Here is a 115,343-nt window from a genome sequence, read left to right as displayed (position 1 = left end):
TCGACGGGACCGTCCGGGCCGTGGACGGCGGCCTGGTCATCGTGGTTCCCGCCGAGGAGGTCGTCCCTCAGGCGAACTGGTGGCAGAAGGTCATCGCCTTCGGGGTGAGCTTCGCGGCGGGGGTCCTGTCGACCGTGGTGTGCCTCGCCTTCTTCACCGTGGGCGCCCCTCTGGCCTCACCGGTGTGTACGGCGGTCGGTGGCTTCGTCACCGGCATGGTCGGCGAGCTGATGAACGCCTGGTTCGACGACAGGGCGGTCGACAGCGAGGTCTGGGCGGAAGCGTTCGCCATGGGCATCTGCGGGGCCCTCGCCGGCGCCCTGCTGGGGAAGTTCATGCCGTGGGCCGAACTCAACTCCAACCCCTTGATGGTGAGTCTCGGGAAGTCGGTCAGGGAGCTGGCCTCCACCGTCGCGACGGAGTTCGGCGAGGCGATCGGCTACGCCGCCGGGACCCTCGTGAGGGTCGGCGGACAGTTGTACGAGAAGTTGCTCGCGGTAATGGCCAGGAGGGGGATCAAGGGCGCGCCGACCGCCCTCAGGGTGATGCCGCTGGGGGACTCGATCACCGCGGGGGCGGGCAGTTCGACGGGATCCAGTTACCGGGCCGATCTGTGGAACGGCCTGTCCGCCGATCAGCACGTCGTGGACTTCGTCGGCAGTCGGCAGTCAGGCCGGCTTCCCGACGTCGACCATGAAGGGGTGTCCGGTGACCTGATCTCGCAGATAGCCGCCCGTTCGCGTACTGCGGTCGGACTTCACCGGCCCAACGTGGTGACGATCCACGCGGGTACCAACGACATGGACCGCAACGTGGACCCGGCTGGCGCACCCGCCAGGTTGGGCGCGATGATCGACCAGATCCTCGCGGACTCCCCGGAGGTGACCGTCCTCGTCGCCACCCTGGTCCCCTCCCGCGACGCAGTGGTGCAGAAGCGGATCGACGCGTTCAACCGGGAAGTCGAAGACCTGGCCGAGCAGCGCTCCAAAGCCGGCAAGAAGGTACGGGCCGTCAGTATGGGCCCGGTCACCGCCACGGACCTCGTCGACAGGCTGCACCCGAACGACGGCGGCTACCGGAAGATGGCGGACGTCTTCCACCACGCCATCGACCAGTCGATCCTCTCCGGGATGGTCAAGGGTGCCGGCCCCGGCCCCGCGTGCAATGACGCGCCCGGCGGCTGGGTCGCACGCGGACGGATCGCCGCGGGCGTCCCGCTGGCGGCGACCGAGCACATCGCGTTCGCCGACGTCGACGGCGACAGGCGTGACGACTACCTGGCCGTCGACCGCGCCTCCGGCGCGGTGCGCGCGTGGCTGAACCGCGGCGGTGACTCCGGCGACTCGGCCGGCTGGGTCGCCCGGGGTCAGATCGCCGCGGGCGTTCCCCTGGGGGCGGCCGACTCCGTCTCCTTCGCCGACATCGACGGCGACCACCGCGACGACTACCTGGTGACCAACGCGTCGACCGGCGCGGTGCGCGCGTGGCTGAACCGCGGCGGTGACTCCGGCGACTCGGCCGGCTGGGTCGCCCGGGGTCAGATCGCCGCGGGCGTTCCGCTCTCGGCCGCCGACTCGATCGTGTTCGGCCAGGCCGACTGCGGCCGTCTGTCCGACTACCTGGTGGTCGATCGCTCGACCGGCGCGGTGCGTGCGTGGCTGAACCGCGGCGGTGACTCCGGCGACTCGGCCGGCTGGGTCGCCCGCGGCCGGATCGCCGCGGGTACCGGGGGCGGTGAGGTCGTCTTCGCCGACATGGACGGCGACGGACGGGACGACTACCTGACCCTCGACGCCGCGGGGGTGGTGCGTGCCTGGCTCAACCGAGGCGGCGACCCCGCCTGAGCACCGGCCGCCGGAGACGGCGGAGGTCCGGGGGCGGCTCCCCTCCGGGGTCGCCCCCGGCTTCCGGTACCGGCGCGGACGCCATCAGGCGACGCCCCGGCCCGGCCCCACCACGGCGCTCCCCCACCGGACCCGCCGGGCGGACCGCGCGGCCGTGTCGGGGCGTCAGGCGCCCGGCGGGTGGTCCTGCAGCGCCCGGGCGATCAGGTCGTGGACCAGGTGTTCGCCCGGACCGCGGTTCTCCTTGAGGCGGGGCAGGTCCTCGGGGCCGAACCAGGCGTAGGAGGTGTGCTTGGACCACTCCAGGGCGGGGTGGCGCAGGTCTCCGTCGACCTCGACGAGGTAGTCGGCCTCGTGCCGCGTCACCCCGTCGTCGCCGGTCCAGGTGGTGGCGCCGAGCAGGCGCCGCACCCGGCGGGCCCGCCAGCCGGTCTCCTCCGCCACTTCCCGGACCAGGGCTTCCATCAGGGACTCGCCCGGCTCCACGTGCCCGCCGACGACGTCCCAGCAGTCGGGGAACAGCCTCCGGTCCGGGCCGCGCCTCTGAGCGAAGGCACGGCCGTGCCCGTCGAGGATCACCGCCCCCACCGCCCACACCTCGCCGTCGCGGGGCACGGGGATCCCGACGCCGCCGTCGACGGCGACGGGGTGCTGTTCCTTCGGCATGGCCCCACTGTAGGTCCCCGCGGGGCACCGGCCCCCGGCCGGACCGGCCGGTGCGGGCGGGTCGCCGCCGCGCGGCGCGGGCCCTCGTGTCCCTGGTCCCCGTCGGCATCGCGGCGCTCTCCCCGATCGCCGCGATCCGCGGCTGGATCGCCGCCGTGCCGCTGTCGGCGCCGGCCCGGCGGTTCGCGGTCGGCGCGCGTGAGGGCCGCCCGCCCGCGCCCCCCGTCCGGCTAGGAGCCGGCGAGGCGGGCGGACTGCACCTCGGCGGCGGCGAGGACGGCGTCCAGGAGGCCCGGGAAGAGCGCGTCCAGGTCGTCGCGGCGCAGGCCGTTCAGCTTGGCCGTGCCGCGGTAGGTCTGGCGGATGACACCGGCCTCGCGCAGCACGCGGAAGTGGTGGGTGGTGGTCGACTTCGTGACGGGCAGCTCGATGTACGAGCAGGCGACCTCCGCGTCCGCCACCGCCAGTTCGCGCACCACGCGCAGCCGCATCGGGTCGGAGAGCGCGTGGAGCACGCCTTCGAGGCGGATCTCGTCACACGAGGGGTGCGCGAGCTCGCGCGGGCTGGTCGCGGCGGACGCGCGGGGCACGGGGGTCACGGGGGCTCCAGGCTCGTCGGGTGCCCTCATTGTACGAGGACTCTCGTAGTTTGACAGGTGACGTACTACGAGGTCTATCGTACGAGTCGTACACCGGCCCCGCCCCGAATGGAGTCCGTCGTGAGCGCACTGTTCGAACCCCGCACCCTGCGGTCGCTGACCGTCCCCAACCGCGTCTGGATGGCGCCGATGTGCCAGTACAGCGCCGAGCCGACCGGACCGGACGCGGGCGTGGCGAACGACTGGCACTTCGCCCACTACGCGGCCCGCGCCACCGGCGGCACCGGCCTGATCCTGCTGGAGGCGACCGCGGTGTCCCCCGAGGGCCGGATCAGCCCGTACGACCTCGGCATATGGAACGACACCCAGGTCGAGGCGCTGCGCCGGATCACCGGATTCCTCAAGGGCCAGGGGACGGTCCCGGGCATCCAGATCGCCCACGCGGGCCGCAAGGCGTCCACCGACCGCCCCTGGAAGGGCGGCGCCCCGGTCGGCGCGGACGAGCACGGGTGGCAGCCGGTCGCCCCGAGCCCGGTGCCCTTCGACGAGGGCCACCCGGTGCCCGAGGAGCTGTCCCCGGAGGGGATCCGGTCGATCGTCGGGCAGTTCGCGGCGGCGGCGCGGCGCGCCCTCGACGCGGGCTTCGAGGTCGTCGAGATCCACGGCGCGCACGGCTACCTGATCGGCGAGTTCCTCTCCCCGCACAGCAACCACCGCACCGACGCGTACGGCGGCTCCTTCGAGAACCGTGTGCGCTTCGCCCTGGAGGTCGTCGACGCGGTGCGGGAGGTGTGGCCCGAGGAGCTGCCGGTGTTCTTCCGCATCTCGGCCACCGACTGGCTGGAGGAGCGGGCGGGCTGGACGGCCGACGACACGGTGCGGTTCGCCGCCCTGCTCAAGGAGCACGGCGTGGACCTGCTCGACGTGTCGACCGGCGGGAACGCGCCGCGCGTGCGCATCCCGGTCGGCCCCGGCTACCAGGTGCCGTTCGCGGCGCGCGTGAGGGCGGAGACGGGGCTGCCGGTCGCCGCGGTCGGGCTGATCACCGAGGCCGGGCAGGCGGAGAAGATCGTCGCCAACGGCGAGGCGGACGCGGTGCTGCTCGGCCGGGAGCTGCTGCGCGACCCGTCGTGGGCGCGGCACGCGGCGCGCGAGCTCGGTGGCGACGTGCACGTGCCGGACCAGTACCACCGCTCGGTCTGACGCCCCGCCGGGGGGCGACGGGGGGCCGGTGTGCGGGGGTCCCTCCCGCCGCGGCCCGCCGGCCGGGCACACTGGGCGGGTGGACGACTTCCCCCCGGTGCACCGCGAACCCGCCCCCGAACTCTACGGACGCCTGCGCGTGCGGACCGGCGACCTCGGTCCGGCCCGCTGGCTCGCCGCCGGCGGCCCGGGGGTGGGCGAGTTCGGGACGGTGGCGGGCGTCGCCGCGGCCGGGTTCGACGCGTACGCCCGCGTGCTGCATCCCGCCTCCCTGGGCGACCGGCCGGTGCGGTGGGCGGCGGTGGCGGCGGCGTACGGGCGCCGGGTGGCACCGGGCGCGTACTGGCACCAGCTGATCGGGGCGGACCGCGACCACCGGAACGACTCCGATCCCGGCCTGCCCGGCGTCTGGGACGAGCACCCGGCGGAAGGGCCGACTCCGCCCGACGTGGCCCGGGCCCTGATCCCCGTCCTCGCCCGGCACACCCGGACGCCCGACCGCTGCTGGTACGGCCTGTGGAACGGCTACGGACGGTGGGACTTCGAGGCGGTGCCGGCCTTCCGGACGCCCGGCCGGGAGGAGGTGCTGCTCGCCGGGACCCTGGCCGAGGCCGTCTCCCCGGTGTCCCTGGACGAGTTCGCCGAGCTCCCCGACCTGTGGTGGCCGGAGGACCGCGCCTGGTGCCTGGGGGGTGACGTGGACCTGGTGAGCACCTACGTCGGCGGGTCGGAGGCGCTGGTCGCCGAACTGCTGGCCGCCCCGGAGCTGGAGGCGCACCGGGTGGCGCCCGGCGACGCCGTCGGGTGAACGGCCCCTTCAGCCACGGCCGGCCGGGGGCCGCGGGTCCTCGGCGCCCCCGGTCCCCCGTACCGCCTCCGGGGGCCGCGGCACGGCCGGTTCGGGCAGGGTGCGCAGCAGCAGCCAGCTCAGGACCGGCATCAGGACCAGCGGGGCCAGCGCCGTGCGCAGGGAGGTCGCGTCGGCGAGGCTCCCGACGAGGGGGGCGGCCAGGCCGCCGACGCTCACGGTGAGGCCGAGGGTGACACCGGCGGCGGTGCCGACCCGCGAGGGCAGGTAGTCCTGGGCGAGGGTCACCTGGAGGGAGAACGGCACGTACAGCCCGGCGGACGCCAGCGCCACGAACAGGTAGAGCACGGGGCCGCCGGCGATCACGATCCCGGCGACCGCGACGGCCGTCGCCAGGTACGACCAGCGGCAGACCGTCACCCGGTCCCAGCGGTCGGCCAGGCGGCCGCCCAGCACGGACCCCACCGCGCCGCCGAGGTAGAGGACGAAGAGCGCCGCCGTGCCCGCCGCGGTCCCGCCCCCCGTGCGCTGCTGGACGTGGAGCGAGACGAAGGCGCTCAGGCCGACGAAGACGACGGACCGGCAGACCACCGCCAGCGACAGCCGCACGAAGGCGGCCGGCTCGTCGCGTCCGGTCCCACCCGCCGTACGGCCCCGGGCGCCGGCGGTCCTGCGCACGGCGCGCAGGACGGGCAGGCACAGCGCGCTGCCGACGAGGGCCGGCACCACGAGCAGCGGGGAGAGGCGCAGGCCGCCGGCGGCGACGACGGCGGAGACCAGGAGGGGGGCCAGCGCGAAGCCCACGTTGCCGCCGAGCGAGAACCAGGCCATCGCGCGGTGGCCGCCGCCGGCCAGGCGGGCGACACGGGCGGACTCCGGGTGGTACGCGGCCACGCCCAGTCCCGACAGCGCCACGCACGCCAGCGTCACGGCGTACGAATCGCTCACCCCGCACAGGGCCATGCCCACTCCGCTCAGGAGCGTGGCCACCGGCAGCAGCCAGGGCATCGCCCACCGGTCGGTGAGCGCGCCGAACACCGGCTGCGCCACCGAGGACAGCGCGGACGCGGCGAGGACGAGGCCGGACGCCGCGGCGTAGCCGTAGGCGCGTTCGGCGACGAAGAACGGGACGAGGGAGGCCACGGCACCCTGGTAGACGTCCACACAGGCATGCCCGACCGACAGCAGGGTGATCGACGTGTTTCTCGGCACGTCCTCATCGTCGGCCGCCCACGCCGTGTCGTACTTCCAATAAACTGCCAGGCGATGACGCGGATCCGCCACGAGCCCGTCGCTCCCACCCGCGTGCAGGGCATGGCGACCGGATCGGAGATCGACGCCCACCGGCACGACGACCACCAGATCGTCTACGCCGGGCGCGGGGTGCTGACCGTGACGACCGGCACGGGCACCTGGGTCGCTCCCGCCACGCGGGCCATCTGGGTGCCGGCCGGCACGGTGCACGCCCACCAGGCGCACGGCGAGGTGGAGTTGCACCTGGTCGGCCTGCCCGTGGGCGACAACCCGCTCGGGCTGGACGAGCCGACCGTCCTGTCCGTCGGCCCGCTGCTGCGGGAGCTCCTCCTCGCGTACACCCGTCCACCGCTCGATGACAGCCCCGAACGCTCCCGGCTGCGGGCCGTCCTGCTGGACCAGTTGCGCGCCTCGCCCCAGCAGCCCCTCCACCTCCCCACCCCCGTGTCGCCCCGGCTCCGGGCCCTGTGCGACCTGCTGCGCGCCGACCCCGCCGACGACCGGACGCTGGCCGTGCTGGGCAGGGCGGTCGGCGCCAGCGACCGCACCCTGTCCCGGTCGTTCCGGGACGAACTCGGGATGACCTTCCCGCAGTGGCGCACGCAGCTGCGCCTGCACCACGCGCTGGTCCTGCTGGCGGAGGGCACCCCGGTGACCGCCGTGGCGCACCGGTGCGGCTGGTCGTCCGCCAGCGCGTTCATCGACGTCTTCCGCCGCACCTTCGGGCACACCCCCGGGAGCCACCGGAGGCGCGGGACCGGCTGACGCGCCGGCCGCCTCCGGCCGCCCCGCGAGGCCCCCGACGGCGGCTCGGAAAGCGGCGGGCAGCGGGAACCGCACGCCGCTCAGGCGCTCAGGCGCTCTGACGGCTCCCACAGCCGGCGGCCGGTGGCGCCGGCGGCCGCCGCGGGCGACAGCCGGCGCCGGCATGTGCGCGGAACTGGCGGCCCGCCCGGTCGGGGAACCCCCTTCCGCGGCCCTGCGGCACGCCGTCCGGGCGGCGGGGGGCCGGGAAACCCCTCCGCCCACCGACCGCGGCGGGACCCCCTTTCCGGCCGCGTCCCCGAGGACGGGCACGCAGACCCCACCGGATGCGGCCTTTTCCTGCATAGTGGTCCAGACCATTCTTTTTTCTTTTCCATGCCGCAAAATGCATATCTACGCGCATCGGCGCCGAGCATGACGAAGGCTCATCGAACGACCTCCGCTGTCGAGCCCGCCGACCCGGCGACCTTCGACGGTGGCGCGAGGCGAGCGGAACCGCATCGAGGAAAACCCCGCCCCGCCCTCACCCGTTCACTACAAAAGACCTTGTGAGCTAGCAATTTGACTGTGTGTCACCCCTGCTCACCCGACTCCTGCCGCACTTCCCGGCGCTCACCCCTTGCGTGATCGGCGGCTCGTCTGCCAGATTCGCCACAGCCGCACATGGCATGCACGCGACAGGCTCACCCGGTCGTCACGTGCTTCCGCAAGCTGCATAAGTATGCAGCGAAGTCCTCATGAAGGACGCCTCCACCCCCACACAAGGGAGACCCACGTGCGAACCAGCAGACTGATCCCCGCGCTCGCAGCCGCCGCCATGGCGGTGCTGGGGCTCGCCCCCACGGCGACGGCCCAGGCGGCGCCCGCCGCCAGTGCGCCCGCCGCGGTGTCCGAGGCCACCGCCGTCCAGCCGATCATCGGCGGCGGCTACGCCAGCAACGCCCCCTGGGCCGCCCGGCTGTTCTCCAACGGCCGGCAGACCTGCAGCGCCACGATCATCGCCCCCACCTGGATCCTGACCGCCAAGCACTGCGTGAGCGGCGGCGGCCTGTCCTTCCGCATCGGCAGCCTCGACCAGACCAGCGGCGGGACGGTGGCCAACGGGGTGAGCATCCACAACCACGCCTCCTCGGACCTCTCCCTGGTCAGGCTGGACCGTTCGGTCGCGGGTACCTACGCCCGCCTCGGCCAGCCGGGCTCGGTGTCGGTCAACCAGACCGTCCAGGTCTACGGCTGGGGCGCGACCTACCAGTGCGGCTCCGAGGCCAACTGCCAGTCGCAGTACCTGAAGGTCGCCGACGTCATCGTGAGCGGCGCCTGCCGCGACGCCTACAACGGCTCGGCCATCTGCGCCCGCCGCGGCAACGGCATCACGGCGGGCGGCGACTCCGGCGGCCCGATGATGGCCAACGGCGTCCAGGTCGGCGTCGCCTCGACCAGCGACCGCCAGACCACCACCGCGTACACGAACGTGACCGCGTACCGCTCCTGGATCCAGAGCATCGCGGGCGTGTGACCGACCCCCGTCCCCTCCGCCCCTGACGGCGCGGAGGGGACGGCGCGGGGCGGTGCGGCCGGCCACCGGAGCGTGGACCGGCCGCACCGCCCTTCCGGCGTCCGCCCCCACCGGGGCGCGCACGCCCCGGCACGTCGCCGCCGGCGCCACGGCCCCGGGGCCAGGCGGACGTGCCCTGAGGTGAGCGGTGAGCCCATGCGAACGGGGCGCCGCCCGGGTCGTGCGACCCGGGCGGCGCCCCGCGGGCGTCGGCACCGGCACGGCCGCGCCGGTGCCGGCGTCAGTCCGCCTCGACCTCCAGGAAGTAGTCGTACACGTCCGCGGCGAACGTCAGGCCCGCCCACGCGCTGAGCGCGGCCCGGTGCCGTTCCTCCAGCGGGTAGGCGTCGACCAGCCGCTCGACGGGGACGCCGATCAGCTCCGCGAGCCGCTCGGCGCCGACCGAGGAGACGTCCGTCTCCTCCTCGACGGCCTCGGAGACCTTGTCGTACGAGACGACGACGTACTTCACGGGGTCACCTTCCGGCTCGGGTCGGCGGGCTTGGTCTGCGCGCCCGTCTCCGGGTCGTACTCGCCCTGGTGCTTACCCCGCTTGTTGTACTTCTCCACGGTGCCGTGCTGCGAGTCCCACTCGTAGATGTCACCGCTCTTGGGGTCCTTCCAGCGCTTGCGCATGCCGCCGCCGCCCTGGACGGGCGTCTTGGGCTTGGCGCGGCTGGCGCCGGGGAACGCGGGCAGCTTGTTCGGCGCCGGGACCGGGCCGGAGGCCTGCGGGCCGGTGCGCATCGCGTAGAGCCGGCTCTGCGCGTCGGCGATGGCCTGGTTCAGGCCCTGGCCCATGCGGGTGGCGCCGTCGACGCTGGTGTACCCACCGGCGACGATCAGCGTGGTGCTCGCGGCGATGGCCGGGGCGCCGGCCAGGCAGCCCACGCCGGTGAGGCAGATCGCGCCGCCCGCTATGTCACCGGAGCCGCCGGCGGCCATCATGAAGACGCCGAGCGCCGTCTCGCCGGCGCCGATGACGACGTCCGGGTTGGTGAGGATCGCCTCGCCGTAGACGCCGATCGTCTCACCGGCCTCCCGCAGCCAGTCGGGAACCCAGCTGTCGTCCTCCTTCTGCTGCTCCTCCTGCTGCTCCTGGTAGGCGCGCCAGGCGGCCTCGGTGGCGCGCCACTCGGCCTCCTCCTCCAGCTTGAGCTGGACGGCGGCCTGGAACGCCTCGGTCATGGCCTTGTCAGCCGCCGCCGAGTCCTTCCCGGCCTCGACGGCCGAGACCCGGGCGCGGTCCGCGGCGGCCCACGCCGAGTTGGCGGAGCCGCGGGCCAGGGCGGCCGAGGTCTGCGCCTCGGTGGCCGACCGGATGGCGCGGCTGGCGGCGGCCTCCGCGTCGGCCTGCGCCGCGCGGGCGGTCCGGGCGGACGCGGCGGCCTTGGCGGCGGACGCGGCGGCCTCGTCGGCCGACGCCTTGGCCTGGTCGGCGTACCCCTGGGCCTCCTTCGCGGACGCGTCCGCCTGCGCGGCGTACGCGGCGGCCTCGGCGGCCGCCTTGCGCGCGACGGCGGCGACCCGGCCCGCCTCGGCGGCGTTCCGCTGCGCGGTGGCGGCGATCCTGGCGGCCTCGGCGATCAGCCCCTGGACGCGGGAGACGTGCGTGGCGGCCAGCTCGTCCATGCGCTGGGCCTTGAACCGGCCCACCTCGACGAACGCGTGCAGCCCGGAGGTGGGGCCCTCCAGGGCGATGCGCGCGACCGCCTTGACCTCGGGGCCGCCGGTGTTCAGCAGCTGCGCGGCGAGGACCCGCTCGTCCTCGCTGCGGGCGGTGTACTGGGTGGTGGAGATGAACTCGCGGTACTCGTCGATCGATTCGGAGTTCAGGACCTGCTGGCCGGCCTCCTGTACGGCCCGCCCGCCGGTGTTCATGGTCCTCAGGACGTGGACGCGCAGCTCCTCGGCCATGGTCTGGAACTGGCCGGTGGTCAGGAACGCGCGGTACTGCGCGGGGTCGCCCTCCAGGGCCTGGGCGGCGGCGGTCCGCAGCTTCTCCGACGGGGACTCCAGGGCGAGCCGGGCGACCTGGGTGCGCTCGTCCTGCCGGGCGGCCTCCTGCCAGCCGGAGCGCAGGTAGGCGACGACGTCCTGGTCGGTCCCGGCGAGGGCGACCTCGGCGGCCGTACGGCCCCACGGGCCGCGCAGCAGCAGCGCCTTGACGGCGGTCTCGCGGCCCTCGGCGGCCAGCGCGGGCGTGGCCGGGCCGGTCTGGGCGGCCTCGGCGGCGAGCCGCCGGAAGTCCGCGTCGAGGTCGGTGACCCGCTGGTTCAGCTGGGTCTGGGCGGCCTTGCGGCGCGTCTCCTCGGCCGCCAGGTCCCGGGCGCGCTCGATGGCGGCGTTGGTACGGGTGGCGAGGCCCTCGGCCTCGACCTCCCGGGCGAGTTCGTACGTCTGCCGCGCCTTGGCGACGGCGGCGGTGGCCGTGTCGGCCGCCTGCTTGGCGGCCGTGGCGTGGGCGGTCGCCTGGGTGGCCGCGGTGGCCGCGTCACCCGCGTGCTCGGCCGCCTCGTCGGCGGCCGCGGCGGCGGCCCTGGCGTGGGCGGCGGCCGACCGGGCGGCGTCCCGGGCCTCCGTGGCGGCCGCCGCCGACCTGCGGGCGAGCGACTCGGCCGCGTTGGCGGCACGGGTGGCCTCCGCGGCGTGGCGGCGGGCGTTGGCGGCCTCGGCCGCGGCGGTGGACGAGTGGGCGCCCGCCTGGTCGGCGTAACCGCTGGCGGCGGTCGCGGCGTCGGCGGCCGCGTCGGCGTTGGCGCCCGCGCTCACCGCCGCCCTCGCGGCGTTGCCGGCGGCGACGGCGGCGATTCCGGCCTGGTCGGCGGCCTGGGCCGCCATGTCGGCGCCCTTCGCCGCGTCGCGGGCCTCCTGGGCGGCCCGGCGGGCGGCGTCCGCGTTGTTCGCGTCGGTCGCCGCCGCGGCGGCGGCGCCGCGCGCCCGGGCGGCGGCGTTGGCGGCGCCGGTGGCGGCCGCGGCGGCCTGGGCGGCGGCGCGGGCCGCGACGCTGGCCGAGTTGTTGGCGGCGCGGGCGGCGCTGATGGCCTGCTGCGCGGCGGTGGCGGCCTGGCGCGCGGCCGACGCGGCGCGGGACGCCGCGGCGGCGGCGTGGACCGCGTCGTTCCGCGCGGCCTCCGTCTCCTTGGCGGCCTTCTCCGCGGCCTCCTTGGCGAGCTGGGCGGCGACGACGGCGCGCGCGGAGGCGTCCTTGGCGGCCTCCGTCTCCGCGGCGGCGATCCGCCCGGCCTCGCGGGCCTGTTCGGCGAGCTGGGCGACGGTGGCGTACTCCTGGTCGCGCGCACGCGCCACGTGCTGGCCGACCTCCAGGAACTCGCGGACGTCGTCGGGCGTGCCGCTCAGCGCGACGCCGGCGGCCTCCCGGACGTTGGTCCCGCCCGCGTTCATGATCTGGAGGACCTGGAAGCGCTCGTCCTCCTCGCGAGCCGTGTACTGGCCCGTGCTGAGGAACGCGCTGACGTCCTGCGGCGTCCCGCTGAGGGCGGTGTTGCCGGCCGTCTTGACGGCCCGTCCGCCCGCGGCCATGAGGCGCGCCGTCTGGACGCGCATGTCCTCCTCCAGCGGCGCCTTCCAACCGGTGTCCAGGAAGGTGCGCAGGTCGGCCGGGGTGCCGGCGAGGGCCGTGCGCGCGGCTTCCTGGAGGGCGCGTCCGCCGATGGTGATGTGCCGTGCCACGGCGACCCGGTCGTCGTCCACGGCGGCCGCCGGGGCGACGGTCTGCAGGAACGTCCGTACGTCCTCGTCGCTTCCCGCGAGGGCCACCTCGGCGGCGGCCCGCACACCGGGGCCGCCGGTGCGCCAGCGCTCGACGACCTTGCCCCGTTCCGTGTCGGGTATCGCGCCGAGGGTGTCCAGCGGGTTGTCCGTCGGAGTCTCGGCGGTGGTGCCCGCTTCGGCGGTCCCGGCGGCCAGGGCCGCCGGGGCCTGGCCGAGGAGGCCCGCGGTGAGGACCACCGACAGCAGCCCCACGCCCAGCGTGCGCCGGCGTCCGCGGGACGCCCTGCCCGTGATGCTCCGATTGAAGAGTCCTGGTCTCACATGTCGCTCTTTCGTCGACCGGCAACTCCCGTTGCCGAGGCCGAATTTCGGCCACGTGAGCGTACACAGTCGATCATGGTGGGTCGGCAGGGGGCTTCCGCTCCTCCCGGGCGGGGCGGGGCGGGCCGGCGCCGCGGCCCGCGCGGCGCGATCCGGTGGCAGGCGGGCAGGGCGGCGTGTACCGTACGGCGGGTGATGAGCCCCGAGTCCGACAGAGCTGAGCCGCCGGTCGTCCGGCGGCGGATCGTCGACTGAGCGGCAGCCCGACCGGCTGCCCGGCCGATCACGCTTCCCGGCGGCCGGACGCGCGTTCCGCGTGTCCGCTCCGGTCCGGGCTCCCCCTTCGCGGGTGACGCAGGCCGTGGCCGGCGCGCGGATTCCCCGACCGTTCGCCTCATCACCGGAGTCCGCCTCGTGCCCCTCTTCGTCCACGTCCTCGGCCTTGCCGTCTTCGCGCAGGGAACCTCGGAGTTCATGCTGTCCGGTCTGGTGCCGGGCATCGCTCGTGACCTGCGCGTGTCGGTGGGCGCCGCCGCGAGCCTGACCTCGGCGTACGCCATCGGGATGATGGCCGGCGCGCCGGTGATGGCGGCGCTGAGCGCGCGGTGGCCCCGGCGCCGCGCGCTGGCCGGTTTCCTGACCGCCTTCGTCGTCGTGCACGCCGTAGGCGCGGTCACGGCGGACTTCGCCGTGCTGTTCGCCACCCGTGTCGTCGCGGCCATCGCCAACGCCGGTTTCCTGGCCGTCGCGATGTCCGCGGCGGCCTCCCTCGTCCCCCCGGCGAAGCGCGCCCGGGCCACCGCCGTCCTGCTGTCCGGGGTCACCCTGTCGTGCGTCGCCGGGGTGCCGGCGGGCGCGTGGCTCGGGCACTGGTCCGGGTGGCGCGCGGCCTTCTGGGCGGTGGCCGTCCTGTGCCTGCCCGCGCTGGCGTTCGTCTTCCGGTCGGCCCCCGCCGACGCCGCCCACCGGCGGGACGTCTCGGTGCGGCGGGAGGTGCGGGCGCTGCGGACGCGGCCGGTGCGGGTGGCACTGGTCCTCGCGGCCGCGGTCAACGGGGCGACCTTCGCGACGTTCGCGTACCTGGCCGTCCTCACCACGGACGTCGCCCGCCTGCCCGAGGGGGCGGTCCCCGCGCTGCTCGCCGGGTTCGGCGCGGGCGCGTTCGCCGGCGTGACGGTGGCCGGCCGTACCGGGGACGGACGGCTTCGGCGGGGCGTGGTCGTGTCGCTGTGCGTCCTGCCCCTCGGGTGGGCGGCGCTGGCGTCGGCCGGTGCCCGGTCCGCGGCGCTGTTCGCCGTGCTGGTGGTCGTCCAGGGCGGGCTGTCCTTCGGGGTCGGCGCGACCCTCGTCAACCGGGTCATGCACGTCGCGTCGGACGCCCCTTCGATGGGCGGGTCGTTCGCCACGGTCGCGTTGAACGCCGGCGCGTTCCTCGGCCCGCTGCTCGCCGGCGCCGTGACCGGGACGACGGGCGACCACCGCGACGCCGCGTGGGTCAGCGCCGCCCTCGCCGCGACGGCGCTCGCCGTCGCGGCGGTCGCCCGGTCCGGCGCCGCCCGCCCGGTCGGGACCGACGCCGCGTGACCTCGTGCGGGGGCCGGCCGGGGCGCGCCCCGGCCGGCCCCCGCACCGGTCAGTCCTCGCCGTGGCCGAAGGGCGCCGTGCCGCCGCCCCCGCCGATGAGGTGGCGCTCCAGCCAGTCGGCCGCGGTGCGGCGGAAGAGGCGCCGGTTGTCGGCCCGTTGGAAGTCGTGCCCCTCGTCACGGAGCGTCAGCAGTTCGGCGACGACGCCCCGGTCCCGGGCCGCCCGGACGAACTGCTCCGACTCGCCGGGCGGCACGTTCGTGTCGTGCTCGCCGTGGACGGCCAGCACCGGCACGCGCAGGGCGTCCACCCGGTGCAGCGGCGACAGCGACCTCAGCAGGTCGCCGTCCCGCTCCGGGTGGCCGTACTTGTGCGCGGCCGACTCGGCGATCCAGGGCTCCGTACCGGCGAAGAACGACCGGAAGTCGGACATGCCGCACACGGCGACGCCCGTGCGGAACAGCTCCGGGTGCCACACCAGGGAGGCCATGACGAGGTAACCGCCGTACGAGCGGCCCATCACCGCCAGCCGCGACGGGTCCGCCGGACCGGCGAGCACGGCGTGCGCGGCGCAGTCGGCGACGTCCTCGATCGCGGCGAACCGGCCCGTGCCGAGGTCGGCGTCGACGAAGGACCGCCCGTGGCCCGAGGAGCCGCGCACGTCCGGGGCGAAGACGTCGAACCCGCGGCCCAGCAGCTCGTGGTACAGCGGGTCGAGCACCGGGCGTTCCTGCTCTTCGGGGCCGCCGTGCAGGTGGATGACGCACGGGGCCGGCCGGTGGGGTGCCCGGCCCGGCGCGCGGTAGTACCAGCCGCTCAGCGGAAGCCCGTCGCGCGCGGTGAACCGGTGGTGGACCGGCCGGGTGGGGCGGCGGCCGGGCGGCACCGCGTCCTCGTCGCGGGAGGACCACGGCGTCATGAAAGGGGTCCCGGCGCCCGGCAGCCACCACACCCCGGGGCGCCGCTGCGAACCGCTCAGGGCGATCGCGGCCCCGCCCGCGCCGGCGGGCGCGACCCGGGTGGCGACCTCGTGGGGCAGCGGTACGTCCCGCGCCGCCTCCGTCACGGGCGCCGCGGCGTCCGGGGCGGCGGCGCCCGTCAGGGGCCGGAACTCCAGGTCGCTCACCCCTCCGTCGTTCCACGCGAGGAAGGCGCCGCGGCCCTCGTGGGCCACCGCGAGGAGTTCCAGGTCGGCGCCGGCGCGCTCGGCGGCCACCGACAGGCCGGTGATGCTCCCGTCGGGCGCCAGGTCCGCGCCCAGCAGCGCGGCGAACTCCCGGTCGGCGTCGCTGCGCAGCCAGAGCCGGCGCGCGTCCGGCGAGAAGGCGCCGATCCACGGGTCGCCGTCGGCGACCGGTACGGCGGCCGCCGCCGCGAGGTCCGCCAGGCGGACCACGACGGCCTCCCGCCGGTTGCGGGGTCCGCGCCGCAGGACCGCCAGCCGGCCGTCGCGGCTGACGTCGCAGACGCGGAGCGTGGCGGCCGTCTGCTCGACGGCGACCAGCGCGGGCGCGGCCACCCCGTCGGGGTCGATCAGGTACGCCGCGAGTCCGTTGCCGGCCCGCACCGTGGGCGCCTCGGGGAACGGCGCGCGCGGTGCGGCGTGCGGGCTTCCCGCGCCCGGCACCCCGTCGAAGACGGCGGTGCCGAGGGCGCGGAAGGCGGGATCGACGTCACCGCGGTGCGTGCCGCCCAGCAGGACGGCGTGGCCGTCGCGTTCGCTCCAGCCCGTCGGCGGGCCCACGGCGTGCGGCTCCCCCGGCTCGGCCGGCTCCCCGGTCGGGGCCGTGGCCGGGGCGGCCACCGCCGGGCCCGCCGTGGCCGGCGCGGCGACGGTGACCGCGACGGCGGACCCGTCGTGCAGCCAGCACCCCAGGTAGGCGGAGGTGCCGGGCTCCGCGCCCGCGAGGACGCGGCGCCCGGTGCCGTCGGGGCGCACGCACAGCACGCGCGAGTGCTCGCCGCCGCCCGGCCGGGTGGTGTAGGCGATCCACCGGCCGTCCGGTGACCAGGACACCTCGGACACGGGGTCGGGGCCGGCGTCGAGGAGGTGCGCCTCGCCGCCGTCCGGCGGTCCCGTCCACAGCTGCGGCACGCCGCCGCGGTCGCAGATGAAGGCGATCCGCCCCCCGTAGGGGTCGGCCGACGGGTACCAGCAGCCGTGGGCGGTGAGCCGGACCGGTTCGTCCCGGGCTCCTTCGGCCGGCGCCAGGGGGACGGTCGCGGGGGCCGCGACGGGGGCCTCCCGGCCGTCCCCCCGGGGGGCCGTCAGTTGATGCCGTGCTTCTGCAGCCACAGCTCCAGCAACGCTACCTGCCACAGTCCGTTCGCCCCTCGCCTCGTACGGTGTTCTTCGGGTGCGGCGAGGAGTTGCGCCACGTACTCCTCCCGGAAGACGCCGCGGGCCTTGGCCTCGGGGGCGGCCAGCGCGTCGCGCACCCGGTCGAGGACCGGGCCGGCCATGTGCTTGATCGCGGGGACGGGGAAGTACCCCTTGGGCCGGTCCACGACCTCGGCGGGCAGCAGCTTGCGGCCGGCCTCCTTGAGCACGCCCTTGCCGCCGTGGGCGAGCTTCAGCTCGGGCGGGCAGGCCGCGGCCAGTTCGACCAGTTCGTGGTCGAGGAACGGCACCCGGGCCTCCAGGCCCCAGTCCATGGTCATGTTGTCGACGCGCTTGACGGGGTCGTCGACGAGCATGACGTGGGTGTCCAGCCGCAGGGCCGCGTCGAGGGCGGTCTCCGCGCCGGGGGCGGCCATGTGCTCGCGCACGAACCGCTGCGCCACGTCCTCGCCGGGCAGCAGGTGGGGCTGGACGATGCGGGCCAGATCGGCGTGCGTGCGGTCGAAGTACGCCTCCGCGTACGCCTCCGGCGCCTTCTGCCGCTCGGGCACCGCGAGGCGGGGGTACCAGTGGTAGCCGGCGAAGACCTCGTCGGCGCCCTGGCCGCTCTGCACCACCTTGACGTGTTCGGCGACCTGCTGCGACAGCAGGTGGAAGGCGATCACGTCGTGGCTCACCATCGGCTCGGCCATCGCCGCGACGGCCGAGTCCAGCGCGTCCGACACCTCGGTGGACGGCACCATCAGCTCGTGGTGGTCGGTGGCGAACTGCCGGGCCATCAGCCGGGAGTAGCGGAACTCGTCGCCCTCCTCGCCGCCGGCGGACTCGAAGCCCACGCTGAACGTCGCGAGGTCGCGCTGCCCCTCGTCGGCGAGGAGCGCCACGATCAGGCTGGAGTCCAGGCCACCGGAGAGGAGCACGCCCACCGGGACGTCGGCGACCATGCGGCGCCGCACGGCGACGCGCAGCGCCTCCAGCACCGCGTCGCGCCACTCGTCCGTGGTCATCCCCTGGTGCTCCGGGCGGCGGGTGTACGACGGCTGCCAGTAGCGGTGGTCGCGGTGGGTGCCGTCCGGCTCGATCACACGGACCGTGGCCGGGGGGAGCTTGGTCACGCCGGTGAGGATCGTGCGGGGCGCGGCGACGGTCGCGTGCCAGCTCAGGTACTGGTGGAGGGCGACCGGGTCGATCGAGGTGTCCACCTCGCCGGCGGCGAGGAGGGCGGGCAGCGACGAAGCGAACCGGAGGCGTCCGGGACCGGCCGCCAGGTACAGGGGCTTGATCCCGAGCCGGTCACGGCCGAGGACGAGCTGCCCGGTGCGGTGGTCGTGGAGCGCGAACGCGAACATCCCGTAGAAACGGTCGACGCACGCGGTGCCCCACTGGACGTACGCCTTGATCAGCACCTCCGTGTCCGACGTGGACACGAAGCGGTGACCCAGGCGTCGCAGTTCCCCCCGCAGCTCCTGGTAGTTGTACAGGCACCCGTTGAAGACGCCGGTCACCTGGCCGTCGGAGCCGTCGGTCATGGGCTGGGCGCCCCGGTCGGACAGGTCGATGATCTTCAGTCGGCGGTGTCCCAGGGCGACGGGGCCCCGTGTCCACACGCCCTCGCCGTCGGGACCGCGCGGCGCCAGCCGGTCGTTCATGCGCCGTACCGCGTCCAGGTCGGGGCGTCCGCCGTCGAACCGTATCTCGCCGCTCAGGCCGCACATCGCGGGTCACCTCCCGTTCGGAGCGCCTCGTCCTCCTCGTCGCCGCGCGGCCGTGAGGCCCGGGCGCCCATGTGGCAGGTGAGTGTCGTGTCACCGCACATGTCTCTCCTCCTTCTCGTGTGTGTCGCGTACCGAATGGGCGCGTCAGGGCGCACGGCGGTGCCGTGCGCGGCCGCGGGTCAGCCTCCGATGGGCTCCACGGGACCGCGGCGCAGGCCCGGCCGGTCGGTCCTCACGGCCGTCTGCACGCGGTCGGCCCGGCCGCCCGGGCCGCGGGTCAGGGCGATCAGCTCGTCGACGCAGGCCAGCATGTCCTCGCCGGCGGCGGTGCGGCGCAGGCGGTGCGCGGCGCTGCCGTCGGCGAGCGCCTTCTCCGCCAGGTCCCGCACGGTCGCCCAGTCCCCGCACTCCTCCAGCTCCGGGCGCAGGCGCGCCAGCATGGTCCGTACGACGCGGGCCGCGGGGGCCGGGCGGTGGGACACCGGGTCGATCAGGTCGCCCTCCAGGCCCGAGCGCGCCGCCCGCCAGGTGGCCGCGCGCAGCCACTCGTGCCGGCCGTCGCACCGCGGTGACCCGCCGGCGGCGAGGCGCGCGGTCGCCCGCATCACCAGGGCCCGGAAGACCGCCGCGATGAGGACGACCGTCTCGGCGCTCGGGGAGGAGTCGCAGACGCGGAGCTCCAGCGTGGGCTGGTGGTCGGAGGGCCGGAGGTCGTAGTAGATCATCCCCGGGTCGGTGACCACGCCGGAGGCGATCAGGTCGCTGACCGCGGCGTCGTACGCGGCGGCGTCGGGGAAGCAGGCCGCGGGGCCGGCGGTGGGCCAGCGCTGCCACAGCATGGTGCGCCAGCTCGCGTAGCCGGTGTCGGCGCCCGCCCAGAAGGGGGAGCTGGCGGAGAGCGCCAGCAGCACGGGCGCCCAGGGCGAGATCATGCACATCATCCGGACCGCGGTGTCGCGGTCGGGGACGTCGACGTGCACGTGGGTGCCGCATATGAGCTGCTCGTCGGCGATGCGGCGGTACTCCGACACCATCTGCCGGTAGCGGCGGTCCGGTGTCACGCGGCCCGCGCCGCTGCCCGCGAACGGCACGGTGCCCGCCGCCACCACCGCCAGGCCGTTGCCCGCGGCGCTGCCGCCGAGTCGTGCCCTCGACTGGATCAGGTCGGCCCAGAGCGCGTCCATCGTGGTGTGGACGTCGCTGTTCGACTCGACGATCGACTGGAGGAGCTCCGTGGTGAAGCGCCGCTTCGGCAGTCCCTGGAGCACGTCTCCGGCCCGGGGCACCAGCATTCCGGTCTCCACTTCGAGGACATGGAACTCCTCCTCCACTCCGACAGCCAGTGTCACCGTCACTCCTCAGGCCAGTGCGCGGCTCGACCGCGCTCGCACTACACCGAATGCCCTGAAGATCGGGCAGCACGCCTGGACCATTTCATTCCACATCCCGGAATAGAGATTCCGCTGCGACCGTGTTCGGCTCCCCTGGGGGCCTGCCGCTCCCGTGGCCCGTGACGGGGCCGGGGCCGGTGGGGCGGCGGGGCGGGAAGCCCCCGGGCTCCGGCCGCGTGCCGGCGGGCACGTCCGGCGGACGGCCCCGGGCCGGGGGCGGACACGGCTCAGAAGCCGTGGTCGATCCTCTTCTCCCGCATCAGTTCCTCCAGCTCCGCGTCCGACAGCGGGTGCAGAGTGGCGAGGAGGCGCCGCAGCCCGGGTTCGCCGAGGGTCTGGCTGGTGACCTCGACCTCCGCCTCCCGGTGGCGGCGGACGAGGGTGACGGCGCGGCCGCCCCCGGGAAGGCCGCGGACCGTGCGCATCCCGCCGCGCGCGTCCACCGCGCAGGTCACGCCCTTCTCCGCGAACCGGGGGCAGCGCAGCGCCGGCGTGACCGGCCGGCGCACCGTGAGGGCCGCGTACGCGAACGTGTCCTGCCGGACGGCGCGGTACTCGACGCCGAAGGAGGCGGGTCCGACCCGGGCACGGGACACGGCCATGCCGGGCGGCGCGGTGCCCAGGTACAGCAGCTCCGGATTCTCCCGGTACCGCGCGACCTCCGCCTCGTGCCGGCGCTGCTCCGCCTGCGCCGGGCCGGTGAGGCCCCCGTGGGCCACCGCGGCCGCCAGCACCGCCAGCGCCCCCAGCCGCACCCACCGGCTCGGCACGAAGAACGCCGCGGCCACGGCGTACGGCACCCCCGTCAGCGCGATCCGGGCACCGGCGCTCCCCAGGTCCACGCCCCGGCCGTGGGCGGCCAGGCCCGCCAGGACGCCGAGCGTGCCGAGGAGGAGGACCAGGACCGCCCAGCCGAGCCGCCGCGGCACGGAGCCGCACAGCGGCACCACGGTCCGCGCCGGCGTGCCCGCCGCGGCCAGCAGGCCCACCGCCGCCGGCACGCCCAGGGCGAGGACCGGCACCGTCGCCCCGGCCCCACCGCCCCAGGCCGCCATCAGCAGCCCGAAGCCGAACGTGGGCACCGCGGCCGTCATCGTCGCCCAGACCAGGAAAAGGTGCAGGGCCGTCAGCGCCCCTCTGTCACGCGTCATACCGCGGATCCTGCCGACCGGCCTGGTGGCGCGCATGAGTTCCCGTACTCAGCGCGGGGGCCCGCCGCCCGGGCCGGGTGGCGGGGCCCGCGGGCGCGGAGGCGCGGAACGGTGCCGTCGGACCCGTTCCGCCGGCCCCTAGGGGGTCCCCGAGCGGCCGTCCCCCCGGACGGTCGGGGGGACAACTCCCTGTCGTGCCACAGCAGTCGGGGACAGGATCGACGCATGAGACCCAAGCGACCCAAGCCCCTGATGCTCCGCCTCACCGCCGCGGCCACCGCCGCGGGAGTCACCGCGCTCCTCCTCGCCCCCGCCGCGGCCGCCCGGGCACACGACCGCCCCGCCGCGCCGGGGACGATCGTGGCCGTCGAGGAGACCGGGCGCGTGAGCGCGGCGGACATCGCGAAGAACCTGCGGGACGCGGGGATCGACGCCTCGCGGGTGCGCCACGGCGCGACCTGGTACCGCGTGCTCTACCGCACCACCGACAGCGGCGGTTCGGCCACCACGGCCAGCCAGCTCGTCGTCCTGCCGCACAGCCGGGAGTCCTCCCTGCCGGTCGTCTCGTGGCTGCACGGCACCACCGTCCACCGGGGCGAGGTCGCCTCGGTGAACCCCTCCTCCACCGACCGGCGGGCGGCCCTCCTCTTCGCCTCCACGGGAAGGGCGGTGTCGGCACCGGACTACGTCGGGCTCGGGAAGGGCGAGGGGTTCCACCCCTACGGCGATCCGGCCGCCACCGTCTCCGCCACCGTGGACGCCCTGCGCGCCGCACGGGCCCTCGCCCACGGCACGGGCCGCACCCTGCGGCCGAAGGTGCAGATCAGCGGGTTCTCCCAGGGCGGCCCCGCGACGATGATGGTGGGGCGGGCCCTGCAGCGGAAGGGCGGTGACCCGTACTTCCGGCCCGGGGCGCTGGCCCCCGTGGCGGGGCCCTTCCACCTGAGCGCCTTCGAGGCCGCGGCCGCCGACGACGCGATCGCCCACTCCCCCCTCTACCTCGCGTACTTCGCCACCGCGTGGGACAGGATGTACGGCCTGTACGACTCGCCCAGGGAGGTGTTCCGCGCCCCGTACGACCAGCGGATCGAGGAGCTGTTCGACGGTCACCACACCGCGCGCGAGCTGAGGGAGGAGCTGCCCGCCACCTCGAAGGACCTCTTCACTCCCCGGTTCCTGGAGCGGATCAGGAACCCCGAGGGCGCGCTGGGGCGCAGGCTGCGCGCGCTGGACCGCACCTGCGACTGGCGGCCGGAGGTACCCGTGCACCTCTTCCACGCCACCGGGGACAGGGACGTGGTCTTCGCGCACGCGCAGCACTGCGCCGGGCAGTTGGAGGAGAACCGCGCCGATCTCCGGTTGACGGACGTGGGGAACCACGACCACAACACGACGGTGAGGCAGGCTCTTCCGCGGATCGTCGACTTCTTCGACCGGCAGGCGCCCTGAACCCCGCCCACCTGCACGGGAACCGTCGGTGGCGCTTGTTATGCTCCGCGCATCGAGGGGGTCGGCCGGCACGGTCCGGCAGGGGCGGCCCCCCGCGGCAACGGGCCGCGCCGCACCCGCACGGGGCGCCGCGCGGCCGCACCTGGGGAGGGTTCCTTGTACCGGTCACGCATGTCCCGGCTCCGGCTCGCGGCGGCGGTCGCCGTCGCCGTCACGGCGGGCGCCGTCGTCCCGGCCTCGGCCGTCACCCCGGCCGCCGCGCCGGCCGGGGTGACGACGGCCACCGGCACCGCCGAAGCGCCCGCCGGCGCACGGGAGGTCGCGGCGATCGCCCCGGACTCCGAGGTCGTCAGCGCCGGCACGACCGGCTTCCTGTCCACGGACGCCGACGGCGGCCTGTCCTGGACGCGCTACTCCGACGGCTCGTCGACCCGGATCGGCCGGGACCAGGCGCAGTTCGCCCCGACCCCCGGACACGGCGCCGTCTCCGACGTCGTGGCGACGGGCGACTCCGGCGTCCCCGTCGGGTACCGCACGGTGACGCTCCGCGACATGGCGTACGCGTCGACGCCGGAACAGGTCCACCTGGGCGCGGACCGCCGCTACGCCGGCCTGGTCGGGTCCACGATCGTGACGACGTCCGGCGACCCGGCCACCGCCCAGCGGGTCCACCTCACCACCCGGGACGCGGAGGGGCGGCGGACGGACACGACGGTGACCGGGCTGCCCTCCGGAGCCCACCGGGTGACGGTGTCCGCCGCCGAGCCCGGCAGCGTCCTGCTGCAGTACTCCACCGGCGTCAACGGCGACCGGCTGTGGCACCTGGCCCTGGTGGACCTCGCCACGGGCGCGGTGACGGAGGACCACACGGTCGGCGCGGGCGTCGCGGAGGCGACCGCCGTGTCCGGCAGCCACGTCGTCTGGATCGACAAGCTCAACGGCTTCGGCGAGGCGGAACTGGCCGTCGCCCCGCGCGGATCCGGGAAGGTCACGCGGACGAAGCTCCCCGAGCTGCACCGCCCCCTCCTCGGGCTCGTCGGCGACTGGGCCGCGTACGGGGACGAGACCGAACTCGTCCACGGCGAGGCGGGCAACCCGTCCGTGGCGCTGCGCGCCGTACCGCTCTCGGGCGGCCCCGCCCGTGCGCTGCTCGACCACGTCACCAGCGTCACCCCGGCCCCGGACGGCGCCCTCCTCGCGATGGGCGGCACGGTGGAGAAGGACGAGGGCGTCTACCGGATCTCCCCCGGCGCCGACGGCGCGCCCGTCTCCGAACTGGTCGCGAGCACCGGTGAGCCGACCGAGGTGACCGTCCTCGGCCACAACGTGCCGGCCGTGATCGACCTCGACCGCGACGGGGGCCGGGTTCCCCTGGAGTGGCGGCTCTCCCGGCTCAACGTGGAGATGACCGTCACGCTGACCCACACCCGCACGGGCCGGAGCAGCACCGCGTACCTGTACCCGGACAACGGCGACTCGCCGGGCCCGCAGCGGGCCGGCTACACCTGGGACGGCGACCTCGGGATGGACGTGTCGGCGTACAACGGGGAGTACACCTGGCAGGTCGGCGCCCGCCCGCGCAACGGCGTCGGCCCGGTGGCGACCGCCTCGGGAACGTTCCGGGTGACGCGTGCGCCCGCCCCGCACGACTACACCGACAACGGCTCCCCCGACCTGCTCGCCCGGGACGCCGACGGGAGGCTGTGGCGGGAGGACACCCACTGGAACCACCTGAACCAGGCGGTCTTCGGTCCGCGCCGGAACCTCGTCGGCTCCGGTTGGGGCGCCTACGACCGGATCGAGGCCGCCGGTGACCTCGGCGGCTCCCCGACCGCCGACCTCGTCGCCCGCGACCGGACGGGCGTGCTCTGGCTCTACCAGGGCCGCGGCGACGGCACGTTCGCCGCGCGCGTGAAGGTCGGCGGCGGCTGGCAGGCGTACCCGCGCCTCACCGGCGGCGGCGACCTCACCGGGGACGGCCGGGCCGACCTCGTGGCGGTCGACGGCGCCGGCGTCCTGTGGCTGTACCGGGGCACGGGCAACGCGACCGCGCCGTTCGCCGCGCGCGTGAGGATCGGCACGGGCTGGCAGGCCTACGACCGGCTCACCGCGACCGGCGACATCGCCGGCACGGCGGCGGGCGACCTGGTGGCACGCGACCGGACGGGCGTGCTCTGGCTCTACCAGGGCCGCGGCGACGGCACGTTCGCCGCGCGCGTGAGGATCGGCGGCGGCTGGAACGCGTACACCCACCTCGTGGGCGCGGGCGACCTCAACCGGGACGGCCGGGCCGACGTGTACGCGTTCGGCCCCGAAGCCCGGTCGTACGCCTACTTCGCGACGGGCGGCGCCACCGCCCCGTTCCGCGCCGGGGTGCCGCTCGCCACGCTCCACGAGGCCTGGCAGACCTACGACCACGTGGGCTGACGCCGCGGCGGCCGGCGGGGGCGCGTCCCCGGCGGCCCGTCCGGGGGCCCGCCCCGCGCGCACGGCCCGGCGGTGACCGGCCCCCTCGGCGGCGGCCACCGGGCCGGGGCGCGGCCGGCGGCCCGTGGAGGGTGATCCGGCCCTCGGGGGCCGCCCCGGGAGCCGAAGCCGGGCGCCGCCGCGGCGCCGTCTCCCGCGGCCGCCCGCCGGCCCGTCCCACCTGGTCCGATCGCGTCGACCGGGTGGTGCGCCGCGCCGGCCCCGGCGCCGTACGCGACCCGCTTCGCCGCCCTCCCCCCTCCCCCGCCGCCGTCCCGCCGCAGCGCCCGGACCTGGGCCTGCGCCGGTCCCGGACGGTCCCGGGCCGCGCGGGGCGGGGTGCGGGCGGGGTGCGGGGCGGCGCGGGAGGCGGGGCGGATACCGGCCTTCCGGCGGTGTGCCGTCTGTCCCGCCACCGCGCGGGCCGTCACACTCGTGGCGTGCGGGTGGTGATGATGACAGCGGGGTCGCGGGGCGACGTGGCCCCCTACACGGGTCTGGGTGCCGGTCTCGTACGGGGCGGGCACGAGGTGACGCTCGCCGCGCACGCGGTGTTCGAGCCGCTCGTGGCCGGTTCGGGGGTGCGGTTCCACGCGCTGCCGGTCGACCCGCGCGCCGAACTGCACTCCGAGCGCGGCCGGCGGCTGCACGACAGCAGGACCGGGATCGGCAAGATGCTGCGGCTGGCGTCCATGGCCAGGGCGGCGGCCGACGACATGACCGGGTCCCTGGTGGAGGCGGCCCGGCAGGGCGACGTCCTGCTCGTCGGCGGCGCGCTGGGGCCGCTCGGGTACGCCCTGGCCGAGGGCCTGTCGCTGCCCAGCGTGGGCCTCCACCTCCAGCCGCTGCACGCGTCCCGGGAGTTCCCGGCGCCGGTGCTCGGGGTGCGGTCGATGGGCCCGGTGGGCAACCGGCTGAGCGGGCTGCTCCTCACCGCCGTCGCCGACCGGATGCTCACCGGTTCCGTACGGGATCTGGAGCGGCGGCACGGGCTGCGGGTGCCCGACGACGCGGTGGCCCGCCGGACCCGCGAGCACCGGAGGTGGCCCGTCCTGCACGGGTTCAGCGAACTGGTGGTGCCCCGCCCGCGGGACTGGCGTGCCGGGCTGGACGTCGCCGGGTACTGGTGGCCGCACGAGACCGGGCGGCTCCCCGGGGAGCTGGAGGCGTTCCTCGACGCCGGGCCCGCCCCGGTGTTCGTGGGGCTGGGCAGCGCCACCGTGCCGGACCCCGAGCGCGTCAGCCGGCGGATCGTGGACGCGCTGCGCGCGGCCGGGCTGCGCGGCGTCGTCCAGCAGGGCTGGGCGGGTCTCGCCGCCGAGGGCGACGACATGCTGACCATCGGCGAGGTGCCGCACGCGCTGCTCTTCCCCCGGGTGGCCGCCGTCGTCCACCACGCGGGGGCGGGCACCACCGCGGCCGTACTGCGGGCGGGGGTGCCCACCGTGCCGGTGCCCGTGCAGTTCGACGCGTTCTTCTGGGCCTCCCGGCTCACCGCGCTGGGCGTCGCGCCCGGGGCCGTGCCGCTGCGCCGCCTCACCTCCGACGCGCTCGCCCGCGCCCTCCGCCGGGCGGTGGTCGACGACTCCCACCGCGCCCGCGCCCGGGCGCTGGCCGCCCGCCTCGCCGAGGAGGACGGCGTCGCGCCCGTCCTCACGGCCCTCGACCGGCTCGCGCGCTGAACACGGGTCCGGGGACGTCCTCGGACCGCACGGGGCCGCTCAGGCGGTGAGCGCCGCCGGACCCTCCTGGGCCGGGTCGTCCGCGCACGCCGACGCCAGCTCGTCCAGGGAGATGTCGAGGGCGGCCGCGAGGGCGGCCACGGTGAAGAACGCCGGGGTCGGCGCCCTCCCGGTCTCGATCTTGCGCAGCGTCTCGACCGAGACGCCCGCCACCGCCGCGACGTCCACCATGCTGCGCTCGCCGCGTGCCTGCCGGAGCAGCGCGCCGAACCGCTCGCCGCGCTGCCGTTCCCGCGGGGTCAAAGGAGTCCTCACCATGCCTGCGATACTAATACCGGTATAAGAATTGGACGCGTGGGCGGGTGGGGAGTCGCAGGACGGGGGGAGATCAAGACCGGCACGGCGCTGGAAGCGATGCGGGAGGCGGGACGGGTGGTGGCGCGGGCCCTCGCCGCCGCCCGGGAGGCGGCGGCGGTCGGGGTGCCCCCGAGCGAACCGGACGAGGTGGCCCGCGCGGTCCCGGCCGGCGCCGGGGTCCGCCCCGGGCGCCGGCCGGCCCGGCCGTACGCCCGACCGTGCGACGCGGCCGGCCGGCCTCCGGGGCGGGCACCGCCGAACGTCCGCCATGCGGACCGCTGTTGACACGTCCGCCGCGTCCCGTGATGCTCTGGCCCCATGCAGGCTTCCGGTGACCCGACCGTCACCCTCGTGGAGCGCCGCCACGTCGACCTCGTCCGGGTGGCGAGCGCGATCTGTCGCCGCGCCTGAGCGTGTGTGACGCGGTGCCGGCCTGACCGTCCGGCACGGCCACCCGCCGTCGACGCCGCGGCCCCCGTCACCGGAGGGCCGACGTGCCGCAGTCCGCCGGCTCCGCTCCCCCTCCCTCCCCACGGTCTCTTCCTCCCGGGCCGGCCCCTGCCGGCCCGGCGCGGCGCCGCGCGGCCCGCGCCGGGCCGGCGCCCGGTGCCGCCCGGGCACGCCCTCGCGACCTCCCTGGAGACCCCGTGACGTCCCCGTACGACCGTCCCGTCCGCTCCGCCCCGCCCTTGTCCCGCCGCTCCTTCGGTGCCGCGGCCGTCCCCGCCGCGGCGGCGACCGCCGTCGGACTGCCGGCCGGGCAGGCCCGCGCCCGGACGCCGGCGACGCGGCGGGAGCGGCCCTTCCGGGCCGCCCCGGACCGGCGTTCGCCGCGCCCCGACATCCTGTTCGTCCTCGGCGACGACCTCGGCTGGGCCGACCTGTCGTCGTACGGCTCGCCGCACATCAGGACACCGCACCTGGACCGGCTGGCGCGCGGAGGGGTGCGGTTCACCCAGGCGTACTCCGGTTCGGCGACCTGCTCGCCCACCCGGTTCAGCCTCTACACCGGCCGCTACCCGGGGCGCACCGAGGGCGGCCTCGCCGAACCGATCGCGGACAGGTCGGTCGGCCTGGAGCCCACCCACCCCACGCTCGCCTCCCTGCTGCGGCAGGCCGGCTACCGCACCGCGCTGATCGGCAAGTGGCACTGCGGCCACCTGCCCGACTACAGCCCCGTCCGGTCGGGCTGGGAGGAGTTCTTCGGCAACTTCGGGGGCGCCCTGGAGTACTACTCCAAACTCGGACTGGGCGGCGAGTACGACCTGTACGAGGGCGACGCCCCGTACAAGGACCTGCGGTACTACACCCGGATCCTCACCGAGAGGGCCGTGGAGTACGTGCAACGGGAGCACGACCGGCCCTGGCTGCTCAACCTCAACTTCACGACGCCGCACTGGCCGTGGATCGCCGACGGCGACACCGAGGCGAGCGCGGAGATCGTCCGCCGCGTCCGGGCGGGCGAGCCGGGCGCGCTGTGGCACCGGGACGGCGGTTCGGTCGGGAAGTACGCGCAGATGGTGGAGGACCTCGACCGCTCCGTCGGCCGTGTCCTCGCCGCGCTCAGGCGCTCCGGGCGGGAGCGGGACACCCTCGTCGTCTTCGCCAGCGACAACGGCGGGGAGCGCTTCTCCTACAACTGGCCGCTGAGCGGCAACAAGGGCTCCCTCCTGGAGGGCGGGATCCGGGTGCCGACGATCCTGCGCTGGCCGGCCCGCGTCGACGGCGGCCAGGTCAGCCACGAGCCGGTCTTCTCACCGGACTGGACGGCCACGCTCCTGGAGGTCGCGGGCGCCCGGCCGGACCCGGCCCACCCCCTCGACGGCACCAGCCTCGCCGGCTACCTGCTGCGCGGTGAACGGCTGCCCGAGCGCCCCTTGTTCTGGCGGGTGCGCGGGGAGCGGGCGCTGCGGCTGGGCGACTGGAAGTACCACCGGGGCCAGGACGGCCGGGAGCGCCTCTTCCACCTCGCCTCGGACCAGCGGGAGCAGGCCGACAGGGCGGCGGCGCGGCCGGCGCTCCTGGCCGACCTGCGGGCCCGGTGGGAGCGGATCGACGCCGGGTTGCTGCCGTACCCGGCCGGCGGCCGCTGAGCGGACGGCCCGTCGGGGCCCGCCGCCGCGGGCTGCCCCCGCGGCGGCGGGCCGGGGCCGGTCACCGGACCGGGCGGCTCAGCGCCCGGCCCGTCCGGCCTCCTCGGCTCCGGTCCCGGCCCCGGTCCCGGCGCGTGGCTGCGGCAGGCCCCGCCGGGGGGCGTGGGTGTGGCAGTACGTGTCGCGGACGGCGCGGTAGCCGGGCGTGCGCACGGCGCCCAGCAGCCGCGCCCACTGCGCGGCGTTCGCCTCGATCCGCCGCGCGACGCGGTCGCGGGCCTCCTCGTCGGGGGCCTCGGCGAGCTGCCGGGCGTGTTCCCACGCCTGCTCGCGCCACATGCGGAACAACCGGGCGGCGGTGTGGCCCGCGACGGGGTTCCAGCGGTCGTCGGCCAGCGCGACGAGCGGGTCGTAGCGGCGGGCGACGTCCTGGACCGCGGGCCCGTAGGCGCGGTCCAGGACCTCCTGGAAGCGGTCGTAGTCGGGCTTGCGCGCACCGCCGTCGGGGCGGGTGAGCCCCAGCGCGGCGATCACGTGGGGCAGGTCCCGCTGGATGTGCGCGTTCGCCCCGAGGAGCACGTCCTGACCGGCGTTGACGTCGGCCGTGCGCGCCGCGTCGAACGCGGCGCGCCACGCCGGCGGGACGGGTCGGCCCGCCCGGTCGGCCTCGTAGGCGTCGAGGTAGAGGGCGAGGAAGCCGGTGTTGAGGTGGCCCGCGAGCCAGGACGGTTCCTCGAAGTGCCCGCCGTCGGCGACCGCCGTCTCCAACGAGCGCTGGAGGTGCACGTAGATCGCCGGGAAGGGCGCGCGGTGGTCGCAGCGCAGTTCGTCGCGGACGGCTTCCAGGGTGCGGCGCGCCTCCTGTACGCACTCCAGGACCGGGCCCTGGCAGCCCGGGTGCCCGGGCCGGGCGGGCGGCCCTGCGGAGGCGGGGGCCGCGCCGCCGGTCAGGGCGATGACGCCCGCCGTCGCGACGGCGACGATCGTACGGATTCCGCGTGCCCGACGGGCCATGGACCGCCCCTCCCTGCTCTCCCCGGTGGTCTCGCTGCTGGAACGAGACGGAGGGAGGGCCGGTTACGGCCGCGGGGCGGCACGGGCCGAGGGGCGGGAGCGGGTGGTGGTCTGTCAGCCGCGGCGCGGCAGCAGGGCCTGTGCGATGACGACCTCGGAGGGGGCCAGTGCCCGCCCGCCGTCCTCGACGTCCCACAGGGCGTTCTGCAGCAGGCGGCCCAGGGTCCAGCCGGCCGCGCGCCCGCGGTCCAGGCCGAGGGCGTCGGTCAGCAGGTCGAAGCGCCGGCGTACCGCGCGCTGCGGGTCACCGGCCGCGGCCATCCTGTCCCAGCGGCTGTCGAGGGCGGGCCAGAGGTCGAACCCCGGGTCGCCGGCCAGCGGTTCGGGGTCGATGGCGAGCCACGGTTCGCGGTCGGCCGCCAGGACGTTGCCGTAGTGCAGGTCCCAGTGCAGCAGCCGGTCGCCGGGCTCGCCGGCCAGCTCCGCCACCGACGACGCCCAGACCCGCAGCAGGCGCCGGTCGGCCGCGGTGGCGAGGGCCTTCTCGGCGGCGGGAACCCGGTCCAGCATGTCGGCGGCGACGTCGCCGAGGCCGCGGAGCCCGGGCGGCGCGGGAACGGAGACCAGACGCGCCAGGAGCCCGCCGAGGATCTCCAGGGCGGTGTCGTCGTCCTCGACGGACTCCAGGGTGCGGGAGTGGTCCAGCCGCTCCAGGAGGTGGGCGCCGGTGGCGGGATCGTGGCCGAGCAGGCGGACCGCGCCGTCGCCGTTCCAGACGCGCAGGCCGGTCAGCGCCGCGGCGGTCTCCTCCTTGGGCATCTGGAACCTCAGCACGGCCCGCGTCCCGTCGCCCCGCAGGACCACGGGCAGCACGAGGGACGCCTCACCGGCCAGGGCCCCGCCGTCCGGCCGTGCGTCCCAGTGGCGGAGGGCTTCCGCGACCAGGCCGGGCAGCGCGGCGATCCAGGCCCGCTCCGCCTCGCCGCCCCCGGTATACGACGCGACCAGCGCGTCCGGGACGCGGACGGCTCCGGGTGTGCTCATACGGTGACTCCCCCCGCCGGCGTGGTCCCGGCTCCCGCGACCTGACCGGCGGCGTCCGGCGGCCCCACTCCCCCTTCCTACCACCGCGGGCCGGGGCGGCCCGGGCCGGGGGACACCCACCGGCCCCGGCGTCGCGGCCCGCGCGGTCAGTCGCCCGGGGTCCCGCCCGGCGGCCGGTCCGCCGCCTCCTCCTCCGCGGGGGTCACCGGGTGGACCCCGGGACGGCCGGCGGGGTACGCGAGCGGCGTGGGGGAAAGGTTGGTGCTCTCCTCCCCCGCCTCCAGCAGGGTGTCCGCGGCACCCACGATCAGGGGGTCCGGTTCGCCCAGGACCTCCTCGTCCTTCCGGTCGTAGTCGAAGCGCCACAGCAGGCTGCGCATCGCCTCCAGGCGGCCGCGCCGCTTGTCGTTGTTCTTGACGACCGTCCACGGCGCGTGGGGCGTGTCGGTGGCGCGGAACATCTCGACCTTGGCGGTGGTGTAGTCGTCCCACCGGTCCAGCGACTCCAGGTCCACGGGCGAGAGCTTCCACTGCCGCACCGGGTCCACCTGCCGGATCGCGAACCGCGTCCGCTGCTCGGCCCGGGAGACGGAGAACCAGAACTTCACGAGGAGGATGCCGTCGTCGACGAGCATCCGCTCGAAGACCGGGCACTGCTTCAGGAACAGGTGGTACTGCTCATCGGTGCAGAAGCCCATGACGCGTTCGACACCGGCCCGGTTGTACCAGGACCGGTCGAAGAAGACGATCTCACCGGCCGCCGGCAGGTGCGCCACGTACCGCTGGAAGTACCACTGGGTGGCCTCCTTCTCGGTGGGTTTGTCCAGCGCGACCACACGGGCGCCCCGGGGGTTGAGCCGCTCCATGAACCGCTGGATGGTCCCGCCCTTGCCGGCCGCGTCACGCCCCTCGCAGAGGATCACCACGCGCTGCCCGGTGTCCTTCACCCACCGCTGGAGCTTCAGCATCTCTATCTGCAGCACGCGCTTGCGCCGCTCGTAGGTGCCGCGCCGGATCTTCGCCCCGTACGGGTAGTTCTCCCGCCAGGTCTCGATGGCCGCGCCGGACCTGTCCAGCAGGATGGGCTGTTCCGGCCTGCTGCTGTCGACGGTCAGCCCGTCGAGCAGCTCTTTCGACCGCTCCTGGTCTTCCTCGCTGTCGTTCACACTTCCCACCTTCCCCGGATCCCCTCCGTCTCTCCACAGAAGATGCCGGTGACCGGAACCGGAGGCCCCGGCCGTTTCCCGTGGCCCGTACCGGCCTCTCGGCGGCCCGGCCGGGAACGGGTTCCCCCCGTCCTCGGAAGGTCACGCCCGTGCGCGCGGCCGGGCGGGGGCGACCCGTCGGTCCGGTGCTCCGTGGTCGACCGGGCGGGGCGCGGCGGGTGGCCGGGCGGGGGGGGGCGGCGGTGGCGGCAGGCCGCTTCCCGGGTCCCGCGGGAAGCAGGTGGGTGCGGTGGTGGCCGCGGGGAGTCCTCGCGCGGAGGCGGACGGGCGGGGGCGTGGTGAGCGCCTCGTCCCGGGTGTCCTCACGGGCGTCGTCCGGCGGGGTCTCCCGCCGTCGCCCTCCGGCGTACGGGTCGGGGGAGGCGCGGCCGTGCGTCGTGGCTGCCGGACGCTCCACGGGCGTGCCGGTGTCCTCGGCGGCTCGTCGTCTCCAGGGGGCCGTGCCCCGGGACGCTGACGGCGGCCGCGGGCGTCGTCCGCCGCTCGTGCCGGTGGGTGGGCCGCGTGCCCGGGAGGGCCTGCGGGCCCTCCCCGGAAGGCCGCGGCCGTGCATGGGGGTGGCGCCACTCCCTGCGGGGTGGCACCGGCTGCCTAGTGGGCTGCCTGCGGACGGTAGTGCTGGCCGCCGAGCGGGGCCTGCGGGTTCATGGCGATGAGCCGTCCGAGGTCCCGCTGTATGCGTTCGGCCTCACCGCGCACCACCTGCGGGACGTCACCTCTCTCCGCGACCAGTCGGCTGTATATCGGGGTCTCCTGGAACACAGGCTGACTCTGCTTTCTGTAGCGCCTCTACTGCTGTCACGGGCGGGTCCGCCCATGACATGTCTCACGGCAGCTTAGAGGGAAGCAGTGACAGCGGGTCACGGAAGGAGAGGTAACGCACACCGCCCGGCTCCCGGACCGTCGGCGGGGCCCCGCGGGAACCGTCCGTGCCCGGTCGGAACGGGGGCGTCCCCGCGCGGTGGCCGACGCGGTGCGCGGCGGCCGGTGGAGGCGCCACCGCGCCGCCGCGTCCCGGCCCGGGACGCCGGGGCCCCGCCGAGCCGCTACGACGCCTCCCCGCGGCGGCCCAGGGCCTTCGCGCGGGTGTGGGCCCACCCCGCGCCCACGGCGCCGGCGACCGTGAGGGCGACGTACACGGCCGACACCACGCCGAAGCCGCCCGGCAGCCACCCGAGCAGCCCCAGGTCGTCGTGGTCGACGAGGAGCCGGATGAGCCCCTGGCCGAAGACCACCAGCACGATCATGGCGAGGACCTGCAGGACGTCGTACTTCATGTGCTGCCCTTCCGAGAGAAGTTACGTTACGAACGTATCAATCGAAGAGGCGTTTTTCGTGCCCCCGGCGGCCTGAATCGGCTTTTACGTCACACTATTTCTCGCAGTACAGTGAGGGCGTGCGTGACGAAAGAAGAGGTTCCTGCCCGGTGTGCGGTACGCCCGTGCCCCACCCGGGGCGGGGCCGCCCGCCCGTCTACTGCTCCCGGAGCTGCCAGGCCAGGGCGTACCGCCGGCGCAAGCGGCCGCTGCCCTCCCCCGACCCGCCGGGCCCCCCGGACGCGGCCCCCGCGCCGGGGCCGGTGGGCACCCGGGCGCGCCGGAGGCTCGGGATCGCGGAGGCGGTGTGGCGCATCGCCGCGCGGCAGGGCCTGGAGGCGGCGAGCATGCGCGCCGTCGCGGCCGAGGCCGGGGTGTCGCTGCGGGTGGTCCAGTACCACTTCGACAGCAAGCACGCGCTCCTGGTCGACGCGCTGCGCCTGCTGCACGAGGAGAACGAGCGGCTGGCCAGGGAGCGGATCCGGTACGACATGACCGATCCCCGCGGACTGCTGCGGGCGCTGCTGGAGGAGTTCCTGCCGCTGGACGACCAACGCGCCTTCGCCCTGCGGGTGTTCGCGGCGTACTACGCCCGCAGTCTGACCGACCCGGAGCTGGCGGCGGTCTTCCTGTCGGCCGAACAGCCGCTGGAGCGGCTGGTCGCCGACATCATCGCGGCGGGTGGGGCCCCGGGAGCCGCGGCGCCGGGGCTCGACCACCGGCACGAGGCGGACATGCTGGTGGCCGGGGCCACGGGGCTGGGCGTGGACGTCCTGCACGGGCGCCGCTCACTGGCGGAGGTACGGGCGGTACTGGACTACCACGTGGACCGCGTCTTCCGCGCGGGCACGGCTTCGCGGCCCGGCGGAGGCTGAACACGGGCCGGGCGGCGGCGACATGGGGCGAGCGGCGTACCCGCGCTACACGGCGGCGGCCAGGGCGGCCAGGAAGGCGTTCCGGTCGTGCGTGGCGATGGACAGCTCCTCGCCGCCCCGCGTGGTGAGGACCACGACCCCCATCCCCATGGGGACACCCCAACCGCCGCCGACCAGGCGGGGCGCGCCCCGGTCCGCCGCGCGCAGCCCGGGCACGGGCGCGTCGACGGTCTGGGCGGAGGTCGCGTAGCGGGCCACCGTGCCCGGGGCCGGCTCCTGCAGCGCGGCGTGGACGGAGGCGGGGTCGATGTCGGCGAGCGCGAGCCGTTCACGGCCGACGCGCAGGACGCCCTGGCCCGGGTCGATGGTGATGCGGTGGTAGACGGCCTTCGAGATCGGTACGGCGACGCAGGGCAGGAGGACCAGGAGGAAGGCGGCGGAGACGATCAGCCACAGCCCCGTGTCCTCGGGAACCGCGTCGATGCCCAACTTCACGACCAGGGCGAGGTAGACGCAGACGCAGACGATCGTCCAGGTCTTGGGGAGTCGTTCTCGGTACACGTGACGCCTTCCGGGCTCGACGGGAACGGACCTTGTCCGCGGGCACGAAGGCGACCCTATGCGCAGGGCGGACGGCACCGCACCGGAGGGCCCGCGTTCCGCGCCGGCGCCCCGCCGCGCGTCCGGCTCCCGGTCTACCGGGGGGCCGCGGCGGCCCGCCGGCGCGGGTCGACCGGGGTGAGGACTCCTCCCGTGCGCTCCTCGATCTTCCGGGCGGCGTCCAGGCACAGGTCCTCCCGGAACGCGCGCCCGACGACCTGCACGCCGAGGGGCAGGCCGTCGGCCAGTCCGGTGGGAACGGCCACCGCCGGCACACCGACGAAGCTGGTCACCGTGCACAGGCGCATGCCCGCGGTGACGCGCTCGTGTCCCGCCCGGTCCCGCGACTCCAGCCCCGGTGCGACGGGGGGTTCGGTGAAGACCGGGCCGAGCAGCAGCGGGTACCGGTCGAGGAACTCGGCCCAGGAGCGGCGGATGCCCAGCCAGGTGCCCATCAGCCGGACGAGTTCGGCGGCGGTCGCCGGGCGCGTCCTCTCCATGGCCATCCCGATGTAGCGGTCTCCCCCGTCGCCGAGCAGCCCCCGCACCGCCGGCCAGGTGGGGGCGAACTCGGTCATGGTGATCCGGCCGTACACCTCGACCGCCTCGTCCAGCCTGGGCACGTCCGCCACCTCCCGTACGTCGTGTCCCGCGTCCCGCAGGGCGTCGGCCGCGGTCTCGACGGCCTCGCGGACCGCGGGGTGGACGCCGTGGCCGCCCGGGTCGGCGACGACCGCGACCGCCGCCGGTCCGGGCAGCGGCTCCCCGTAGGCGGGTACGGGCACGGCCCGCGGGTCGCGGGGGTCGGTGCCGGCCAGCGCCTCGTACGCCAGGCGCAGGTCGGCGACGGTACGGGCGAGCGGGCCGTCGGTCACCAGCATCTGGGAGGCCGGCCCGGGATCGTCCGGTCCGAGGACCCGGTGGTCGGCGGGGAACCGCCCGGCGGTCGGCTTCAACCCGGCGACGCCACAGAAGGAGGCCGGGATCCGCACCGAGCCGCCGGAGTCGTTGCCCAACCCGAGCGCGGCCATGCCGGTGGCGACGGCCACCCCGTCCCCGCCGCTCGTGCCGCCCGGGGTCCGGCCCGGGTCCCACGGGTTGACGGTGTCGCCGAACAGTTCGCTGCGCGTGTGCATCCCGGCCAGGACCAGGGTGGGCATGTTGCTGTGGCCGATCGGTATCGCGCCGGCCGCGCGCAGCCGCGCCACCGGGGGCGCGTCGGCGGACGCCACCAGGTCGCGGAACCGCTCGACCCCGAACGTGGTGGGCACCCCTTCGATCGGCGTGGACTCCTTCACGGTGAAGGGCACGCCCGCCAGGGGGCCCGGATCGCGCCCCGCCGCCCTGTCCCGGTCCGTCCGCGCCGCGGCCTCGCGGGCGCGCGCGGCCAGGAGCTGCGTGACCGCGTTGACCCGCGGGTTGACCTCGGCGATGCGCTCCAGGTGACTGTCGACCAGTTCGACGGCCGACACGTCGCCGCCACGGACCGCCGCGGCCTGTGCCGAAGCCGTCATCCTCCACAGGGCGTCGTTCACCGCCCCTCCTCCCCGACCACGTTCCGATGCGCTTGCATCGCAACAGTACCCTGGAACCGATACGAGCGCATCGAAAAAGGAGGCGGCGGGCATGCCCAAGCAGGTGGACCACGAAGGGCGGCGCCAGCGGATCGCCGAGGCCGTCTGCCGGCTCGCGGACGAACGCGGGCTGGAGGGCGTGACCCTGCGCGACGTCGCCTCCCGCGCCCAGGTCTCCATGGGGGCCGTCCAGCGCTGCTTCCGCGACAAGGAGGAGATGCTCCTGTTCGCCGTCGGCCACGTCGGCCGGCGCGTCACCGAACGCGCGCGGGCCCGCCTGGTCGGCAGCCCCGCCCAGTCGGCCGCCACCGCCCTGGGCCACTCGGCGGCCGAGGTGGCGCTGCTGCGCGAGGAGCACCACGGCGAAGCGCGCGTCTGGCTCGCCTTCGTGGCCCAGGCCGCCGTCAGCGAGCGGCTCGCCGAGGCCCTGCGGGCGAGTTACGCCGACCTCCAGGGCCTGTTCGCCCGCCTCGTCGCCGAGGCCGCGCGGCAGACGCGGGAGGCGGACGGGACGAGCACCGCGGCGCCCGACGCGCTCCGCGAGGCCCGCACCCTGCTCGCCCTGGTGGACGGCCTCACCGGCCACGTGCTGATCGGCCACCTCACCGCCGATGAGGCCGAGGACCTCCTCCACGCCCACCTCGCCGCCCTCTGGGCCCGGCTCGACGCCCGCCCGGGTGGGGCCGGTTGACGCCCGGCCGCGACGGGACCGGCCGAGCGGACGGGGCGCCCGCCCTCGCGGGCCTCGGCGCCGCGCTCCCCGGCGCGGCCGGGTCTCACCTGGGGCGGGCCGCCTCCAGGGTGCGGGCGACCCGGGGGCCCAGCCAGCGCTTGAACCTGCGGAGCGGCTCCAGTCGGTGGGCGGCCTGGTCGATCCGGTAGTAGAGCTGCGGCGGGACGTGCGGGAGCAGCGGGGAGTGCCGCTGCCCCAGGAGGGCGAACATCTGCGGCGGCGCCAGACGGGCGTACCGGGGCAGGTTCTCGTACCACTGCGCGCTGTAGCGGGCCGCGCTCTGCAAGGGGAGCAGGGCGGTGGTGCGTTCGCGTTCGTAGCGGGTGAGCGCGTGGTGCAGGACGGGGGTCGCGCGCAGCGAGTCGGCGAGCGCCATGGCGTCCTCCAGGGCGAGGGTGGTGCCGGCGCCGATGGAGTAGTGGGTGGTGTGGGCGGCGTCGCCGATCAGGACGAGGTTGTCGCGGAACCACGTGCGGTTGGTGAGGGTGCGGAACGACAGCCACGGGGCGCGGCCGTCCTTCTGCGGCTGCCCGATCAGCCGGTGGCCGTCCAGCGGTTCCGCGAAGAGGTCCTGCAGCCTGGCCAGGCACGCGTCGTGGCCCATCCGGTCGAGGTCGAGGGCCTGCCACGTCCGCGGGGAGCACTCGACGACGCAGGTGCTGCGGTCGTGGCCGTAGGGGTAGGCGTAGCACCAGATCCAGCCGTGCGGGGTCTCGGTGAAGGCGAAGGTGAAGGTGTCGAAGGCCTTGGTCGTGCCGAGCCATACGTACTTGTTGCGGCCGGCCGTGTCCTTGGTGCCGAAGTGGTGGGAGTGGCGGTCGCGCAGCGTGCTGTGGACGCCGTCGCCGGCGACGACCAGGTCCGCGTCGGGCAGGTCGCCGGCGCCGTCGACCTCGTGGGCGAACTCGAGGCGTACGCCCAGCTCCTCGGCGCGGCGGGTGAGGATGTCGAGCAGCCGGTGGCGGCCGATGCCGAAGCCCTCGTCGCCGGGGCGGGTCGTGGTCGTGCCGTGGATGTGCGCGGTGCCGCCGTTCCAGCGGACGGAGTCCCCGCTGACGGCCTGGGCGGTCGGGGGGTCGTAGGCGTAGAGCTTCTCCAGCAGCCCGCCCCAGTACGTGACGCCCCAGCCGTACGTCGATCCGGCCGGGTTGCGTTCGTGGACGGTGATGTCGTGGCCCGGGTCCTGTCGCTTGAGCAGGATCGACAGGTAGAGCCCGGCGGGCCCGCCGCCGACGCAGACGACCTTCACGTACGTACTCCCCTACCATTCACGGCGTGTCCGTTTTGCGGGGAAAAGTAGCATTCTCCTGTGGCGTGGGGCGGCAGGACACGGCCCGCCCTTTCGGCGGCGGGCTCGCGGTACGGCGCCCCGCGCCGGGCTCCGGGGGCGGGGTGCCTCCCCCCTGGGCGGCGCTCGGCGCGGGGCGCGGGTACGGGTGCGGGCGCGGCAGGACCTAGGCGTGGGCCCTCAGGGCGGCGATCACCCATTCGAAGGCCGGGACCTGCGGTGGGGCCGGGGGCCGGCCGTTGAGGATCCCCAGCAGCTGCCAGTACCGCTCGACCCGGCGGTCGGTGAAGGTCGCCAGCACGTCGGCCAGGCGGAGGCGGTCGGCCGGGGGGACGTCCCGGCCGAGGACGCGGTCCAGGACCTCCCGGCCCCGGTCCGACTCCGGTGCCACCCCGTCCCGGACGGCCCGGCCGGCGTGCTCCGCCACCCGAGCCGGGTCGGGGCCCTCGGGCTCCCGCGCCGGGCGGGCGCCGGCCACGGCCATCTCGCGGGTGCGCCTGCGGAAGTCCTCGTCGCCGAGGAGCTCCACCAACTCCACCCACGCGTCCTCCTGTTCGGGCGTGGGGTCGGCCGGCAGGCGTGCCGGGAGCGTCCGCATGGCCTGGGCGATGGGGGCTCCGGAACCGTCCGACCCCGCCCCGTCGAAGGTCTCCCGTACGAACGCGTCGACGACGCGCTGCCGCTCGTCGGCGGACATGCGGGCCAGTTCGTGCATCAGTCTCATCTCCTTGGTCGTGCTGCCACGTCGAGCGACGCGCCGCAGCACCGCACGCCGGACCCGCAGCGTGTGGATCTCCGCCTCCAGGGCGCGCAGATGGGCCTCGGCGACGTCCCGCACCGTGGCCTGGCCGCGCAGGACCCGGCGCACCGTGTCCAGGTCCAGCCCCAGTTCGCGCAGGGTGCGCACCAGGTCCAGGCGGGCGGCGGCCTCGGCGTCGTACAGCCGGTAGCCGCCCGCGGACCGCCCGGTCGGGGCGAGGACGCCGCAGTCGGACCAGAAACGGATCGTGCGCACGGCGAGTCCGGTACGGCGGGCCAGCTCACCGATGGTGAACAGCTCCGTGTCGTCGCTCATGGGGTCCACCCTCGTCCCTCCAGCCGGTGGAGACTCAAGCCCTTCGCCCCACGGCCCGATCCGCGCCCCCGGTCGTCCGGGGCCGGTCGCCGGCCCCGGGGCGGACGGGCCGCGGGGCCGCGGACGTCCACGGGGGACGACGCGCCTTCGGCCCCGGGCGTTCCCCCCTGCGGGAGGGCGGCCGCGCGGACGGCGAGGGGCGCGGGACACCGGGGCCTCCCGGTGGGCGCGGCGCCGGGCCCTGCCGGTGGGCGGCGCGGGGCGCCGGGCGGTTGCGTACGGGCGTCCGCGGGGCGCGGGAGCGGCTCGCCCGGCGGGTCACGCCGTGTGCCGGCGCTCAGCCGGGCCGATGGTGAAGTCGAAGTCCCGCAGCGAGCACGCCGCCAGGGGCCTCAGTCCCGCCAGGTAGTCGAGGGGGGCGCCCGGGGCGGTGCGCAGGCGCGTCCGGGTGAGCCAGACCGTTCCCGAGACGCGGAGCGGCACCTCGCACGGCCCGCGCCGCCGGTCCAGGGCGGGCTGGAACAGACGGGCACGGAGCGGGAGCCTGCCGGGGAGGCGCACGAGCGGGCGGTGCAGCGCCGTGACCGCCGGGTCCTGCCGGGAGGGCTCCGGGGCCCGGCCGGCGAGCATCGCCGTGCTCGGCAGGGACGGGGCCGACCGGTCGAAGAGGAAGGCCGCCGGACGCTTGGGGATGTCCCACAGGGCCCGCCCTCCCGCCAGCGACCGGGAATCGTCCACCCACGCCTCCACCGCGCAGGCGCCGACGGACCCGCCGCGGCGTACGGCCAGGGCCACCAGCAGCTCGCGGTAGGCCAGCGTGCCGCCGGGCCGGTAGTCCACCCAGAACGTCACCACGCCGCACCGCCGCCCGAACCGCAGGGGCCGCACGCCGGCCGGCAGGGGCCAGCGCGGGAGGCGGTGCTCGTGGACCTGCCACAGGGCGGCGTGCAGGGTCCCGCGCAGGTGCCAGGGGGGCGGCGGGTAGCTGGCGGTCATCTCCTCCCCCTTCCCCGCGGGTGCCCGAACGTACCCGCCCGTTATCGTCCCCTCGACGGGTTCGGTGTGCCGGGAGCGGGGCGGTGGCGGGCGTGTGCGAGGACGAGCGGGCCCGGGTGCGGCGGTACCTGGAGGGGCGGCTGGCGGAGTCGGGGCGGCTCGCCGGGCTCCGCGGTGGGCGGCTCCCGGGGTTCGAGCCCTGCGACGGCGCGTACCCGTTCGTCGAGGTCGGTGAGGACGGGGAGCTGCGCTACCTGGCGTACGAGCGCGGCCGCAAGGTCCTGGAGCTCGTCACCCGCGACCCCGAGGAGCTGCTGTACTGGGCGTTCAGGGACTGCGCGTTCGAGGCGGCCGCCGCCTGGGCGCGTCGCGACCCCCGCGAGGGCGAGGCGTTCCGGGTGACGCTGTGGCGGCGGCAGTTCGCCCTGCTGCACGCCCTCCGCCCGCAGTGGGCGCGCCGCCGCCGGGAGGAACTCCTCGCCTCGCTCCCCGGCCCGGAGCACACCCGTCTCGTCCCCCCGCTGCCCCCGCCGTCGCGGTAGGGGCCCGGCCGTCGACGACCGCCTTCCGGGCGGGCGGCGAAGGGTCTCCCGACCGTCGGCCGGCATCGGCGACGGCACGGCGGTGACCGGCGCTTTCCCGGGTTCTCCCCAGGCCGTACGAGCCCCGGGCGGGCGTTGTCAGTGGCCTCCTCTAGCGTTCCTCCCACGTGATCGTCACGGCGCTGGGAGGCGTGCATGGGGTGGGTGGCCGCGGGCGACTACGAAGTCGCTCTCGACGGTGGGAAGGTCGTGTGCCGCAACGCGGCCGGACGGCGGCTGAAGTCGGTGCCCGGCAGGATCGCCGACGATCCGGCGGTGGTGGGGCTGCGGCAGCTCGTCGAGTGGCTGGAGCGGCACGAGCGGCAGTGCCTGGGCGACGTGGAGCGGTGGATGGTGCGGTCGCTGCCCGTGCCCCTCGCGGTGATCGAGCGGGTCTGGGCGGACCCGGCGTGGCAGGCCGTCCTGCGGGACCTCGTCGTGTCCGACGCGGACGGCGGGGCCGCCGGGTTCCTGCGGGACGCCGCGCCCGGGCGGGGCCTGGGCCTCGTGGACCTCGACGGGGACACCGTGCGCGTCAGCCCCGCGCTGGTGCGCGTCCCCCACCCGGTGCTCGTCGACGACCTGGAGGAGCTGCGGGAGTTCGCCGTCGAGCTCGGGGTGGAGCAGCGCGCCCGGCAGCTGTTCCGCGAGGTGTGGTACCGGCCCGCGGGGCTCGACCCGGACGGGAGCAGCGTCGACGACTACGCGGGCGGCGTGTTCAAGGAGCAGCGGTTCCTGCACGGCAGGGCCGCCCAGCTCGGGTACCGGGTGCGCGGCGGGCACGCCGTCTGCCCCGTGCTGGAGGACGGCCGGCTGGTCGAGGCCCGCATATGGGTGGGCGACTACGACGGCTACCTGGACGCCGAGACCGGCCCCCTGGCCTGGGCCGACGCGTCCGGCAGGACGCTGCGCCTCGGCCAGGTCGGGCCGGTGGCCTGGTCGGAGGGCATGCGCATGGCTGCCGCGCTGTACGCGGGACGGGACATCGAGGAAGAGGAGCGCGCGGCATGAGCGCACACGGACGGACCCCTTCGGCCGACCTGCTGGAGGCGGGCGCGATCCTGCCGCCGGGCACGACGGACCGGGAGGACGCCGACACCCTCACCGTCCGGACGTACGGCCATCCCGCCCTGGACGGCCGCCGGATCGTCCGCCTCGTGCCGGGAACGCTCGGCGAGGCGGAGGACCTCGCCCTGGACTTCCTCGGACTGACCCGGGAGCAGGACGCTCCCGAGGTCGGCCAGGTGCGCCGGGAGACCCTGGGCTTCCCCGCCTGGGCCCTGGTGAACGACCCGGCGAACGGGCACCACGCGCTCGCCCTGGTCAAGGACGTCGAACGGCTCGCGCGCCAGGCGAAGTCCCGCGCGGGTGCCGCCAAGCAGGGCTTCGAAGCGCTCGGCGAACGCCTCGGCCGGACCGTGCCGCACTTCCTGCCGACGTTCCACGAGCAGGCGGCCCGCGTCTTCCTGGGGCACGAGAACACCACCTACGCGGCGGCGTTCTTCGGCAAGGCCCGGGAGGCCGAGCGCGTGCACGGCCTCGCCGTCGACGAGGAGCGGCAGCGGGCCGTGTTCCTGGAGTTCGCCTTCGCCGGGGCGCTCACGGTCAAGGCCCTCAAGGAGTACGTCAAGGACCTCACCCGCCGGCTCGACCCGGCGGAGGCGTGGGCGCAGTTCCGGCAGCTGGCCGTGGAGCGCTGCGCGGCGGGCATGCCGCCGTACGCGTCGCTGCCGCAGGACGCCCGGGGCCTGATCAAGGCCGCCGGCCTGGACCGGGCCGCCGAGGAGCGCGCGTTCGTCGCCGACCTGGTCGCGTCGCCCTCCGTCGTACGGGCGCCCCGCTCGTTCTGGACGACGTACCGCCCCGTCCTGGCCGACCTGGCCGAGGACCGGCCCGAGGTGCGGGCCCGGCTGCTGGAGATCCTGCCGACCGAGCTGGGCCGCACCGTCGAGGACGACGAGTGGTGGCTGGGACTGCTCGCGGAGAGCGGCGCGGACACGCTCCTGACGGACGGGGCCGCCGACGGGGCCGCGGACGTCGACGCCGCGGGCTGGCTCGGCCGCTGGGCCGCGTACCGCAAGCACGGCTCGGTGCCGTCGGACCGCTCCGCGGCGACGCTCGCCCTCGTGGAGCGGATGGCGCCGAGGCTGCGCGCCGACGGACGGCCGGTGGACCTCTTCTCCCGGCGCGTCCGCTCCGGCGCCGACCTCGACCTGCTGGACCTGTGCGTGGCGCAGGGCATCCCCCTCGCCGCGCCGGGCGACGACGCCCACCTGCCCCTCCACTCCTGGTTGCGCGACCGCGGGAACGGCCGGCGCGACCTCGCCTCCCTCGGGGCGGACCCGCGCTTCCACCCCCTGCTGTACCGGGCGGTGGGTGCCCTCGGCGAGCAGCGGGAGGCGAGCGGGCTGCTGGAGGAGGTGGCCGGCCACCCCGTGCTCCGCGGCGTCCTGCGCGCCTGGCTGGACGAGGCGGCCGCGGCGCTCGGCCGCGCCCGGGGCCTGCCCGGTGCGCGGGCGGCCCTGCGGACCGTCCGGCCCTTCCGGGCCGTCGTCGAACGGGTCAATCCCACCGCCCTCGCACGGATCGCCGCGCACGAGGTGGCGCCGCTCCTGGGCCGCACGCTGCGCGCGGGCGTCCTGGACGAGCTCGGCTGGCCCGCGCTCGACGACGCCCTGCGGCTGCTTCCCGAGGAGACCGGCAACAGCCGGGGCGGGGAGCAGCCGACCGTCACGGAGGCCTGGCCCGCACTGGTCCTCGCCCGCGGGGACAAGGCCGTCGTCGTCGGCCCCGAGGGGGTGCTCCTCGAACACGACCTGCGCGTCCCCGGCGACATCGACCGGTGGCGGCGCCCGAGCTTCCGGTACGTCGACGGGGAGCTGCTGGTGACGTGGTGGCACGAGGGCAAGTGGCTCGGCTACTGGTCGGCCCGGCCGTCCGAGGTGTTCACGGTGGGCGGCGACCAGCCCTCCGGATGGCACGGCGAGATCGGCACCCCGTCGATCCCGCTGCCTGGCGGCGGCCGCGCGACCGGCGGGCGGGCCCTGCACGCCGGTGACACGGACCTGCCGGCCGCCCGGCCGGTCCTCGGCGACGGCACGGCGTACTGGCGCCGGGGCCGGCAGGACCGGCGGCACGTGTGGCTGGAGTACGACCCGGTGTCCGGCACGCACGGCCGCGCGTCGCTGCCGGCGTTCCTGCGGTCCGGCATCCGGGACGACGCGCGGCTCGTCCCGGAGGCGTGCGAGGTCCTGCCCGTGCAACCGGGCCTGGAGGACAGCCCCTTCGGCACGGACGGCGCGGTCCTGGGCCGCTGGGTCCGCAGGGAGGGCGAGGGCGACGGTGCCCGGGTCAGCGCCGGCACGCCGGACGGCCGGACCGTCACGCTGCCGGCGGCGTCGGACCGCCGGGGCGTCACCCCGCTCGGCGCGCTGCGGATGCCCGGCGGCGCGGAGCCGGTGGCGGCGCGCCGGCGCGGCGTCGTCACCCTGTCCGAGCCCGGTGACACGTCCGACACCGGGGAGCTGGGGCACTGCACGCCCGGCCAGCGGGGAGGCGAGTTCGCCGCCGGCACCCGGTTCGTGCCGCCCGTCGCGTTCTGGCACGCCCTCCGTCCCCGGGACGAGGCGGGCTCGGCCGCGCTGCGGGGCCTCACCGACGAACGGGCGGCCGAGCTGCTGGCCGCGGTGGGGCGGGCCCTGGCGGAGCGCCAGGCGGAGGTCGAGGCGGTGGCCGAGTACACCGGCCCGTCCGCCCACGAGGTCGCCCGGCGCGTCGTGTCCGAGGCGGTGCCGGAGCTGACGGACGAGCGGCTGCTGACCGGGGTCGCCTCCCTCGTGCAGCTGGCGCTGCGCCACGCCCAGGACACCGCCGGCTTCGTGACGCCTGCGGACGCGCGGGCGCGGGGCCGGGCCGAGCGCGCCGAGGAGATGTTCGCCGACTACAGCCCGGAGCACGGCGACGACACGACGCTGGTCCGCGCCGTGGCGGGCCTCACCTCGGGGGCCCGGTACATGTGGTGGGGCCCGGGGACCCGGTGGAGCGTGCTGCGGCAGGTCCGCGCCGTCAACCACGTGCTGTCAGGGAAGCCCGCGGAGGGCAGGCCGCTGCCCGACCCCGCCCTCGGCACCGCCCTGGAAGGCGGTTGGCACAGCGACGGACGCACCCTCCCCGGCACGGGCGTGGAGTGGGTCCACCTGCTGTCCGCGCTGCGGCCGTTGGCGTACCGCGCCGCCTCGCCGGCCGTGCCCGACGCCGAACGGGAGGCGCTGCTCCTGCTGTTCGACGCGCTCCTCGAAGGGCCGCTCGCCGCGCCCCGGGGAGAGATCCGCGAGGTCGTGCTGCGCGAGGAGCGGGGCAGGCAGGGGCGCGTCGGCCAGGTGCTGCGCCGGGAGGGCCGCACCGTCGTCGTCCTCGCCGGCCGGCGCTCCGGCGACCGGCACGAGCAGACCGAGTGGCTCGCCCTCGACCACGACCCGGCCGGGCGGTTCGGCGCGATCGCCCACTTCACCCTGGACGAGGAGCGGCTGCGCACCCCCGGCTTCCCCGCGGAGCGGCTCGCCGCCGTCGCCCGGCTGGTCCGGGACAAGGGGGCCGCGCCGTGGTACGAGGACGCGCCCGCCGCGCTCGCCGCCGCCACCGGCGGGGGGCTCGGCCCCGTACAGGCCGCCCTCCTCCTCGGGGCGCTGCCGCAGGACCCACCCACCGGGACCCTGGCGTTGATGGGGCTGAAGCCGCGCCGGTACGACCTCGGCCGGGGCCTCCTGCAGTCGCTCGCCTGGACCGACCAGGCGGCACTCGTCGGGGCCCTGCTGCCCGAGGACCCCGCCGACCTGTGGACGTCCGGACCCGACACGGACGGGGCGGGCCGGACGTGGGAGCGGCGCCTGGGCTCCCTCGTCCGCCTGCCGGAGGACATCGCCCCCGACCTCGCCGGTGTGCCCGCCGGCATCGCCGAGGCCATGCTCAACCCCGGGCGGACGCCGTGGCTGAGCCGCACGACCGTGCAGCGGCCCGGCAAGGACGGCGACCTCGTCGCGGACGACCCGGCCGCCGTGCCCGGCCGGTACGAACTGCAGCGCGCCGTGTACGTGCTGGCCGCGCTCGCCTACCGGCTGCCCTACGGGCACCCGCTGCGCGCCGCCCTGCCGGAGGGGCTGGCGGCGCTGCGGCGGCGCGTCTCCGATCCGGGGCTGCTCCTCGACCTGGACCTGTCGTGGACGGAGAAGGGCACGCCGACGGCCGTCCGGATCCGCAAGGCGTACGGGCTGCCCCCGGCGGGCGGCGCCGACGCCCAGGGGCTGACGGCCGCGGGCGAGGCGCTCGTCCTGCGCCCCTGGTACGGCGACACGGAGGCCGTGCTGCTCCGCCCGGCGGCCCTGACGGGGCCGGACGACCCGGTGCTCGGTCTGCTGGAGGGACTGGTCGGCGGCGGCCGGGTCGAAGCGGTGAACGCGCTGCGGGCCCTCCTCGGCGAGGACCTCGCCCGGACCGTCGCGGCCGGCACCGCGGGGGACGCGCCCGCCGGCCACGCCCACGACCCGTCGGTGAGCGTGCCCGGGCTGGTCGCCGAAGTGGCGTCCGTCCACGGGCTGAGCGGGGACGCGGCCGTGCTGTACCTGCAACTGCTCGCCCTCCCGGACCCGACGGACCGCGCGTGCGCCGACTGGACCGGGTGGAGGCCCGCCCGGATCAGGAAGGCCCGCGCCGAACTCGCCGCGACCGACCTGGTCGTCGAGGCGAAGCGGTCCCGGGCCGGCCGCTCCCTCTTCCTGCCCTGCGGCTGGCGCGACCTCGCGTCGCCCGCCCTGCCGCTGGAGACCTGGAAGGAGGGCCTCTACCCCGTCCACGACCGTTCCCGCGCCGTGCCGCTGCTGCCGGTGCCCGACCTGTTCGCCCGTGCCTGGGGCCGCGTACGCGACGGCGACGCGCCCGCCTTCGAAGAACTCACCACCCGAGCCACCCGGAAGGGGCGCCGCCGATGACCGCCGTCCTCACCCCCGACACGACCCGCCAGGTCGTGCCGCCCGAAGAGCGGTACGCCACGGAGCTGGCGTTCCTCGCCGCGTACGACGCCGGGCCGCGCCCGCCCGCGTGGCGGCTCACCCCGCGCGCCGTCGTCACGTTCGTCATGGGCAGCGGCGACCGGCCGCTGCGCCTCCCGGACGACGCCGAGGTGCCCGACGGGGTGCCGCGCCGGCTCGTCGTGGAGGGCAAGTTCGTCGGTGACCGCGCCCTGGTCGAGCGGTGCGTCGTCACGCTCGCCGGGGAGCGCGGGCTGCTGCTCGTCGGCGAGCCCGGCACCGCCAAGTCCATGCTGTCCGAACTGCTGTCCGCCGCCGTCTGCGGCACCAGCGGCCTGGTCGTGCAGGGCACCGCGGGCACCACCGAGGACCAGCTGAAGTACGGCTGGAACTACGCGCTGCTGCTGGCCCAGGGGCCCAGCCGGCAGGCCCTCGTGCCCTCGCCGGTCCTCACCGCCATGACCCGCGGCGCCGTCGCCCGGGTCGAGGAGGTCACCCGCTGCCTGCCGGAGGTGCAGGACGCGCTGGTGTCGCTGCTCTCCGAGCGGCGCGTCGCCGTCCCCGAACTGGCGGGCGGCGCCGACGCGCTGGAGCACGCCGCGCCGGGCTTCACCCTGATCGCCACGGCGAACCTCCGCGACAAGGGCGTCTCGGAGATGTCCGCCGCGCTCAAGCGCCGCTTCAACTTCGAGACGGTCGGCCCGATCGGCGACCTCGAAGCGGAGACCGCGCTGGTCCGCCGGCAGGCGCGGGCCGCCGTCGAGCGGGCCGGGGCGCCCTTCCAGGTCGACGACGCCGTGCTGGAGGCCCTCGTCACCGCCTTCCGCGACCTGCGGGAGGGCCGGTCGGCGGAGGGCTGGGAGGTGGAGCGGCCCTCCACGGTGATGAGCACCGCGGAGGCCGTCTCGGTCGCCGGCGCGCTGGGCCTGGCCGCGGCCTACTTCCCCGGCGACCGGGACGTGCTGTCGCTCCTGCCCGGCCATCTGCTCGGCGTCGTGCGCAAGGACGACCCGGCCGACGCCGCCCGGCTCCTCGGCTACTGGGACGGACCCGTGCGGCGGCGCGCCGAGCAGGGTTCCGCGACGTGGCGCACCCTGTGGGACCTCCGCGCCGTACTGGAGGCCTGACGCCCGTGACCCCGCCCCGCACCGAGGCGCCCGCCGTCCTCGCCCTCCCCCCGGACGAGGCCGTCGCCGCCCTCACGGACCCGGCCGCGCCGTACCTCGTCGGTGTCCGGCACCACGCGCCGTCCCTGGCCGCGGCCGTCCCCGCCCTCCTGGCGGAGGCCCGGCCGGACGTGCTCCTCGTCGAGCTGCCCGGTGAGATGCAGGAGTGGCTGCCGTGGCTCGCGCACGAGGAGACGCGCGCCCCCGTGGCCCTCGCCGCCGCCCCCGGCGACGAGGGCGCGGGGCCGGCGTTCTACCCGTTCGCCGACTTCTCGCCCGAGTTGGCCGCCGTACGCTGGGCCGCCCGGCACGGCGTCCCCGTGGTGGCGTGCGACCTGCCGCTCGCGGACCGGGCGTGGAGCGGCGGGCGCGAGCGGGCCGCGCGGCGGTCGGGGCCGGGGATCCACGACGCCCTGCGGGCCCGCCTCACGGGGCGCCCCGGCGACGACCTCTGGGACCGTCTCGTCGAGGCGACCGCGCCCGGCTCGACCCCGCAGGCCCTGCGCCGGGCGGCCCTCCTCACCGGGTGGGCGCTGCGCCGGGACGCGGCCGCCTCGGGCGGCGTCCCGGAGACGGACCTGCGGCGGGAGCGGTGGATGCGGTCGGTGCTGGCCGGCGCCACGGCGAACGGCGAGCGGGCCGCCGTGGTCGTCGGCGCGTTCCACGCGGCGGCCCTCCTCCCCGGGGCGGGAGCAGGGGACGGCGACGCCGCCGGGCCGGGCGGGGACGCCCGTGCCGGGGCCGGGGAGGGGACGGAGGGGCGCGGGTGGACGACGTCACTCATCCCGTACACCTACGCGCTGCTGGACGAGCGGTCCGGCTACCCGGCGGGCATCCGGGACCCGGAGTGGCAGCACCTCGTCCTGGAGGCGGCCGGGGATCCCGCCGCGCTGGAGGACGCCCTGACCCGGGTGGCGGTGCGGGTGTGCGCGGAGCTGCGCGGGCTCGGCCACCCGTCGGGGCCCGCCGACGCGCGGGAGATCAGCCGGCTGGCCGGGGACCTCGCGCGGCTGCGGGGACTGCCCGCGGCGGGGCGCGGCGAGCTGGTGGAGGCGGTGCAGACCGTCCTCGCGCAGGGCGAGCCGTACGGGAGGGGGCGGGCCGTCGCCCGGGCGATGGAGCGGGTGCTCGTCGGCTCCCGCGGCGGCGCCCCGGCGCCGGGCACGCCGCGCAGCGGCCTCGCCCCGGCGGTCGAGGCGGAACTCGCCGGACTGGGGCTGCCCGGACCCGAGGGGGGCGCCGCGCGGGACCTGCGGCTCGACCCGCTGCGTTCCGACCTCGACCGGCGGCGGGAGCTGCTGCTGCGCCGGCTGGTCGTGTGCGGCGTGCCGTACGCCGAGCCGAAGGAGGTCGTCGGGGCGGGCGGGGCGGACGCCGTCACCTCGCGCTGGGAGGTGTGCTGGACCCCCGCGACCGCGGCCGTGCTGACGGCCGCCGGGGCGCGCGGGGTCACCGCCGCGCAGGCGGCCGAAGGCGTGCTGCGGGAACGCCGGCGCGGTGAGGAGGAGGCGGGCGGGCCCACGGCGGCGCAGTCGCTGCTGGGGTTGGAGCAGGCGGCGCAGTGCGGTCTGCCGGCGCTCGCCGACGCGTGGCTGGACGGGGTCGCCGACCTGCTGCCCGCGGTCGGCACGCTGCCCGAACTGCTCGCCGGGCTCGCGCTGGTGGACCGGGTGCGGGCCGGGCACGTCCCCGGGCTCGGCGCCGACGGGGAGCGGACGCGACGCGCCCGGGCCGTGGCGGAGGCGCTGACCGCCGCCGCGGTGCGCCAGGTGGACGGCCTGACCGGTTCGGAGGACACCGCCGACGCGCGGGCCCTCGTCGAACTGGCCCACCGGGCCGACCTCGTGGGCGGGGTGCGGCTCACCGCCGCACTCGCGCGCCTGGCCGCCGAGGGGTCGCCCCTGATGCGCGGCGCCGCCGGGGCGGTCCGCGTCCTGCTCGGCCACGAGGCGCCCGGGGAGCTCGGCGGACGCGCCGCCTCGTGGGTCGACGCGGCCGGCGACCCCGCGTCGCGGACCGCGCTGACCGCGCGCCTGACCGGGCTGCTGACGGCGGCCGGACCCCTGCTGGAGACGGCGGCCCCGACGCTGGAGCCCCTCCTCGACCGGGTGTCGGACCTGCCCGACGCGGCGTTCCTGGAACGGCTGCCCGCTCTGCGGGGCGGCTTCGACACGCTGAGCCCCGCCGCCCGGGACCGCCTGCTGACGGCGGTCGAGGAACGCCTGGGCACCGGCGCGTTGGGCGACACCGGTGACGTCGACCCGGCCGCGCTCGCCGTCCGGACCCGGGCGGACCTGGCCGCCCGGACCGCGCTGGACCGGCTGGGGCTGCTGCCGGGGGCGGCCGCTCCTCGGGACGCCACGGAGCCCCGGGACGCCGCCGTGGGAGCCCGGGACGCCGGTGCGGCGGCGGGTGGCGCGGGCCCGCGGCACACCGCCGGCGGGGGTGGGGGGCGCCGCCTCTCCCCCGGTGACCGGTGGCGGCTCGTCCTGGGGCGCCGCACCGACCGGTTGCCCCGGTCGGCCGCCGCCCTGGCGACCGCCCTGGACGAGTTGTACGGCGCCGGCCGGGGCGAGGGCAGCAGGAGCGGTCACGCCGCGGGCGGCGGCCGGGAGGCGCCGTACCCCGGGGTGCGGGAGTGGTCGGAGGAACTGGCGGCGCTGTTCGGCCCGGGCGTACGGGAGGAGGTGCTGGCGGCCGCCGCGGCCGCGGGCCGGCGGGAGGTGGTCGCGGAGCTCGACCCGGACCGGGTGCGGCCCTCCGTCGACCTCCTGCGGACCGTGCTGCGGCACGCGGGCGGGCTGCCCGAGGCGCGGCTGGCCGCGCTGCGTCCGCTCGTGCGGCGGCTCGTGGAGGCCCTCACCCGGCAGCTGGCGACCCGGATGCGACCGGCGCTGCACGGGACGACGCTGCCCCGCCCCTCCCGGCGGCCGGGCGGCGGCCTCGACCTGGCCCGTACGCTGCGGGCCAACCTCGCGACCGCGTTCCCCGGTCCCGACGGCACCGTCAGGGTCGTGCCGGAGCGCCCCGTCTTCCGTACGCGGGCCCGGCGGAGCGCCGACTGGCGGCTCGTCCTCGTGACCGACGTGTCGGGCTCCATGGAGGCGTCCACGATCTGGACGGCCCTGACCGCGTCCGTCCTGGCGGGCGTGCCGACGCTGTCCACGCACTTCCTGGCGTTCTCCACGGAGGTCCTCGACCTCACCGACCACGTCCACGACCCGCTGTCCCTCCTCCTGGAGGTCCGGGTGGGCGGAGGCACCCACATCGCCGCCGGCCTGCGGCACGCCCGCGAACTCGTCACCGTGCCGTCGCGGACGCTCGTCGTGGTCGTGAGCGACTTCGAGGAGGGCCACCCGTTGGGCGGCCTCCTCACCGAGGTCCGCGCCCTGGTCGGCGCGGGCTGCCACGTCCTGGGCTGCGCGAGCCTCGACGACTCCGGGCGGCCCCGCTACTCCACCGGCGTCGCGGCGCAGCTCGTCGCCGCGGGCATGCCGGTCGCCGCCCTCAGCCCCCTCGAACTCGCCCACTGGGTAGGGGAGAAGATCACATGAGCCCGCTGCTCCCTCCGGTCGCGCCGTCCGTGACGGCCGAACTCGTCGACGCGCTCCCGCCCCGGCTGCGCAAGCGGCTGGACGCGGGGGTCGCCAAGCTGGCGGGGCGCCCGGTCGTCGTCGACGGCGACGTCGTGCGGATCGCCGTCGACGACGACACCGAGCTGGAACTGCACGCGCCGGGCGGCGTGGTGAGCGGGGCGGACGGCATCCGCTGCGGCTGCCTGCTCTCCCCCGCCTGCCTGCACCGGGCGGCCGCAGCGTCGGCCGCACCGGTCGCCGAGGCGGGGGCCGCGGCCTCCGCGCCCGTGGACGGGCGGGCGGCGGCCGGGGCCGTCGGGGGCGGGGAGTCCGCGGCCGGGTCGACCACGATGGACGCCCCGGCGGACGCCCCGGCGGGCGCCCCTGGGGACGCCCCTGGGGACGCCCCGGCGGACGCCCCGGGGGACGCGGGGTGCGCCACGGCCGACCAGCGCGCCGCGGCCGGGGCGGTGTGGCGGGCGGCCGCCGCCGTACTGGAGGCCGGCACCGACGGTGCCGGCGCGGTGCTCCAGGCGGAGCTCCTGCGGGCCGCCCACACGGCGCGGCTGGCGGGTCTGCCCCGTGCCTCCGCGACGGCCGTCTCCGTCGTGACCCGGCTGCGCGCCGCCCGGTCCGCCGACCCCGCGTACCGGCTGGCCGAACTGTCCGACCGGCTGCGGGAGTTGCTGCGCGTCGCCCACCGCGTTCCGCTCGCGGCGGGACCGGAGCTGGCGGAGCTGCGGGGCACGGCCCGCCGGCCGTACGCGCCGGACGGCTCGCTGCGGCTGTACGGGCTGTTCTCCGAACCGGTCCTCACGGCGAGCGGTTACGCGGGCGCCGTCACCTGGACGGCCGATGCCCGCGGCCGTCTCCACACGGTGTCGGACGTGGCACCGGGCGGGCCGGCACGGGCCGTCAGGGCGGCCGATCGCGCCGTACGCGTGGGGGACACGGCCCTCACCCACCGGGAGCTCTCGCGGGCGGGACTCGCCGTGTCGGGCGCCACGGTATCCGAGGACGGCAGGCTCGGCGCCGGGGCGGGCGTCCGGGCGGTACGGGCCCCGGGCGCCGGGTGGGACGGCGAACCGCTCGACCGGCTGTGGGCCGTACCGGTGGCCGAGCAGGCCGCGCGGGCGCTGGACGGCCGGGACGGCGGGCACGGGCTGCTCTTCCTCGACCTGACCCTCCACGGCACGGTTCGTGAGGCCGCCGGCGTGTGCCTGCTCGCCGACTGCGGTGGGGTGGTGGTCCGGCTGGCCGCCGCCCACGACCACCCCGACCTGCCGTACCGGGACAACCTGCGGCTCCTCGCCTCCGCGCCCGGCACGCGGTTGCGGGCCGTCGCGCGCCTCGACCCGGCTCCGCACCCGCGCGCCCTGCTCCTGGCCGTCGATCACCCCACGGACGCCGGGGCGCGCGTCGACCTGGGCTTCGACCGCCTGCAGCGGGCGGACCTGCCGGCGGCCGCGGCGGACGGGGAGGTGGCGGGCGGGGAGGTGACGGACGATCCGGTCCCCGACCAGGCCCCGGTGCACCTGCTGCGGCGACGCGTCCACCAGGCCGTGTCCGCGGGAAGGCGGGCCCTGGCCCTCCCCCACGACGCGGGCGCCGACACCCGGCGGTTGCGCCGCCACGGGCTGGGCACCGCGGCGGAACTCCTCGACCACCTCCACGCCTCCGCCGCGGCCCGCGCCCGCGACCCGTTCGGCCGGCTGCTGGCGGCGGACCCGCACGTGTTCGCCCGGGCGTGGCTCGCCGCCGCCGTCTACACCGACGAGGTCGACCGCGCCCTGTGCGCCGGCGCCTGGGGGGCGGCGGCGCCGGTGCCGGGCGCGTCGGAGTCCTCGGGGCCGTCGGGGTCATCGGTGCCGTCGATGCCGTCGGAGCCCTCGGAGCCCTCGGAGCCCTCGGAGCCCTCGGCGTCGCCGGTGTCATCGGCGCGGTGAGCCGGTGACGCGGTGAGCCGGTGAAGCGGTGACGCGCCCTTCCGCGGGAGGCTGGGGCCCCCTACGTTCGGGCCATGGCTGACGAGGGGTTCAGGGATCCGCGGCTCGCCTCGCTCTACGACCCGCTCGATCCCGACCGGAGCGATCTCGACGCGTACGTCCGCATGGCCGAGGAGTTCGGGGCGCGGCGGGTGCTCGACATCGGGTGCGGGACCGGGGTGTTCGCGCTGCTGCTGGCCGGCCGGGGCGTCGACGTGGTCGGGGTGGACCCCGCCGAGGCCTCCCTCGACGTGGCGCGGGGGAAGGCGGGCAGCGAGCGGGTGCGGTGGGTCCTCGGGGACGCGGGCGCGCTTCCCCCGCTGGAGGTGGACATGGCGACCATGACGGCGAACGTCGCCCAGGAGATCACCGATCCGTGGGACTGGCAGGAGACGCTGCGGGGCGCCCGCGAGGCGCTGCGGCCCGGCGGCCGCCTGGTCTTCGAGACGCGGGACCCGGCCCGGCGCGCCTGGGAGGAGTGGAACCGCGACGCCACGTACGGCGTGGCGGAGGTCCCCGGTGTGGGGGCGGTCGAGAGCTGGATCGACCTGGTCGAGGTGGCCCTGCCGCTGGTGACGTTCCGGGGGACCTGGGTGTTCGCGGCGGACGGGGAGGTGCGGACGTCGGAGTCGACGCTGCGGTTCCGTGAACGGGCGGAGGTCGAGGCGGACCTCGTGGCGCGGGGGTTCGTGGTGGAGGGCGTCCGCGACGCCCCCGACCGGCCGGGCCGGGAGTTCGTCTTCGTCGCCCGGCGCCCCGACGGGCCGGCACCCGGCGCGGCCTGACCGGCCGGTCCGGACCGCCCGTCCCGCCGGCCCGGACCGGGGCGGCGGAGCGGGGACGCCGCGCGGGCGGGACGCGGTGGACGGTGCCGTGCGGCCCGGCGCACCCGGCCGTCGCGCGCCACCCGGGTGCGCCGGGCCCTGGGCGCGTGTGGCACAGTGTGCCGTCCCTTCGCGCCGCTAAGGCCCCGCCTGTACAGGAGTACCACCCCGTGAACGCAAAGCGCCGTCGGCTGCTGCTGGCCGCCATCGAGCCCCTGCTCGAGACCGGGGAGCAGGTCGAGGTGACGGCCATCGTCAATCTGAACCCCGTCTCGGTGCCCCGCACGGCGGCCTTCGCGGTGGCGTCGGCGCTGGTGAGCGGCGGGGCCATGGCGGTGATCCCGGCCAGGGTGCCCATGTACCTGGCGATGACCAGCCACCGCCTGTTCGTCTTCGAGGCCGACCCGGTGTTCGCGCGGCCCAAGGGCCTCGTGACGACGGTCCCGCGCGCCGGCCTGGTGCGGTCCGAGATCAGGGAGCGGGTCCTCAACTCGTCGTTCGTCGTGTCCTCGCCCGACAGCGACCAGGGCATGCGGATCATCTTCCCGCTGATGTGCCGCAGGGAGCGCAACGCGATCGCGGCCGCGCTGCCCCTCGCCGCCGGCTGAACGGTACGGTGCGCCACGCGTTCCGCCGTACGGTCAACCGGTCGTACGGCGGGAGGCGCGGGCCTCGCGGCGGCGCAGCGAGCGGCGCTCGTCCTCGCCGGCGCCACCCCACACCCCGAAGTCCTGCCCGGTGTCCAGGGCCCACCGCAGGCACTGCTCGCGCACGGGGCAGCGGGCGCAGATCCGCTTCGCCTCCTCCGCCTGCATCAGGGCCGGGCCACTGGTGCCCACGGGGAAGAACAGGTCCGGGTCCTCGTCTCGGCAGGCGGCCGCCTGTCGCCAGTCCTCCACGGAAGTCTCCTCAGCTCGTCGGTGAGTACGCGGTCCTCCGGTACGCACGAACCGCGTACCTGATGCGCGTGACCGTCACCACGGCATTGAAACGGTCTCGGGCACTCCGCATGACGAAAGTACGCAAAGAGGCACATGACAGCCAGTTGTGCGGTAGGAGCCGATTCCTCTGGCCAAGGGTTTGAAAGCGCCCGGACGGTAAAGGCGGCGTAAGAGGCAATTACCCGCATACGACGGTAGGAGAGACTCCATGGGCATCATCGCGTGGATCCTCATCGGTCTGCTCGCCGGCATGATCGCCAAGGCTCTGATGCCGGGTCGTGACCCCGGTGGCGTCATCATCACCATGCTCATCGGTATCGCCGGTGGGCTCCTCGGTGGCTGGCTGGGCAAGGTCGTCTTCGGAGTCGACTCCATCGACGGCTTCTTCGACCTCTCCACCTGGGTCGCCGCCATCATCGGCTCGGTGATCCTGCTCGCCCTGTACCGGCTCTTCACCGGCGCCGACCGGCCGCACCGACACGCCTGACCCGCGCGACGGCGGCGGCACCCCACCGGGGTGCCGCCGCCGTCCGCTCCCCCATGTTTGCGTACCCGAGAGGCGGCAACCCGGAGGCGGTCATGGCCAACACACCCGAAACCCTGCGGCTCGCCTGCGAGCAGCTCGCCCAACTGACCGGGCGGGAACCCGAGTCCGTGTCGTCCTTCCGACGCACCGATGACGGATGGCAGTTGACCGTCGAGGTCGTCGAACTGTCCCGCATCCCCGACACGACCAGTCTGATCGCCTCGTACGAGGTGGAGCTCGACGAGGACGGCGGGCTCACCGGATACCGGCGCGTCCGCCGCTACGAGCGCGGCCGCGCCGACGAGAAGAACCGCTGACCCGACCGGCCGCCCGCCACCCCCGTCCGAAGCCCGCCCCCGGAACCCGAGTCCCTTCCCGACCACGGACCGACAACGACATCCGATCGCTGACCCTTCGTCAGAAAGGCGGCAAGACATGACGGTTGACACACGATCCACCCCCGGCGGCTCCGGCGGCAGCAGTGGTCTGTACGACGTCCTGGAGCTCGTCCTCGACCGCGGGCTCGTGATCGACGCGTTCGTGCGCGTCTCGCTCGTCGGCATCGAGATCCTCAAGGTCGACGTACGGGTCGTCGTCGCCAGCGTCGACACGTACCTGCGCTTCGCCGAGGCGTGCAACCGCCTCGACCTGGAGACCGGCCGCAAGGCGCCGGCGCAGCTCACGGACGTCGTCGACGACATGACCGAGTCCGGGGCCCGCGGCAAGACCAGGGGCGCGCTGCAGGGCGCGGCGCAGACGGTGTCCGAGACCCTCGGCCGGTCCTCGTCCCGGCAGCAGAAGAAGGAGGAGCAGGAGAAGTGAGCACGTACGTCTACGGCATCACCCGCAGCTCGCACCCCGCACTCCCGGAGAAGGCGGACGGCGTGGGCGACCCGCCCCGCCCCGTGCGGGTCATCACCCACGGCGGGGTCGCCGCGCTGGTGAGCGACGCTCCCGAGAACCTGCGACCGAAGCGGCGGGACCTGCTCGCTCACCAGAACGTGCTCGGCGAGGCCGGCGAGGCCGGCACCGTCCTGCCGCTGCGCTTCGGCGGGGTCTCCCCCGACGACGACGCCGTGCTGGCCGTCCTGCGGGAGCGGGAGGCGCACTACCTGGAGCGGCTCACGAGCCTCGACGGCAAGGTCGAGTACAACGTGAAGGCGGCCCACGACGAGGAGGCCGTGCTGCACCAGGTCCTCGTCGACAACCCGGATCTGCGGGCGCTGAGCCAGGACCACCGGGCGACGGGCGGCGGCACGTACGAGCAGAAGCTCGCCCTCGGCGAGCGCGTCGCGGCGGCCGTGAAGCACCGGGAGGCGCGCGACGCGGTCCTCGTGCAGGAGGCCCTGGAGGGGGCCGCGGTGGAGTGCCGCCCCGGACCGGAGGGCACCGGCCGGCTGGTGAACCTGTCGTTCCTCGTCGAGCGGGACCACGCCGGCGCGTTCTCGGACGCGGTCGACGCGCTCCGCCGGGAGCACGGGCACCTCGTGCTCCAGGTGAACGGGCCGCTCCCGCCGTACAGCTTCGTGGAGTAGGCCGTGGGCCTGCTCGGCGAGCTGCTCCTGCTGCCCGCCGCACCCCTGCGCGGCACCGCGTGGGTCCTGCGGCGGGTGGTCGAGGAGGCGGAACGGCAGTACTACGACCCGGCCGCGGTCCGCCGTGAACTCGCCCGCCTCACCGAGCGCCTGGAGGCCGGGGAGATCGACGAGGAGACGTTCGACCGACTGGAGGACGAGCTCCTCGACCGACTGGAGAAAGGGGTCGACGGCCCATGACCACACCCGGCCGCCCGCCCGCCCCGTACGCGTCCGACGGCGGGGGCGCGAACCTCGCGGACATCCTGGAACGCGTCCTGGACAAGGGCATCGTCATCGCGGGCGACATCCGCATCAACCTGCTCGACATCGAGCTGCTGACCATCAAGCTGCGGCTCGTCGTCGCCTCGGTGGAACGCGCGCAGGAGATGGGCATCGACTGGTGGCGCCACGACCCGGCGCTCTCCTCGCAGGCCCGCCGCGACACGCTGGCGAACGAGAACGAGGAGCTGCGGCGCCGCCTCGCCGAGCTGGAGGAGCGTACGGCATGAGCACCCCCACCCCGCCGCTGCGGTACGTGTACGCCGTGTGCCGGCCCTTCGACGGCGTCCTCCCGGAGGGCGCCGCCGGGATCACCGGGGAACCGCCCCGCCTGCTCCACCACGGCGACCTGGTCGCCGTGGTGGACGCGGTCCCCGCCGAGGACTTCGACGAGGGGCCGCTGCGCGCCCGGCTGGAGGACCTCGACTGGCTGGCCGCCACCGCCCGCGGCCATGACGCCGTCCTCGCGGCGCTCACCGCGGTCACCTCCCCCCTGCCGCTCCGGCTCGCCACGGTGTGCCGCGACGACAGCGGGGTGCGACGGCTGCTGGACGAGGGGCACGACCGGTTCACCCGGGCCCTGGAACGGCTCGACGGGCGGGTCGAGTGGGGTGTGAAGGTGTACGCGGAACCGGCTTCCGCCCCCCGCCCCACGCCCTCGGAGGCGCCGTCCGGCAAGGTCGGCGGGCGGGACTACCTGCGCCGGCGGCTGCGGGAGCGCAACGGCCGGGAGGAGGGCCGGCGGCGCGCCGAGGAGACGAGCCGCGTCCTGCACGACCGGCTGTCCGCGTACGCGGAGGCGACGGCCGTCCATCCGCCGCAGGACCCGCGGCTCACCGGCGACACGGGCGGGGTCAACGTCCTGAACGCCGCCTACCTCGTCGCCCGCGAGCGGGCCGAGGGCTTCGTCGCCCTGGTGGGCCGGGTGTCCGAGGAGGAGGGCGTACGGGTCGAACTGACCGGGCCGTGGGCGCCGTACTCGTTCGCCGGGATCGCGGAGGAGGAGGCGGCGTGAGCGTGGAGCACCGCAGGATCGCCCTGGTCGACCTGCTGGACCGGCTGCTCGCCGGCGGGGTCGTCATCACCGGCGACCTGACCCTGAGCATCGCCGACGTGGACCTCGTACGCGTCGACCTGAAGGCCCTGGTCAGCTCGGTCAGCGACGAGCTCCCGGCCCCCTGGGGGCAGCCGGTATGAGCGCGCCGCGCCGCCGGGTCGAACTCGACCCCGACACCGTCGAACGGGACCTGGCCCGTCTCGTCCTCACCGTCATCGAGCTGCTGCGGCAGCTGATGGAGCGGCAGGCGCTGCGCCGGGTGGAGGACGGGGAGCTGACGGAGGACCAGGAGGAGCGCATCGGCTTGACGCTGATGCTGCTGGAGGACCGCATGGAGGTCCTGCGGACCCGGTTCGGGCTGGAACCGGAGGACCTGAACATCGACCTGGGGCCGCTCGGTCCGCTGCTGTGAGGCGGCGGGCCGGGCCGGAGCTCCCGGGAGAAGACCGCCCCCGCGCCCGGTGCGCGGGGGCGGAACGTACGAAGGAGACGGCTCATGGATCACTCTCGGGTACCGGTCCTCGAAGCGCTGGAGGAGTTCAGGCGGCGCGGGGACGTCGTGTACGGCCCTCCGGGACACAAGCAGGGACCGGGGGTCGACCCCAGGGTGCTGGAGATCCTCGGGGAGGGGCTGTTCCGGGCCGACGTGCTGTCCCTGAACGGGCTGGACGACCGCCGCGAGTCGCAGGGGGTGCTCGCGCGGGCGCAGGAGCTGATGGCGGACGCGGTGGGGGCGGAGCACGCCTTCTTCTCCACGTGCGGCAGCTCCCTGTCGGTGAAGACCGCGATGCTGGCGGTGGCCGGGCCCGGTGAGAAGCTGCTGATCTCCCGCAACGCCCACAAGTCGGTGATCTCCGCGGTGATCGTCAACGGGGTGGAACCGGTGTGGGTCCACCCGAAGTTCGACGCCGAACGGCACCTGGCGCACCCTCCGGAGCCCGACGACGTGCGCCGGTCCCTGGAGGCCCACCCGGACGCGAAGGGCATGCTGCTGATCACCCCCACCGACTGGGGGTCGTGCGCCGACATCCGCGGCGTCGCCGAGGTGTGCCACGCCTACGACGTGCCGCTCATCGTCGACGAGGCGTGGGGCGCCCACCTGCCGTTCCACCCGGCGCTGCCGGCGTGGGGCATGGACGCGGGCGCCGACCTGGTCGTGACCAGCGTGCACAAGATGGGCGGGGCGGTCGAGCAGAGCTCCGTCTTCCACCTCCAGGGTGACCGGGTGTCACCCGAGGTGCTGCGGCAGCGGGAGGACCTGCTGGGCACGACCAGCTCCTCGTCGCTGGTGTACGCCACGCTCGACGGGTGGCGGCGGCACATGGTGGAGCAGGGCCACGACCTGCTGGAGGAGGCGCTGCGGCGGGCCGGCCGGGTGCGGGAGGCGGTCGCCGGCCTGCCGGGGCTGCGGCTCATGGACGACGCCGTCGTGCGGGAGGGGTTCGCGGCGGGCATCGACCCGCTGAAGATCACCGTCGACGTGCGGGAGCTGGGTGTCAGCGGCATGCAGGCCGCCGAGTGGCTGCGCGCGGAGCGCCACGTCGACATCGGCGCGTCCGACACCTGCCGGATCAGCGCGATCCTCACGCACGCCGACGACGACCGGACCGAGGGCGTGCTGTGCGACGCGCTGCGCGCGCTGGTCGAGGGCGCGGACTCCATCGAGCGGCCGCGGCCGGTGCGGCTCCCGGAGCCGGGCGTACTGGAGCTGGAGCAGGCGGTGCTGCCCCGCACGGCGTTCTTCGGCGAGGCGGAGCACGTGCCGGCGGAGAAGGCCGCGGGCCGGATCGCCGCGGAGATGATCAGCCCCTACCCGCCGGGCGTGCCGGTGGTCGCGCCGGGCGAGGTCATCACCCAGGAGGTGGTGGACTACCTGCGCAGCGGGGCCGCCGCGGGCATGCTGCTGCCCGACGCGGCCGACGGGTCGATGGAGACCTTCCGGGTCCTCGTCCGCTGAAGGAACGTGTGAGGGGCTCCGCCACCGCGGTGGCGGAGCCCCTCACGCGTTCCCGGCGGCGTGCCCCGCGGCGGGGTTCGACGAGGTCCGGGCCCGTGGAGGGGCCCCTTCGTCCGGCCCACGGGGTTCGGCCGCCCCTCCCCCGCGGGGCCCCCGCCCGGGCCGGGGGCGCTACGCCCCCCGGTCGCCACCCGACCGGTCCGTGCCGCCGCCACCGCGGCCGGTGCCACCGGAACGGCCGGTGCGGTCCGGGTGGTCCTCCTCCACTCCGGCGAGCTGTTCGCCGGCCGCCGTGCCCTCGTCGGGGCGGTAGCCCTCGGCGGTGCTCGCCGTACCGGGCACGTCGCGGCGGTGCGCCGTGTCCTCGGCGCCCGAGCCGGCCCCGGGCGCCCCGCGGCTCCGTTCCCGGGCGCGGTCGCGCGATGTCCTGCGGTTCATGCTGCCTCCCACGTCGGCGTACCGGACCGCCCGGGTACCCGCCGGGCCCGGGGCGTACCGCCCGGAGGGGGACGACACACCGGAGCGGGCGGCCGGACGGGTACGGGGCGGCCCCCCTCCCGGCCCACGCTCGGCGCCACGACCCGGCTCCGCGACCTGAAGGCGACCGCCCGCTCGGGTCTCGCGGTGCAGGGGCGGCTGGAGCCCCTCGTCGCGCTGCGCGCGGCCGCCGGACCGGCGCTGGTGGTGCTGGTGGTGCTGGTGAGCGCCGCCGTGGGCGGGCCGGCGACGGCGGCCGGTTCGGCGTTCGGCGCCTTCCAGGCGGCCACGGCCACGTTCCGGCGCAGCCGGCGGCCGCGGCGGACCACGCGCGGCGGCTGCGCCACGACCCGTACGCGTCGTTCGACCCGGTCCCGCTGATGACGGCCCGCAGCGCCGCCGCCGTCACCCCCCGGCAGGCCCGCCACCGGCCCGGTGAACTGCACGGCGCCCGGGCGCCGTGCGGGAGGCGCTGCCGGACGCCCGCGCCGCCCGGGCCGCCTGGCGGGAGGCCGTGGACCGGGCCGCGCACGAGCCGGTGCGGCACCGGGGGCCGTCCGGGCGTCCGCCGACGCGGCGGGGGGGCGGTCGGCCGGTTCACGCGGGCCGCGATGGTGCTGGAGGCGCACCTGCCGGAGGGCTCGGCCGCCCCGTCACCGGACGCCGCGGCGCCGGCGGAGGCGCTGCGCGGGGCGGCCGAGCGGGGGCGCGGCGGACGTGCGGGAGCGGCGCGCGCCGCGCTGGGACGGGCTCCGGGCGGCGCTCGACGCGGCGGAGGCGTCCGCCGGTCCCGTCGTACGGGCGGGCGCGCGCCAGTTGCCGGAGGCGCTGGAGAGCTGTCGGAGGCACTGGACACGCGATGGCCGCCGTACGGACGGAACCTGACGGACACCACGCTCATCCTCCCCGCTGGAGACGGACCGACGGAACGGTGGGGAACGGGCGATGGAGCGGATGCGGGGAGACGGCACGGCGGCGGGCGCCGGACCGGTGGACGGCGGGAACGGCGGCGGGGCGAGCCGGCGGCGGGTGCTCGGAGTGGGGGTCGCCGCCGTGTCGGGGGCGTTCCTGACGGGTGCGGCGGCCGCTCCGCCGAAACCCCTGGGCCTGGGCGGAGCGGCCGCGGCCGGGGCGCGCGGGACGGCGCCGCGCTCCGGGGTCCGCGAGGTGACGCCCCGCACCGGGGCCCGTGCGGGCGCACCGCGCGCCGGGGACTGGGCGGCGCTGGCCCGCGGACTGGAGGGGACGCTGGTGCGGCCGGGCGACCGGGACTACGACGCGGCGCGCACCCTGTTCAACCCGCGGTTCGACGGCGTGCGCCCGGCCGGGGTCGCGTACTGCGCGCGGCCGGAGGACGTCCGCTCCTGCCTGGCGTTCGCCGTCCGCCACGGCGTGCCGGTGGCGGTGCGCAGCGGAGGGCACTCGTACGCGGGCTGGTCGTCGGGGCCGGGACTGGTGGTGGACGTGCAGCGGATGGCGTCCGTGTCGCTGTCCGGCGGCACGGCGCGGATCGGCGCCGGGGCGAAACTCATCGACGTGTACGACCGGTTGACGGCCCGTGGCCGGACCGTGCCGGCGGGGTCCTGCCCCACGGTGGGGGTGGCGGGGCTGGCACTCGGCGGGGGCATCGGCGTGGTCAGCCGGGCGTACGGGCTGACCAGCGACAGCGTGACCGGCGCGCGGATCGTCACCGCGGACGGGCGGATACGCGACGTCGACGCGAAGCACGACCCGGACCTGTTCTGGGCGCTGCGCGGCGGGGGCAACGCCCAGTTCGGGGTGGTGACCGAACTGCGGATGCGGACCCACGCGGCGCCCTCGTGCACGACGTTCTTCCTGAGCTGGCCGTGGGAGCGGGCGGCCGCCGTGGTGCGGGAGTGGCAGCGCTGGGCGCCCACCGCGCCGGACGGCCTGTGGGCGAACCTGCACCTGGCGGCTCCGGTGGGCGGCCGCCCCGGCGCGGTGCGGGTCGGCGGCCTGGCCCTGACGGGCCGCGCGGACCTGGAGAACCGGATCGACCGGCTCGCCGACGCGGTGGGCGCGGCGCCCCGCTCGGCGTCGGTGCGCACCCGCCCGTTCATGGACGCCATGAAGGTGATGGGCGGCGTGTCGGGCCTGACGGTCCCGCAGGCCCACCAGAAGGGCACGCTGCCCGGGCGCGACCCGCGGGGGCGGGTGGCGCGCGAGTCCTACGCGGCCCGCTCGGACTTCTACACGCGGCCCGTCCCGGCCGACGGCGTCCGGGCGCTCGTCGCGCGGGTGGAGCGGCTGGCGCAGCTCACCGGGGGCGGCGCGGGCAGCGTCGCGCTGGACGCCCTGGGCGGTGCGGTCAACCGGGTGCGGCCCGGCGACACCGCGTTCGTCCACCGCGGCGCGCTGTTCCTGGCGCAGTACATCGTCTCCTGGCCGGACCGGGCCGCGGCGGGCACGGTGGCCCGGCACCGGGCCTGGCTGGACGGCACGTACGACGCGATGCGGCCGTGGGCGAGCGGCCAGGCCTACCAGAACTACACGGACCCCGCGCTGCGGGACTGGCGGCGGGCCTACTACGGGGCGAACGCCGGTCGGCTGGCCGCGGTGAAGGCGGCCTACGACCCGGGGCGGCTGTTCCGCCACCCGCACTCCTTCTGAGGGGCCGCGCGTCACCGGTTCGTCCGTCGCGGGCGCGCGGCCGGGGGGCGGGGGTGCCACGCTGAGCCGTGGGGGCCCCGCCCCGCCCGGGCCCACAGCCGCCCGGGCCCGTCCCGCGACAGAAGGAACCACCGTGATCACCACTGACTTCGTCCCCGGTTCCCCGTGCTGGCTGGACCTCGGCGCGCCCGACGTCGGGGCGGCCGCCGGGTTCTACCGGTCCGTCTTCGGCTGGGAGCACCGGTCCATGGGCTCGGAGGCGGGCGACTACGGCGTCTTCCAGCTGGACGGCAGGACGGTCGCCGGGCTCGGGCCGCTCGACGAGGAGGGCGCCCGCTCGGCGTGGATGATCTACTTCTGCACGTCGGACGCCGACGCCACCACCCGGGCCGTGCGCGAGTCGGGCGGCACGGTGCGGGTCCCCCCGATGGACGCCGGGGGCGAGGGCCGGATGGCCCAGTACACCGACCCGCAGGGCGGCCAGTTCGCGGTGTGGGAACCGGGCTCGACCAAGGGCGCCGAAGCGGTGGACGGGCCCGGCTCGCTGTCGTGGACCGAGCTGTACACGACCGACGCGGCCAGTGCCGGGGAGTTCTACCGGAACCTGTTCGGCTGGCGGACGCAGGACACGGACCTTCCCGGGGGCGGCGGCACGTACACGCTGATCACCCCGGCCGGCCTGCCGGAGGAGCGGATGCACGGCGGCATGATGCAACTGCCCGCCGGACAGCTGGAGTCGACGGGCGGCAGGCCGTACTGGCACCCGGTGTTCGGTTCGGCCGACTGCGACGCCACGGCCGCCCGGGTCACGTCGGACGGCGGCGCGGTGCGGATGGGCCCCGAGGACGCGGAGGGCGTCGGACGGCTGGCGGTGTGCGCCGATCCGGCCGGCGCGGAGTTCGTCGTCCTCACGCCGGCACAGAGCTGAGGCCGGGGGCGGGCCGGTGCGACGGGCCGGCCCGCCCCCGGGGCCCGGGACCCCCGGGCCCCGGGGCCCCGGCAGCGCTTGCCGGGGCCGTCCTCCCGTACGAGGGTGAGGGCGATGGACACGCCGCTGCGAACGTTCACCGAGAGCCCGGAGGACCCGTTCTCCCTCCACCGGGCGGCGACGGCCGTCCTCGACGCGCGGGGCACGGTCGTCGGCTGGAGCATGCTCGCCGAGGACCTGCTCGGCTACCGGCCAGAGGACGTCATCGGCCGCCGCGCGCTGGACGTGCTCATCGACGTGGCGGACCGGGCGGCGGCCGTGGAGGTGGTCACGGCGTGCGTCGGGGCGGGCGGCTGGTTCGGGGTGCTGCCGGTGCGGCGGAAGGACGGGCAACCGCTGCGGATGGGGTTTCGCGCGCGGCTCGTCCTGCGGGCCGGACACCGCGAGGAGTGGTTCCTGGTCGGCGCGCCGGCGGACGAGGTGATCCAGTGGGAGACCGACCGCTCGCTGCTCGACGGGATCTTCCGCCGCTGCCCCATCGGGGTCAGCGTGCACGGCCCGGACCTGGGCATCCTGCGGGTCAACCGGGCCATCGCCATGTTCGCGGACGCGCCCGCCGATTCGCTGCGCGGGGCCCGGATGGGCGACTTCCTCGTCACGCCGGACGCGCAGACCGCGGAGCGCGGCCTGCGGTCGGTCCTGGACACCGGCCGCCCCCTGATCTTCACCGAGCAGCCGTGCCGGCTGCTGACCGACCCTCCGGGCCGGGAGCGGTTCGTGGCCGTGTCGGCCTTCCGCATGCAGGACCCGGCCGGGCAGGTGCTGGGGGTCACCCAGTTCGTGGAGGACGTGAGCGACCGGGAGCGGGCCCGTCGGCGGCTCGCCCTGCTGAACGACGCCAGCGAGCGGATCGGCACGACCCTCGACGTCACCCGTACGGCGGAGGAACTGGCGCGGGTGGCGGTGCCCGGTCTCGCCGACTGCGTGGCCGTGGACCTGCTGGAGCCGGTCGTACGGGGCGGGGAGCCCGAACCGGAGGCCTCGGGGCGCCTGTACCGGGCGGCGCTGGGCTGCGTCACCCAGCCGCCCCCGCCGGCCGCGCGCCGCCCCGACGGCCAGGTGGTGTTCGCCCCGGAGCCGGCCCAGGCGCGGTGCCTGCGGGAGCGGCGGCCCGTGCTGGAGACGGACACGGCGGCGCGGGCCGAGGACACCGCGGGGGCGGCGGGGCGGGAGGCGGACGCGCATTCGCTGATGGTGGTGCCGCTGAGCGCCCGCGGGGCCGTGCTGGGCGTGGTGAGCCTGTGGCGGGCGTACCGGCCGGACTCGTTCGAGGAGGACGACCTGACGCTGGCCGCGGAGTTCGCCGCGCGGGCCGCCGTCTCCATCGACAACGCCCGCCGCTACACGCAGCAGCGCACGGCGGCGCTGTCGCTGCAGCGGAGCCTCCTGCCCGTGGACGTGCCGGAGCACCCGGCGGTGGAGGTCGCCCACCGGTACCTGCCGGCGGGCGGCGCCACGGAGGTCGGCGGGGACTGGTTCGACGTGATCCCGCTGTCCGGTTCGCGGGTCGCCCTCGTGGTGGGCGACGTGGTCGGGCACGGCGTGCCGGCGGCGGCGACGATGGGGCGGCTGCGCACGGCCGTGCACACGCTGGCCGGCCTCGACCTGGAACCCGACGAGGTGCTGTCGCAGCTGGACGACCTGGTCGGACGGATCGCCGGGGAGCAGGAGGCGGCGGGCCCGGTGACCGGGGAGCAGATCGTGGGCGCCACCTGCCTGTACGCGGTGTACGACCCGATCTCGCGGCGCTGTTCGCTGGCACGGGCCGGGCACCCGCCGCCGGTGGTGGTCACGCCGGACGGGCGCGCCGTCCTCGCCGAACTGCCCGCCGGCCCGCCGCTGGGCCTGGGCGGCCTGCCGTTCGAGAACGCCGAGTTCGAACTGCCGGAGGGCAGTCTGATCGCGCTCTACACGGACGGGCTCGTCGAGTCGGGCCGGCACGACGTCGAGGAGGGGCTCGGGCTGCTGTACGAGGTGCTGAGCGATCCGGGGGACGACCTGGAGGCCCTGTGCGCGAGGGTGACGCGGACCGTGATGCCCGAGCACCCCACCGACGACGTGGCCGTGCTCCTCGCCCGCACGCGGGTCCTGGCCGACGACAGGGTGATGACGTGGACGCTGCCGGCCGAGCCGACCGCGGCGCAGCGGGCGCGGCGGCTGACGGCGGCGCAGCTGACGCGGTGGGGGCTGGAGGACCTGGTGTTCACCACGGAGCTGATCGTCAGCGAACTGGTGACCAACGCCTACCGGTACGCGTCCGGGCCGGTGCAGCTGCGTCTGATCCGGGACTCCTCGCTGATCTGCGAGGTGTCCGACGGCAGTACGACGGCTCCGCACCTGCGGCGGGCCCGCAGCACCGACGAGGGCGGGCGCGGCCTGTTCCTGGTGGCGCAGCTGACGGAGCGCTGGGGCGCCCGGTACACCCGTGACGGCAAGACGGTCTGGACGGAGCAGCCACTGGGCGGCATGCCCGGCGCCCTGGGTCCGGCCGGGACGGTCGGCGTCCCGGGAGGGTAGCGCCCGCCGGCGGGGCGGCCCGGGGGACGTGGGCCCCGGCGTGGTGGCGCGCCCCCGCGCAACCGCACCGCGGTCACCCCGCCGGCAGGCACCTCCGTCGCCCATGACGGCTTCCGCCGCCGGCCAACCGTGAAGGGGGCCGGGCGGTCCGTCCGCCCGGCCCCCTTCACCGGCGGCACCGGGCGCCTCCCGGGGCGAGCGGGCCGCCGCGGGTCCGCGGCAGGCCGCGCCGGGCACCGGTGGTCCGGCGCGGGGCCGGGGCGCCGCGCCGGACCGGTGGGCCGTCAGGAGGTCCTGCGGCGACGGGTGGTGAGGAAGCAGGCGGCCGTGATGCCCACCGCGGCCACGCTGGCCAGCGTCTGGGGCAGCACGTTGCGCTCCTGGGCCGTCGTGTCACCGCCGTGGCCGTGGTGGCTGACGGTCGACTTGGACAGGCCCGCCTCAATCTGCTTCTCGGTCGGCGCCTTCGGCGCGGACGCGGCACTCACCGAGGAGAACGTGACGTCCGAGCAGCTGTAGAAGGCCTCCGGGCTGTCGGTGCGCTGCCAGACCTTGTACAGCAGGTGCCGGCCGGACCGCTGCGGCAGGTTGCCGTCGAACTCGTACCAGCCGCTCGGCGCCGTCCTCGCGACGTTCGCCACGGCGACCGGGGTCTGGTCGAGGTCGGACCACTTCAGCGGCTTGGTGGGGTCGTATCCCTCCTTGGTGATGTAGACGGTCATGGTGCCGGGGTGCGGGGCGGTGACGCGGTACTTGAAGTGCAGCGCGCCCGAGGAGACGGGCGTGGCCGCCCAGTCGGTGCGGGCCCAGTCGAGCGCCTTGTACTTCTCGCGGTTGGCCGAGCAGAGCTTGCCGTCGGGAATCAGCTGGCGGTGCTGCCCGTTGGCGTTGGCGATGTTGACCTCGTTCCAGTCGTAGAGCGGCTGCGTGCCGCTCGTCGCGACGAGGTCCTTGCACACCTGGGTGTCCGGGTTCTCCGGGCCCTCGGCGTAGCAGGTGGCGACGCGGCTGACCGGGCCGTACATGGTGCCGTGCGCCGTCGCCTGCGTGGGGGTCAGGACGATGAGCAGGGGTGCTGCGGCGACTACCGCCGCTGCTCGGGTGGTCTTTCGCAGTGACACGTGGGGGGTCCCTTCCTCGGTGGGGGACTCAAGTCGGGCGGCTCGCAAGTAGCTTGGCATTGGACTAGACCAAGTTCAAGGGGTGGGGGCGACTTCGCCCCGTGACGCCGCGCCGGCCCCGTCGTTCCCCAGTCGGGCTGGACGTCAGCCCTCCCCGCCCGACCCCAGGAGTGAGACATGAGCATCCGTACCGGCACCCGCCTCCTCACGGTCTGCGCCGGCATCGCCGGCGCGGGGACGGCCGCGGTCCTCCCCGCCGCGGCCGCCGAGGCGCCGCCCACGTCGGTCGACGCGTCGGTGACCTCCGACCTCGACACCGCCGGGACGCTCGGGACCGGGGGCGGGGGGCAGGGCCACCCGGCGGGCCTGCCCGTCGGCGGCGGACTGCCCGGCGAGCTGCTCGGCGGCCTGCCCACCGGCGGGCTGCCGCTGGGCGGCTGACGCCGCTCCCCCACGCCGGCCGCGCCGGGCGACGGCGATCGGCGGGCGGACGCCGGGACAGGCCAGGGGGCGGCGAGGGGGGTGTAGGGGTGGTCCAGGGGTTTCCCTCTTTCCCCGGGTGGGCGCCACGCGTTTCACTTTCGGTCACCCCGCAGGAGAAGCACCTGTTCACTCGCCGTCCGGAAGGGTTTCTCTTGACCGTCATCCCCGCCCGCATGAGCGCCGCCCTGGCGGTCGCCTGCGCCGTCGTCGTCGGCGCGGCCGTGCCGTCCTCCGCGATCAACTCGTACCACGCGACACCGGCCCCCGAGCGCACCGAGGTCGGCGCGCTGGTGGCCACCTGGGACGACGACGGCGACCCCGCGACGGCGGACCGGGTCGACTGGGTGTGCTCCGGCACCATGATCGACGGTGACACGTTCCTCACCGCGGCGCACTGCACCACCGACTGGCCGGAGAACGTGCGGTTCTTCGTCTCCCTCGACCAGGACGTGCGGGCGGCGCTCGACGAGGCGGCCGGGCGCCACCCCGGCGACCCGGCGGCCGTCGCCCGTGACGTGGCCGTCGAGGGCACCGCGCACAACCACCCGGGCTACCCCGGGCCCGCCGCCGACACCCGCGACATCTCGGTGGTCGAACTGCCCGCCGCGCAGGTCGCCGCCCGCTGGTCGTTCACCCCGGCGGCGCTGCCCCGGGAGGGGGCGCTCGGCGCGCTCGGCCCGCGGGGCCTGGAGGACGCGTCGTTCACCGTCGCCGGGTACGGCACGCAGGAGGCGCGGCGCGGGCCGGGCGGCCACACCCACCCGGGCGGCGGCGTGCGGATGAAGGCGCCCGTGTCGTTCAACGCGCTCAACACCGCGTGGGTGCGGCTCGGGATGACCGCGCCGCAGGGCAACGGCGGAGCCTGCTACGGCGACTCGGGCGGGCCGAACTTCGCCCTGCTGGACGGGAAGCGGACGCTGGTGGCGACGACGATCACCGGTGACGGCCCGTGCTACGCGACCAATGTGGCCTACCGCCTGGACGCGCCCGGTGCGCGGGCGTTCCTGGCGCCGTTCGTGACCCTCCCGTAGGGGCGGACGGAACGGATGCGGGGCGCGCCGTGCGTCCCGCGCGTGACGGGGAACCCGGTCTCCGGTTGTGCAAGGGGAGACCCGGGGACCGGGTTCCCGATCACGGAGGACGGACCGCGGTCGAGGGGATCGCGGCGGCCGCCGGTGCCGCCGGACCCCCGCGGTCCCACGGCGAGACCGGCACCGAACACGCCCGTGCCCGCTTCCGTCCGACGGAAGCGGGAGCGGGCCCTCCGGCGGGCGCCGCGGTGAGGAGGGCCGCACGGGCGGCGATGGGTGACCCACCCGTCGCCGTCCCGCGCGGACACCGTGGGCGCCGGTACCCGGCCCCGGTCCCCCTGGTGGGGGGCCGGGGCCGTTCGCACGGACGGCGCGGACGGCACGGCACCCGTCCGGGCGACCCGGGTGGCGGACGGTGCGGGGCCGTGCGGCGCTGGTAGCGGAGTGGAGGCAACCCCGGCGACCCGCTCGGCATCTTCCGGGTGCGGCGGGTACCGGAGGGGCGTCCCGCATCGGCGTGCATGGAGTGGGTCAGCAATGGTGGATGTCTCGGTCGTCGTCCCGTGTTTCGACGAGAGCGAGGTGATCGGCGCCTTCCACGCGGCGGTGGTGGCCGCGCTGGAGCCCACGGGGACCGCCTTCGAGATCTGCTACGTGGACGACGGCAGCCGCGACGGGACCGTGGAGCGGCTGCGGGAGCTGGCCCGCGCCGACGCGCGGGTGCGGTACACGTCCTTCAGCCGGAACTTCGGCAAGGAGTCGGCGATGCTCGCCGGGATGCGGATGTCCCGGGGCGCGGCGGTGGTCCTGATGGACGCCGACCTCCAGCACCCGCCGGAGCTGCTGCCGCGGATGCTGGAGCTGCACCAGCACGGCTACGACCAGGTGGTGGCGCAGCGGGACCGGTCCGGCGAGGGCGCGGTCCGCAAGGCGTTCAGCCGTGCCTACTACCGGCTGGTGCGGCGGTTCATGGAGGTGGAGGTCGTCGACGGGGCCGGCGACTTCAGGCTGCTGTCGCGGCGCGCCGTGGCGGCGGTCCTGTCGCTGCCGGAGAGCAACCGGTTCTCCAAGGGCCTGTTCTCGTGGATCGGCTTCGACACGGTCAGCTTCCGCTACGAGAACGCGGCGCGGGCCGCGGGCGCGTCGAAGTGGGGCGGCAGGCGGCTGCTGAACTACGGCATCGACGGGCTCCTGTCGTTCAACAGCCGCCCGCTGCGGCTGGCCGTGCACAGCGGGCTGTGGCTGTTCCTGTCGGCGCTCGCCTACGCGCTGTGGATCGTGGCGAACGCGCTGCTGGACGGCGTCGACACGCCGGGGTACGCGACGCTGATCACGGCGATCGTCGGGCTGAGCGGGGTGCAGCTGGCGACGCTCGGGGTGATCGGCGAGTACGTGGGGCGGATCTACCACGAGTCGAAGCGGCGCCCCCACTACGTGGTGCGGGAGACCGAGCGGGACGCCTCCGGGGACCCCGCGGCCGACCGCTCCCCCCTCCGGGCGGGCCGGCCCTGACCCGGGGCCGGCCCGCCCGGGGTCCTACGGGGCGCGCCGGCCGTCGGTGACGCGGTCCAGGTGGTAGTAGTCGGCGACGCAGCGCGCCGGCCACTGGTTCTTCCCGCCCCCGCCGAACGGCTCCAGCATGCGGCCGACGGTGTTCGGCGTGTACGGGGCGGTCCTGGCGCCGCTCGCGGCCCGCTCGCGCAGGAACCGGTCCTGCTGGTCCCACCGCTCGGCCCGGACCCTCATGTCACCGCCCAGCCGGTGCAGCGGGGCGGCCAGGCCCAGGACGGTCGCGGCGCACACGGCGGCGGAGACGGCCGCGGCGGCGTACCGGACGGCGGCGGGGCGCCCGGCGCGGCGCAGGGCCCGGCCGAGGAAGGCGCCGGCGGCGACGAGCAGCAGGACGTACAGCAGCAGGTAGTCGTTCCAGGTGCGCTCCGTGGTGAGGACCCGGGTGCCGAACACCGGGTAGGTGATGACGGTGCACAGGTAGCCGGAGACGAGGAACGCCAGCGCGCCGAGGGACAGCAGCCGCAGCGGGCGGTACGGCAGGAGGACGGCGGGCCCGGCGTCCGGGCGGCGGCGGGCCAGGAGGCCCAGCAGGACGCCCGCGGCGACGGCGCCCGCGTACTGCCAGGTGGTGAGGACCGTCTCCAGGATGCGGACGAACAGCTTGAGGGACGTGACGAGGGAGTCCGGGGCGAGCAGGGAGACGGTCTCGGCGTCGTAGCGCTCGCGGCGGTTGCGCGAGCCGGGGGACGTGACCAGCAGGAGCGTGCCGGCGGCGATGCCCGCCGCGCCGGTGAGCGCCCAGACCCGCACGGTGCGGCGGACGCGTGCGGCCAGGACCCACGGGGCGAGGACGACGGCGGCGCCCAGCACGACCAGGGCGACGACCGACGCCTCCTCGGAGAGCGTGCCCAGGAACGCCCCGGCCACGAGGACGGTGGCGAGGGCGGCGACCCGGCCGCGCCGGCCGCGCGCCGCGAGCAGGGGCAGGGCGGCTCCGGCGGCCAGGACCGGGGCGAGGGTGTGGGAGACCGAGGCGGCGGGCCAGTAGAAGGTCTTGTACGTGTTCGGGGTGGCGAACAGGAACACCGCGCTCGTCATGGCGGCCGCCAGGAGCGCCGTGCCGCGCGGCGCCCGCAACCCGGCGCGGCGCAGCAGCAGGGCGGTGAGGGCCCACAGCAGGCCGAGCACGACCACCGCGCTGACGGCGGCGTACCACTGGTGTCCGGCGACCGGGGCCTTCGCGTAGAGGCCGACGAGGAGGCCGTTGGCGAGGCGGCCGTTGTCGGTCGCGTAGAACTGCTCGACGATCCCGGCGACGCCGTGGTCGCGGACCAGCGGCAGGAAGCACCACTCGTCCGCCGAGGGGCGGACGTACCGGCCCAGGCCCGAGGCCGCCGCCAGCAGGGCGAGCGGCAGGGCCGCGAGGGCGAGGACCCCCGCCGTGGCGGCGGTCCGGGCGGGGCGCGGGCCGCCGCCCCGCCGCGTGTCCTCGTCGTCGGGGTCGGTGACGCGGGGCGCGCCGACGGCCATTCTCACCACTGCCTTTCGGGGGGAACACTGATCGACACCGTAGAGGGGTTTTTCCGCGGCGCCGTTCCGCCGGGGCCCGGCACGCCCCGGGGTCCCGCCGCGACGAGAACGGAGAAAAGGCACCCGAGGGGCAAACAGTGACAGGATGGACAGCGGTCGGATGACGCGCGAGGCGACACCGGGATGGTTGGCACATGACCAGAGAACCGACGGCTGCCACGGCTTCGGGAACGGCAGCGACATCGAGCGGCGGGGTCTACGGGGCGCCGTGCTGGGTCAGCCTGATGACCCGCGACCTGGGGGCCGCGCACGACTTCTACGGGGCCGTCATGGGGTGGGAGTTCCGGCCCGCGCGGCTCGGGGAGGAGTTCAGCGTCGCCCTGTCCGGCGGCAAGGTGATCGCCGGGATGGGCGCGCTGGCGTCGGCGTTCCACGTGGCGGTGGCCTGGACGCCGTACTTCGCCGTGCAGGACGCGGACGTGACGGCGGGGCGCATCCGGGAGCGCAGCGGCACGGTGGCGGTCGGGCCGGTCGCGTTCGCCCTGGGGCGCGGGGCGCTGGCGGCGGACCGGGACGGGGCGGTGTTCGGCATCTGGGAGGGCGAGCTGCCCACCGGGTGGGAGGGGTGGCGGTCGGCGGCGCCGGCGTGGGTGCGGCTGCACACCCGGGACGCGTTCGAGGCGGCGATCTTCTACGGGGAGGTCCTGGACTGGGCGTGCGGGCGGCCGGGCTGCTGCGACGTGGAGTACGAGGGCGACGAGGTCGTGCTGCGCAGCGCCGGGCGGGCGGTGGCGCGGCTGTCGTCGGGCGCGCTGGAGCAGGCCCCGGACCCGGCGATCCGGCCGCGCTGGCAGGTGCACTTCCCGGTGTCGGACGTGGAGAAGCGGGTGACGGCCGCGCTGCAGCACGGCGGGACGGTGATCGCCCACGAGCCGGAGGTGCAGGCGACGCTGCGCGACCCGGACGGCGGACTGTTCACCCTGACGGACGCGGGGACCGCCGACCGCACGGGGATCGCCACCGCCCTGGCGGACGCGGACGCGGCCGTCGCGGAGCCGCCCGACTGAGGCCGCCCCTCCCCCGCCCGGGCGTGCGCGGTCAGCCCGCCTTGCGGGGGTGCAGGGGGGCCGTGTCCATGCCGGCCCCCTCCCGCAGCCCCCGCAGGAGTGCCCCGACGGCCTCCGGGGCGGTGTGCCGGGGCCGCCACCCCAGCTCGTCCCGGACGCGGGAGCAGTCCATCAGCGGCAGCCGCAGGAACGCGTCGAACAGCTGCGGCGAGGACGGCACCAGGCGGAGCGCCCAGGCCGCGGCGAGCGCGGCGCGGACCGCCGGGCGCGGCAGGCGGACGACCCTGGCGTCGAGGAGCGCGGCGAGTTCGCCGGGCCCCAGCGGCGGGTCGGCCGCCAGGTTGTACGCGCCGCGGGCGGTGTCGTCGAGGACCGCGCGGCGGTAGCCGTCCGCGGCGTCGTCGGTGTGCGTCGCCTGGAAGACGAGGCCCTCGATGTCGGGTACGACGGGCACGAAGCGCGGGTCGGCGAGCCGCCCGGGGACGAGGTTCCCGGCGAAGATGCGCAGCTGCTCGCTCGCGGAGGCCTCCTTGAAGAGGAAGGAGGTGCGCATCCGGACCACGCGGACGTCGGGGTGACGGGGTTCGAAGCCGTCCAGGACGCGTTCGAGGTACGCCTTCTCGCGGCAGTACGCGGCCTCCGGCCAGCCGTGGGTGGGCCAGGACTCGTCGACGCGCCGGTCCTTCGGCCCCGGCGCGTACGCGCCGACCGACGAGGCGTACACCAGGGCGGGGACCCGGGCCTCGGCGACCGCGCGGAAGACGCGCATGCCGCCCAGGACGTTGGTGCGCCAGGTGGCGATCGGGTCGTGGGTCGGCTGGAACGCCCAGGCCAGGTGGACCACGGCGTCGGCGCCGTCGAAGAGGGCGGTCAGCTCGCGATCGCCGTCCTTCTCGATGTCCGCCTCCGCCCACTCGGTGCGCGGCGGGGACCAGCGGGGGCGGCGGCGCGCCACGCCGAGGACGGAACCGACGCGCGGGTCGTCGGCGAGTGCGGCGACGACGCTGGTGCCGACGTTCCCGGTGGCGCCGGTGACGACGACCCTCCTGCCTGGCTGCGTGGTCACGGGTGCTGCCCTCCGTCGGTCGTCCGGTCCGCGGGACCCTGTTCGTCGCCGGGCGGCGCGCGGATGCGCCCCCGGAGCGTGCCGGGTACCCGGTTCGCGCCGGTTCACCTCTGCGCGGGAGGGGGGCGCGGTGATCCTTCCGCGTCGTGCCGGGCCCGTGACGTGCGGGGAGGCGCGGCGGCGGCAGGGGGCCGAGGGCCGTCGGGAGATCGTTTTCGTACACGTTTCCCAAGCCTTCCGGCCACCCTGGCCAAAACCCTCCCCGCCTTTGGCATATGCCGGAGACATGGCCGATCCGAGTGTTGCCAAACGCCTTACGGCCGCTCCGCGCCTGTGTCACAGTCTTGGGTGGTCCTTGCTTTCAAGCCATGGCCGCGCACCTGTATCGGAGTCCCCCATGCCGTCCCCTCTGTTCGCGGACCGTCCCAGCCAGCAGCCGCCGGAGCGCGGCCCGGTGGACGCCCTCATCTCGCAGACCCGCCGGCTGCGCGGAGAGGTGGACGCCGTGCGCCGGGACGCCGCGTCCGACGAGACCGACCCGCGGGCCCGCTGGCAGCGCGCCCTGTGCGACCTGGCCGTGCACCAGCTCGACGACCTGGGCGCCCACCTGGGGCAGCTCAGGGAGGGCGTCCCGGAGCGGCCCGCGCGGCCGGGGACGGCCGCGGAGGAGGAGCCCGGCCCGGGCGAGCGGGACGGCCGCCCGGACGGCGAGGGGGCCACCGGCTCCCTGCTCACCCGCGTCGGGAGCGCCGAGTGGAACCTCCTGACGGACGAGGTCGGCTGGTCCGAGGAGCTGTACCGGATCATCGGCCGCCCCCCCGAGGCCGGGCCGATGTCCCTGGACGAGCTGCCGTCCCTGGTGTTCGTGGAGGACCAGCCGCTCCTCACCCGGCTGGTGACGGACTGCCTCGTCGACGGCAAGCCGATCGACGGGGAGTTCCGGGTCGTACGGGCCGACGGCCGGGTGCGCACCCTGCACGTGGCGGGCGAGCCGGTCCTCGACGGCGAGGGCCGCACGGCGTCCATGTGGGCGGTGTTCCGGGACGTCAGCGAGCTGCGCCGCAGCGAGCGCGCGGTACGCGAGTCCCGCGAGTCGCTGCGCCGGCGGCAGGAACGGGAGCAGGCCGAGCGGCGGCTCGTGGCGGAGTTCCGGGAGGCGGTCCTGCCGCCCTGGCGCGGACCGCTGCGGCTCGCCGCCGGCGGCGGCACCCCGCTGGACGTCGCCGGGCACCACCTGCCGTCCGGTGGCGGCCGGACCGGCGGCGGCTGGTACGACGTGCTGGAGCTCCCCGACGGGAACGCGCTGCTCACGGTCGGTGACCTCACGGATCACGGCGTGTCCGCGACGTCGTCGACGGCGATGCTGCTCGGCGCCCTGCGGGGCCTGGCCGTGGCGGGCGTCCGGCCGGGGGTGCTGCTGGGCCACCTCGACCAGCTGATGGAGGCCGCCGCGCAGCCCGCCCTCGGCAGCGCCCTGTGCTGCCGCTACGACCCGGTGGCGGGGACACTGCTCTGGGCGCAGGCGGCACACCCCGCCCCGTTGCTGTTCCGCGACGGGACGGGGCGCGCGCTGGACCGGCCGGAGGGCGCCCTGCTGGGCGCCACGGCGTCGGGCGGCGCCTACGAGCAGGCCGAGGTCCGGCTGCGGCCCGGTGATCTGCTGCTGCTCCACACGGACGGGCTGACCAGGGGCGAGGGCGGGCTCGACGCGGACACGTCGGGCACGCGGCGGCTGCTGGCGCTCGCGCCGGGTTTCGCCCGCGCGCGCGACGCGCAGGACTGTGTGCGGATGGTGGTCGAGGAGTTCGGCGGCACGGTGCGCGCTGACGACGCCTGTGTCGTGGCGGTCAGGGTGGGCGACCCGTCCTAGGAAGGCCGCTCCCCGGGTGCGTGCCGGGAGGGACGGTGTGTCGGTCTGTCGATGTGCGCATGTGCGTCGGTCCGTCGGCGGGTGCGGTGTGGGTGCGGCGGGCCCGTGTCCGGCCCGTCCCGGTCAGGCCTGCTTGAGCCCCGGCCTCCTCGCCGGGCCCTTCGGCATCGCGTACTCGATCCGCTCCCGCAGGTCCCTGATCCTGGAGTAGCTGGCGTACCGGCCGGTGAGCCGGTACATCTCCCGCAGCCGGTCCCAGGTGCGCTGGGACGAGTTGCCGCCCATCGCGGCCAGCGCGAGCCGGGCGTACCGGTCCGCCTGCTCCGGGTCGTCGGCGATGAAGCAGGCCGAGGCCATGGACAGGTGGTCGAAGATCTTGGAGCGCTCCCGGCCGTCGATCCGCAGTTCCAGGGCCTTCTGCGCGAAGTACTGCGCCTGCTTGGCGGCGGACGGCTCGTGCTCGGCGAGCGTCCGGTAGGCCAGGGCCTGCATGCCGTACAGGTCCTCGGACTTGAAGGTCTGCATCCACACCGGCAGCGGGCCGTCCCCCTTGTCGGAGACGAACAGGTCCTCCGCCTCGCCCAGGGTGCGGCGCATCGCCTGGCCGCGGCCCATGGAGGCGTGTGCCCACGCCTCGATCGTGTGGAGCATCGCACGGGTGCGCGGCAGGACCTCCTCGCCCGAGCCGAACTTGGCGAGCTGGATCAGGTCCAGCGCCTCGTCGGGCCGGCCGAGGTGGACCATCTGGCGGGCGCAGCGGGACAGTGCCTCGCCGGCGCGGGGCCGGTCGCCGCCCTCGCGGGCCGCGTGCGCGGCGATGATGAAGTACTTCTGCGCCGTGGGCTCCAGGCCCACGTCGTGGGACATCCAGCCGGCGAGGACGGCGAGGTTGGCCGCGACGCCCCACAGGCGCCGCTGGATGGTCTCGGGGTGGTGGTAGGCGAGCATCCCGCCCACCTCGTTGAGCTGGCCGACGACCGCCTTGCGCTGGAGGCCGCCGCCCTTGGCGGCGTCCCAGGCGCGGAACACCTCGACGGAGGTCTCCAGTTCCTCGACCTCCTGCAGCCCGATGGGGGCGGCCTCGTAGCGGTCCAGTCCCACGAGGTCCGCGTGGCGGGCGTCGGAGGGGGCGTGGGTGCCGGGTTTCCCGGTGTCGGTGCGGAACCAGTCGTTCATGGCGCTGGTGATGGCGGAGCCCGCGGTGAGCACGGCACCCGCGCCCACCAAGCCGCGTCGGTTGAGCATGAGGTCCATTCCCGTGAATTCGGTGAGGACCGTGGCCGTGCGTTCGGGCGCCCAGGGCAGCCCGTCAGGGTTGTCGGTGTGCCTGACGTCCCGCCGTTTCCCGGCGCGCCCGTGTCGTACGAACCCGAGGTCCTCGATGGTCACGACACGGCCGAGTCGCTCGGTGAACAGGGCCGCCAGCACCCTCGGCACGGGATCGCGCGGGGTCTCCCCCATGTCGATCCAGCGCCGCACCCGCGAGGTGTCGGTGGCCAGCTGGGGGTGGCCCATGGCCGCCGCCTGCCGGTTGACCAGCCGCGCGAGTTCGCCCTTCGACCAGCCGGCGAGGCCGAACAGGTCGGAGAGGCGGGTGTTGGGTTGTCCTGCCACGTCAAGCCCCCAGGTTCTCGGCTGAGTTGACAGTAGCCCCCTGTCATGGGGCTGGCGACTATTCGCCAGGGTTCGCCAGGGTGCGCAAGATGGTTAGCCACCCGGGGCGGGGTGTCAGGTAGGAACGCGCCACCCCGTCCCGGCGACGGCCCTCATTCCCCAGGGTGTCGGACCGGAGGCGGGACGGGGCAGCGTACGCAGTCGTCGGCACACGAAGGGATCTGTCTCGCCCATGTACACAGCATCGTCCTCCGTGTCCGCCCCGCCCCGGCCCCGTACCGCGCCGGCCGGGAGCGGTCCGTACCCGGGCCCGGCCCAGGCGGGCCGGAGCAGGCGCTGGGCGGGGGCGGTGACCGGTCCGCTCAGCGGGAGGATCGACCTGTCGGGACCCCAGGGCGTCCAGCTGCGGAAGGCGATCGCCTCGGTGCACCGCATCTGCCCGGAGTTCAACCCGGTGCAGGTGATGCGGCGCAGCGGGCGCTCGGTGCTGCTCGTCGGCACGACGGGGCGGACCACCGCCGTCGCGAAGTGTTTACTGGACCACTCCCCCGTGTGGGTGGAGCGGTTCCGGCACGAGATCGCCGCCTACCGCACGTTCGTCCGCCACCGCCCCCCGGTGCGGGTGCCGCGGCTGGTCGCGGCGGACCCGGACAACGGCACGCTGGTCGTCGAGCGGATGCCGGGCCGGGCCGCGGCGCTGAGCCGCCACGTCGCGGAGGCGCCGCCGCGCGCGGACGTCAAGGCCGTCCTGGGGGCGGTGGCGCGGCTCAACGAGTGGCGCCCGCCGGCCGGGACGTTCGACGCGCCGCTGGACTACGCGTCGCGGATCGCCCGCTACCACGAACTGGGCCTGTTCACCGACCGGGACCGCGACGACCTGCAGAAGCTGCTGCACGGGCTGGCGCACGCCGGCGGTCGGCACGGCATGGGCCAGTTCTGCCACGGCGACGCGCTGCTGTCGAACATGCTGCTGTCACCGGCCGGCCCGGTGCTGGTCGACTGGGAGCACGCCGGCTGGTACCTGCCCGGCTACGACCTGGCGACGCTGTGGACCGTGCTGGGTGACGCGCCCGTCGCGCGGCGGCGGATCAGCCAGCACGCGCAGGCCGGCGGACCCGCGGCGCGCGACGCGTTCCTGGTGAACCTGATGCTCGTCCTGACACGGGAGATCAGGACGTACGAGACGGCGGTGCAGCGCACGATACGAGAGGCTCCGCCCGCGGGCTCGGTCCCCGTCCAGCCCGGCGCGGTCTCGCCCGGGGAGGAGCAGCGGCTGCTGCTGCGGCGACTGCACGACGACTGCGCGCTGGCCCGGCGGGCCGTGCGCGCGGCGGTCGGCACGCGCTGACCGTACGACGGGAGGTGGCGCGCCGTGCGCCCGGTGTCCATGCCGGGCGCACGGCGCGTCGCCGTACGCCGGCCGGGGACCCGCGCCCTCCCCGCCCGCCGGGGGCCCGTGACCCCGCGCCCCGTCCGGCGTTCATATGACCAGTGCGCGGTCCGCGTGTGCCCGCCGGGACGCGGGTAGGGCTCGCGCGGACCGACCCGCCCACCGGAAGGCAACGGACACGCATGGCACAGCCGTTCACGCTCCCCGAGTTCTACGTGCCGTATCCCGCACGGCTCAATCCGCACCTGGACGCGGCGCGCGTCCACGCCCGGCAGTGGGCCCGGCGCATGGGGATGCTGGAGGGATCGGGGATCTGGGAGGAACACGACCTCGACTCCCACGACTACGCGCTGCTGTGCGCGTACACCCACCCGGACTGCGACGCCGACGCCCTGTCCCTCGTCACCGACTGGTACGTGTGGGTCTTCTTCTTCGACGACCACTTCCTGGAGGTCTTCAAGCGGACGCAGGACCGGGAGGGCGGCAAGGCCCACCTGGACCGGCTGCCGGCGTTCATGCCGGCGGACCCGTCGGCGCCGCCGCCCGAGCCGGTCAACCCGGTCGAGGCGGGCCTGGCGGACCTGTGGAGGCGGACGGTGCCCGCGATGTCGCCCGCCTGGCGGGAGCGGTTCGCGGTGGCGACCCGGAACCTGCTGGACGAGTCCCTGTGGGAGCTGTCCAACATCGACGAGGGCCGGGTGGCGAACCCGCTCGAGTACGTCGAGATGCGCCGCAAGGTGGGCGGCGCGCCCTGGTCGGCGGGGCTCGTGGAGTACGCGGCGGGCGCGGAGGTGCCGGAGCCGGTGGCCGACGCACGGCCGCTGCGGGTGCTGCGGGACGCCTTCTCCGACGCGGTGCACCTGCGCAACGACCTGTTCTCGTACCAGCGGGAGGTGGAGGACGAAGGCGAGAACAGCAACGGCGTGCTGGTCCTGGAGCGGTTCCTGGGCTGTTCGACGCAGGAGGCCGCGGACGCCGTCAACGACCTGCTGACCTCGCGGCTCCAGCAGTTCGAGCACACGGCGCTGACCGAGGTGGCGCCGCTGTGCGCGGAGCGGGGCCTGGACGCGCGGCAGACGGCGGCGGTCCTGGCGTACGCGAAGGGGCTGCAGGACTGGCAGTCGGGCGGCCACGAGTGGCACCTGCGCTCCAGCCGGTACATGAACGCGGGGGCGGTGGACGCCGCCCCGGGCGGCGGCGCGTTCGGGAGGGCGGCCGCGTCGGTCCGGCTGACGCGGCGCGCGGAGGCGGCGCGGTGGCGCGGCTTCTCGCACGTGCCGTTCCAGCGGGTCGGCCCGTCGGTGCTGCCGCACGTCGAGATGCCGTTCCGGGTCCGGCACAACGCGCACCTGGAGGGCGCCAGGAAGCGGTGCGTGGCGTGGAGCCGGGAGATGGGGATGCTGGGCGAGCAGCCCGGCCGGCCGGGGTCCGGCGTGTGGAACGAGCGGAAGCTCACCGGGTACGACCTGCCGCTGTGCGCGGCGGGGCTGCACCCGGAGGCGAGCGCCGAGGACCTGGACCTGGCGTCGCACTGGCTGGCCTGGGGCACGTACGGCGACGACCTGTACCCGGTCGTGTACAGCAGGACGCGGGACCTGGCGGGGGCGCGGGACCAGAACGAGCGGCTCAGGTCGTTCATGCCGCCGGACGGCTCCCCCGCCCCGGTGCCGGCCCCGGCGAACGCGCTGGAACGCGGCCTGGCGGACCTGTGGCCGCGGACGGCGGGGCCGATGGACGACCGGGACCGCGCGGCGTTCCGGCGGGCCGTGGAGGTCATGGTCGACAGCTGGCTGTGGGAGCTGGCGAACCAGGCGCAGAACCGGATCCCGGAGCCCGTGGACTACATCGAGATGCGGCGGGCCACGTTCGGCTCCGACCTGACGATCGCCCTGTGCCGGATCGGGCACGGCAACCGCGTCCCGCCGGAGGTCTACCGCAGCGGGCCGGTGCGGTCGCTGGAGAACGCGGCGATCGACTACGCGACGCTGCTGAACGACCTCCACTCGTACCAGAAGGAGATCGAGTTCGAGGGCGAGGTCCACAACTGCGTGCTCGTCACGCAGAACTTCTTCGACGTGGACCACCCGACGGCGGTGGCGATCACCGGGGACCTGATGAACTCCCGGATGCGGCAGTTCCGCCACGTCGTCGCGCACGAACTGCCCGTCCTGTACGACGACTTCGGCCTCGACCGGGAGACCCGCGCCGTGCTGGAGGGATACGTGCGGCAGCTGGAGGACTGGATGGCCGGCATCCACACCTGGCACCGGGACTGCGAGCGGTACCGGGAGGACGTCCTGCTCCGGGACCGGGCCGAGGCCGCGGGGGGCGTGCCCGTGCCGGGCGGGCCGACGGGTCCGGGGACCTCGGCGGCCCGCCTGGCGGCGCTGCTCGCCCCGTAGCGGCGGTCGCCTACGCGCGGCGGGCGCCGCGGAGCTGGTCCAGTTCGCGGCGCTCGCGCTTGGTGGGGCGGCCCGCGCCCCGGTCGCGGACGCCGGCGAGGGCGACGTGCTCGCGGGGCGGCGGGGCCGGGGTCCGGTCCGTGTACGCCTCGGCCGCGACGGGGGCGCCGACGCGCTTGGTGAGGACCCGCTTCACCTCGACGACCCGCTCGTGTCCGGCGTGGAAGACGCGCACCTCGTCGCCCGGCTTGACGGCCTGGGCGGGCTTGGCGCGGTCGCCGTTGACGCGGACGTGTCCGGCGCGGCAGGCCGTGGCGGCCTGGGAGCGGGTCTTGGTGAGGCGTACGGCCCAGATCCAGCTGTCGACGCGTGCCGTCGCGTTCGGGTTCGCCTCGTCCGTCGCTGCCATGGCGGTCCTCGGGGTCAGCCCTGCTGGAAGAGTTCCGCGGGGAGCGGCTTGAGGAGGGCGTACAGGTCGTCGGTGATGGGCCGGTCCCAGCTGGCGATGGTCACCAGGACGCCGTCGCTGCGGTCGAACTGGACGCAGGAGATCCGGCTCTCGGTGAGCTTCAGGCGGCGCACGATGAGGAGGTTGTCGCCCTGCATGACCGGGACGTCCTCGGTCTCGGCGACCTCGACGTGCTCGTCCATGTCCAGCGCCGCGAGGAGCTGGGCCGCCTCGAAGGGGATCTGGCCCTCGGCGAGGTCGCGGGCCGGGGAGCCCTCCGGGAGGTTGCCGATGATCATCGCGGGGCCGCGGCCGCCGAAGAGGTCGTAGCGGAGGAAGACGCCCTGGCACGTGCCGTCGGGGGCGGGGAGCAGGCCGGCGCCGAGATTCCCGGGCCAGTCGCCCGGGTCCATGGCCAGGACGTCGAAGTCCGGGCCCGCGGGTGTGGCGGGGCTGCGGCGGCGGAGGAAGGACATGGGCCCATGGTACGTGGCCGGGGGCGTCGCGCGGCGGGTGGGGCGGGGTTGCCGGCGGGGTCCGGAAGGCGTGCCGCACCAGGCGGTTCACCGGTTCGGACGACACCGCGGACGGGGGCCCGGACCGGGTCGGGGCGGCGGGTCAGGGGTGGTGGCGGGTGTGGTGGCGGGCGACGCGGGCGCGGTTGCCGCAGGAGGGGGTGCACCACTCCTGGCGGGGGTGGCCCTTCAGGAAGTAGCGGACGCAGCGGGGGGCGTGGCAGGCGCGCAGCAGGGGCCGGTCGGGACCGGCGAGGAAGGCGATGGCGGCGTGGGCGAGGGCGGCCGCCAGGGCCCGTCCGGGCGGTGCGCCGGCGGGGGTCGCGGCCGGGGCGTGCCCGGCGGCCGGCTCCCCGCCGGGCCGCCACGTCAGCCGCGGTACGACGGGGGTGGCGGCCGCGGCGGTGTTGAGGACGTCGAGGGCGTCCGGCACCGGCATGAGGCGGCCGGCGTCGGCCCGGCTCGGCTCGCCGGGAACCGCGCGGGCGAACAGGGCGCGCACCGCCGCGCGGACCTCCCGCGCGGCGGCGAGGGCCTCGGCGTCCGCGGCGGGACCGGGCGCCGAGGCGGGCAGGTCGTCCGCGTGGTCCCGCACCCAGGCGGCGAGGGCGTCGGGGGTGGTCAGGTCGTCGGCGACGCCGCCCCTGCCGTCGTGGCGGAGGGTGGCGGCGAGGGCGAGGGCGAGGCGGGTCGAGGGGTCGTGCGCGGCCATGGCCGCAACGGTAACCCGGTCGGGTGAGGCCGGCCCGCCGCGGCGGCGGGGCCGCCCGCAGCGGGCGGCGCTTCCCGGCCGTGCGCGCCCCGTCCGGGGGCCCGGGGGGCGGGGCGGGGCGGACGGCCCGCGTCGGGGGGCTTGCCGGGGAGGGGTCGCGCGGGGTAACTGATCGGGAGCGGAGCGACCGAATGGTCGGTCGACACAGGGCGGCCGGCGCGGGACGGACGGAGGACGGCACATGGCGGAGGACCTGCGGGACGCCGGGGAGCGGCTGGACCGGGAGGGCCTGGCGGCGCTCCAGCTGGAGCGGCTGCGCTCGACCCTGCGGCACGCGTACGACAACGTGCCCTTCTACCGGCGGTCGTTCGACGCGGCCGGGGTGCGGCCGGAGGACTGCGGGTCGCCGGCGGACCTGCGCCGGTTCCCGTTCACCACCAAGGAGGACCTGCGCCGGGAGTACCCCTTCGGGATGTTCGCGGTGGACCGGTCGCGCGTGCGGCGCCTGCACGCGTCGAGCGGGACGACGGGCCGGCCCACGGTGGTCGGCTACACCGAGCGGGACCTCGACATGTGGGCGGACGTGGTGGCCCGGTCGATCCGCGCGGCCGGGGGCCGGCCGGGACAGGTCGTGCACGTGGCGTACGGGTACGGGCTGTTCACGGGCGGGCTCGGGGCGCACGGCGGGGCGGAGCGGCTGGGCTGCACGGTGGTCCCGGCGTCCGGGGGGATGACGGCGCGCCAGGTGCGGCTGATCCTCGACTTCCGGCCCGAAGTGATCATGGTCACGCCCTCGTACATGCTGACGCTGCTGGACGAGTTCGAGCGGCAGGGCGTCGATCCGCGGTCCACGTCGCTGAAGGTGGGCGTCTTCGGCGCGGAGCCGTGGACGGAGGAGATGCGGCGGGAGATCGAGGAGCGCTTCGCGATCGACGCGGTCGACATATACGGCCTGTCGGAGGTGATCGGGCCGGGCGTGGCGCAGGAGTGCGTGGAGACGAAGGACGGGCTGCACGTCTGGGAGGACCACTTCTACCCGGAGGTCGTCGACCCGGTGACGGGCGGGGTGCTGCCGGACGGGGAGCGGGGCGAGCTGGTGTTCACCTCGCTCACCAAGGAGGCCATGCCGGTGATCCGGTACCGGACGCGGGACCTGTCGCGGCTGCTGCCGGGCACGGCGCGGGTGTTCCGGCGGATGGAGAAGGTGACGGGCCGCAGCGACGACATGGTGGTCCTGCGGGGGGTGAACCTCTTCCCGACGCAGGTCGAGGAGGTCCTGCTGCGCACGCCGGGGCTGGCGCCGCACTTCCAGCTGCGGCTGACCCGCGAGGGGCGGCTGGACGCGCTGACCGTGCGGGTCGAGGCGCGCGCGGACACCGCGCGGGAGCGGCGGGACGGGGCGGCGGCGGAGGTCCGGGCGGCCGTCAAGGACGGCATCGGGGTGACGGTCGCGGTGGAGGTGGTGGACCCCGGGACGCTGGAGCGGTCGGTGGGGAAGGTCAAGCGCATCGTCGACCTGCGGTGAACCCCGGCGGAACTCCGGGTGGCCGGGGCCCGGAGGGTGATCGCGGATCCGACCCAGGGAGGATGACAGCGTGCCCCCGCGGATGAATGCATGGACCAACCGACCTTGTACGAAGCCGAGTTGGGAGAAACGTTGCCCCTCCGCACCAGCCTGAGACGACTGTTGCCGGTCGCCGCGGCCGTGTTCGCCACGGCCGCGGCCACCCTGCCGGCCACCGCCGCCCCGCCGCCCGCGCCGGGCGACCACCGCCCGGCGGCGGGCGGCCTGTCGGCGACCATCCGCTACACCGAGTACGGCATCCCGCACATCCTGGCGAAGGACTACGCCGCGCTGGGCTTCGGCACCGGCTGGGCGCAGGCCGCCGACCAGGTGTGCGTGCTCGCCGACGGGTTCGTGACCGTGCGGGGCGAGCGGTCGCGGCACTTCGGGCCGGACGCCGCGACGGACGGTTCGCTGTCGTCGGCCCGCACGAACCTCTCCAGCGACCTGTACTTCGCCGGGGTGCGCGACGCGCGCACCGTGGAGCGGCTGCTCGCCCGTCCGGCGCCCACCGGTCCCGGCCGCGAGCAGAAGGAGATGATGCGGGGCTGGGCGGCCGGGTACAACGCCTGGCTGGAGCAGAACGAGGTGACCGACCCGGCGTGCGCCGGCAAGGCGTGGGTGCGCCCGGTGGAGGCCCTGGACGTGGCCCGGCGGGCGCACGCGCTCGCGGTCATCGGCGGCGAGGGCGCCTTCGTGGACGCCATCACGGCCGCGCGCCCGCCCGCCCCCGGCTCCGCCCCCGCCGCCGGCGCCGACCCGGGCGGGGTGGCCGGGGCGGCCCGGGAGATGTTCGACGAGCGGAACGCGACGATGGGCTCCAACGCCGTGGCGTTCGCCGGCGGCACCTCCGCCAACGGGAGGGGCCTGCTGCTCGGCAACCCGCACTACCCGTGGCACGGGGGCCGCCGGTTCTGGCAGTCGCAGCAGACGATCCCCGGCGAGCTGAACGTGCAGGGCGCCTCGCTGCTGGGCGTGCCGCTCGTGCAGATCGGCTTCACCGACAAGGTGGCGTGGAGCCACACCGTCGCCACCGGCCGGACCATGAACCTGCACCAGCTGGCCCTCGACCCGGCCGACCCCACCGCGTACCTGGTGGACGGCAGGGCCGAGCGGATGGTGCGGCGGACCGTGACCGTGCCCGTCGCGGGCGGCGAGCCGGTGACCCGTACCCAGTGGTGGACCCGGTACGGGCCGGTGGTCACCTCCTTCGGCGGCGACCCGCTGCCGTGGACGGCGACGACCGCGTACGCGCTGCACGACCCCAACGGGGGGAACCTCCGCATGGCGGACACCTCGCTGGGCCTCGCCAAGGCCCGCTCCACGCGGGACATGGTGGCCGCGCTGCGCCGTACGCAGGGCCTGCCGTGGGTGAACACGGTGGCCTCCGACCGGAACGGCGGCACGCTCCTCGCGCAGGCGCAGGTCGTGCCGAGGATCACCGACGAGCTGGCCGAGCGCTGCTCGACGCCGCTGGGCCGCACGCTGTACCCGGCGACGGGCGTGGCCGTGCTCGACGGGTCGCGCGGCGACTGCGCGCTGGGCAGGGACCCGGACGCGGTGCAGCCCGGCATCATGGGCCCGGCGCGCTGGCCGCTGCTCCGGGACACCCCGTACGTGGAGAACTCCAACGACAGCGCCTGGCTGTCCCACGCCGACCGGCCGCTGACCCGGTACGAGCGGGTCTTCGGCGACGTGGGGACGGAGCGGTCGCTGCGGACGCGCGGCGCCCTCGAGGACGTGGCGGCGATGGCCGGGCGGGGCGGGCTGACCGTGGCCGACCTCCAGCGGCAGCAGTTCGCCAACCGGGTGCCCGCCGCCGACCTGACCGCCGACGACGTGCTGCGGGCGTGCCCGGCGGCGCTCCCGGGCGACACGGAGGCGTGCGAGGCGCTCGCGCGGTGGGACCGCCGGACGGACACCACGAGCCGGGGCGCGCTGCTGTTCGACCGGTTCTGGCTGCGGCTCCAGCGGGAGACGACGAACGCCGAGCGGTGGAAGGTGCCGTTCTCCGCGGCCGACCCGGTGGGCACGCCGCGCGATCTGAACACCGGCGCGCCCGGCTTCGCCACGGCGCTGCGCGGGGCGGTGGCCGAGCTGCGCGCGGCCGGCATCCCGCTCGACGCCCCGCTGGGCGAGCACCAGTTCGTGGTGCGGGGCGGCCAGCGCATCCCCGTGCACGGCGGTACGGGCACGGGCGTGTGGAACATGACGGTCCCCGTGTGGGACGCGGCGGCCGGGGCCTACACGGAGGTGCGGCACGGCACGAGCCACGTCCAGGCGGTGGGCTGGGACGGCGGCCGGTGCCCGGTCGCGCGGACGCTGCTGTCGTACTCCCAGTCGTCCGACCCGGGATCGCCGCACCACGCCGACCAGACCCGGCTGTACTCGCAGGAGCGGTGGGTGACCGCGCGGTTCTGCGAGCGGGACATCCTGCGCGACCCGTCGCTGCGGGTGGTGCGCGTGGCGCAGTGACCCTCCGCGTGCCGCCCCTCAGGGGCTGAACGAGAGGAACACGAAGGCGGCGAACAGCAGCAGGTGGACGCCGCTCTGCAGGAGTGTGGCGCGTCCGGGCACCACGGTCAGGGCGCTCACCACGGCGGTGAGCGCCAGCAGCACCAGGTGGACGGAGCCCAGTCCCAGGACCAGGGGCCCGGACAGCCACACGGAGACGAGCGCGATCGTCGGCACGGTCAGCCCGATGCTGGCGATCGCGGACCCGTAGGCCAGGTTGAGGCTGGTCTGGACGCGTGCGCCGCGCGCGGCGCGCAGGGCGGCCAGGGTCTCCGGCAGCAGGACCATGAGGGCGATGACGACGCCGACGACCGCCGTGGGCAGGCCGGCGGTCTCCACGCCCGACTCGATCGTCGGCGAGACGAGCTTGGCCAGGCCGACGACGGCGACGAGCGCGACCATGAGCAGGCCGAGGCTCCACCCGGTGGCCGCGCGGCCGGGCCGCGGGGCGTGCCCGTCGCGGTCGACGGGCACGCCGTCGACGGTGACGGGCAGGAAGTACTCCCGGTGGCGGACCGTCTGCACGGTGACGAAGAGTCCGTACAGGCTGAGGGAGGCCACGGCGGCGAAGGCGAGCTGCGCCCCGGTGAACTCGGGACCCGGGGTGCCGGTGGTGAAGGCGGGCAGCACGAGGGTCGTCGTGGCGAGGGTGGTGACGGTGGCGAGGGCGCCGCCGGAGCCCTCGGCGTTGAAGACGGCGACCCGGTCGCCCCGGAAGGTCGCCACGAGCAGGGACAGCCCGACGATGCCGTTGCAGGTGATCATGACGGCGGCGAACACCGTGTCACGGGCGTACGTGGCCGCCTTGTCGCCGCCCGAGGCCATCAGCATGACGATCAGGCCGACCTCGATGACGGTCACGGCGACGGCGAGGACGAGCGACCCGAAGGGTTCGCCGACGCGGTGGGCGACCACTTCGGCGTGGTGGACGGCGGACAGGACGGCCCCGGCCAGGCAGAGGCCGACGACGGCGACGGCGGCTCCGGGCAGGTCGCGGCCCCAGCCGAGGGCGAGGACGACCAGTGCCGCGAGCGGGACCCAGGTGGTGCGCTCCCGCCACGGACGCGGCGGGGCGGCCCCGTCCCCGGGCCCCGGTCCGGCGGCGGGGCTCCGGTCCCCGTCGGTCTGCGTACCCATGCGGCCACGCTGCCAGAGCGGGGGGCGGCCCGCACGCCGACGGGGCTGATGGGGTCTCAGTTCCGCTGCCCGCCTCCTTGACGGGTGGGTGCGGCGGTAAGAAAGTTTCACCTGATGTACGCGACGGCGAAGGTTTCCTTCAGACGGCGGTGCCGTGGGCGGGGAGGGCGGGCATGGTGCGGGAGCCGGTTGCGGGCGGGTTCGGGCGCCGTACGTTCGGCGGCGGGGTGCTGGCACTGGGAGGTGCGCTGGTGATCGGCCCGCTTCCGGGGGCGGCCGCGGCGGACCGGGAGGGCGCCGGGGCGCCGCCGGGCGCTTTTGACGGGCCCTCGGGGCGGACGGCCGGGGCGGTGCTGCGGCACGGCACGGCCGAGCAGGCCGGGCTGCTGCCCCACCACCTCGACCTGCTGGTCGCCGACGCCGAGCGGTTCCTCGGCCCCTCCCCCACGCACCCCTGGTACGCGGGCGCGGTGCTCCTCGCGGGACGCGGCCGGACCGTGGCGCTGCACCAGGCGATCGGCTACGCGGTGCGGTACGCGGCGTACGACGAGACGACCGGGCGGGGCGTGGAGCTGCCGCCGGAGCGGCGGATCGCGATGCGCGAGGACACCGTCTTCGACCTGGCCTCGCTGACCAAGCTGTTCACCTCGCTCCTGGCGGTGCAGCTGCTGGAGCGGGGCGCGCTGGAGCTGGAGGGCCGGGTCGCCGAGCGCCTGCCGGACTTCGGCGGGGGCGGGAAGGACGGCATCACGGTGCGTCAGCTGCTGACGCACACCTCGGGGCTGCGCGCCTGGCTGCCGCTGTACCAGGAGCCCACGCGGGAGGGGAAGCTGCGGCTGCTGTGGCAGGAGCGGCCCTTGGACCCGCCCGGCACGGTGTACCGGTACTCCGACCTGAACCTGATCGCGCTGCAGCTGCTGCTGGAGGAGGTCACCGGGCGTCCGCTGGACGTGCTGCTGCGCGAGCGGATCACGGGCCCGCTCGGGATGCGGCGCACCCGGTTCAACCCGCCCGCCTCCTGGCGGCCGAGGATCGCCGCGACGGAGGACGCGCGCCGGCCGTGGTCGGGGCTCGACCGGGGCATGGTGTGGGGCGAGGTGCACGACGAGAACGCGTACGGGTTCGGCGGGGTCGCCGGGCACGCGGGCGTCTTCTCCTGCGCCTGGGACCTGGCGGTCCTCGCCCGCACGCTGCTGGACGGCGGTGCCTACGGCGCCGCGCGGATCCTGCGGCCGGAGTCGGTGGAGCTGATGTTCACGGACTTCAACACCGCGTTCCCCGGTGACGAGCACGGGCTGGGCTTCGAGCTGTACCAGCACTGGTACATGGGCGCGATGGCCACCCCGCGCACGGCCGGGCACACCGGGTTCACCGGGACGAGCCTGGTCCTGGACCCGACGACCGACTCGTTCCTGGTGCTGCTGGGCAACTCGGTGCACCCGGTGCGGAGCTGGCGCTCGGGGTCGGCGCCGCGGGTCGCCGTCGCCGACCGCATGGCCCGCGCGGTGCCGGTGCGCCCGGCACGCGGCCGCACCGCCTGGTTCGCCGGGACGGCGTCGGCCGCGACCGCGACGCTGGCCCTGCCCGCCCTGCGGCCCGCGACGGCGCGGGCGCGGCTGCGGTGCGTCCTGTGGTGGGACACCGAGCCGGGGGCGGACGCCCTGGTCCTGGAGGCGTCGGCGGAACCGGCCGGGGACGGCGCGGCGCGGTGGCGGCCGGTGCCGTTCGTCACCGTACGGCCGGGCGGGGAGCCGGCGGAGCACCCGGGCGGGTCGGTGGCGGGCTGGTCGGGGCGGGTCTGGCACCGGCTGGAGGCGGACCTGTCGGCGTGGTCGGGCGCCGGTCCCGTCCGGCTGCGCTGGCGGTACACGACCGACACCCGCTACGTGGGGCGCGGCGTGTACGTGGACGGGCTGCGCGTCCTGGACGGCGGGCGGACGCTGTTCGACGAGGCGCGGCCGTCGGACGCGGCGCTGATCGAGGCGGACGGCTGGACGGCGTCGGCCGACTGAACACCCCCGACGATCAAGGGGACGGCCCGACGGATTATGGTCAAGGACCATGATTTCAGAAGGATTTGCGGGATATCTGGACCGTCTCGGCATCGCCCCCTCCGGGACCCCGTCCACGCAGGAACTCTTCGCGTTGCAGCGGGCGCACCTGGAGCGGATCCCGTACGAGAACATCGGCATCCAGCTGGGCCGGCCGCCCGGCATGGAGGCGGAGGTGTCGGTACGCCGGTTCGCGGCCGGGCAGGGCGGCTACTGCTTCCACCTGAACGGCGGCTTCGCCGCGCTGCTGGAGTCCCTCGGGTACGACGTGGCGCGGCACGTCGGCGGCGTCCACCAGGACCCGGCGGGACGGGGCGCGACCGGCGACCACATGGCGCTGACCGTGCGGGTGGACGGCGGGGACTGGTTCGTGGACGTCGGCCTGGGCGACGGGCCGCACGAGCCGCTGCCGCTGCGCGCCGGGACGTACCGGCAGGGCCCGTTCACGTACCGGATGGAGCCCTCGGCGACCGAGCCGGACGGGTGGACGTTCCACAACGACGGGCACGGCTCGTTCCCCGTGATGGAGTTCCGGGGCGGGGCGGCCGCGCCGGAGGACTTCGCCGACGAGCACCGGCGGCTGTCGACGGCCGCGGACTCCCCGTTCGTGACGACGTTCACGGCGCTGCGCCGCGACCCGGACACCGTGCACGTGCTGCGCGGCCGGGTGCTCCTGCGGATCGGCGCGGCGGGCGTGGAGCAGCGCGTCGTGGACGCCCCGGACGAGTGGTTCGGGCTGCTCGCGGACGCCTTCCGCCGCGACCTGGGCGACCTGGACGCGGCCGACCGCGCGGCCCTGTGGGAGCGGGTGAGCCGCGCCCACGAGGCGTGGCTGGAATCCCGGCGGGAGACGGCCGGACGGGCCTGACCCGGCGGGCCCCGCCCCCGGATGCGGGCGGGGGGCGGGGCGGGGAGACTGGCGGTGGGGGGTCACCCGGCGAGAGGACGACCCATGTCCATGATGGACAAGATCAAGAGCATGCTGAAGGGGCACGAGGGTCACGCAGGCAAGGGCGTCGACAAGGCCGGCGACTACGTCGACAAGCGGACGCAGGGCCGGTACGGCGGCCACGTCGACACCGCGCAGGAACGGCTCAAGGACCAGCTGGGCCGCGACCCTGAGCAGCGCCGGGAACCGCCGCCCCAGACCTGACCTCCCCCGTGCACGGGTCCCCGGGCCGGCCGCGTCGCGCGGCCGGCCCGGAGCCGTGTCGCGGGGCGCACGCGCGGGGCCGGCCGGCGCGTCGGCCGGCCGGGGCCGGGTCGGCGGCACCGCCGGGCGGGCGCCCGGCGCGGGTGCTTGCCGTCCCCGCCCGCACCGCCGCCCGGGACGGACGGGGACGGCGAGGCGCCGGGTGCCCGTCGTCCGGTCACGGGCGGCGGCCGGACGTCATCCGGTCACGGGCGGCGGGCGGACGTCATCCGGTCACGGGCGGGCGGCGGGCCGCGGCGACGCGCCGGTGCAGTTCGACGGCCTCCGCGTGCCGGCCCAGCTGCTCCAGGCACTGCGCCTCGTCGTTGCGGCTGGCGAGGGTGTCCGGGTGGTCCGGGCCCAGGACCCGCTCCCGTGCCGCGGCGACGTGCCGGTACCCGGCGAGCGCCTCGCCCCAGCGCCCGAGCCAGCCCAGGCACACGGCGACCTCCCGGCCGCTGACCAGCGTGTCCGGGTGGTCCGGGCCCAGCACCCGGCCGCGGGCCCCGGCGACCTCGCGGGCCTCGGCGAGGGCCTCCTCCCAGCGGCCCAGGCGGCCCAGGTCGACCCCGAGGCCGTGCCGGGCGCGCAGGGTCTCCGGGTGGTCGGGGCCCTGCACCCGGGTGCGGGCCGCGACCAGGTCCCGGTACAGCTCCAGCGCCTCCTCGCCGCGGCCCAGGCGGCTCAGGCAGATGCCGGCCTCGTAGCGGGCGGCGAGGGTGTCGGGGTGCTCCGGGCCGAGGACGCGGGCGCGGGCGCCGGCGACCTCCCGGTAGGCGTCCAGCGCGTCGGCCCAGCGGTCGAGCCGGCCGAGGACGTGGGCCGCCTCGTGGAGCGTGTCCAGCGTGTCGGGGTGGCCGGGGCCCAGGAGCCGGGCGCGGGCGGCCGCCACCTCGCGGCCCGCGCGGTACGCCTCCTCCAGGCGGCCGAGCCGGCCGAGCGTGAACGCGAGGTCGTGCCGGCAGCGCAGGGTGTCCGGGTGGTCGGCGCCCATGACGCGCTCGCGGGCGGTGAGGACGTCGGCGTACACCCGGTGGGCCTCGGTGTGGCGGCCGAGCCGTCCCAGGACGTGCGCCGTCTCCTGACGGGCCGTGAGCGTGTCGGGGTGCTGCGGGCCGAGGACGCGGGCGCGGCCCTCGGCGACGCGGCCGAACCCGCGCAGCGCGTGGGCGAGGTGGCCGGCGCGGCCGAGGGCGAGGGCGTGCTCGTACCGGCTGGCCAGGGTGTCCGGGTGGTCGGGGCCGAGGACCCGTTCGCGCTCGTCGGCGACGGCGCGGTGCACCTCGCCAGCCTCCTCCCAGTGGCCCAGGCGGCCCAGGCCGAGCCCCGCGCCGTGGCGGCCGGCCAGGACGGCGAGGAGGTCGGGCTCCGGCGCGGGAGGCGGGAACGGGACGGCGGGAGGGGTGGCGGGCGCGGCGGGGACGCCCGGTGGGGGCGTGCCGGGGAGCGCGGGCGCGGTGTGCGGGCGCGGGGGTGCCGCCGTGCCGGTGGTCCACTGGCCGGTGAGCGCCGCGGCCGGGTCCTCCGGTGGGGGCGCGGCGTGCGGCAGGGCCGCGCCGACGGACTTGCGGCCGGTGGTCATGGACCGGGTCCAGGCGGGGAGCCGCGACGCGGGGGCGGCGGGCCCCGGCGCGGTGCGGAGGGGCACGTACCCGGACGGTCCCGCGCCCGGGTGGTACGGCGGGTCGAGCCGGTGCGCGTCCGGGTGGTGCGCGCCGGGGTGGTACGCGTCCGGGTGGTGGGGCGCGCCGGCGGACAGGACGGCACGGCGGGTGCCGGTGATGCGGCGCCGCAGGTCGCCCGCGTCGGCGGGGCGGGCCTCGGGGGCCTTGGCCAGCAGGTCCAGCACGATCCGCTCGAACAGCGGCGGCAGGTCCGCGCGGCGCTTGCGCGGCGGTTCGGGCGGGATGTCGCGGTGGCCGACGAGGATCGCCCAGGCGTCGTCCTGGTCGAACGGCGGGACGCCGGTGGCGATCTCGTACAGGACGCAGCCCAGCGAGTACAGGTCGCTGCGGTGGTCGACCTGGCCGCCGCTGATCTGCTCGGGTGACATGTAGTGCGGTGTGCCCATGGCGATGCCGGTGCCGGTGAGGCGGGAGGAGGCGCCGACGCCGTCGCCGAGGCGGGCTATCCCGAAGTCGCAGATCTTCACCGTGCCGTCCGCGAGCCGCATGATGTTCGCGGGCTTGAGGTCGCGGTGGACGACGCCCTGGCGGTGGGTGTAGGCGAGGGCGTCGGCGATCTGCTCGGCGATGTCGACGACGTCGTGCACCGGCAGCGGGTGGTGCGCGTTGTCCCCCAGCAGCTGGCTGAGGTTGCGGCCCTCCAGCAGCTCCATGACCAGGTACGGCGTGCCGTCCGCCTCGCCGAAGTCGTGGACCACCGTCACGCCGCGGTGCTGGAGGGAGGCGGCGACGCGGGCCTCGCGCCGGAACCGCTCGCGCAGCACCCCCAGGAGGTCCGGTTCCTGCCGCGGCCCCAGGGGCTTGAGGCACTTCACGGCGACCCGGCGGCCGAGCGACTCGTCGGTGGCCCGCCACACCTCCCCCATGCCGCCGCGCCCGATCACCTCCAGCAGCCGGTAGCGGCCGTGGATGAGCCTGGTCTCCGCCATCGCGTGTCGTCGCCCCCGTCGTTCGCTGCGCCTCCCCGGCCCGTCCAGTATGGAGCCCTGTCTGCGGAGTTTGTACGGGGCGGTGCGGGTGTCGGCGCCGGGGCGCGGCGCGGGGGGGCGCGGGATCCGGCCCCCCTCGGCCGCGGGCGGCCCGGCGCGCGACCGCGGTCGCGGCCGCGGTCGCGGTCGCGGTCGCGGTCAGCCGGCGATGATCACCGCCATGACGGCGAAGAGGGCGGCCACCAGGACGACCACCACCAGGATCATCGCCAGCGGGGCCTTCGCCCAGCCCGTCGTGGGGTTGTGGGTCTCGCGGGGGCCCGCTCCGGGGGTGCTGCCCTCGGCCGGCGGGGTCTCGCCGGGGCGCACCGAGCCGCCGGCGTCCAGCCCCGGGGTGCGGTCGGGATCGGGGTCGGGGGGATTGATGTGGTGGGTCATGGGGGTTCGTGTGCGCAGCTTCGGGGATTTCATGCGCTTTCTCCGGGTACCCCGGATCTCTCCGGACCGTGTCGACGGTCCGGTCAGGGCCGTCGAGGAGGAGTGTGTCCATGGTCTTCGACCCGCTGTCCGGTTCGCTGTGGATGGAGTACGCGCCGGGGCCGGCCCGTCCGGCCCTCGAGGGGTCGGTCGAGACGGAGGTCGCCGTCGTGGGCGGCGGCATCGCGGGGCTGTGCACGGCGTGGGAGCTGGCGCGGGCCGGGCATCCCGTGGTGCTGCTGGAGGCGGACCGGATCGCCACCGGCGTGACCGGCCACACGACGGCGAAGCTGTCCGCGCTGCACGGGCAGGTGTACGCGGACGTGAAGTCGGTGCACGGCGCGCGGGCGGCGCGGCTGTACGCGCACTCGCAGCAGCTGGCCGTCGAGCGCGTGGCCGAGGTGAGCGAGGAGCTGGGCATCGACTGCGACCTGGAGCGCCTCCCCGCGTACACGTACACGGAGGACCCCGGGCAGACGGACGGGCTGCGGGCCGAGGCGGACGCGGCGCTGGAGGCGGGGCTCCCCGCGTCGTACCTGACGACGACGTCGCTGCCCTTCCCGGTGGCGGGCGCGGTGCGGCTGGAGGGGCAGGCGCAGTTCCACCCGAGGAAGTACCTGCTGGGGCTCGCCGCGGACCTGGAGCGGCTCGGCGGGCGGATCTACGAGCGGACCCGGGTGACGCGGCTGAAGGAGGGCACGCCGTGCGAGGTGACCACCGAGCGGGGTGACACGGTGGTCGCGCGGCACGTGGTCGTGGCCACGCACTACCCGGTGTTCGACCGGGCGCTGCTGTTCACGCGGCTGGAGCCGAAGCGGGAGCTGGTCGTGGCGGGCCCGATCCCGGCGGACCGCGACCCGGGCGGGATGTTCCTGACGCCGGATGGCGGTACGCGGTCGGTCCGGACGGCCCCCACCGGGGAGGAGGGCCGGCGGATGCTGATCGTGACCGGGGAGAAGTTCACGCCGGGCACCTCGGAGGAGGGCGAGGTCGGCGAGCGGTACGCGCGGCTGGAGGAGTGGGCGCGGGAGCGGTTCGGGCCGCTGGAGATCACCCACCGGTGGGCGACGCAGGACAACTGGACGACGGACCGGGTGCCGTACGTGGGGCGGCTGCACGCCGGGGCGCGGCACGTGTACGTGGCGACCGGGTTCGCCGGGTGGGGCATGAGCGGCGGGGTGATGGCGGGGTCGCTGCTGGCGGCGCGGATCCGGGGCCGGGACCCGGCCTGGACGTCGCTGTACGACCCGGTGCGGCTGCGCCCGCTGCGGGAGGTGCCGGCGATGCTGCGGCTCCAGGCGCAGGTGGCGAAGCACTTCGTGGGCGACCGGACGCCGGGCGCGTACGCCGATTCGGTCGCGGACGTGGGTCCCGGCCAGGGGTCGGTGGTGCGGGTCGGCGGGCGGCTGCTCGCGGTGCACCGGGACGAGGCGGGGGCGCTGCACGCGGTGTCCGCGCGCTGTACGCACCTGGGGTGCGTGGTGCACTTCAACGACGCGGAGACGGCCTGGGAGTGCCCGTGCCACGGGTCGCGGTTCGACGTGGAGGGGCGGGTCGTGGAGGGGCCCGCGACGCGGCCCCTGGACCGGGAGGACGTGGAGGACACCCGGGACGGCGCGGACTGACCGGGGGCGTGTGACGGGAGCGTGGAAGGGCCACGCCGCGCGGGGTGCGCGGCGTGGCCCTTCGGGGTGGGGTCGGTCAGGGCAGGAGCTCGTCGAGGGCCGCCCTGCCCTTCTCGGCCATCCTGCGCTCGGCCCAGGCGAGGTTCTTGGGATTGACGTCGCGCCCGGAGGCGAGGACCAGGTCCTCGGCGGTGAACTCGCCTTCGGCGCCGCTGTGCAGGATGGCGTCGGGGGTGACGCCACCCCGCCGCCGGGAGCTCGTCTCGGGTTCTTCGGTCATGCCGCCTCCTTGTTCGTCCGGCACTCGCCATTGTCGTCGCCGGCCGGCGCTCACGCGACCTCAGGAGGGACCGGCGGCCCCGGGCGCGGGGGCGAAGCCGCCGGTGACGGTGGCCCGCTCGCCGTCGGCGCCGATCGCGGTGACGGTGAAGCGGTCGCCGCCCGCGTCCCGGCCGCCCTCGGCGTGGTTGTACTGGCCCGCGAAGACGTGCCGGCCGACGGGGACGGTGCGGCCCTCGCGGAGGGTCCAGGTGTAGACGACGGCGTTCCCCTCCTCGCGCACGGACGCGGTGAAGTGCCCGGCGGGCAGGGTGCGCCAGTTCCCGGTGTCGGCGACGCCGCCGGTCTGGGCGACCCGCAGTTCGACGGTGAGCCCCGTGAGGGCGGTGCCGGTGCCGAGGGTGATGTTCGACTGCGCCCAGAAGCGGTTGCTGTGCGGGTCGACGCCGCCCTGGGCCCGCAGGAACCCGTCCACGGCGCTCGTCGGGGCCGGCGTGGTGGGGGTGGCCGGCGGCGGCGGGTCGGCGACTCCGGAGGGGGCCGGGGCGTCCTCCTGGAGGACCGCCCGCACACCGAGGCCGCCGACCGCCAGGACGGCGGCGACGGCGGCGGTGGCCAGGGCGATGCGCGGCCACCGCGGGGCGGCGGGCCGGTGGTGGCGCCGGGGGGCGGGGGCGGGCTCGGCCATGCCCCGCTCCACGCGCGCGAGGATCCGCGCCCGGTCGGGCTGGTGCGACCGGGCGGCGGCCCGGAGCGCTCGCTGCAGCTCGTCCACTACTTCCTTCCTCCGACCAGCTCCGACGCGGCGGCGCGGGTGCCGAGCAGCTGTTCCAGCTGCGCCATGGCCTTGGATGTCTGGCTCTTCACCGTACCCACGGATATGCCGAGGGTGAGAGCGGTTTCCCGCTCGGACAGGTCGAAGGCGTGGCGCAGCACGACGCACGCCCGCTTGCGGAACGGCAGCCGGCGCAGGGCGCCCTGCACGTCGACGACGGCCGGCACGTCGGGGCCCTCGGTGTACTCGGCGCGCTGCGACCAGAACAGGGCGACGCGGCGGCGCTCCCGTACGGCGCTGCGGATGCGGCTGCGGGCGAGGTTCGCGACGACGCCGCGGGCGTAGGCGGTGGGGTGCTGGGCGGCGCGTACGCGGTCCCAGCGGTGCCACAGGGCGAGGAGGGCGTCGGCCGCGAGGTCGTCGGCGGCGTCCGCCTCGCCCGTGAGGAGGTGGGCGAGGCGTGCCAGCTCGGCGTAGTGGCGCTCGAAGAACTCGTGGAACTCCGTGGCGGCGTCCTCGGTGGATGTTCCCACGGGCGGCCTCTCCCCTGCGCGTCGTCGCGCTGCTTCGGTGTCGTGCTGTCGGTGCTGGTGTGCTCGAACTGCCCCCGTTGATCGTGGCGTCGAGATGGCGGGCGATATTAGCAAGCCGTGATCATCCCGCGAACGCGTGGCCCTCGCGTCCCTGTCCCGCGTCCGGCAGGACCAGCAGCGAACCGCTCAGCGGGTGCGGGCGGTCGAGGCCGGTGCGGGCGGTCGTGACGTACAGGTCCCGCAGGCCCGGACCGCCGAACGCGCAGGCGGTGGGGCGGCGTACGGGCAGGGGGACGGTCCGGTCGAGCCGGCCGTCCGGGGTGTAGCGGCGGAGGGCGGCGCCGTCCCAGAGGGCGACCCAGACGCAGCCGTCCGCGTCGACGGTGAGCCCGTCGGGGAAGCCCGCGCCGGCTTCCACGGTGGCCAGCGGGCGGCGGTCGACGACGTGCCCGCCGTCGGTGCGCAGGACTTCGATGCGGCGCGTGGGGGTGTCGACGTAGTAGACGAGGCCGCCGTCGGGGCTCCAGCCGGTTCCGTTGCTGACGGTCACCTCGGGCAGGAGCGTGGTGGCCGTGCCGTCCGGGGCGATCCGGGTGAGGGCGCCGCCGCCGGGTGCCTCGTCGTAGCGCATGGTGCCGGCCCACAGGCTGCCGTCGGGGGCGACCGCGGCGTCGTTGCCGCGGCGGCCGTCGACGGGGTCGTGGAGGAGCCAGCGGAACGTGCCGTCGGGGTCGTACAGCCCTATGCCGTCACGGAGGTTGACGACGTGTCCGCCGCCGGCGCGGGGCTTGGCGGCGCCGACGTGCTGGGCGGTGAGCATGACCGTGCGGCGGCCGTCGGCGGGGGCGTAGGTGTGGAGGCGGGAGCCGAGGACGTCGACCCAGACGAGGCGGTCGGCGGCCGGGTCCCAGGTGGGGCCCTCGCCGAGCCGCGCGGTCTCCCGCACGGCGACCTCGACGCGGACGGGGCGGCTCACCGGGTGCCCCGGTGGCCGAGGCGGGCGGAGAGGTCGGCGGCGCCCTTGGCGGCCAGTTCGGCGAGTTCGGCCTCGCGCTCCTCGCTCCAGCGGATCATGGGGACGGAGATGGACAGGGCGGCGACGACCCGGCCGGCGCCGTCGCGCACGGGCGCGGCGACGCAGCTGACGTCGGGGTTGGACTCGCGGTGCTCGGTGGCGATGCCGCGCTCCCGGACGGTGTCGAGGGCGGCGCGCAGGTCGTCGGGGTCGGTGAGGCTGTCGGGGGTCATGGCGACGAGGTCGTGCCCCTCGACGCGGGCGTCGAACTCGTCCTGGGAGAGCGACGCGAGCAGCATCTTGCCGACGGAGGTGCAGTGGGCGGGGAGCCGGCGGCCGGCGGCGGACACCATGCGCACCGCGTGCGTGGAGTCGACCTTGGCGATGTAGATGACGTCCAGGTCCTCCAGGATGGCGACGTGGACGGTCTCGTCGCAGGTCTCGGCGACCTCGCGGGCGACGCGCTGGCCCTCGGCGGCGAGGTCGAGCTGCTCGGCGTAGCGGCTGCCGAGCTGGTACGCGCGGACGCCGAGGCGGTAGCGGCCGGGCTGCTCGGGGAGGGGCACGAGGTAGGAGCGGGCGGCGAGCGTGGTGACGAGCTCGTGCACGGTGGTGCGGGGCAGTTGCAGCCTGCGGGTGATCTCCGGTGCGGAGAGCGTGCCGTCTCCGTCGAGGAAGAGCTCCAGAATGTCGAGCGCCCTGGTCACCGCGGGAACCAGTCGTCCCATGAGGCCACCCACCCCTTCGTTCGAAACCCCGGCCAGTGGCCGGTATGACGAACACAGGCTACTCAGCGGTTCCTTCGCGGGCAATGGGCGGGACGGGACCGCCGGAACGCGGTCCGCCGAGCGGGGGACGCGTGAACCATTGACACCCCGGGCGGGGGCTGATTACGGTCACGCCACGATTTCGAACGTGTGACGAAATACCGAACACACCCAACGTATCGAACGGACTCTAGGGGCAACTACCGTGCGCATCACGGGAATCACCACTCATGTCGTCGGGACCCCCTGGCGCAATCTCACCTACGTGCTCGTCCACACCGACGAGGGCCTGACCGGCGTCGGCGAGACCCGCATGCTGGGCCACACCGACGCCCTCGTCGGCTACCTGCGGGAGGCGGAGGCCAACCACATCGCGGGGTCCGACCCGTTCGCCGTCGAGGACCTCGTCCGGCGGATGAAGTACGGTGACTACGGCCGGGCCGGCGAGATCGTCATGTCCGGCATCGCCGTCGTGGAGATGGCCTGCTGGGACATCAAGGGCAAGGCGCTGGGCGTCCCGGTCTGGCAGCTGCTGGGCGGCAAGGTCACGGACCGGGTCAAGGCGTACGCGAACGGCTGGTACACGACGGAGCGGACCCCGGAGGCCTACCACAAGGCCGCCCAGGGGGTCATGGCGCGCGGCTACCGGGCGCTGAAGATCGACCCGTTCGGCACCGGCCACCTCGAACTGGACGCCGAGCAGACCCGGTACGCGGTCTCGCTGATCGAGGCGGTGCGGGACGCGATCGGGCCGGACGCCGAGCTGATGCTGGAGATGCACGGCCGGTTCAGCCCCGCCACCGCCGTGCGCCTGGCCCGGGAGCTGGCGCCGTACCGGCCGGCGTGGCTGGAGGAGCCGGTGCCGCCGGAGAACCTGAAGGCGCTGAAGAAGTTCGCCGACAAGGTGGACCTGCCGGTGGCGACGGGAGAGCGGATCCACGACCGGATCGAGTTCCGCGAGCTGTTCGAGTCGCAGGCCGTCGACATCATCCAGCCGGACCTCGGGCACATCGGCGGCATCCTGGAGACCCGCAAGCTGGCGGCGACCGCCGAGACCCACTACATGCTGGTCGCCCCGCACAACGTGGGCGGCAGCGTGCTGACCGCGGCCTCGCTCCAACTGGCCGCCTGCACGCCCAACTTCAAGATCCTGGAGCACTTCAACGACTTCGCGGACGCGGAGATCAAGAAGGTGGTCAAGGGCGCGCCGCAGGTGGACCCCGAGACCGGCTGCTTCGAGGTGTCGCACGCACCCGGCCTCGGCGTGGAGCTGGACGTGGACGCGGCGGCGGAGTTCCCGCAGCAGCAGGCCCGGTTCGACCTGTGGGCCGAGGGCTGGGAGAAGCGCGCCCCGAAGGGCGCCAGGTGAGCCCGACGCCCGACGCCGCGGACCGGCCGGCGGGCGCCGTCGGCCGGTCCGTGGTCATCGACCGGCCGGGCGTCCACCGGCTGGTCGAGCGGGAGGTGCCGGTGCCGGGGCCCGGCGAGGTGCTGGTCCGGGTCGCGGCGGCCGGGATCTGCATGAGCGACCGCGAGGTGCTCGACGGCCACCGCGCCCCCGGCTACGTCCGCTACCCGGTGACGCCCGGTCACGAGTGGGCCGGGACGGTGGAGGCCGTGGGCGCCGGGGTGGACCCCGCGCTGGTGGGCCGGCGGACGGTCGCCGAGGGGTTCCGGTCGTGCGGGACGTGCGAGCGGTGCCGGTGCGGGGAGACGAGCCTGTGCACCGGCGGGTACGCCGAGACGGGGTTCACCGAGCCAGGCGCGTTCGCCGACCACCTGACGGTGCCCGCGCGGCTGCTGCACCCGCTGCCCGACGACGCCGACCTGCGGGCCGCGGCACTGCTGGAGCCGGCCGCGGTGAGCGCGGCCGCGGTGCGCGCGGGCCGGCCGCGCCCCACGGAGCGCGTGGCCGTGGTGGGCGCGGGCACCCTGGGGCTGCTGGCCGTGCAGCTGCTGGCCGCCTCCTCGCCGGCGGAGCTGGTGGTGGTCGACCCGCGGGCGGCGCGCGCCGGCGCGGCGCTGCGGTTCGGGGCCACCGACGCCCTGACGCCCCAGGACGCCGAGGCGCTGCACGGGCGGTTCGACCTGGTCGTGGAGACGGCCGGGGCACCCTCCACTGCGGCGTCGTCGTGCCTGCTGGCGCGGCGGGGCGGCCGGGTGGTGCTGACCGGGATGTTCTCGGCGGGCGCGACCGGGATCGACCCGGTGCACCTGTCGGTGAGCCAGCTGGAGATCCGCAGCGTCTTCGGCGCGTCGTCGGCGGCGTGGGCGGACGCGGTACGGGCCTTCGCGCTCGGCCTGCTGGACCCGGCGCCGCTGGTCACCCACGAGTTCCCGCTGGAGCGGTTCGCCGAAGCGGTCGCGCTGGTGGGCAGCGGCGACCCGAAGGCCGGGAAGGTGCTGCTGCGCCCCTGACCGGCCCCGACACGTGCGGCGGCGCGGGGCGCGCCCGACGGCCCCCGCGCCGCCGCACACCCCAAGATCCGAATGTCGTACGAAATTTCGAACAGCTATGGATTCGACCGATCCCCGAGGAGTCCTGTGACCTCCCCGTCCGCACCCCGCCGCCCGGGCGCCGATGCCCTCGCCCGCATCGGCCATCCCTCCCCCGACCCCGACCCGGCCGACGCGTCCCCGCACACCTTCCCCGACGGCGGGGTGTGGCGCACCGAGATCCCGTCCGTCGAGGGCCCCGAGGCGCTCGCGGTCGTGATGAAGGAGAGCGCCCGGCTCGACGTCCCCGTCCACCGGATCAGCCAGGGCAGCGGCGTGTGGATGCTCACCGACGCCGAGATCACCGAGATGGTGGAGTCCTGCGCGGAACGGGACGTCGAACTGTGCCTGTTCACCGGGCCGCGCGGCACCTGGGACATCGGCGCGGCCACCCGCACCGACTCGGGCGGCGCCGGGCTGCGCGCCCGCGGCCACGACGCGCTCGCCGGATGCGTGGAGGACGCGCTGCGCGCCACCGCGCTGGGCGTGCGCTGCCTGCTCGTCGCCGACGAGGGGGTGCTGTGGACGCTGCACCGGCTGCGCGCGTCCGGCACGCTGCCGGCGGACACCACGTTCAAGCTGTCCGCGCTGACCGGGCCGGTCAACCCGGCCTCGTACGCCGTGTACGAGCGGCTGGGAGCCGACTCCCTCAACGTCCCCTCGGACCTGACGCTCGCGCACCTGACCGAGATCCGCCGTGTCAGCCGCGCCCCCATGGACATGTACGTGGAGGCCCCCGACGACCTCGGCGGCTACATCCGGATGTACGAGGCGGCCGAGCTGATCCGGCGCGGCGCGCCGCTGTACCTGAAGTTCGGGCTGAGCCGGTCCCCCGGCATCTACCCGTACGGCGCCCAGCTCCGCGACACGACCCTCGCCACCGCGCGGGAACGGGTCCGGCGCGGGCGCCTGGTCCTGGACCTGCTGGCCCGGCACGGCGCGGACGGCGGCATGTCGCCGCTCGGTTCACGGCTCCCGGGCGACCTGAGGCGTTTCTCCGTCCCGGAAGGTGACTGACCCATGCGCACCCGCACAGCCCGCGTCGCGGGCGCCGCCCTCGCGGCGGCCCTGCTCACCGTCTCGCTCACCGCCTGCGGCCAGGAGGCCCGGGGCGGCAGCCGCTACAAGCCGCCGGCCGGCAAGGGCGGCACCATCGGCCTGGCCATGCCGACCAAGGCGTCGGAGCGGTGGATAGCCGACGGCGAGAACATGGCGAAGCAGTTCCGGAAGGCCGGCTACGAGACCGACCTGCAGTACGGCGACGACAAGGTCGAGAACCAGATCGCCCAGATCGAGAACATGATCACCAAGGGCCGGCGGCTGCTGGTGGTCGCCGCCATCGACGGCTCGGCGCTCACCGAGGTGCTCCAGCGGGCGGAGGACGCCGGCATCCCGGTGATCTCCTACGACCGGCTGATCATGGGCAGCGAGCACGTCGACTACTACGCCTCGTTCGACAACGAGCGGGTGGGCGAGCTCCAGGCCCGCTACATCGTCGACAAGCTGAAACTCGGCGAGCCGGCGAAGGGCGCGGGGCGCCCGCACCACATCGAGCTGTTCGCCGGCTCCCCGGACGACAACAACACCAAGTACTTCTGGAACGGCGCCGTCAAGGTGCTGAAGCCCTACCTGGACAGCGGGCAGCTGGTGGTGCGCAGCGGGCAGACGCGGCTGAACCAGGTGACGACGCTGCGCTGGGACGGCGGCACCGCGCAGAAGCGCATGGACGACCTGATCAGCAAGAACTACGGCGACGCCCGGGTCGACGCGGTGCTCTCCCCGTACGACGGGATCTCGATCGGCATCATCTCCGCCCTCAAGAGCGCCGGGTACGGCACGGCGGCCCAGCCGCTGCCCGTGGTCACCGGGCAGGACGCGGAGCTGGCGTCGGTGAAGTCCGTCATCCGGGGCGAGCAGACGCAGACGGTGTTCAAGGACACCCGCGAACTCGCCGCGAAGGCCGTGGAGATGGGCGACGCGGTGCTGAACGGGCGCAAGCCCCAGGTCAACAACACGAAGGACTACCACAACGGCAAGAAGATCGTGCCGTCCTTCCTCCTGGACCCGGTCAGCATCGACCGGACCAACACCGGGCTCCTCGTCGACGAGGGCTACTTCACCGCCGGGCAGCTGAAGTGAGCGCCGGCCGGCCGGTCCTGGAGATGCGCGGGATCACCAAGACGTTCCCCGGCGTCACCGCGCTCTCCGAGGTGAACCTGACGGTGCGGGCCGGGGAGATCCACGCCGTCTGCGGCGAGAACGGGGCGGGCAAGTCGACGCTGATGAAGGTCCTCAGCGGCGTCCACCCGCACGGCTCGTACGAGGGGGAGGTCCTCTTCGAGGGCGAGCCCGTGGCGTTCCGCGACATCCGGGCCAGCGAGCGGCGCGGCGTCGTCATCATCCACCAGGAGCTGGCGCTGGTGCCGTACCTGTCGATCGCCGAGAACATCTTCCTCGGCAACGAGCGCGCCTCGCGCGGCATCGTCGACTGGAACGAGACGCTGCGCGAGGCGGGCCGGCTGCTGCGGCGGGTCGGCCTCGCCGAGAACCCGCAGACGCCGGTCTCGGAGCTGGGCGTCGGCAAGCAGCAGCTCGTGGAGATCGCCAAGGCGCTGTCGAAGGAGGTGCGGCTGCTCATCCTGGACGAGCCGACGGCCGCGCTGAACGACGAGGACAGCGCCAAGCTGCTGGAGCTCATCCTGGAGCTGCGGGAGCAGGGCATCGCGAGCATCATCATCTCGCACAAGCTGAACGAGGTGCGGCGGATCGCGGACGCGGTGACGATCCTGCGCGACGGGCGCACCATCGAGACGCTGACCGTACGCGAGTCGCCGGGGGACGAGCCGGAACTCTCCGAGGACCGGATCATCCGCGGCATGGTGGGCCGCGACCTCGACCAGCGGTTCCCCGAGCGGAGCCGGTACACCGGCGAGGACGCCGGGGAGGTCGCGCTCGCGGTGCGCGGGTGGACGGTGCGGCACCCGGTGGACCAGCAGCGGACGGTCGTCGACGACGTGTCGCTGACGGTGCGCCGCGGGGAGATCGTGGGCATCGCCGGGCTGATGGGCGCGGGCCGCACGGAGCTGGCGATGTCCGTGTTCGGCCGCTCCTACGGCCGGTACGTCTCGGGGACCGTGGAGGTCGGCGGCCGGGAGGTGGCGACGCGGACGGTGCCCGCGGCGGTCGCCGCCGGGATCGCGTACGTCACCGAGGACCGCAAGCAGTACGGCCTCAACCTCATCGACAACGTCAACCGCAACATCTCCCTGGCGTCGCTGCCCGGGATGCGGCGGCGCGGCGTCGTCGACGAGCACCACGAGCGGCGGGTCGCGGAGCGGTACCGCACCACCATGAACATCAAGGCGCCGACGGTGTTCGAGCAGGTGGGGCGGTTGTCCGGCGGCAACCAGCAGAAGGTCGTCCTCAGCAAGTGGATCCACGCCGACCCCGAGGTGCTGATCCTCGACGAGCCGACGCGCGGCATCGACGTCGGCGCCAAGTACGAGATCTACACCGTCATCGACCGGCTGGCGGCGCAGGGCAAGGCGGTGCTGTTCATCTCCTCCGAACTGCCCGAGCTGCTCGGGATGTGCGACCGGATCTACACGATGGCCGAGGGCCGGCTGACCGGTGAGGTCGACCGCGCCGACGCCACCCAGGAAGTCCTGATGCGTCAGATGACCATGAACAGAAGCTGAGGCCCCGCCATGACCACCACGACCACTTCCCCGAAGGACGCGGCGCCCGGGCCGTCGTCCGCGCAGCCGTCGACGCGCGAGGTGCTCCTGCGGGGGCTGCGCGGCAACATGCGGCAGTACGGCATGCTGATCGCGCTCGCGTTCATCGTCGTGCTGTTCCAGGTGTGGACCGACGGCACGCTGCTGCTGCCGAACAACGTCTCCAACCTGATCCAGCAGAACAGCTACATCCTCATCCTCGCCATGGGCATGATGATCGTCATCATCGCCGGGCACATCGACCTGTCCGTCGGCTCGCTCGTCGCCTTCGTGGGCGCCCTGTCGGCGGTGATGATGGTCAAACACGACATGCCGTGGGTGCCGGCGCTGATCCTCTCGCTGCTCGTCGGCGCGCTCGCGGGCGCCTGGCAGGGGTACTTCATCGCGTACCTCGGCATCCCCTCGTTCATCGTGACGCTCGCCGGCATGCTGCTGTTCCGCGGCCTGACGCAGATCGTGCTGGAGGGCCAGTCGATCGCGCCGTTCCCGGAGGGCTTCCAGAACCTCGCCAAGGGGTTCATCCCGGAGATGGGCCCGTACACGCAGTACCACAACCCGACGCTGTTCCTCGGCCTGGTCGCCCTCGTGTTCCTGCTGCTGCGGGAGTGGCGGGACCGCCGGCGGCAGCTCGCCTACGAGCTGGACGTGGTGCCGGCCGGCGTGTGGGCGCTGAAGTGCGTGGCGATCACCGCCGCCGTGGTGGCGTCCACGCTGACGCTGGCGTCGTTCCACGGCGTGCCGGTCGTGATGCTCATCATGTGCGCGCTGCTCATCGGCCTCGGGTACGTGATGCGCAACGCCGTCGTCGGCCGCCACGTGTACGCGCTCGGCGGCAACAAGGCCGCGGCGAAGCTGTCCGGCGTCAAGGACAAGCGGGTCACCTTCCTCGTCTTCGTCAACATGGGCGTCCTCGCCGCCCTGGCGGGCTGCGTGTACGCGGCGCGCCTCAACGCGGGCACCCCGCAGGCCGGCCTCAACTTCGAACTGGAGGCGATCGCCGCGGCGTTCATCGGCGGCGCGTCCATGAGCGGCGGCGTCGGCACGGTGATGGGCGCCGTCATCGGCGGCCTGGTGCTGGGCGTGCTCAACAACGGCATGTCCCTGGTCGGCATCGGCACGGACTACCAGCAGGTCATCAAGGGCCTGGTGCTGCTGGCCGCGGTCGGGTTCGACGTCTGGAACAAGCGCAAGGCCGGCAAGTGACCTCCCGGCCGCCGGCCATCCCCCCGTCCCAAGGAGCCGCAATGGAAACGAGCAGACGCACCGTCCTGGCGGCGGCCGCCGCCGCGGGCCTCACCGCGGTCGCCGCCCCGGGCACCGCCCACGCGAAGGAAGGCGGAGCACCCGTGAAGGAACTCTTCGGCACCCTCGCCGACGGCACGCCGGTCCACCGCTGGACGCTGGAGAACGGCGGCACGCGCATGCGGGTGCTGTCGTACGGCGGCATCGTCCAGTCGCTGGAGGTACCGGACCGGCGCGGCCGGTACGCCAACGTGTCGCTGGGCTTCGACCGGCTCGAGGACTACGTGGCGTCCAGCCCGTACTTCGGGGCGCTCATCGGCCGGTACGGCAACCGGATCGGCGGCGGCCGCTACACCCTGGACGGGCGCGAGTACCGGCTGTCGGTGAACGACGGGCCGAACAGCCTGCACGGCGGGGCGGCCGGCTTCGACAAGCGGGTGTGGGACGTGGAGCCGTTCCGCTCCCCCGCCGGGGTCGGCCTGGTGCTGCGGTACGTGAGCGCCGACGGCGAGATGGGCCACCCGGGCCGGCTCGCCACGACCGTCACGTACACCCTGACCGGGGACGGCGACTGGCGGATCGACTACGCGGCCACCACCGACCGGCCCACCGTCGTCAACCTGACCAACCACACGTACTTCAACCTCGCCGGCGAGGGCTCCGGCGACGTCCTCGGCCACGAGCTGCGGCTCGCCGCGTCCCGCTACACGCCGACCGACGCGACGCTGATCCCGACCGGGGAGCTGGCGGGGGTGGCGGGCACGCCCTTCGACTTCCGGCACGGCAAGCCGATCGGCCGCGACATCCGCACCGCCCACCCGCAGCTGGTCGGCGCGCAGGGGTACGACCACAACTGGGTCCTCGACAAGGGCACCACCCGCGCCCCCGGGTACGCGGCGACGCTGCGCGACCCCGGGTCGGGCCGGACCCTGCGGATCACGACGACCGAGCCGGGCCTGCAGTTCTACTCGGGGAACTTCCTCGACGGCACGCTGTCCGGGCCGTCGGGGCGCACCTACCGGCAGGGCGACGGGCTGTGCCTGGAGACCCAGCACTTCCCGGACTCGCCGAACAAGCCGGACTTCCCGTCGACGGTGCTGCGGCCGGGCGAGACGTACCGGTCGACGACCGTGCACCGCTTCTCGGCCCGGTGAGCCGCTTCACCGGATGACGTGCCGCGGCACGGGCGCCGCACCGGTGCCCGTGCCGCGCCGTGTGCCGCGGTGCGGGGAGCCGCCGGCCGGGCCGCGGCGGGCGTCCTCACCCCTCCCGGGGCGCGCCGGCCGCGTCGGCCGCCGCGTCGGCCGCGTCGTGGGTGCGGAGGACGACGAGGGCGATGTCGTCGTTGCGGGGCGCGGAGCGCTGGGCGTGCCCCACCAGGGCGTCGGCGAGGGCGTCCATGTGGCGGGCGTCACCGCGGGCGAGCCGGTGGGCGAGCTCGTCGACGGCCTCGTCGAACCCGACGCCGGGGACCTCGACCAGCCCGTCCGTGTAGAGGGCCAGGAGGGTGCCGGGTTCCAGGGGCAGTTCGGTGGCCGGGTAGGTGGCCGCCGGGTCGATGCCGAGGACGAGGCCGGGCGGCACGTCGAGAGTGCCGGTGGTCCCGTCGGGGCGGCGGCACAGCGGCGGCGGGTGCCCGGCGGTGGCGATCACGGCACGGTGCCGGGCCAGGTCGAGGTGGGCGTAGAGGCAGCTGGTGAACAGGCCCGGGTCGAGGTCGATCAGCAGGCGGTTGGTGCGGGCGAGCACCTCGCCGGGCGGCGCGCCCGCGGTGGCGTGGACGGCGGTGCGGACCTGGCCCATGAGGGCGGCGGCGTCGACGTTGTGGCCCTGGACGTCGCCGATGGCCACGGCCGCGGTGGTCTCGCCGAGCCGGATGACGTCGTAGAAGTCCCCTCCGATGCCCACGCCGACGCCCGCGGGCAGGTAGCGGGCCGCGATGTCGAGGCCCGGCACGCGCGGCAGGCTGTGCGGCAGCAGCGCCGCCTGGAGGCTGTGGGCGAGGTCGTGCTTGACGTCGTACAGGCGTGCGCGGTCCATGGCCTGGGCGACGAGTCCGGCGAGCGAGGTGAGGATGGCGCGCGCGGCGGAGCCGAGGGCGCGGGGGCGCGCGTAGCCGACGACGAGGGAGCCGACGGGGCGGCCGGAGGCGACGAGCGGCAGGAAGGCCCACGCCTCCCCGGCCGACGGGGGCACGGCTCCGGGGCAGACGCGGTGCAGCTCCCGCGCGTCGTTGAAGAAGAGGGGCGTGCGGCCGACGAGGACCCGGACGACCGGGGAGTCGGAGGTCAGCGGGACGGAGTGGAGGCACGCGGCGAGTTCCGGGTCGCAGCCGCTCTCGCCGACCAGCCGCAGCCGGCCGTCCTCGGCCAGGAGGAGGGCGAGGGACCGGGCGCCGAGCGCCGGGGTCATCTGCTCGGCCGTCTGCTCGGCGACGTCCTGGACGCTCACGGCCTCGGTGAGCGTGGCCGCGAGGTGCACCAGGTGGTAGAGGGCGCCCGCGCGGCCGACGATCCCGCCCTCCGGGACGGTTCCGGCCTCCGGGGCGGGGTCGTACGCGGCGTCGGCCGGGGCGGCCCCCTCCCCCGTCCCCGGCCCGCCGTCGGGGTCGCCGGGGGCGGGGGTGATGCGGACGCTGACGCCGGTGGTGTCGGGGTGGAGGTGGAAGCGGAGCCGGCGGCCGGGCGGGCGTACGGCGGTGAACGCGGTCGGCTCCCGGCTGACGACGGCCGCGCGGTAGCGGTCCTCGGCGGTCGGGACGTCCATCCAGGGCAGCGCCTCCCACGGCAGGGTGCCCAGGAGGCGGGGCACGGGGACCCCGAGCAGCTCGGCGGCGCCCCGCGTGACGAAGGTGATCCGGCCGTCCAGGTCCAGGGCGCAGCTGCCGCCGGGCAGGCGGTCGGCGAAGGCGGCGGCGGCCGCCGCCTGGTGCGGTTCGGGTGCGGGCGGCCGCGGGTGGACGACCAGGGGCGGCCGCGGGGGCTGCAGGGGCGTCCCGGCGGCCGCCGCGCGCTCCAGCACGGCGGCCATCCGGTCGGTGCCGGCCCGTACCGCCCGTTCCTCGGCCTCCGGCAGGGCGGGCGGGTGGTGGCCGGGCCACAGGACGACGAGGCCGCCCCAGACGGTGGTGCCGGTGGTGATCGGGAAGGCGCCCAGGGCGAAGCGGTAGGGCAGGACGAGGCCCGGGCGCGGGTAGCGGCGGGCCATCTCCTCCTGGTCGCCGACCCACACCGCGCGCCGCTCGGCCACGGCGTCCGCGACCGGGAGCGGGTCGCCGGGCCCGACCCGCGTCCAGTGCGCCGCCACGCCCAGGGGGGCGCCGCTGAGCACGGCGAGGCGCAGGGCGCGGTCCCCGGGCGGCAGCAGGTAGAGCATGCCGACGGAAGCGCCGGTGTCCTCCATGACGGCGGCCAGGGCGGCGCCCAGCTCACCGGTCTCCTGCCCCGCGCTGCGCTCCACCCATCCAGCCTGCCCCGCCCGCCCCCGGGCCGCAGTCCGGCGGCCGCGGCAGGAGGCGGGGCGGGGTGGGCGGCGCCGGGCGGGACCGGTCCGCGGCGCGACCGGCCGGCGGTCAGGACTCCGCGCGGGTGAAGGCGACGGTGGCGAGCCGCACCGTGCCGGTCAGGCCGATCCGCAGGTCCCGCACGCCGGCCGCCTCGACCGGGACGTGGACCCGCGTGTAGGCGTACGGGCCGCCCGGCACCGCGACGTCGGCGGACGCCAGGGGCGTGCCGTCGCCGAGGGCGAGGGTGACCGCGCCGGTGCCGGACACCTCCAGGGCGGCGGACGCGGCCCCGGCGCCGAGGTCACACGCGCGGAACAGCAGCTCGCCCGCCCCCTCGCCGGCCGGGGTGACGCAGTCGCCCGAGACCCGGCTCCGGTCGGCGATCCGCGTGCCCCGCTGCTCGTCGTAGTCGGCGGCGTCCAGGCCGCGCTCCAGGACGGGCCGGGGGGCGGGCGCGGGCCCGGTGACCTCCACCGTGCCGGTGAGCCGGACGTCGGCGCTGGACGCGGCGGCCTCGAAGGCGTACGTCCCCGGCGCCACCGTCCAGCGGCCGTGGGCGACGTCCCAGAAGCCCAGCGCGCAGAGCGGCACCTCGAACTCCAGCCGCTCCCGGGCGCCGGAGGCGAGGTGGACGCGGCGGTGGGCGACGAGCTCGCGGTGCGGCCGCGGGACGGCCGGGTCGACGGCGCGGGCGTACACCTGGGCGACCTCGTCGGAGGCGGCGGGACCGGTGTTGGCGACGGTGAACGCGACGCGGACCGTGTCGCCGCGGCGCTCCGCGGCGAGGTCGGCGTAGGTGAACGCCGTGTACGTCAGGCCGTGCCCGAACGGGAACAGCGGACGGCCGTCGAAGTAGAGGTAGGTCTGGCGCCCGCCGATGACGTCGTAGTCGAACAGGTCGGGCAGGTCGGCGTCGGCGGCGTACCAGGTCTGGGGCAGCCGGCCGGCCGGGGAGACGTCGCCGGCGAGGACGCGGGCCAGCGCGGTGCCGGCGGCCTGCCCGCCGTGGGCGGTCCACAGCAGGGCGGGCAGTTCGGCGGCGGCGTCCGGGACCGCGTACGGGTAGGAGGAGGCGAGGACCAGGACGGTGCGGGGGTTGGCGGCGCGGGCGGCGCGCCAGAGCCGGTCCTGCGCCTCGGGCAGGGCGAGCGTGGTGCGGTCCTCGGTCTCGCGGCCGTTGATGTGCGGGTCGTTGCCGGCGACGACGACGACGACGTCGGCGGCCCCGGCGGCGGCCGCGACCTCGTCCGCGCCGCGGCGGACGGTCTCGACGGCGAAGACGGCCGGGGCCCCCTCGCCGTCGGCGGCAACCTTCACGCCGTCGGCGGCGACGGAGACGTGACCCCCCGTTCCCAGGTGCCGAAGGAGGTGTCCGCCGTCGTGCGGTTCGAGCCGGAACGTCTCCTGCACGACCCAGCCGCCCGGCTGGTCCGCGGAGGCCCGTACGCGGCGGTCGTCCGCGACGGAGAGGTAGTGCCCGTCGGGGGCCCGCAGCGTGAGCACGCCGCCGCCCCAGTCGGTGAGGGCGAACTCGGTGCCCCGCCCGTCGACGGTGAGCGGCGGCAGGTCGGTGCGCCCGGCGAGCAGGGCCGGATCCAGGGCGCCCTCGGCGCCGCGCGCGGCCGTCCCCGCGGTGCCGCCGCCGTCGGGTACGCGCAGGAGGCCGGCGGCGCAGCGCAGGCGCACCACGTCGGCGCCCTCGGCGTGGGTGACGCGGTCGGCGCCGAAGCGGTCGCGGAGCCCGTCGAGGGGGCTGGAGCGGTGGATGAGGGTGCCGCTGTACCAGTCAAGCTTGCACTCGTCGGCGAGCGGGCCGACGACGGCGACGCGTTGTCCGGCGTCCGGGTCCAAGGGCAGGAGGCCGTCGTTGGCGAGGAGGACGACGGCCTGCTCGGCGGCCTCCAGGGCGAGGGCGCGGTGCTCGGCGGTGTCGAAGGCGTCCGTGCCGGCGTACGGGTCGAGGTCCGGGTCGAACTCGCCGAGCGCGAGGCGGACGTGGAGCTGGCGGCGCACGGCGGTGTCGACGTCGGACTCCTCCAGGAGGCCGCGGTCGAGGGCGCCGCGCACCCGGGCGGTGGTCTTCGAGCCGTCGGTGCCGTGGTCGGTGAAGCTGTCGACGCCGGCCCGCAGGGCGGCGGCGGTGGCCTCCTCGTGGGTGTCGAAGTAGTGCTCGGAGTCGACGAGGTTGCTGGGCGCGCCCGCGTCGGAGCAGACGAGGAGCTCCCGGTCGGTCCAGGTGCGCAGGTGCTCGCGCAGGTAGGGCGAGACGTGGTTGGGGCGGCCGTTGACCAGGTTGTAGGCGGGCATGACGCCGGCGACGGCGCCCGCCTCGACGGCGGTGCGGAAGGCCCGCAGGTCGTACTCGTGCAGCACGCGGGGGCGCACGGAGGCGGAGGCGGTGTCGCGGTCGGTCTCGTTGTTGTGGGCGAGCCAGTGCTTGAGGACCGGGGCGGTGCGCCAGTACACGGGGTGGTCGCCGCGCAGGCCGCGGGTGTAGGCGGTGGCGATGGCGGAGGTGAGGGCGGGGTCCTCGGAGTAGCCCTCCTCGCCGCGGCCCCACAGGGGGTGGCGCAGGAGGTTGACGGTGGGCGCCCAGACGTTGAGGCCGACGCGGTCGTCGCGGGCGCGCATCGCCCGCACCTCGGTGGACACGGCCTCGCCGACGCGGCGGACGAGGTCCTCGTTCCAGGTGGCACCGAGGCCGACGGCCTGGGGGAAGACGGTGGCCGGGCCCATCCAGGCGACGCCGTGCAGGGCCTCCTGGCCGGTGCGGAACGCGGGCACGCCCAGGCGGTCCACGGCGGGCGCGAACTGGTGGAGCAGCGCGATGCGCTCGTCGAGCGTGAGCCGCCCGAGCAGGTCGTCGACGCGCTTGCCGAACGGCAGCTGCGGGTCGCGGAAAGGCAGCCGGTCTGCGGTCACGTGGGGTTCCCCTTGCGGATGTCCAGGAGCGATCTTTCGAAGCGCTTCGATGCTCGGTTGCCTCCCCGACGGGTGTCAAGACACACCACGGCAACATCTGGATTGCGTCCATCCACCGCAGGGTTGACAAGACAAACCACCGCTTCGACGAATCTTGCCGACCACCCTTGTGCGCCCGGTTGCGTTCACTTAACCTCGCAGCAACATCGAAGCGCTTCGACTGAACGGCACGACCGGCTTCGGCTGTGTCGGTGGACGCTTCGGATCAGCCAGTTCCGTACGTTCCGTCTCAGACACCGCAGCCGACCGGCGG

94 protein-coding genes and 1 pseudogene (1 of these 95 only partly in view) are annotated in these 115,343 nt (G+C 75.9%); 56 read left to right on the top strand and 39 right to left on the bottom strand.

Features of this window, described 5'->3' with window-relative positions; all coding sequences use genetic code 11:
* On the top strand, positions 1-1,844 hold the 3' portion of the coding sequence (locus tag IE106_RS05945; protein ID WP_189530535.1) for a GDSL-type esterase/lipase family protein. Its footprint begins 250 nt before the window's first position; only the last 1,844 of its 2,094 coding nucleotides appear in the window; the start codon falls outside the window, past its left edge; its stop codon occupies positions 1,842-1,844.
* 165 nt (positions 1,845-2,009) lie between these two features.
* On the opposite strand, the gene IE106_RS05940 is transcribed toward IE106_RS05945, so the two are convergent.
* Together IE106_RS05940 and IE106_RS05935 are read right to left on the bottom strand one after the other, a co-directional pair.
* A complete protein-coding gene (locus IE106_RS05940; protein ID WP_189530533.1) occupies positions 2,010-2,510 on the bottom strand; it encodes an NUDIX hydrolase in 501 nt (166 codons plus the stop codon).
* Between the two features lie 230 nt (positions 2,511-2,740).
* Positions 2,741-3,100, bottom strand: a complete 360-nt coding sequence (locus IE106_RS05935; RefSeq protein WP_229840149.1) for an ArsR/SmtB family transcription factor — start codon at positions 3,098-3,100, stop codon at positions 2,741-2,743.
* 129 nt (positions 3,101-3,229) lie between these two features.
* Between IE106_RS05935 and IE106_RS05930 the strand changes: the two genes are divergently transcribed.
* Together IE106_RS05930 and IE106_RS05925 are read left to right on the top strand one after the other, a co-directional pair.
* Positions 3,230-4,312: an NADH:flavin oxidoreductase/NADH oxidase gene (locus tag IE106_RS05930; protein WP_189530529.1), complete on the top strand. Its 1,083-nt coding sequence runs from the start codon at positions 3,230-3,232 to the stop codon at positions 4,310-4,312.
* Positions 4,313-4,391: 79 nt separating this feature from the next.
* The gene (locus IE106_RS05925) at positions 4,392-5,120 is read left to right on the top strand and encodes a hypothetical protein (RefSeq protein ID WP_229840078.1); all 729 of its coding nucleotides are present in this window, start codon (positions 4,392-4,394) and stop codon (positions 5,118-5,120) included.
* A gap of 9 nt (positions 5,121-5,129) precedes the next feature.
* Here IE106_RS05925 and IE106_RS05920 read toward each other — a convergent pair whose 3' ends face one another.
* Entirely contained in the window at positions 5,130-6,332 is a 1,203-nt protein-coding gene (locus tag IE106_RS05920) for an MFS transporter (protein ID WP_189530527.1), read from the bottom strand.
* 54 nt (positions 6,333-6,386) lie between these two features.
* Between IE106_RS05920 and IE106_RS05915 the strand changes: the two genes are divergently transcribed.
* Positions 6,387-7,139 (top strand): helix-turn-helix transcriptional regulator, encoded by a 753-nt coding sequence (locus IE106_RS05915; protein WP_189530525.1) that lies wholly within the window; start codon positions 6,387-6,389, stop codon positions 7,137-7,139.
* A gap of 775 nt (positions 7,140-7,914) precedes the next feature.
* Complete coding sequence (locus IE106_RS05910; RefSeq protein ID WP_189530523.1) at positions 7,915-8,655, top strand: S1 family peptidase; 741 nt, start codon at positions 7,915-7,917, stop codon at positions 8,653-8,655.
* 280 nt (positions 8,656-8,935) lie between these two features.
* Here IE106_RS05910 and IE106_RS05905 read toward each other — a convergent pair whose 3' ends face one another.
* A complete protein-coding gene (locus IE106_RS05905; protein ID WP_189530521.1) occupies positions 8,936-9,166 on the bottom strand; it encodes a DUF7683 domain-containing protein in 231 nt (76 codons plus the stop codon).
* The gene (locus tag IE106_RS05900; protein ID WP_268255281.1) at positions 9,163-12,750 is read right to left on the bottom strand and encodes a colicin E3/pyocin S6 family cytotoxin; all 3,588 of its coding nucleotides are present in this window, start codon (positions 12,748-12,750) and stop codon (positions 9,163-9,165) included. The genes IE106_RS05905 and IE106_RS05900 overlap by 4 nt, the downstream gene beginning before the upstream one ends.
* Positions 12,751-13,164: 414 nt before the next feature.
* On the opposite strand from IE106_RS05900, the gene IE106_RS05895 reads away from it, so the two are divergent.
* Positions 13,165-14,334 (top strand): Cmx/CmrA family chloramphenicol efflux MFS transporter, encoded by a 1,170-nt coding sequence (locus IE106_RS05895; RefSeq protein WP_189530519.1) that lies wholly within the window; start codon positions 13,165-13,167, stop codon positions 14,332-14,334.
* A 49-nt stretch (positions 14,335-14,383) separates the two neighbouring features.
* On the opposite strand, the gene IE106_RS05890 is transcribed toward IE106_RS05895, so the two are convergent.
* From IE106_RS05890 to IE106_RS05875, 4 genes are all read right to left on the bottom strand, one after another.
* On the bottom strand, positions 14,384-16,630 hold the full coding sequence (locus IE106_RS05890) for a S9 family peptidase (protein ID WP_189530516.1): 2,247 nt from the start codon (positions 16,628-16,630) through the stop codon (positions 14,384-14,386).
* The gene (locus IE106_RS05885) at positions 16,603-18,390 is read right to left on the bottom strand and encodes an N-acetylglutaminylglutamine amidotransferase (protein WP_189530514.1); all 1,788 of its coding nucleotides are present in this window, start codon (positions 18,388-18,390) and stop codon (positions 16,603-16,605) included. Before IE106_RS05885 ends, IE106_RS05890 begins: the two co-directional genes overlap by 28 nt.
* 179 nt (positions 18,391-18,569) lie before the next feature.
* The gene (locus tag IE106_RS05880) at positions 18,570-19,739 is read right to left on the bottom strand and encodes a carboxylate-amine ligase (protein ID WP_189530512.1); all 1,170 of its coding nucleotides are present in this window, start codon (positions 19,737-19,739) and stop codon (positions 18,570-18,572) included.
* Positions 19,740-20,008: 269 nt separating this feature from the next.
* Positions 20,009-20,932: a hypothetical protein gene (locus tag IE106_RS05875; protein ID WP_189530509.1), complete on the bottom strand. Its 924-nt coding sequence runs from the start codon at positions 20,930-20,932 to the stop codon at positions 20,009-20,011.
* 225 nt (positions 20,933-21,157) lie between these two features.
* On the opposite strand from IE106_RS05875, the gene IE106_RS05870 reads away from it, so the two are divergent.
* From IE106_RS05870 to IE106_RS05860, 3 genes are all read left to right on the top strand, one after another.
* Entirely contained in the window at positions 21,158-22,381 is a 1,224-nt protein-coding gene (locus IE106_RS05870) for a lipase family protein (protein WP_229840077.1), read from the top strand.
* Positions 22,382-22,552: 171 nt separating this feature from the next.
* Positions 22,553-24,808 (top strand): FG-GAP-like repeat-containing protein, encoded by a 2,256-nt coding sequence (locus IE106_RS05865; protein ID WP_189530507.1) that lies wholly within the window; start codon positions 22,553-22,555, stop codon positions 24,806-24,808.
* Between the two features lie 479 nt (positions 24,809-25,287).
* Positions 25,288-26,529, top strand: a complete 1,242-nt coding sequence (locus tag IE106_RS05860; protein WP_229840076.1) for a glycosyltransferase — start codon at positions 25,288-25,290, stop codon at positions 26,527-26,529.
* A gap of 39 nt (positions 26,530-26,568) precedes the next feature.
* Here the strand turns inward: IE106_RS05860 and IE106_RS05855 are convergent, their stop codons facing one another.
* Positions 26,569-26,847 carry a helix-turn-helix domain-containing protein gene (locus IE106_RS05855; protein ID WP_189530506.1) on the bottom strand — a complete coding sequence of 93 codons (279 nt, stop codon included), beginning with the start codon at positions 26,845-26,847 and terminating at the stop codon, positions 26,569-26,571.
* 96 nt (positions 26,848-26,943) lie between these two features.
* Between IE106_RS05855 and IE106_RS30155 the strand changes: the two are divergent.
* From IE106_RS30155 to IE106_RS05850, 3 genes and pseudogenes are all read left to right on the top strand, one after another.
* Positions 26,944-27,063: pseudogene (locus IE106_RS30155) on the top strand (type I methionyl aminopeptidase); the annotation flags it as partial.
* 141 nt (positions 27,064-27,204) lie between these two features.
* Positions 27,205-27,297, top strand: coding sequence for a putative leader peptide (locus tag IE106_RS30920; RefSeq protein WP_373295908.1), 93 nt, complete (start codon positions 27,205-27,207; stop codon positions 27,295-27,297).
* A gap of 236 nt (positions 27,298-27,533) precedes the next feature.
* Positions 27,534-28,979: a sulfatase-like hydrolase/transferase gene (locus tag IE106_RS05850; RefSeq protein WP_189530504.1), complete on the top strand. Its 1,446-nt coding sequence runs from the start codon at positions 27,534-27,536 to the stop codon at positions 28,977-28,979.
* A gap of 78 nt (positions 28,980-29,057) precedes the next feature.
* Here IE106_RS05850 and IE106_RS05845 read toward each other — a convergent pair whose 3' ends face one another.
* The 5 genes from IE106_RS05845 to IE106_RS05825 form a co-directional block, all read right to left on the bottom strand.
* A complete protein-coding gene (locus IE106_RS05845; RefSeq protein ID WP_189530502.1) occupies positions 29,058-29,993 on the bottom strand; it encodes a DUF5995 family protein in 936 nt (311 codons plus the stop codon).
* A 114-nt stretch (positions 29,994-30,107) separates the two neighbouring features.
* Entirely contained in the window at positions 30,108-31,037 is a 930-nt protein-coding gene (locus IE106_RS05840) for an aminoglycoside phosphotransferase family protein (protein ID WP_189530500.1), read from the bottom strand.
* Positions 31,038-31,183: 146 nt separating this feature from the next.
* Positions 31,184-32,203 carry a polyphosphate kinase 2 gene (ppk2, locus tag IE106_RS05835; protein ID WP_189530498.1) on the bottom strand — a complete coding sequence of 340 codons (1,020 nt, stop codon included), beginning with the start codon at positions 32,201-32,203 and terminating at the stop codon, positions 31,184-31,186.
* Positions 32,204-32,854: 651 nt separating this feature from the next.
* A complete protein-coding gene (locus IE106_RS05830) occupies positions 32,855-33,025 on the bottom strand; it encodes a hypothetical protein (protein ID WP_189530496.1) in 171 nt (56 codons plus the stop codon).
* Between the two features lie 284 nt (positions 33,026-33,309).
* A complete protein-coding gene (locus IE106_RS05825) occupies positions 33,310-33,540 on the bottom strand; it encodes a hypothetical protein (RefSeq protein WP_189530495.1) in 231 nt (76 codons plus the stop codon).
* Positions 33,541-33,659: 119 nt separating this feature from the next.
* On the opposite strand from IE106_RS05825, the gene IE106_RS05820 reads away from it, so the two are divergent.
* The gene (locus IE106_RS05820; protein ID WP_229840075.1) at positions 33,660-34,454 is read left to right on the top strand and encodes a TetR/AcrR family transcriptional regulator; all 795 of its coding nucleotides are present in this window, start codon (positions 33,660-33,662) and stop codon (positions 34,452-34,454) included.
* 45 nt (positions 34,455-34,499) lie between these two features.
* Here the strand turns inward: IE106_RS05820 and IE106_RS05815 are convergent, their stop codons facing one another.
* Together IE106_RS05815 and IE106_RS05810 are read right to left on the bottom strand one after the other, a co-directional pair.
* Positions 34,500-35,015, bottom strand: coding sequence for a hypothetical protein (locus IE106_RS05815; protein WP_189530494.1), 516 nt, complete (start codon positions 35,013-35,015; stop codon positions 34,500-34,502).
* 134 nt (positions 35,016-35,149) lie between these two features.
* Entirely contained in the window at positions 35,150-36,589 is a 1,440-nt protein-coding gene (locus tag IE106_RS05810) for an amidase (protein ID WP_229840074.1), read from the bottom strand.
* Positions 36,590-36,680: 91 nt separating this feature from the next.
* Here IE106_RS05810 and IE106_RS05805 point away from each other — a divergent pair, with 91 nt between their 5' ends.
* Positions 36,681-37,319, top strand: a complete 639-nt coding sequence (locus IE106_RS05805; protein ID WP_189530493.1) for a TetR/AcrR family transcriptional regulator — start codon at positions 36,681-36,683, stop codon at positions 37,317-37,319.
* 85 nt (positions 37,320-37,404) lie between these two features.
* Here IE106_RS05805 and IE106_RS05800 read toward each other — a convergent pair whose 3' ends face one another.
* From IE106_RS05800 to IE106_RS05790, 3 genes are all read right to left on the bottom strand, one after another.
* Complete coding sequence (locus IE106_RS05800) at positions 37,405-38,610, bottom strand: FAD-dependent monooxygenase (protein ID WP_189530492.1); 1,206 nt, start codon at positions 38,608-38,610, stop codon at positions 37,405-37,407.
* A gap of 205 nt (positions 38,611-38,815) precedes the next feature.
* On the bottom strand, positions 38,816-39,724 hold the full coding sequence (locus tag IE106_RS05795; RefSeq protein ID WP_189530491.1) for a helix-turn-helix domain-containing protein: 909 nt from the start codon (positions 39,722-39,724) through the stop codon (positions 38,816-38,818).
* 318 nt (positions 39,725-40,042) lie between these two features.
* On the bottom strand, positions 40,043-40,720 hold the full coding sequence (locus tag IE106_RS05790; RefSeq protein ID WP_189530490.1) for an acetoacetate decarboxylase family protein: 678 nt from the start codon (positions 40,718-40,720) through the stop codon (positions 40,043-40,045).
* A gap of 83 nt (positions 40,721-40,803) precedes the next feature.
* Here IE106_RS05790 and IE106_RS05785 point away from each other — a divergent pair, with 83 nt between their 5' ends.
* The 8 genes from IE106_RS05785 to IE106_RS05750 all read left to right on the top strand — a co-directional run bounded on the left by IE106_RS05785 (position 40,804) and on the right by IE106_RS05750 (position 55,482).
* Positions 40,804-41,262 (top strand): Imm63 family immunity protein, encoded by a 459-nt coding sequence (locus IE106_RS05785; RefSeq protein ID WP_189530489.1) that lies wholly within the window; start codon positions 40,804-40,806, stop codon positions 41,260-41,262.
* Between the two features lie 195 nt (positions 41,263-41,457).
* Complete coding sequence (locus tag IE106_RS05780; protein WP_189530488.1) at positions 41,458-42,312, top strand: DUF4132 domain-containing protein; 855 nt, start codon at positions 41,458-41,460, stop codon at positions 42,310-42,312.
* Positions 42,309-47,285: a hypothetical protein gene (locus IE106_RS05775; protein WP_189530486.1), complete on the top strand. Its 4,977-nt coding sequence runs from the start codon at positions 42,309-42,311 to the stop codon at positions 47,283-47,285. Before IE106_RS05780 ends, IE106_RS05775 begins: the two co-directional genes overlap by 4 nt.
* The gene (locus IE106_RS05770) at positions 47,282-48,451 is read left to right on the top strand and encodes an ATP-binding protein (protein WP_189530484.1); all 1,170 of its coding nucleotides are present in this window, start codon (positions 47,282-47,284) and stop codon (positions 48,449-48,451) included. The genes IE106_RS05775 and IE106_RS05770 overlap by 4 nt, the downstream gene beginning before the upstream one ends.
* A gap of 5 nt (positions 48,452-48,456) precedes the next feature.
* On the top strand, positions 48,457-52,044 hold the full coding sequence (locus tag IE106_RS05765; protein ID WP_189530482.1) for a vWA domain-containing protein: 3,588 nt from the start codon (positions 48,457-48,459) through the stop codon (positions 52,042-52,044).
* A complete protein-coding gene (locus IE106_RS05760; protein WP_189530480.1) occupies positions 52,041-54,011 on the top strand; it encodes a hypothetical protein in 1,971 nt (656 codons plus the stop codon). Before IE106_RS05765 ends, IE106_RS05760 begins: the two co-directional genes overlap by 4 nt.
* Positions 54,012-54,085: 74 nt before the next feature.
* Positions 54,086-54,835 (top strand): class I SAM-dependent methyltransferase, encoded by a 750-nt coding sequence (locus IE106_RS05755; RefSeq protein ID WP_189530478.1) that lies wholly within the window; start codon positions 54,086-54,088, stop codon positions 54,833-54,835.
* Positions 54,836-55,044: 209 nt separating this feature from the next.
* On the top strand, positions 55,045-55,482 hold the full coding sequence (locus IE106_RS05750; protein ID WP_189530476.1) for a hypothetical protein: 438 nt from the start codon (positions 55,045-55,047) through the stop codon (positions 55,480-55,482).
* Between the two features lie 33 nt (positions 55,483-55,515).
* Here the strand turns inward: IE106_RS05750 and IE106_RS05745 are convergent, their stop codons facing one another.
* Positions 55,516-55,773 (bottom strand): WhiB family transcriptional regulator, encoded by a 258-nt coding sequence (locus tag IE106_RS05745; protein WP_189530474.1) that lies wholly within the window; start codon positions 55,771-55,773, stop codon positions 55,516-55,518.
* A 250-nt stretch (positions 55,774-56,023) separates the two neighbouring features.
* Between IE106_RS05745 and IE106_RS05740 the strand changes: the two genes are divergently transcribed.
* From IE106_RS05740 to IE106_RS05695, 10 genes are all read left to right on the top strand, one after another.
* Positions 56,024-56,302, top strand: coding sequence for a GlsB/YeaQ/YmgE family stress response membrane protein (locus tag IE106_RS05740; RefSeq protein ID WP_189530472.1), 279 nt, complete (start codon positions 56,024-56,026; stop codon positions 56,300-56,302).
* A 92-nt stretch (positions 56,303-56,394) separates the two neighbouring features.
* Entirely contained in the window at positions 56,395-56,658 is a 264-nt protein-coding gene (locus IE106_RS05735; RefSeq protein ID WP_189530470.1) for a gas vesicle protein GvpO, read from the top strand.
* 118 nt (positions 56,659-56,776) lie between these two features.
* Positions 56,777-57,163 (top strand): gas vesicle protein GvpJ, encoded by a 387-nt coding sequence (gvpJ, locus tag IE106_RS05730; RefSeq protein WP_189530467.1) that lies wholly within the window; start codon positions 56,777-56,779, stop codon positions 57,161-57,163.
* Complete coding sequence (locus tag IE106_RS05725) at positions 57,160-57,876, top strand: GvpL/GvpF family gas vesicle protein (protein WP_189530465.1); 717 nt, start codon at positions 57,160-57,162, stop codon at positions 57,874-57,876. Before gvpJ ends, IE106_RS05725 begins: the two co-directional genes overlap by 4 nt.
* A gap of 3 nt (positions 57,877-57,879) precedes the next feature.
* Positions 57,880-58,116 (top strand): gas vesicle protein GvpG, encoded by a 237-nt coding sequence (locus IE106_RS05720; RefSeq protein ID WP_189530463.1) that lies wholly within the window; start codon positions 57,880-57,882, stop codon positions 58,114-58,116.
* A complete protein-coding gene (locus tag IE106_RS05715; RefSeq protein ID WP_189530461.1) occupies positions 58,113-58,427 on the top strand; it encodes a gas vesicle protein in 315 nt (104 codons plus the stop codon). Before IE106_RS05720 ends, IE106_RS05715 begins: the two co-directional genes overlap by 4 nt.
* A complete protein-coding gene (locus IE106_RS05710; RefSeq protein ID WP_189530459.1) occupies positions 58,424-59,212 on the top strand; it encodes a GvpL/GvpF family gas vesicle protein in 789 nt (262 codons plus the stop codon). Before IE106_RS05715 ends, IE106_RS05710 begins: the two co-directional genes overlap by 4 nt.
* A complete protein-coding gene (locus IE106_RS05705; protein WP_189530457.1) occupies positions 59,209-59,394 on the top strand; it encodes a gas vesicle protein in 186 nt (61 codons plus the stop codon). Before IE106_RS05710 ends, IE106_RS05705 begins: the two co-directional genes overlap by 4 nt.
* Positions 59,391-59,666, top strand: coding sequence for a gas vesicle protein K (locus tag IE106_RS05700; RefSeq protein WP_189530455.1), 276 nt, complete (start codon positions 59,391-59,393; stop codon positions 59,664-59,666). Before IE106_RS05705 ends, IE106_RS05700 begins: the two co-directional genes overlap by 4 nt.
* Before the next feature lie 84 nt (positions 59,667-59,750).
* The gene (locus IE106_RS05695; RefSeq protein ID WP_189530453.1) at positions 59,751-61,211 is read left to right on the top strand and encodes an aminotransferase class I/II-fold pyridoxal phosphate-dependent enzyme; all 1,461 of its coding nucleotides are present in this window, start codon (positions 59,751-59,753) and stop codon (positions 61,209-61,211) included.
* Positions 61,212-61,382: 171 nt separating this feature from the next.
* On the opposite strand, the gene IE106_RS05690 is transcribed toward IE106_RS05695, so the two are convergent.
* Complete coding sequence (locus IE106_RS05690) at positions 61,383-61,649, bottom strand: hypothetical protein (RefSeq protein WP_189530451.1); 267 nt, start codon at positions 61,647-61,649, stop codon at positions 61,383-61,385.
* Between the two features lie 186 nt (positions 61,650-61,835).
* On the opposite strand from IE106_RS05690, the gene IE106_RS05685 reads away from it, so the two are divergent.
* From IE106_RS05685 to IE106_RS05670, 4 genes are all read left to right on the top strand, one after another.
* Positions 61,836-62,069: a hypothetical protein gene (locus tag IE106_RS05685; protein WP_373295907.1), complete on the top strand. Its 234-nt coding sequence runs from the start codon at positions 61,836-61,838 to the stop codon at positions 62,067-62,069.
* Between the two features lie 564 nt (positions 62,070-62,633).
* Positions 62,634-64,319 carry an FAD-binding oxidoreductase gene (locus IE106_RS05680; protein ID WP_229840073.1) on the top strand — a complete coding sequence of 562 codons (1,686 nt, stop codon included), beginning with the start codon at positions 62,634-62,636 and terminating at the stop codon, positions 64,317-64,319.
* A 133-nt stretch (positions 64,320-64,452) separates the two neighbouring features.
* Positions 64,453-65,247, top strand: a complete 795-nt coding sequence (locus tag IE106_RS05675; protein ID WP_189530449.1) for a VOC family protein — start codon at positions 64,453-64,455, stop codon at positions 65,245-65,247.
* A 114-nt stretch (positions 65,248-65,361) separates the two neighbouring features.
* Positions 65,362-67,824, top strand: coding sequence for a SpoIIE family protein phosphatase (locus IE106_RS05670; RefSeq protein WP_189530447.1), 2,463 nt, complete (start codon positions 65,362-65,364; stop codon positions 67,822-67,824).
* 284 nt (positions 67,825-68,108) lie between these two features.
* Here IE106_RS05670 and IE106_RS05665 read toward each other — a convergent pair whose 3' ends face one another.
* Positions 68,109-68,945: a lytic polysaccharide monooxygenase auxiliary activity family 9 protein gene (locus IE106_RS05665; RefSeq protein WP_308427860.1), complete on the bottom strand. Its 837-nt coding sequence runs from the start codon at positions 68,943-68,945 to the stop codon at positions 68,109-68,111.
* 177 nt (positions 68,946-69,122) lie between these two features.
* On the opposite strand from IE106_RS05665, the gene IE106_RS30655 reads away from it, so the two are divergent.
* From IE106_RS30655 to IE106_RS05650, 3 genes are all read left to right on the top strand, one after another.
* Positions 69,123-69,386: a hypothetical protein gene (locus IE106_RS30655; RefSeq protein ID WP_189530443.1), complete on the top strand. Its 264-nt coding sequence runs from the start codon at positions 69,123-69,125 to the stop codon at positions 69,384-69,386.
* Positions 69,387-69,580: 194 nt separating this feature from the next.
* On the top strand, positions 69,581-70,459 hold the full coding sequence (locus IE106_RS05655) for a trypsin-like serine protease (protein WP_229840071.1): 879 nt from the start codon (positions 69,581-69,583) through the stop codon (positions 70,457-70,459).
* A gap of 537 nt (positions 70,460-70,996) precedes the next feature.
* On the top strand, positions 70,997-71,971 hold the full coding sequence (locus tag IE106_RS05650; RefSeq protein ID WP_189530441.1) for a glycosyltransferase family 2 protein: 975 nt from the start codon (positions 70,997-70,999) through the stop codon (positions 71,969-71,971).
* Between the two features lie 24 nt (positions 71,972-71,995).
* On the opposite strand, the gene IE106_RS05645 is transcribed toward IE106_RS05650, so the two are convergent.
* Positions 71,996-73,501: a DUF6056 family protein gene (locus IE106_RS05645; protein ID WP_229840069.1), complete on the bottom strand. Its 1,506-nt coding sequence runs from the start codon at positions 73,499-73,501 to the stop codon at positions 71,996-71,998.
* Between the two features lie 194 nt (positions 73,502-73,695).
* Between IE106_RS05645 and IE106_RS05640 the strand changes: the two genes are divergently transcribed.
* A complete protein-coding gene (locus IE106_RS05640; protein ID WP_189530438.1) occupies positions 73,696-74,568 on the top strand; it encodes a VOC family protein in 873 nt (290 codons plus the stop codon).
* A gap of 31 nt (positions 74,569-74,599) precedes the next feature.
* On the opposite strand, the gene IE106_RS05635 is transcribed toward IE106_RS05640, so the two are convergent.
* The gene (locus tag IE106_RS05635) at positions 74,600-75,634 is read right to left on the bottom strand and encodes an NAD-dependent epimerase/dehydratase family protein (protein WP_189530436.1); all 1,035 of its coding nucleotides are present in this window, start codon (positions 75,632-75,634) and stop codon (positions 74,600-74,602) included.
* 397 nt (positions 75,635-76,031) lie between these two features.
* On the opposite strand from IE106_RS05635, the gene IE106_RS05630 reads away from it, so the two are divergent.
* On the top strand, positions 76,032-77,504 hold the full coding sequence (locus IE106_RS05630) for a SpoIIE family protein phosphatase (protein ID WP_189530434.1): 1,473 nt from the start codon (positions 76,032-76,034) through the stop codon (positions 77,502-77,504).
* A gap of 123 nt (positions 77,505-77,627) precedes the next feature.
* Here the strand turns inward: IE106_RS05630 and IE106_RS05625 are convergent, their stop codons facing one another.
* Positions 77,628-79,118, bottom strand: a complete 1,491-nt coding sequence (locus IE106_RS05625) for a DNA-binding protein NsdB (protein ID WP_189530432.1) — start codon at positions 79,116-79,118, stop codon at positions 77,628-77,630.
* 232 nt (positions 79,119-79,350) lie between these two features.
* Between IE106_RS05625 and IE106_RS05620 the strand changes: the two genes are divergently transcribed.
* Entirely contained in the window at positions 79,351-80,466 is a 1,116-nt protein-coding gene (locus IE106_RS05620; RefSeq protein ID WP_189530430.1) for an aminoglycoside phosphotransferase family protein, read from the top strand.
* A gap of 224 nt (positions 80,467-80,690) precedes the next feature.
* Positions 80,691-82,910 carry a terpene synthase family protein gene (locus tag IE106_RS05615; protein ID WP_189530428.1) on the top strand — a complete coding sequence of 740 codons (2,220 nt, stop codon included), beginning with the start codon at positions 80,691-80,693 and terminating at the stop codon, positions 82,908-82,910.
* A gap of 10 nt (positions 82,911-82,920) precedes the next feature.
* On the opposite strand, the gene IE106_RS05610 is transcribed toward IE106_RS05615, so the two are convergent.
* The 3 genes from IE106_RS05610 to IE106_RS05600 form a co-directional block, all read right to left on the bottom strand.
* Positions 82,921-83,319, bottom strand: a complete 399-nt coding sequence (locus IE106_RS05610; protein ID WP_189530426.1) for an RNA-binding S4 domain-containing protein — start codon at positions 83,317-83,319, stop codon at positions 82,921-82,923.
* Between the two features lie 14 nt (positions 83,320-83,333).
* Positions 83,334-83,834 (bottom strand): hypothetical protein, encoded by a 501-nt coding sequence (locus IE106_RS05605; RefSeq protein WP_189530424.1) that lies wholly within the window; start codon positions 83,832-83,834, stop codon positions 83,334-83,336.
* A 142-nt stretch (positions 83,835-83,976) separates the two neighbouring features.
* Entirely contained in the window at positions 83,977-84,585 is a 609-nt protein-coding gene (locus IE106_RS05600; RefSeq protein ID WP_189530423.1) for an ABATE domain-containing protein, read from the bottom strand.
* A gap of 241 nt (positions 84,586-84,826) precedes the next feature.
* Here IE106_RS05600 and paaK point away from each other — a divergent pair, with 241 nt between their 5' ends.
* Together paaK and IE106_RS05590 are read left to right on the top strand one after the other, a co-directional pair.
* Positions 84,827-86,110 (top strand): phenylacetate--CoA ligase PaaK, encoded by a 1,284-nt coding sequence (gene paaK, locus IE106_RS05595; RefSeq protein ID WP_189530420.1) that lies wholly within the window; start codon positions 84,827-84,829, stop codon positions 86,108-86,110.
* 90 nt (positions 86,111-86,200) lie between these two features.
* Complete coding sequence (locus IE106_RS05590; RefSeq protein ID WP_189530418.1) at positions 86,201-88,624, top strand: penicillin acylase family protein; 2,424 nt, start codon at positions 86,201-86,203, stop codon at positions 88,622-88,624.
* Positions 88,625-88,642: 18 nt separating this feature from the next.
* Here the strand turns inward: IE106_RS05590 and IE106_RS05585 are convergent, their stop codons facing one another.
* Positions 88,643-89,800 (bottom strand): calcium:cation antiporter, encoded by a 1,158-nt coding sequence (locus tag IE106_RS05585; protein WP_189530416.1) that lies wholly within the window; start codon positions 89,798-89,800, stop codon positions 88,643-88,645.
* Positions 89,801-89,973: 173 nt separating this feature from the next.
* Here IE106_RS05585 and IE106_RS05580 point away from each other — a divergent pair, with 173 nt between their 5' ends.
* The 3 genes from IE106_RS05580 (at position 89,974) to IE106_RS05570 (ending at position 93,004) form a co-directional block, all read left to right on the top strand.
* Positions 89,974-91,812 (top strand): serine hydrolase domain-containing protein, encoded by a 1,839-nt coding sequence (locus tag IE106_RS05580; RefSeq protein ID WP_189530414.1) that lies wholly within the window; start codon positions 89,974-89,976, stop codon positions 91,810-91,812.
* Positions 91,813-91,861: 49 nt separating this feature from the next.
* Positions 91,862-92,719, top strand: a complete 858-nt coding sequence (locus tag IE106_RS05575; RefSeq protein WP_189530412.1) for an arylamine N-acetyltransferase family protein — start codon at positions 91,862-91,864, stop codon at positions 92,717-92,719.
* A gap of 84 nt (positions 92,720-92,803) precedes the next feature.
* A complete protein-coding gene (locus IE106_RS05570; protein ID WP_189530410.1) occupies positions 92,804-93,004 on the top strand; it encodes an antitoxin in 201 nt (66 codons plus the stop codon).
* Positions 93,005-93,269: 265 nt separating this feature from the next.
* Here the strand turns inward: IE106_RS05570 and IE106_RS05565 are convergent, their stop codons facing one another.
* Together IE106_RS05565 and IE106_RS05560 are read right to left on the bottom strand one after the other, a co-directional pair.
* Entirely contained in the window at positions 93,270-95,657 is a 2,388-nt protein-coding gene (locus tag IE106_RS05565) for a serine/threonine-protein kinase (protein WP_189530407.1), read from the bottom strand.
* Between the two features lie 198 nt (positions 95,658-95,855).
* Positions 95,856-96,095, bottom strand: a complete 240-nt coding sequence (locus tag IE106_RS05560; RefSeq protein ID WP_189530405.1) for a DUF6480 family protein — start codon at positions 96,093-96,095, stop codon at positions 95,856-95,858.
* A 110-nt stretch (positions 96,096-96,205) separates the two neighbouring features.
* Between IE106_RS05560 and IE106_RS05555 the strand changes: the two genes are divergently transcribed.
* The gene (locus IE106_RS05555) at positions 96,206-97,759 is read left to right on the top strand and encodes an FAD-dependent oxidoreductase (RefSeq protein WP_189530403.1); all 1,554 of its coding nucleotides are present in this window, start codon (positions 96,206-96,208) and stop codon (positions 97,757-97,759) included.
* A 76-nt stretch (positions 97,760-97,835) separates the two neighbouring features.
* On the opposite strand, the gene IE106_RS05550 is transcribed toward IE106_RS05555, so the two are convergent.
* The 5 genes from IE106_RS05550 to IE106_RS05530 form a co-directional block, all read right to left on the bottom strand.
* A complete protein-coding gene (locus tag IE106_RS05550; RefSeq protein WP_189530402.1) occupies positions 97,836-98,039 on the bottom strand; it encodes a hypothetical protein in 204 nt (67 codons plus the stop codon).
* Between the two features lie 60 nt (positions 98,040-98,099).
* Positions 98,100-98,813, bottom strand: a complete 714-nt coding sequence (locus IE106_RS05545; protein ID WP_189530399.1) for a hypothetical protein — start codon at positions 98,811-98,813, stop codon at positions 98,100-98,102.
* On the bottom strand, positions 98,813-99,346 hold the full coding sequence (locus tag IE106_RS05540) for a SigE family RNA polymerase sigma factor (protein ID WP_189530397.1): 534 nt from the start codon (positions 99,344-99,346) through the stop codon (positions 98,813-98,815). Before IE106_RS05540 ends, IE106_RS05545 begins: the two co-directional genes overlap by 1 nt.
* A gap of 121 nt (positions 99,347-99,467) precedes the next feature.
* On the bottom strand, positions 99,468-100,322 hold the full coding sequence (locus tag IE106_RS05535; RefSeq protein ID WP_229840066.1) for an SMP-30/gluconolactonase/LRE family protein: 855 nt from the start codon (positions 100,320-100,322) through the stop codon (positions 99,468-99,470).
* On the bottom strand, positions 100,319-101,089 hold the full coding sequence (locus tag IE106_RS05530) for an IclR family transcriptional regulator (RefSeq protein WP_189530395.1): 771 nt from the start codon (positions 101,087-101,089) through the stop codon (positions 100,319-100,321). The genes IE106_RS05535 and IE106_RS05530 overlap by 4 nt, the downstream gene beginning before the upstream one ends.
* 244 nt (positions 101,090-101,333) lie before the next feature.
* Here IE106_RS05530 and IE106_RS05525 point away from each other — a divergent pair, with 244 nt between their 5' ends.
* From IE106_RS05525 to IE106_RS05495, 7 genes are all read left to right on the top strand, one after another.
* Positions 101,334-102,497, top strand: a complete 1,164-nt coding sequence (locus IE106_RS05525) for a mandelate racemase/muconate lactonizing enzyme family protein (protein ID WP_189530394.1) — start codon at positions 101,334-101,336, stop codon at positions 102,495-102,497.
* Positions 102,494-103,546 (top strand): zinc-dependent alcohol dehydrogenase, encoded by a 1,053-nt coding sequence (locus IE106_RS05520; protein ID WP_189530393.1) that lies wholly within the window; start codon positions 102,494-102,496, stop codon positions 103,544-103,546. Before IE106_RS05525 ends, IE106_RS05520 begins: the two co-directional genes overlap by 4 nt.
* A gap of 126 nt (positions 103,547-103,672) precedes the next feature.
* Positions 103,673-104,641, top strand: coding sequence for a hypothetical protein (locus IE106_RS05515; RefSeq protein WP_189530392.1), 969 nt, complete (start codon positions 103,673-103,675; stop codon positions 104,639-104,641).
* 3 nt (positions 104,642-104,644) lie between these two features.
* Positions 104,645-105,763, top strand: coding sequence for a multiple monosaccharide ABC transporter substrate-binding protein (gene chvE / locus IE106_RS05510; protein WP_189530391.1), 1,119 nt, complete (start codon positions 104,645-104,647; stop codon positions 105,761-105,763).
* The gene (mmsA, locus tag IE106_RS05505) at positions 105,760-107,322 is read left to right on the top strand and encodes a multiple monosaccharide ABC transporter ATP-binding protein (RefSeq protein ID WP_444545527.1); all 1,563 of its coding nucleotides are present in this window, start codon (positions 105,760-105,762) and stop codon (positions 107,320-107,322) included. Before chvE ends, mmsA begins: the two co-directional genes overlap by 4 nt.
* A 9-nt stretch (positions 107,323-107,331) precedes the next feature.
* A complete protein-coding gene (mmsB, locus tag IE106_RS05500) occupies positions 107,332-108,564 on the top strand; it encodes a multiple monosaccharide ABC transporter permease (protein WP_189530390.1) in 1,233 nt (410 codons plus the stop codon).
* A 41-nt stretch (positions 108,565-108,605) separates the two neighbouring features.
* Positions 108,606-109,757 (top strand): aldose epimerase family protein, encoded by a 1,152-nt coding sequence (locus tag IE106_RS05495; RefSeq protein WP_189530389.1) that lies wholly within the window; start codon positions 108,606-108,608, stop codon positions 109,755-109,757.
* A 106-nt stretch (positions 109,758-109,863) separates the two neighbouring features.
* Here the strand turns inward: IE106_RS05495 and IE106_RS05490 are convergent, their stop codons facing one another.
* Entirely contained in the window at positions 109,864-112,062 is a 2,199-nt protein-coding gene (locus IE106_RS05490; protein ID WP_373295906.1) for a SpoIIE family protein phosphatase, read from the bottom strand.
* Between the two features lie 112 nt (positions 112,063-112,174).
* Positions 112,175-115,030, bottom strand: coding sequence for a glycoside hydrolase family 3 C-terminal domain-containing protein (locus IE106_RS05485; protein WP_189530388.1), 2,856 nt, complete (start codon positions 115,028-115,030; stop codon positions 112,175-112,177).
* Positions 115,031-115,343 lie beyond the last annotated feature (313 nt).

It is taken from the genome of Streptomyces roseolilacinus (genome assembly GCF_014649335.1).
Taxonomy (GTDB): domain Bacteria; phylum Actinomycetota; class Actinomycetes; order Streptomycetales; family Streptomycetaceae; genus Streptomyces; species Streptomyces roseolilacinus.
This window is presented reverse-complemented; position numbering and strand designations above follow the sequence as displayed.

Bases quoted from the DNA above. Each gene is read 5' to 3' on its own strand.
- IE106_RS05885 (WP_189530514.1), bottom strand. From the start codon at position 18,390: ATGTGCGGCCTGAGCGGCGAGATACGGTTCGACGGCGGACGCCCCGAC.
- chvE (WP_189530391.1), top strand. From the start codon at position 104,645: ATGCGCACCCGCACAGCCCGCGTCGCGGGCGCCGCCCTCGCGGCGGCC.
- IE106_RS05565 (WP_189530407.1), bottom strand. From the start codon at position 95,657: ATGGCGGAGACCAGGCTCATCCACGGCCGCTACCGGCTGCTGGAGGTG.
- IE106_RS05495 (WP_189530389.1), top strand. From the start codon at position 108,606: ATGGAAACGAGCAGACGCACCGTCCTGGCGGCGGCCGCCGCCGCGGGC.
- IE106_RS30920 (WP_373295908.1), top strand. From the start codon at position 27,205: ATGCAGGCTTCCGGTGACCCGACCGTCACCCTCGTGGAGCGCCGCCAC.
- gvpJ (WP_189530467.1), top strand. From the start codon at position 56,777: ATGACGGTTGACACACGATCCACCCCCGGCGGCTCCGGCGGCAGCAGT.
- IE106_RS05530 (WP_189530395.1), bottom strand. From the start codon at position 101,089: ATGGGACGACTGGTTCCCGCGGTGACCAGGGCGCTCGACATTCTGGAG.
- IE106_RS05755 (WP_189530478.1), top strand. From the start codon at position 54,086: ATGGCTGACGAGGGGTTCAGGGATCCGCGGCTCGCCTCGCTCTACGAC.
- IE106_RS05580 (WP_189530414.1), top strand. From the start codon at position 89,974: ATGGTGCGGGAGCCGGTTGCGGGCGGGTTCGGGCGCCGTACGTTCGGC.
- IE106_RS05735 (WP_189530470.1), top strand. From the start codon at position 56,395: ATGGCCAACACACCCGAAACCCTGCGGCTCGCCTGCGAGCAGCTCGCC.
- IE106_RS05870 (WP_229840077.1), top strand. From the start codon at position 21,158: ATGAGACCCAAGCGACCCAAGCCCCTGATGCTCCGCCTCACCGCCGCG.
- IE106_RS05770 (WP_189530484.1), top strand. From the start codon at position 47,282: ATGACCGCCGTCCTCACCCCCGACACGACCCGCCAGGTCGTGCCGCCC.
- IE106_RS05715 (WP_189530461.1), top strand. From the start codon at position 58,113: ATGACCACACCCGGCCGCCCGCCCGCCCCGTACGCGTCCGACGGCGGG.
- paaK (WP_189530420.1), top strand. From the start codon at position 84,827: ATGGCGGAGGACCTGCGGGACGCCGGGGAGCGGCTGGACCGGGAGGGC.
- IE106_RS05825 (WP_189530495.1), bottom strand. From the start codon at position 33,540: ATGAAGTACGACGTCCTGCAGGTCCTCGCCATGATCGTGCTGGTGGTC.
- IE106_RS05600 (WP_189530423.1), bottom strand. From the start codon at position 84,585: ATGGCCGCGCACGACCCCTCGACCCGCCTCGCCCTCGCCCTCGCCGCC.
- IE106_RS05560 (WP_189530405.1), bottom strand. From the start codon at position 96,095: ATGACCCACCACATCAATCCCCCCGACCCCGATCCCGACCGCACCCCG.
- IE106_RS05695 (WP_189530453.1), top strand. From the start codon at position 59,751: ATGGATCACTCTCGGGTACCGGTCCTCGAAGCGCTGGAGGAGTTCAGG.
- IE106_RS05760 (WP_189530480.1), top strand. From the start codon at position 52,041: ATGAGCCCGCTGCTCCCTCCGGTCGCGCCGTCCGTGACGGCCGAACTC.
- IE106_RS05915 (WP_189530525.1), top strand. From the start codon at position 6,387: ATGACGCGGATCCGCCACGAGCCCGTCGCTCCCACCCGCGTGCAGGGC.
- IE106_RS05780 (WP_189530488.1), top strand. From the start codon at position 41,458: ATGGGGTGGGTGGCCGCGGGCGACTACGAAGTCGCTCTCGACGGTGGG.
- IE106_RS05605 (WP_189530424.1), bottom strand. From the start codon at position 83,834: ATGTCCTTCCTCCGCCGCCGCAGCCCCGCCACACCCGCGGGCCCGGAC.
- IE106_RS05710 (WP_189530459.1), top strand. From the start codon at position 58,424: ATGAGCACCCCCACCCCGCCGCTGCGGTACGTGTACGCCGTGTGCCGG.
- IE106_RS05855 (WP_189530506.1), bottom strand. From the start codon at position 26,847: ATGGTGAGGACTCCTTTGACCCCGCGGGAACGGCAGCGCGGCGAGCGG.
- IE106_RS05795 (WP_189530491.1), bottom strand. From the start codon at position 39,724: ATGAGCGACGACACGGAGCTGTTCACCATCGGTGAGCTGGCCCGCCGT.
- IE106_RS05615 (WP_189530428.1), top strand. From the start codon at position 80,691: ATGGCACAGCCGTTCACGCTCCCCGAGTTCTACGTGCCGTATCCCGCA.
- IE106_RS05550 (WP_189530402.1), bottom strand. From the start codon at position 98,039: ATGACCGAAGAACCCGAGACGAGCTCCCGGCGGCGGGGTGGCGTCACC.
- IE106_RS05575 (WP_189530412.1), top strand. From the start codon at position 91,862: ATGATTTCAGAAGGATTTGCGGGATATCTGGACCGTCTCGGCATCGCC.
- IE106_RS05875 (WP_189530509.1), bottom strand. From the start codon at position 20,932: ATGACGCGTGACAGAGGGGCGCTGACGGCCCTGCACCTTTTCCTGGTC.
- IE106_RS05645 (WP_229840069.1), bottom strand. From the start codon at position 73,501: ATGGCCGTCGGCGCGCCCCGCGTCACCGACCCCGACGACGAGGACACG.
- IE106_RS05700 (WP_189530455.1), top strand. From the start codon at position 59,391: ATGAGCGCGCCGCGCCGCCGGGTCGAACTCGACCCCGACACCGTCGAA.
- IE106_RS05775 (WP_189530486.1), top strand. From the start codon at position 42,309: ATGAGCGCACACGGACGGACCCCTTCGGCCGACCTGCTGGAGGCGGGC.
- IE106_RS05620 (WP_189530430.1), top strand. From the start codon at position 79,351: ATGTACACAGCATCGTCCTCCGTGTCCGCCCCGCCCCGGCCCCGTACC.
- IE106_RS05840 (WP_189530500.1), bottom strand. From the start codon at position 31,037: ATGAGCACACCCGGAGCCGTCCGCGTCCCGGACGCGCTGGTCGCGTCG.
- IE106_RS05680 (WP_229840073.1), top strand. From the start codon at position 62,634: ATGGAGCGGATGCGGGGAGACGGCACGGCGGCGGGCGCCGGACCGGTG.
- IE106_RS05805 (WP_189530493.1), top strand. From the start codon at position 36,681: ATGCCCAAGCAGGTGGACCACGAAGGGCGGCGCCAGCGGATCGCCGAG.
- mmsB (WP_189530390.1), top strand. From the start codon at position 107,332: ATGACCACCACGACCACTTCCCCGAAGGACGCGGCGCCCGGGCCGTCG.
- IE106_RS05570 (WP_189530410.1), top strand. From the start codon at position 92,804: ATGTCCATGATGGACAAGATCAAGAGCATGCTGAAGGGGCACGAGGGT.
- IE106_RS05650 (WP_189530441.1), top strand. From the start codon at position 70,997: ATGGTGGATGTCTCGGTCGTCGTCCCGTGTTTCGACGAGAGCGAGGTG.
- IE106_RS05865 (WP_189530507.1), top strand. From the start codon at position 22,553: ATGTCCCGGCTCCGGCTCGCGGCGGCGGTCGCCGTCGCCGTCACGGCG.
- IE106_RS05740 (WP_189530472.1), top strand. From the start codon at position 56,024: ATGGGCATCATCGCGTGGATCCTCATCGGTCTGCTCGCCGGCATGATC.
- IE106_RS30655 (WP_189530443.1), top strand. From the start codon at position 69,123: ATGAGCATCCGTACCGGCACCCGCCTCCTCACGGTCTGCGCCGGCATC.
- IE106_RS05790 (WP_189530490.1), bottom strand. From the start codon at position 40,720: ATGACCGCCAGCTACCCGCCGCCCCCCTGGCACCTGCGCGGGACCCTG.
- IE106_RS05555 (WP_189530403.1), top strand. From the start codon at position 96,206: ATGGTCTTCGACCCGCTGTCCGGTTCGCTGTGGATGGAGTACGCGCCG.
- IE106_RS05670 (WP_189530447.1), top strand. From the start codon at position 65,362: ATGGACACGCCGCTGCGAACGTTCACCGAGAGCCCGGAGGACCCGTTC.
- IE106_RS05610 (WP_189530426.1), bottom strand. From the start codon at position 83,319: ATGGCAGCGACGGACGAGGCGAACCCGAACGCGACGGCACGCGTCGAC.
- IE106_RS05640 (WP_189530438.1), top strand. From the start codon at position 73,696: ATGACCAGAGAACCGACGGCTGCCACGGCTTCGGGAACGGCAGCGACA.
- IE106_RS05845 (WP_189530502.1), bottom strand. From the start codon at position 29,993: ATGGCCCGTCGGGCACGCGGAATCCGTACGATCGTCGCCGTCGCGACG.
- IE106_RS05690 (WP_189530451.1), bottom strand. From the start codon at position 61,649: ATGAACCGCAGGACATCGCGCGACCGCGCCCGGGAACGGAGCCGCGGG.
- IE106_RS05630 (WP_189530434.1), top strand. From the start codon at position 76,032: ATGCCGTCCCCTCTGTTCGCGGACCGTCCCAGCCAGCAGCCGCCGGAG.
- IE106_RS05590 (WP_189530418.1), top strand. From the start codon at position 86,201: ATGGACCAACCGACCTTGTACGAAGCCGAGTTGGGAGAAACGTTGCCC.
- IE106_RS05585 (WP_189530416.1), bottom strand. From the start codon at position 89,800: ATGGGTACGCAGACCGACGGGGACCGGAGCCCCGCCGCCGGACCGGGG.
- IE106_RS05940 (WP_189530533.1), bottom strand. From the start codon at position 2,510: ATGCCGAAGGAACAGCACCCCGTCGCCGTCGACGGCGGCGTCGGGATC.